The sequence below is a fragment of the Uliginosibacterium sp. 31-16 genome (assembly GCF_030730865.1).
In the GTDB taxonomy this organism is placed as follows: domain Bacteria; phylum Pseudomonadota; class Gammaproteobacteria; order Burkholderiales; family Rhodocyclaceae; genus Uliginosibacterium.
On the sequence record NZ_JAVALZ010000001.1, the window covers coordinates 1,200,742 to 1,313,718 of the forward strand.

Annotated in this window: 103 protein-coding genes (1 of these 103 only partly in view); 57 read left to right on the forward strand and 46 right to left on the reverse strand. The window is 62.3% G+C overall.

Features of this window, described 5'->3' with window-relative positions:
• The 5 genes in view from Q9Q94_RS05555 to Q9Q94_RS05575 are tightly spaced (at most 57 nt apart) and all read left to right on the forward strand, a layout consistent with a single transcriptional unit that may run on beyond the window.
• A protein-coding gene (locus Q9Q94_RS05555) for a nitrite/sulfite reductase (protein WP_305979026.1) crosses the window boundary here: on the forward strand, positions 1-18 show its 3' portion. Its footprint begins 1,665 nt before the window's first position; the window shows 18 of its 1,683 coding nt (coding positions 1,666-1,683); the start codon falls outside the window, past its left edge; the stop codon is at positions 16-18.
• A 3-nt stretch (positions 19-21) separates the two neighbouring features.
• A complete protein-coding gene (locus Q9Q94_RS05560; RefSeq protein ID WP_305979027.1) occupies positions 22-636 on the forward strand; it encodes a DUF934 domain-containing protein in 615 nt (204 codons plus the stop codon).
• A 1-nt stretch (position 637) separates the two neighbouring features.
• On the forward strand, positions 638-1,393 hold the full coding sequence (locus tag Q9Q94_RS05565) for a phosphoadenylyl-sulfate reductase (RefSeq protein ID WP_305979028.1): 756 nt from the start codon (positions 638-640) through the stop codon (positions 1,391-1,393).
• Between the two features lie 57 nt (positions 1,394-1,450).
• On the forward strand, positions 1,451-2,377 hold the full coding sequence (gene cysD / locus Q9Q94_RS05570) for a sulfate adenylyltransferase subunit CysD (RefSeq protein WP_371929817.1): 927 nt from the start codon (positions 1,451-1,453) through the stop codon (positions 2,375-2,377).
• A 1-nt stretch (position 2,378) separates the two neighbouring features.
• Entirely contained in the window at positions 2,379-3,665 is a 1,287-nt protein-coding gene (locus Q9Q94_RS05575; protein ID WP_305979029.1) for a sulfate adenylyltransferase subunit 1, read from the forward strand.
• 346 nt (positions 3,666-4,011) lie between these two features.
• Here Q9Q94_RS05575 and Q9Q94_RS05580 read toward each other — a convergent pair whose 3' ends face one another.
• The gene (locus tag Q9Q94_RS05580) at positions 4,012-4,650 is read right to left on the reverse strand and encodes a LysE family translocator (protein WP_305979030.1); all 639 of its coding nucleotides are present in this window, start codon (positions 4,648-4,650) and stop codon (positions 4,012-4,014) included.
• A 22-nt stretch (positions 4,651-4,672) separates the two neighbouring features.
• Here Q9Q94_RS05580 and Q9Q94_RS05585 point away from each other — a divergent pair, with 22 nt between their 5' ends.
• Complete coding sequence (locus Q9Q94_RS05585) at positions 4,673-5,056, forward strand: hypothetical protein (protein ID WP_305979031.1); 384 nt, start codon at positions 4,673-4,675, stop codon at positions 5,054-5,056.
• Here the strand turns inward: Q9Q94_RS05585 and Q9Q94_RS05590 are convergent.
• From Q9Q94_RS05590 to Q9Q94_RS05605, 4 genes are all read right to left on the reverse strand, one after another.
• Positions 5,053-6,642 carry a hypothetical protein gene (locus tag Q9Q94_RS05590; RefSeq protein ID WP_305979032.1) on the reverse strand — a complete coding sequence of 530 codons (1,590 nt, stop codon included), beginning with the start codon at positions 6,640-6,642 and terminating at the stop codon, positions 5,053-5,055. The genes Q9Q94_RS05585 and Q9Q94_RS05590 overlap by 4 nt on opposite strands.
• A 550-nt stretch (positions 6,643-7,192) precedes the next feature.
• Entirely contained in the window at positions 7,193-7,639 is a 447-nt protein-coding gene (locus Q9Q94_RS05595) for a hypothetical protein (RefSeq protein WP_305979033.1), read from the reverse strand.
• Between the two features lie 101 nt (positions 7,640-7,740).
• The gene (locus tag Q9Q94_RS05600; protein ID WP_305979034.1) at positions 7,741-9,018 is read right to left on the reverse strand and encodes a M12 family metallopeptidase; all 1,278 of its coding nucleotides are present in this window, start codon (positions 9,016-9,018) and stop codon (positions 7,741-7,743) included.
• Between the two features lie 497 nt (positions 9,019-9,515).
• Entirely contained in the window at positions 9,516-10,334 is an 819-nt protein-coding gene (locus Q9Q94_RS05605) for an AraC family transcriptional regulator (RefSeq protein ID WP_305979035.1), read from the reverse strand.
• Positions 10,335-10,685: 351 nt separating this feature from the next.
• Here Q9Q94_RS05605 and Q9Q94_RS05610 point away from each other — a divergent pair, with 351 nt between their 5' ends.
• From Q9Q94_RS05610 to groL, 4 genes are all read left to right on the forward strand, one after another.
• Complete coding sequence (locus Q9Q94_RS05610) at positions 10,686-11,423, forward strand: FKBP-type peptidyl-prolyl cis-trans isomerase (RefSeq protein WP_305979036.1); 738 nt, start codon at positions 10,686-10,688, stop codon at positions 11,421-11,423.
• Between the two features lie 191 nt (positions 11,424-11,614).
• Positions 11,615-15,823 carry a PAS domain-containing protein gene (locus Q9Q94_RS05615; RefSeq protein WP_305979037.1) on the forward strand — a complete coding sequence of 1,403 codons (4,209 nt, stop codon included), beginning with the start codon at positions 11,615-11,617 and terminating at the stop codon, positions 15,821-15,823.
• A gap of 457 nt (positions 15,824-16,280) precedes the next feature.
• Positions 16,281-16,571: a co-chaperone GroES gene (gene groES / locus Q9Q94_RS05620; protein WP_305979038.1), complete on the forward strand. Its 291-nt coding sequence runs from the start codon at positions 16,281-16,283 to the stop codon at positions 16,569-16,571.
• A 71-nt stretch (positions 16,572-16,642) separates the two neighbouring features.
• On the forward strand, positions 16,643-18,286 hold the full coding sequence (groL, locus tag Q9Q94_RS05625; RefSeq protein ID WP_305979039.1) for a chaperonin GroEL: 1,644 nt from the start codon (positions 16,643-16,645) through the stop codon (positions 18,284-18,286).
• Positions 18,287-18,484: 198 nt separating this feature from the next.
• Here groL and Q9Q94_RS05630 read toward each other — a convergent pair whose 3' ends face one another.
• On the reverse strand, positions 18,485-19,756 hold the full coding sequence (locus tag Q9Q94_RS05630) for an aspartate carbamoyltransferase (protein ID WP_305979040.1): 1,272 nt from the start codon (positions 19,754-19,756) through the stop codon (positions 18,485-18,487).
• Between the two features lie 283 nt (positions 19,757-20,039).
• On the opposite strand from Q9Q94_RS05630, the gene Q9Q94_RS05635 reads away from it, so the two are divergent.
• Positions 20,040-20,651, forward strand: coding sequence for a LysE family translocator (locus tag Q9Q94_RS05635; RefSeq protein ID WP_305979041.1), 612 nt, complete (start codon positions 20,040-20,042; stop codon positions 20,649-20,651).
• A gap of 176 nt (positions 20,652-20,827) precedes the next feature.
• Positions 20,828-21,697: a transferase gene (locus Q9Q94_RS05640; RefSeq protein ID WP_305979042.1), complete on the forward strand. Its 870-nt coding sequence runs from the start codon at positions 20,828-20,830 to the stop codon at positions 21,695-21,697.
• Between the two features lies 1 nt (position 21,698).
• On the opposite strand, the gene Q9Q94_RS05645 is transcribed toward Q9Q94_RS05640, so the two are convergent.
• From Q9Q94_RS05645 to Q9Q94_RS05660, 4 genes are read right to left on the reverse strand one after another with little or no spacing between them, the layout of a single operon-like run.
• Positions 21,699-22,157 (reverse strand): thioesterase family protein, encoded by a 459-nt coding sequence (locus Q9Q94_RS05645; protein ID WP_305979043.1) that lies wholly within the window; start codon positions 22,155-22,157, stop codon positions 21,699-21,701.
• Positions 22,158-22,167: 10 nt separating this feature from the next.
• Complete coding sequence (gene hemL, locus Q9Q94_RS05650) at positions 22,168-23,448, reverse strand: glutamate-1-semialdehyde 2,1-aminomutase (protein ID WP_305979044.1); 1,281 nt, start codon at positions 23,446-23,448, stop codon at positions 22,168-22,170.
• A 53-nt stretch (positions 23,449-23,501) separates the two neighbouring features.
• Positions 23,502-24,116 carry a thiamine phosphate synthase gene (thiE, locus tag Q9Q94_RS05655; protein ID WP_305979045.1) on the reverse strand — a complete coding sequence of 205 codons (615 nt, stop codon included), beginning with the start codon at positions 24,114-24,116 and terminating at the stop codon, positions 23,502-23,504.
• Positions 24,113-24,937 (reverse strand): hydroxymethylpyrimidine/phosphomethylpyrimidine kinase, encoded by an 825-nt coding sequence (locus Q9Q94_RS05660; RefSeq protein WP_305979046.1) that lies wholly within the window; start codon positions 24,935-24,937, stop codon positions 24,113-24,115. The genes thiE and Q9Q94_RS05660 overlap by 4 nt, the downstream gene beginning before the upstream one ends.
• A 321-nt stretch (positions 24,938-25,258) precedes the next feature.
• Here Q9Q94_RS05660 and Q9Q94_RS05665 point away from each other — a divergent pair, with 321 nt between their 5' ends.
• The 10 genes from Q9Q94_RS05665 to purD all read left to right on the forward strand — a co-directional run bounded on the left by Q9Q94_RS05665 (position 25,259) and on the right by purD (position 40,328).
• Entirely contained in the window at positions 25,259-25,690 is a 432-nt protein-coding gene (locus Q9Q94_RS05665) for a PleD family two-component system response regulator (RefSeq protein ID WP_305979047.1), read from the forward strand.
• Between the two features lie 25 nt (positions 25,691-25,715).
• Entirely contained in the window at positions 25,716-26,081 is a 366-nt protein-coding gene (locus Q9Q94_RS05670) for a response regulator transcription factor (RefSeq protein WP_305979048.1), read from the forward strand.
• Between the two features lie 23 nt (positions 26,082-26,104).
• On the forward strand, positions 26,105-26,626 hold the full coding sequence (locus tag Q9Q94_RS05675) for a chemotaxis protein CheW (protein ID WP_305979049.1): 522 nt from the start codon (positions 26,105-26,107) through the stop codon (positions 26,624-26,626).
• A 96-nt stretch (positions 26,627-26,722) separates the two neighbouring features.
• A complete protein-coding gene (locus Q9Q94_RS05680; protein WP_305979050.1) occupies positions 26,723-28,867 on the forward strand; it encodes a methyl-accepting chemotaxis protein in 2,145 nt (714 codons plus the stop codon).
• Between the two features lie 97 nt (positions 28,868-28,964).
• On the forward strand, positions 28,965-35,330 hold the full coding sequence (locus tag Q9Q94_RS05685) for an Hpt domain-containing protein (protein WP_305979051.1): 6,366 nt from the start codon (positions 28,965-28,967) through the stop codon (positions 35,328-35,330).
• 229 nt (positions 35,331-35,559) lie between these two features.
• On the forward strand, positions 35,560-36,591 hold the full coding sequence (gene dusB, locus Q9Q94_RS05690) for a tRNA dihydrouridine synthase DusB (RefSeq protein WP_305979052.1): 1,032 nt from the start codon (positions 35,560-35,562) through the stop codon (positions 36,589-36,591).
• Positions 36,588-36,824, forward strand: a complete 237-nt coding sequence (locus tag Q9Q94_RS05695; RefSeq protein WP_305979053.1) for a helix-turn-helix domain-containing protein — start codon at positions 36,588-36,590, stop codon at positions 36,822-36,824. The genes dusB and Q9Q94_RS05695 overlap by 4 nt, the downstream gene beginning before the upstream one ends.
• Positions 36,825-36,863: 39 nt before the next feature.
• Positions 36,864-38,459 carry a bifunctional phosphoribosylaminoimidazolecarboxamide formyltransferase/IMP cyclohydrolase gene (gene purH / locus Q9Q94_RS05700; RefSeq protein ID WP_305979054.1) on the forward strand — a complete coding sequence of 532 codons (1,596 nt, stop codon included), beginning with the start codon at positions 36,864-36,866 and terminating at the stop codon, positions 38,457-38,459.
• 11 nt (positions 38,460-38,470) lie between these two features.
• Positions 38,471-39,049, forward strand: coding sequence for a lipid IV(A) palmitoyltransferase PagP (gene pagP, locus Q9Q94_RS05705; protein WP_305979055.1), 579 nt, complete (start codon positions 38,471-38,473; stop codon positions 39,047-39,049).
• Positions 39,050-39,059: 10 nt separating this feature from the next.
• On the forward strand, positions 39,060-40,328 hold the full coding sequence (gene purD, locus Q9Q94_RS05710) for a phosphoribosylamine--glycine ligase (RefSeq protein ID WP_305979056.1): 1,269 nt from the start codon (positions 39,060-39,062) through the stop codon (positions 40,326-40,328).
• 193 nt (positions 40,329-40,521) lie between these two features.
• Here the strand turns inward: purD and Q9Q94_RS05715 are convergent, their stop codons facing one another.
• The 4 genes from Q9Q94_RS05715 to Q9Q94_RS05730 form a co-directional block, all read right to left on the reverse strand.
• On the reverse strand, positions 40,522-40,911 hold the full coding sequence (locus tag Q9Q94_RS05715) for an RNA-binding S4 domain-containing protein (protein ID WP_305979057.1): 390 nt from the start codon (positions 40,909-40,911) through the stop codon (positions 40,522-40,524).
• Between the two features lie 94 nt (positions 40,912-41,005).
• Positions 41,006-41,404, reverse strand: coding sequence for a VOC family protein (locus Q9Q94_RS05720; RefSeq protein WP_305979058.1), 399 nt, complete (start codon positions 41,402-41,404; stop codon positions 41,006-41,008).
• On the reverse strand, positions 41,404-42,039 hold the full coding sequence (locus Q9Q94_RS05725) for a glutathione S-transferase family protein (protein WP_305979059.1): 636 nt from the start codon (positions 42,037-42,039) through the stop codon (positions 41,404-41,406). Before Q9Q94_RS05725 ends, Q9Q94_RS05720 begins: the two co-directional genes overlap by 1 nt.
• 208 nt (positions 42,040-42,247) lie before the next feature.
• Positions 42,248-44,197 (reverse strand): lytic transglycosylase domain-containing protein, encoded by a 1,950-nt coding sequence (locus Q9Q94_RS05730; RefSeq protein ID WP_305979060.1) that lies wholly within the window; start codon positions 44,195-44,197, stop codon positions 42,248-42,250.
• A gap of 110 nt (positions 44,198-44,307) precedes the next feature.
• Between Q9Q94_RS05730 and Q9Q94_RS05735 the strand changes: the two genes are divergently transcribed.
• Positions 44,308-44,892, forward strand: coding sequence for a 5-formyltetrahydrofolate cyclo-ligase (locus Q9Q94_RS05735; RefSeq protein WP_305979061.1), 585 nt, complete (start codon positions 44,308-44,310; stop codon positions 44,890-44,892).
• A 117-nt stretch (positions 44,893-45,009) separates the two neighbouring features.
• On the opposite strand, the gene Q9Q94_RS05740 is transcribed toward Q9Q94_RS05735, so the two are convergent.
• The 7 genes from Q9Q94_RS05740 to Q9Q94_RS05770 all read right to left on the reverse strand — a co-directional run bounded on the left by Q9Q94_RS05740 (position 45,010) and on the right by Q9Q94_RS05770 (position 51,538).
• A complete protein-coding gene (locus tag Q9Q94_RS05740; protein WP_305979062.1) occupies positions 45,010-45,690 on the reverse strand; it encodes a DUF799 domain-containing protein in 681 nt (226 codons plus the stop codon).
• Positions 45,687-46,049, reverse strand: coding sequence for a DUF4810 domain-containing protein (locus tag Q9Q94_RS05745; RefSeq protein ID WP_305979063.1), 363 nt, complete (start codon positions 46,047-46,049; stop codon positions 45,687-45,689). The genes Q9Q94_RS05740 and Q9Q94_RS05745 overlap by 4 nt, the downstream gene beginning before the upstream one ends.
• 10 nt (positions 46,050-46,059) lie before the next feature.
• Positions 46,060-46,725 (reverse strand): CsgG/HfaB family protein, encoded by a 666-nt coding sequence (locus Q9Q94_RS05750; RefSeq protein WP_305979064.1) that lies wholly within the window; start codon positions 46,723-46,725, stop codon positions 46,060-46,062.
• Positions 46,726-46,881: 156 nt separating this feature from the next.
• Positions 46,882-48,114 carry a phosphoglycerate kinase gene (gene pgk, locus Q9Q94_RS05755; RefSeq protein WP_305979065.1) on the reverse strand — a complete coding sequence of 411 codons (1,233 nt, stop codon included), beginning with the start codon at positions 48,112-48,114 and terminating at the stop codon, positions 46,882-46,884.
• Between the two features lie 148 nt (positions 48,115-48,262).
• Positions 48,263-49,219: an alpha/beta hydrolase gene (locus tag Q9Q94_RS05760; protein WP_305979066.1), complete on the reverse strand. Its 957-nt coding sequence runs from the start codon at positions 49,217-49,219 to the stop codon at positions 48,263-48,265.
• Between the two features lie 29 nt (positions 49,220-49,248).
• Positions 49,249-50,205: an alpha/beta hydrolase gene (locus Q9Q94_RS05765; protein ID WP_305979067.1), complete on the reverse strand. Its 957-nt coding sequence runs from the start codon at positions 50,203-50,205 to the stop codon at positions 49,249-49,251.
• Between the two features lie 163 nt (positions 50,206-50,368).
• Complete coding sequence (locus Q9Q94_RS05770; protein ID WP_305979068.1) at positions 50,369-51,538, reverse strand: nitronate monooxygenase family protein; 1,170 nt, start codon at positions 51,536-51,538, stop codon at positions 50,369-50,371.
• Between the two features lie 104 nt (positions 51,539-51,642).
• Between Q9Q94_RS05770 and Q9Q94_RS05775 the strand changes: the two genes are divergently transcribed.
• The 4 genes from Q9Q94_RS05775 to Q9Q94_RS05785 all read left to right on the forward strand — a co-directional run bounded on the left by Q9Q94_RS05775 (position 51,643) and on the right by Q9Q94_RS05785 (position 53,014).
• Complete coding sequence (locus Q9Q94_RS05775; protein ID WP_305979069.1) at positions 51,643-52,032, forward strand: group II truncated hemoglobin; 390 nt, start codon at positions 51,643-51,645, stop codon at positions 52,030-52,032.
• Between the two features lie 51 nt (positions 52,033-52,083).
• Positions 52,084-52,344, forward strand: coding sequence for a heme-binding protein (locus tag Q9Q94_RS18020; protein ID WP_371929818.1), 261 nt, complete (start codon positions 52,084-52,086; stop codon positions 52,342-52,344).
• Positions 52,245-52,511, forward strand: coding sequence for a heme-binding protein (locus Q9Q94_RS05780; RefSeq protein WP_371929829.1), 267 nt, complete (start codon positions 52,245-52,247; stop codon positions 52,509-52,511). The genes Q9Q94_RS18020 and Q9Q94_RS05780 overlap by 100 nt, the downstream gene beginning before the upstream one ends.
• 335 nt (positions 52,512-52,846) lie before the next feature.
• Complete coding sequence (locus tag Q9Q94_RS05785) at positions 52,847-53,014, forward strand: hypothetical protein (RefSeq protein ID WP_305979071.1); 168 nt, start codon at positions 52,847-52,849, stop codon at positions 53,012-53,014.
• A gap of 1 nt (position 53,015) precedes the next feature.
• Here Q9Q94_RS05785 and Q9Q94_RS05790 read toward each other — a convergent pair whose 3' ends face one another.
• Complete coding sequence (locus Q9Q94_RS05790) at positions 53,016-55,016, reverse strand: UvrD-helicase domain-containing protein (protein ID WP_305979490.1); 2,001 nt, start codon at positions 55,014-55,016, stop codon at positions 53,016-53,018.
• A 269-nt stretch (positions 55,017-55,285) separates the two neighbouring features.
• Between Q9Q94_RS05790 and Q9Q94_RS05795 the strand changes: the two genes are divergently transcribed.
• On the forward strand, positions 55,286-55,807 hold the full coding sequence (locus Q9Q94_RS05795) for a hypothetical protein (protein WP_305979072.1): 522 nt from the start codon (positions 55,286-55,288) through the stop codon (positions 55,805-55,807).
• Positions 55,808-56,024: 217 nt separating this feature from the next.
• Here the strand turns inward: Q9Q94_RS05795 and Q9Q94_RS05800 are convergent, their stop codons facing one another.
• Complete coding sequence (locus tag Q9Q94_RS05800) at positions 56,025-56,951, reverse strand: LysR family transcriptional regulator (RefSeq protein WP_305979073.1); 927 nt, start codon at positions 56,949-56,951, stop codon at positions 56,025-56,027.
• Positions 56,952-57,053: 102 nt separating this feature from the next.
• On the opposite strand from Q9Q94_RS05800, the gene metE reads away from it, so the two are divergent.
• On the forward strand, positions 57,054-59,348 hold the full coding sequence (metE, locus tag Q9Q94_RS05805; protein WP_305979074.1) for a 5-methyltetrahydropteroyltriglutamate--homocysteine S-methyltransferase: 2,295 nt from the start codon (positions 57,054-57,056) through the stop codon (positions 59,346-59,348).
• Positions 59,349-59,421: 73 nt separating this feature from the next.
• Positions 59,422-59,820 (forward strand): dihydroneopterin aldolase, encoded by a 399-nt coding sequence (locus tag Q9Q94_RS05810; RefSeq protein ID WP_305979075.1) that lies wholly within the window; start codon positions 59,422-59,424, stop codon positions 59,818-59,820.
• A 102-nt stretch (positions 59,821-59,922) separates the two neighbouring features.
• On the opposite strand, the gene Q9Q94_RS05815 is transcribed toward Q9Q94_RS05810, so the two are convergent.
• A complete protein-coding gene (locus Q9Q94_RS05815; RefSeq protein WP_305979076.1) occupies positions 59,923-61,176 on the reverse strand; it encodes a TIGR03862 family flavoprotein in 1,254 nt (417 codons plus the stop codon).
• Positions 61,177-61,434: 258 nt separating this feature from the next.
• On the opposite strand from Q9Q94_RS05815, the gene pta reads away from it, so the two are divergent.
• Positions 61,435-63,480, forward strand: a complete 2,046-nt coding sequence (gene pta / locus Q9Q94_RS05820) for a phosphate acetyltransferase (protein ID WP_305979077.1) — start codon at positions 61,435-61,437, stop codon at positions 63,478-63,480.
• Positions 63,481-63,773: 293 nt separating this feature from the next.
• Here the strand turns inward: pta and Q9Q94_RS05825 are convergent, their stop codons facing one another.
• The gene (locus Q9Q94_RS05825; RefSeq protein WP_305979078.1) at positions 63,774-64,007 is read right to left on the reverse strand and encodes a helix-turn-helix domain-containing protein; all 234 of its coding nucleotides are present in this window, start codon (positions 64,005-64,007) and stop codon (positions 63,774-63,776) included.
• 103 nt (positions 64,008-64,110) lie between these two features.
• Here Q9Q94_RS05825 and Q9Q94_RS05830 point away from each other — a divergent pair, with 103 nt between their 5' ends.
• Positions 64,111-65,262 carry a hypothetical protein gene (locus Q9Q94_RS05830; protein ID WP_305979079.1) on the forward strand — a complete coding sequence of 384 codons (1,152 nt, stop codon included), beginning with the start codon at positions 64,111-64,113 and terminating at the stop codon, positions 65,260-65,262.
• A 65-nt stretch (positions 65,263-65,327) separates the two neighbouring features.
• Here the strand turns inward: Q9Q94_RS05830 and Q9Q94_RS05835 are convergent, their stop codons facing one another.
• Positions 65,328-66,254 carry an ATP-binding domain-containing protein gene (locus tag Q9Q94_RS05835; RefSeq protein WP_305979080.1) on the reverse strand — a complete coding sequence of 309 codons (927 nt, stop codon included), beginning with the start codon at positions 66,252-66,254 and terminating at the stop codon, positions 65,328-65,330.
• Between the two features lie 311 nt (positions 66,255-66,565).
• Here Q9Q94_RS05835 and Q9Q94_RS05840 point away from each other — a divergent pair, with 311 nt between their 5' ends.
• The 6 genes from Q9Q94_RS05840 (at position 66,566) to Q9Q94_RS05865 (ending at position 72,160) form a co-directional block, all read left to right on the forward strand.
• Entirely contained in the window at positions 66,566-66,862 is a 297-nt protein-coding gene (locus tag Q9Q94_RS05840; RefSeq protein WP_305979081.1) for a helix-turn-helix transcriptional regulator, read from the forward strand.
• A gap of 14 nt (positions 66,863-66,876) precedes the next feature.
• On the forward strand, positions 66,877-67,902 hold the full coding sequence (gene arsB, locus Q9Q94_RS05845; protein WP_305979082.1) for an ACR3 family arsenite efflux transporter: 1,026 nt from the start codon (positions 66,877-66,879) through the stop codon (positions 67,900-67,902).
• Positions 67,903-67,929: 27 nt separating this feature from the next.
• Positions 67,930-68,355 (forward strand): arsenate reductase (glutaredoxin), encoded by a 426-nt coding sequence (arsC, locus tag Q9Q94_RS05850; RefSeq protein ID WP_305979083.1) that lies wholly within the window; start codon positions 67,930-67,932, stop codon positions 68,353-68,355.
• A gap of 44 nt (positions 68,356-68,399) precedes the next feature.
• Positions 68,400-68,960: an RNA polymerase sigma factor SigZ gene (sigZ, locus tag Q9Q94_RS05855; RefSeq protein ID WP_305979084.1), complete on the forward strand. Its 561-nt coding sequence runs from the start codon at positions 68,400-68,402 to the stop codon at positions 68,958-68,960.
• Positions 68,953-70,212, forward strand: coding sequence for a hypothetical protein (locus Q9Q94_RS05860; RefSeq protein WP_305979085.1), 1,260 nt, complete (start codon positions 68,953-68,955; stop codon positions 70,210-70,212). Before sigZ ends, Q9Q94_RS05860 begins: the two co-directional genes overlap by 8 nt.
• Positions 70,213-70,591: 379 nt before the next feature.
• Positions 70,592-72,160: a choice-of-anchor Q domain-containing protein gene (locus tag Q9Q94_RS05865; protein WP_305979086.1), complete on the forward strand. Its 1,569-nt coding sequence runs from the start codon at positions 70,592-70,594 to the stop codon at positions 72,158-72,160.
• Positions 72,161-72,288: 128 nt separating this feature from the next.
• On the opposite strand, the gene Q9Q94_RS05870 is transcribed toward Q9Q94_RS05865, so the two are convergent.
• Both Q9Q94_RS05870 and Q9Q94_RS05875 read right to left on the reverse strand, forming a co-directional pair.
• Positions 72,289-73,443 carry an HPP family protein gene (locus Q9Q94_RS05870; RefSeq protein ID WP_305979087.1) on the reverse strand — a complete coding sequence of 385 codons (1,155 nt, stop codon included), beginning with the start codon at positions 73,441-73,443 and terminating at the stop codon, positions 72,289-72,291.
• 473 nt (positions 73,444-73,916) lie between these two features.
• The gene (locus Q9Q94_RS05875) at positions 73,917-74,447 is read right to left on the reverse strand and encodes a hypothetical protein (RefSeq protein ID WP_305979088.1); all 531 of its coding nucleotides are present in this window, start codon (positions 74,445-74,447) and stop codon (positions 73,917-73,919) included.
• A gap of 322 nt (positions 74,448-74,769) precedes the next feature.
• Here Q9Q94_RS05875 and Q9Q94_RS05880 point away from each other — a divergent pair, with 322 nt between their 5' ends.
• Positions 74,770-75,675, forward strand: a complete 906-nt coding sequence (locus tag Q9Q94_RS05880) for a DMT family transporter (RefSeq protein ID WP_305979089.1) — start codon at positions 74,770-74,772, stop codon at positions 75,673-75,675.
• Between the two features lie 23 nt (positions 75,676-75,698).
• Here the strand turns inward: Q9Q94_RS05880 and Q9Q94_RS05885 are convergent, their stop codons facing one another.
• From Q9Q94_RS05885 to crcB, 5 genes are all read right to left on the reverse strand, one after another.
• Positions 75,699-76,067, reverse strand: coding sequence for an EthD domain-containing protein (locus tag Q9Q94_RS05885; protein ID WP_305979090.1), 369 nt, complete (start codon positions 76,065-76,067; stop codon positions 75,699-75,701).
• An 11-nt stretch (positions 76,068-76,078) separates the two neighbouring features.
• Positions 76,079-76,309: a thioredoxin family protein gene (locus Q9Q94_RS05890; protein ID WP_305979091.1), complete on the reverse strand. Its 231-nt coding sequence runs from the start codon at positions 76,307-76,309 to the stop codon at positions 76,079-76,081.
• A 10-nt stretch (positions 76,310-76,319) separates the two neighbouring features.
• Entirely contained in the window at positions 76,320-77,381 is a 1,062-nt protein-coding gene (locus Q9Q94_RS05895; protein ID WP_305979092.1) for a permease, read from the reverse strand.
• Between the two features lie 235 nt (positions 77,382-77,616).
• A complete protein-coding gene (locus tag Q9Q94_RS05900; RefSeq protein ID WP_305979093.1) occupies positions 77,617-77,931 on the reverse strand; it encodes a DUF190 domain-containing protein in 315 nt (104 codons plus the stop codon).
• 76 nt (positions 77,932-78,007) lie between these two features.
• Positions 78,008-78,391, reverse strand: coding sequence for a fluoride efflux transporter CrcB (gene crcB / locus Q9Q94_RS05905; protein WP_305979094.1), 384 nt, complete (start codon positions 78,389-78,391; stop codon positions 78,008-78,010).
• A 106-nt stretch (positions 78,392-78,497) separates the two neighbouring features.
• Between crcB and Q9Q94_RS05910 the strand changes: the two genes are divergently transcribed.
• On the forward strand, positions 78,498-78,950 hold the full coding sequence (locus Q9Q94_RS05910; protein ID WP_305979095.1) for a copper chaperone PCu(A)C: 453 nt from the start codon (positions 78,498-78,500) through the stop codon (positions 78,948-78,950).
• Positions 78,951-78,956: 6 nt separating this feature from the next.
• Here the strand turns inward: Q9Q94_RS05910 and Q9Q94_RS05915 are convergent, their stop codons facing one another.
• Together Q9Q94_RS05915 and Q9Q94_RS05920 are read right to left on the reverse strand one after the other, a co-directional pair.
• Positions 78,957-79,469 (reverse strand): disulfide bond formation protein B, encoded by a 513-nt coding sequence (locus Q9Q94_RS05915; RefSeq protein WP_305979096.1) that lies wholly within the window; start codon positions 79,467-79,469, stop codon positions 78,957-78,959.
• Between the two features lie 241 nt (positions 79,470-79,710).
• Positions 79,711-80,406: a hypothetical protein gene (locus Q9Q94_RS05920; RefSeq protein ID WP_305979097.1), complete on the reverse strand. Its 696-nt coding sequence runs from the start codon at positions 80,404-80,406 to the stop codon at positions 79,711-79,713.
• Positions 80,407-80,577: 171 nt separating this feature from the next.
• Between Q9Q94_RS05920 and Q9Q94_RS05925 the strand changes: the two genes are divergently transcribed.
• Positions 80,578-82,464, forward strand: a complete 1,887-nt coding sequence (locus tag Q9Q94_RS05925) for a glycoside hydrolase family 28 protein (protein ID WP_305979098.1) — start codon at positions 80,578-80,580, stop codon at positions 82,462-82,464.
• Between the two features lie 121 nt (positions 82,465-82,585).
• On the opposite strand, the gene Q9Q94_RS05930 is transcribed toward Q9Q94_RS05925, so the two are convergent.
• Together Q9Q94_RS05930 and Q9Q94_RS05935 are read right to left on the reverse strand one after the other, a co-directional pair.
• Positions 82,586-83,575 (reverse strand): HEAT repeat domain-containing protein, encoded by a 990-nt coding sequence (locus Q9Q94_RS05930; protein WP_305979099.1) that lies wholly within the window; start codon positions 83,573-83,575, stop codon positions 82,586-82,588.
• A gap of 281 nt (positions 83,576-83,856) precedes the next feature.
• A complete protein-coding gene (locus tag Q9Q94_RS05935; protein WP_305979100.1) occupies positions 83,857-84,774 on the reverse strand; it encodes a LysR family transcriptional regulator in 918 nt (305 codons plus the stop codon).
• Between the two features lie 93 nt (positions 84,775-84,867).
• Here Q9Q94_RS05935 and Q9Q94_RS05940 point away from each other — a divergent pair, with 93 nt between their 5' ends.
• The 7 genes from Q9Q94_RS05940 to Q9Q94_RS05970 all read left to right on the forward strand — a co-directional run bounded on the left by Q9Q94_RS05940 (position 84,868) and on the right by Q9Q94_RS05970 (position 92,584).
• Positions 84,868-85,860 (forward strand): sodium-dependent bicarbonate transport family permease, encoded by a 993-nt coding sequence (locus Q9Q94_RS05940; protein ID WP_305979101.1) that lies wholly within the window; start codon positions 84,868-84,870, stop codon positions 85,858-85,860.
• Positions 85,861-85,874: 14 nt separating this feature from the next.
• Positions 85,875-86,378: a 5-(carboxyamino)imidazole ribonucleotide mutase gene (gene purE / locus Q9Q94_RS05945; protein ID WP_305979102.1), complete on the forward strand. Its 504-nt coding sequence runs from the start codon at positions 85,875-85,877 to the stop codon at positions 86,376-86,378.
• Positions 86,375-87,505: a 5-(carboxyamino)imidazole ribonucleotide synthase gene (locus tag Q9Q94_RS05950; protein WP_305979103.1), complete on the forward strand. Its 1,131-nt coding sequence runs from the start codon at positions 86,375-86,377 to the stop codon at positions 87,503-87,505. Before purE ends, Q9Q94_RS05950 begins: the two co-directional genes overlap by 4 nt.
• Before the next feature lie 54 nt (positions 87,506-87,559).
• Positions 87,560-89,506, forward strand: coding sequence for a hypothetical protein (locus Q9Q94_RS05955; RefSeq protein WP_305979104.1), 1,947 nt, complete (start codon positions 87,560-87,562; stop codon positions 89,504-89,506).
• A 216-nt stretch (positions 89,507-89,722) separates the two neighbouring features.
• Complete coding sequence (locus Q9Q94_RS05960) at positions 89,723-89,941, forward strand: hypothetical protein (protein ID WP_305979105.1); 219 nt, start codon at positions 89,723-89,725, stop codon at positions 89,939-89,941.
• A 16-nt stretch (positions 89,942-89,957) separates the two neighbouring features.
• Positions 89,958-90,755, forward strand: coding sequence for a S9 family peptidase (locus Q9Q94_RS05965; protein ID WP_305979106.1), 798 nt, complete (start codon positions 89,958-89,960; stop codon positions 90,753-90,755).
• A 275-nt stretch (positions 90,756-91,030) separates the two neighbouring features.
• Entirely contained in the window at positions 91,031-92,584 is a 1,554-nt protein-coding gene (locus Q9Q94_RS05970) for an amino acid permease (protein WP_305979107.1), read from the forward strand.
• Positions 92,585-92,684: 100 nt separating this feature from the next.
• On the opposite strand, the gene Q9Q94_RS05975 is transcribed toward Q9Q94_RS05970, so the two are convergent.
• Both Q9Q94_RS05975 and hemE read right to left on the reverse strand, forming a co-directional pair.
• The gene (locus tag Q9Q94_RS05975) at positions 92,685-94,859 is read right to left on the reverse strand and encodes a primosomal protein N' (RefSeq protein WP_305979108.1); all 2,175 of its coding nucleotides are present in this window, start codon (positions 94,857-94,859) and stop codon (positions 92,685-92,687) included.
• Positions 94,860-95,291: 432 nt separating this feature from the next.
• A complete protein-coding gene (gene hemE, locus Q9Q94_RS05980; RefSeq protein ID WP_305979109.1) occupies positions 95,292-96,365 on the reverse strand; it encodes a uroporphyrinogen decarboxylase in 1,074 nt (357 codons plus the stop codon).
• A 313-nt stretch (positions 96,366-96,678) separates the two neighbouring features.
• Between hemE and ubiB the strand changes: the two genes are divergently transcribed.
• The 8 genes from ubiB to Q9Q94_RS06020 all read left to right on the forward strand — a co-directional run bounded on the left by ubiB (position 96,679) and on the right by Q9Q94_RS06020 (position 105,318).
• Positions 96,679-98,202 (forward strand): ubiquinone biosynthesis regulatory protein kinase UbiB, encoded by a 1,524-nt coding sequence (gene ubiB, locus Q9Q94_RS05985; RefSeq protein WP_305979491.1) that lies wholly within the window; start codon positions 96,679-96,681, stop codon positions 98,200-98,202.
• An 81-nt stretch (positions 98,203-98,283) separates the two neighbouring features.
• The gene (locus tag Q9Q94_RS05990) at positions 98,284-99,078 is read left to right on the forward strand and encodes an ABC transporter substrate-binding protein (protein WP_305979110.1); all 795 of its coding nucleotides are present in this window, start codon (positions 98,284-98,286) and stop codon (positions 99,076-99,078) included.
• Positions 99,079-99,146: 68 nt separating this feature from the next.
• The gene (locus Q9Q94_RS05995; protein ID WP_305979111.1) at positions 99,147-100,115 is read left to right on the forward strand and encodes a tripartite tricarboxylate transporter substrate binding protein; all 969 of its coding nucleotides are present in this window, start codon (positions 99,147-99,149) and stop codon (positions 100,113-100,115) included.
• A complete protein-coding gene (locus tag Q9Q94_RS06000; RefSeq protein ID WP_305979112.1) occupies positions 100,116-100,598 on the forward strand; it encodes a hypothetical protein in 483 nt (160 codons plus the stop codon).
• Complete coding sequence (locus tag Q9Q94_RS06005; protein WP_305979113.1) at positions 100,579-101,028, forward strand: tripartite tricarboxylate transporter TctB family protein; 450 nt, start codon at positions 100,579-100,581, stop codon at positions 101,026-101,028. Before Q9Q94_RS06000 ends, Q9Q94_RS06005 begins: the two co-directional genes overlap by 20 nt.
• Positions 101,029-101,034: 6 nt before the next feature.
• Positions 101,035-102,540, forward strand: a complete 1,506-nt coding sequence (locus Q9Q94_RS06010; protein WP_305979114.1) for a tripartite tricarboxylate transporter permease — start codon at positions 101,035-101,037, stop codon at positions 102,538-102,540.
• A gap of 164 nt (positions 102,541-102,704) precedes the next feature.
• Positions 102,705-104,246 carry a sodium:solute symporter family protein gene (locus Q9Q94_RS06015; RefSeq protein ID WP_305979115.1) on the forward strand — a complete coding sequence of 514 codons (1,542 nt, stop codon included), beginning with the start codon at positions 102,705-102,707 and terminating at the stop codon, positions 104,244-104,246.
• A gap of 16 nt (positions 104,247-104,262) precedes the next feature.
• Positions 104,263-105,318: a VanZ family protein gene (locus Q9Q94_RS06020; protein WP_305979116.1), complete on the forward strand. Its 1,056-nt coding sequence runs from the start codon at positions 104,263-104,265 to the stop codon at positions 105,316-105,318.
• Here the strand turns inward: Q9Q94_RS06020 and Q9Q94_RS06025 are convergent.
• The 7 genes from Q9Q94_RS06025 to Q9Q94_RS06055 form a co-directional block, all read right to left on the reverse strand.
• Positions 105,312-106,667, reverse strand: a complete 1,356-nt coding sequence (locus tag Q9Q94_RS06025) for a sensor histidine kinase KdpD (protein ID WP_305979117.1) — start codon at positions 106,665-106,667, stop codon at positions 105,312-105,314. The two genes, Q9Q94_RS06020 and Q9Q94_RS06025, sit on opposite strands and share 7 nt — an antisense overlap.
• Before the next feature lie 190 nt (positions 106,668-106,857).
• Positions 106,858-107,481, reverse strand: a complete 624-nt coding sequence (locus Q9Q94_RS06030; protein WP_305979118.1) for a nucleoside triphosphate pyrophosphatase — start codon at positions 107,479-107,481, stop codon at positions 106,858-106,860.
• A gap of 8 nt (positions 107,482-107,489) precedes the next feature.
• Positions 107,490-107,960, reverse strand: a complete 471-nt coding sequence (gene rlmH, locus Q9Q94_RS06035) for a 23S rRNA (pseudouridine(1915)-N(3))-methyltransferase RlmH (protein WP_305979119.1) — start codon at positions 107,958-107,960, stop codon at positions 107,490-107,492.
• On the reverse strand, positions 107,957-108,331 hold the full coding sequence (gene rsfS / locus Q9Q94_RS06040; RefSeq protein WP_305979120.1) for a ribosome silencing factor: 375 nt from the start codon (positions 108,329-108,331) through the stop codon (positions 107,957-107,959). The genes rlmH and rsfS overlap by 4 nt, the downstream gene beginning before the upstream one ends.
• Positions 108,332-108,343: 12 nt before the next feature.
• Positions 108,344-109,000 (reverse strand): nicotinate-nucleotide adenylyltransferase, encoded by a 657-nt coding sequence (gene nadD / locus Q9Q94_RS06045; RefSeq protein WP_305979121.1) that lies wholly within the window; start codon positions 108,998-109,000, stop codon positions 108,344-108,346.
• Positions 108,997-109,767, reverse strand: a complete 771-nt coding sequence (locus Q9Q94_RS06050; protein WP_305979122.1) for a BPSS1780 family membrane protein — start codon at positions 109,765-109,767, stop codon at positions 108,997-108,999. The genes nadD and Q9Q94_RS06050 overlap by 4 nt, the downstream gene beginning before the upstream one ends.
• Positions 109,767-110,573, reverse strand: coding sequence for a BPSS1780 family membrane protein (locus Q9Q94_RS06055; protein ID WP_305979123.1), 807 nt, complete (start codon positions 110,571-110,573; stop codon positions 109,767-109,769). The genes Q9Q94_RS06050 and Q9Q94_RS06055 overlap by 1 nt, the downstream gene beginning before the upstream one ends.
• 265 nt (positions 110,574-110,838) lie before the next feature.
• On the opposite strand from Q9Q94_RS06055, the gene Q9Q94_RS06060 reads away from it, so the two are divergent.
• Positions 110,839-112,854 (forward strand): TonB-dependent siderophore receptor, encoded by a 2,016-nt coding sequence (locus Q9Q94_RS06060; RefSeq protein WP_305979124.1) that lies wholly within the window; start codon positions 110,839-110,841, stop codon positions 112,852-112,854.
• Positions 112,855-112,977 lie beyond the last annotated feature (123 nt).

Genomic DNA, 112,977 nt, shown 5'->3' on the forward strand with positions numbered 1-112,977 from the left:
CAGAAAGTGGAGGCCTGAGCCATGAGCAATCTGATCAAACTGCAAAACGGCGCCGCTGCAATTGTGGCGGTCGATGGCTGGCAGATCGTGCGCCTGCCCGTGGGCGAAGTTGAAGTGAAGAAGCAGGCCGGCAAGGTCGTGCTGTTCAAGCTGACCGGCGCCGAGAGCGCTACGGCCGAGCAGATTGCTGCCACGGAAATTCCGGCTGGCAAGGTCGTGCTGCCGCTATCCGTGTGGCTGGCACGCAAGGCCGAGTTTGCCGCGCGCGTGGCCGCAGGCGAAGTAGGCGTGTGGCTGGAAACCCACGAACTGGTTGAAACGCTGGTTGCAGATCAGCCGGACCTGAATGTGTTCCCGCTCATTGCCGTGTTCATCGAGCGCTTCGCGGATGGCCGCGCTTACTCGACCGGCGCCCTGCTGCGTTCGCGCTTTGGCTTCAAGGGCGAATTGCGTGCCCTGGGCGATGTGCTGCGCGATCAGCTCTTCTTCCTCAAGCGTTGCGGCTTTGACGCTTTCGACATCCGTGCCGATCGCTCGGCTGAAGATGCGCTGGCCTCGCTCAAGGATTTCAGCGAACCCTATCAGGGTGCGACTGTGATCGAGCAGCCGGTATGGCGTCGTCACGCGCGAGGCTGAGATGGCTGAAACCGTTTCCTTCCTCAAGCCGCGCGTGGTGAATCCGGCGACCAACCCGGCCATCGACGAAATCGTGCGCGCCAATATCGCGGTCAAGCGCGCCAATGCACTGGAGCTGTTGCACGCCATTGCCGCCGAACACGGCGAGGTTACTTTCGCGAACAGCTTCGGTGCTGAAGACATGGTCCTCACCGACCTGATCCTCACCGAGCGTCTGCCGATCGAGATCTTCTCGCTCGATACCGGCCGCTTGCCGGCCGAGACCTATACGCTCATGGGCGAGGTCGAGAAACGCTACGGCACCAGGCTCAAGGTGTATTTTCCGGACGCCACGGCGGTCGAGACCTGGGTGCGGCGTGAAGGCATTAATGCCTTCTACGACTCGGTCGAGCTGCGCAAAGCCTGCTGTAACATCCGCAAGGTCGAGCCGCTCAAGCGTGCGCTGGCTGGCAAGAAAGCCTGGATTACCGGCATGCGTGCCGCGCAAAGTGCCACCCGCACCGAGCTGCCGGTGCGTCAGTTTGATGATGCCAACGGGTTGGAGAAGTACAATCCGCTCTCCGACTGGAGCGAGCAGGAAGTGTGGGCCTATATCCGGATTCATGGTGTGCCCTACAACGCGCTGCACGACCAGTTCTACCCCAGCATCGGCTGTGCGCCTTGTACGCGGGCGATTGCCGTAGGCGAGGACGTGCGCGCCGGGCGCTGGTGGTGGGAAGATCCGGCCAACAAGGAATGCGGTCTTCACAAGAAATGAGCGTGCGTCACCATCACGTGGCCCGGCGAAAAGTTTTCAGTATCCAAGACAGACATCATGAATAAACAAACCCTCTCTCACCTCGACTGGCTTGAAGCCGAGGCTATCCACATCATGCGTGAGGTGGCCGGTCAGTGCGAACGCCCGGTGCTGCTGTTCTCGGGTGGCAAGGATTCCATCTGCATGCTGCGCGTGGCCGAAAAGGCTTTCCGCCCGGGCAAGTTCCCCTTCCCGCTGATGCACATCGATACCGGCCACAACTACAAGGAAGTGGTCGATTTTCGCGACAAGCGTGCTGCCGAGCTGGGCGAGCGCCTGATCGTGCGCTCGGTCGAAGATTCGATGAAGCGCGGTACCGTGGTACTGAAAACCCCGGACGAGTCACGCAACAAGCACCAGGCCGTGACCCTGCTTGAAGCGATTGCCGAATTCGAGTTCGATGCCTGTATCGGTGGTGCCCGCCGCGACGAAGAAAAGGCCCGTGCCAAAGAGCGCGTGATGAGTTTCCGCGACGAGTTCGGGTCCTGGGACCCGAAGAATCAGCGCCCCGAGCTGTGGAGCCTGTACAACGCCCGCGTGCATCGCGGCGAAAACATCCGCGCCTTCCCGATCAGCAACTGGACCGAGATGGACGTGTGGCAATACATCGAGCGCGAAAAGCTCGAGCTGCCCTCGATCTACTTCTCGCACAAGCGCCCGGTGGTGATGCGTGGCGGCGCGATGATGCCGGTGAATGTGCAACTGGTGAATGGCGAAATCCTCAACGTGCCGAAGGCCGGCGAGGAAGTGACCGAGCAGGTCGTGCGTTTCCGCACCGTCGGCGATATTCCCTGCACCGCGCCGGTCCTGTCGGACGCCGACACGGTCGAGAAGATCGTCATCGAAACCGCCACCACCACGATTACTGAACGCGGCGCCACGCGCCTCGACGATCAGACTTCCGAAGCCTCCATGGAGCAGCGGAAGAAAGAAGGGTATTTCTAAGATGTCTGCACACGAAAACATTCAAGACAACGGCCTGCTGCGCTTCATGACCTGCGGCAGCGTGGATGACGGCAAGAGTACCCTGATCGGGCGCCTGCTGTACGACACCAAGACCATCCTCGCCGACACGCTCAACGCCATCGAGAAGACCTCGGCCAAGCGCGGCATGGAAGCGGTTGACCTGTCCCTGCTCACCGACGGCCTGCAGGCCGAGCGCGAGCAGGGCATCACCATCGACGTCGCCTACCGCTACTTCTCCACCGGCACGCGCAAGTACATCATCGCCGACGCGCCGGGGCACGAGCAGTACACCCGTAACATGGTGACCGCCGCGTCCACCGCCGATCTCGCCATCATCCTGATCGACGCGCGCAAGGGCGTGCTCACGCAAACCCGCCGCCACAGTTATCTGGCGCATCTGGTGAACATCCCCCATGTCGTGGTGGCGGTGAACAAGATGGATCTGATCGACCACGATCAAGCCAAGTTCGACGCCATCGTCGCGGAGTACAAGGCTTTCATCGCCAAGATGGGGCTCTTCAACGACGGCCGCGACATCCAGTTCATCCCGATGTCCGCATTGAATGGCGACAATCTGGTTGATCGTTCCGAAGCCATGAACTGGTATCAGGGCCCGACCCTGCTCGAGCTGCTCGAAGCCGCGCTGGCTGCCCACGCTGGCCGCCACGAAGCCTTCCGCTTCCCGGTGCAGTTCGTGTGCCGCCCGCAGGATTCCGCCAACCCGGAGCTGCACGACTACCGTGGCTTCCAGGGCCGCATCGAATCCGGCACGGTCAAGGTCGGCGACCTGCTCACCGCCCTGCCGAATGGCCGCGAAAGCCGTGTCAAAGCCGTGCAGATCGGCGGCGTGGATATCGCTGAAGGCCAGACCGAACAGTCTGTCACCATCTTGCTCGAAGATGAAATCGACATCTCGCGCGGTGACATGCTGGTCAAGAGCGGTGAAGTGCCCGCGCAACAGAAGGAAATCGAAGCCATGTTGTGCTGGCTCTCCGAAACACCGTTGTCGCCGGCCCGCACCTACCTGATCCGCCACACCACGCGCACCAGCAAGGCCAAGCTCACCGGCGTGGCCTTCAAGGTCGACGTGAATTCGCAGGAGCACGTGGGCGCCACCACGCTGGCCATGAACGACATCGCCAAGGTTGGCTTCAAGCTCGCCCAGCCGCTCTTCGCCGATGCCTACAGCATCAACCGCGGCACCGGTGCGTTCATCGTGATCGATGAGAGCAACAACAACACCGTCGGCGCCGGCATGATCCTCTGATTCCGGTCGCCGGCGGGCGGCGATACTTTGTCGACTTCGGCCCTTCGACCAGGCTCAGGACGGGCTTGCCGGCTTCAGCACTGTCTGCGCCTGGTCTTCGCGTTTCGCCACCTCCCGCGCCGGAATGGAATGAGCTGCCGGCGCAGATGAAAAACGGGACTCCACCGCAAGGTGCAGGCCCGTTTTTTTACCTTCGCAGTTGCCGGCAGTTCAAGGTGTGCCTGCCCGCACAGCCGCTACTGGCGAAGCTCTTCAGCCATCCATTGCCAGAACCCTTGCTGCACCTTGATGTGCGGCATGCCATGCTGCAGAAGACCGCTGCATGCGGCTTTCCATGAGGCCGAAATCAGGACAGGCGCAGCAGCTCCGGCAACACGGACCAGTTCATCAGCGTCACCGCAGCCCACATCACACAGGCACTGCCACGCTGCAATAGCGTCTGGCGACGCTCGAAACGGCGCCTTACTTCTCCCCGCGTGAAGGCCCAGCCAATCAGGCAATCCCAGCCCAGCACCGCTGCGAACATCCACAAGCCGGCGCCCGCCCTCGCCAGCGGGCTGCTGGCGGGGCCGGCCAGCACGGTGAACAGGCTCAGATAGAACAGGGCGTTCTTGGGGTTGAGGATGCCGGAAAGAAAGCCGCGCAGGCCGTGACGCATGGCCGGCAGAGCGGCATGCATCCCGGCGACGGGCTCCAGCACGGTCGGCGGCGCCCGCCAGAACAGCCAGCCCAGCCAGGCAAGATAGACGCACCCCGCCCAGTGGAGCAGGGCAAAGGCCAGCGGCTGCTCACTCAGCAGGCCCAGGCCGGCGATGGCGGCAAGGATGAATACCCCGTTGGCACAGGCAATGCCCAGCGCTACGCGCAGGGCCGCCCGTCGCCCATGCGCCAGCGCCGTGTGAATCAGCAGAAAAAAGTCAGGGCCGGGACTCAGCAGGGCGAGGAAATGCGCCCCCGCGAGCAACAGGAAATCTTGCCAGTGCATCGTGCATCTTCAGGAAACAGGGATGCACAGCCTGATCGTCTGCGGGAAAAGTGTATTGAAGAAAATTGCGCTGCCGTGCGATCGCAAGCCGGGCGAACGTCAAGAAGGACGTGTCAGCCAATGGCGGTATTCGACTCGGTGCGGACCGTCAGAAAACAGGGAAGCAGAAGTTCAATTCGTAGGGTGCGCATTGCGCACCATTCCCAAAAAGCATCCTTCACCGTGGAAGACAAAAACGCCGTGCGAGGATGAACATGAGCTCCGCGTGCGCGGTGCGCACCCTACAAGGCTGTCGGTCAGGCTTTTGGAAAGCGGACGTTTTAACGTTGAAATTGAGGGGCGGCAGAAATGCGTAGCATTTTTGACGTCCCGCTCGAATGACTTGTTAGACAGTGCCAACACTTAGGCGCAGTCATTGGGAGTTACATCCTCAAAGAAGTTAACCATACCTAATAATATTTGATCAAATTCCGCTTGATAGCTGTTCTCATTAATGTCTAGCCGCGCAATCGCCTTGTCATACTCCGTGCCTTTACGGTGGGCTACGCCGGTTGACCTGACGGATTGAATGCCACGAAGCAGTGTTACGTGCGTCGTCGCTTCTGGAACTTGGAATTTACTTAGCAACGCTTCGATTAATGCGATAGATTTGCTGTCAGGATCTGTAGTGCCGAGGAATTTACGAAGGTCCTTGATGTTTACAGAGTCGATCGTTGTCTTTGTAAGCGCTAGAATTTGTGAGTCGAATTCTGACTGCTCATTACCTAGCATAGAGCGTATAGAGTTTAGAAAGTGCTCATCTTTATCTGACAGGGGGAGAAAAAGCGTCCATCCATATTTCTCTTTCCACGCCTCTTGAAGTAGCCTGTACTTGCTCTTGAATTTGTGTTCTGGGTTCTCTGGGTCAAAGAAGTTGCCCATGAAGCTTCTTTGGAAATTCGTTTTGCTTATCTTTCTTCCGTCAGGGAAAATATTGAAACTCTTCCAGTAAATTTGCTCTTTCTCTGGCAAGTCTTTTCCGAGATCGCCCAGAAAAACAGAAACATGACTAGGCGAATTGTTGTCAAGCCTGAGGCTCCATGCCCCGCGTCGGTGTAGATGGCCATCGCTTATTTCATATTCGGATGCCCCGTAGTATTTTTGCATTACTTCCTTGCGAAAAAATACCGGTGTTAGATAGTGAGGGGCATCAGGGTTTGCACCGAAATAATTGGCAAGGAGATCTGGGTTGCAGGTAAATTTTTCTGGATCATCATTGTCGCCGCCGATAATAAAATCTTCGTAGTCTTTACATTTTTTAAATGGCCAAACGCCACAGCTTTCAATCGGGCCGCATTCAATAAGCTTTTTGCCAAGAATCCTAGAGAAAGATGTGTATCCCTTTGAGTAAGATTGACCCGAATAGATAGTGTACTTTAGTGATCCGTTCGATTCTTCTGCGTTGAATTTGATAGAAAAACCAAAATGCCTTGTGAGCTCAAAGTACAGCAGGAGGTGCATTTGCTTTGCGGCCATGAATGAGCGCAAATGCGCCCTCCGAATTTTTACTTCGTTATCGGTTATCTTTATAACTTCTACTTCATCCCCTGCGTCATCAAAGGCTAAGTATGAGGAACCACCATGTTGGCAATAAAGGTTGTGAAATAAACGAAACTCTTCAAGAACCTCAATGTAGTCGTCTTTTCTCCCATGAAAGTCTCGATTAAGAACAAGCCTCAAGTACCCTTCATCAGCATTGATGTAATAGCTTGTTACTTCATCGCCGTTTTCATATGACGTGCAAAACCCCGGACCTCCGGCGCCTATCATCAAGTCCCAACTTGGCTGACTCAGCGCAATCTCCGTCCTTTCAGGATTTACGAGTGCGCAGTACATTCCGCCATCTTCGCTTCCACCAGCGATGGGAATTCGCTTGTATACCGTTACCCAGTTTTCCTCACCATGATTTTTGGTGATAAAGGAAATGAAGTCATCAAATGGATTGGTGCTCATGTCTAGCATCTCAATGAGTACGGCTGTCTAACGATAAATTTGAACAGCAAAATTGCGCCCTAACATTCCGGTCTGCTGTATAAATCCCCGGATAGAATCTCACGCAGAGCGGCTTCCTGCCTACGTCTCCGTGAAGTTCGGGTGCTTATTCACCTTATTAAATTGGGACAAAAAGAAGCAGCCGACGGCTAAGGCACAAACGTACGCAAAAGGGACTGGCGGCTGCTTTGCAGGCGGTTGTTGGCCGTCGGATTCTGGCCGATTGTACGCATTCGGCATCCTCGACGCAGCCCCGGAGAGGCAAGGCGCCTTTCAGGCGCTGATGCGGCACGTAGGGCGCGGGTGAGCGCCACGGGGCTCAGGGCCGGTGGCGCTGGTATTCCCCGGCGTAGCCGAAACGCGTGCCTTGAAGGCTTGCCGGGAATGGCTCGGGTCTGTGACGCCAGAGCCTTGGCGCCGCAGTTCGCGGGCGTAGATGATGCGGTAGCGTCAGAGAAGATCGCTTACGCGAACCATTGAGGATGGGGGCCTGACAGGCCCGCTTTATTGACTAGTGGGGCATCTCTGCAAAGCGTACCTGCAGTTCGGACGGAGCCGCTTTACCCAGTACGGAACAGCTCGCACCTTCTGCGTGTGCGCATTGGCCGTGGAGGGTTCGCACGCCATCCTTGAGGATGAAAAAGGTGGCGTAGTAACTGAGGTCGGCGCGATAAGGCTGATTCAGGTTTACCGAAAACTTTTCAACCGTCTCAGTGCCAGCCTGGTGCTTGAAGCCCGGAATGTCAGCCTTGCCAACGACCTCGGCAGGTCGGTCAGCTACCCGCGGATCACGGGCAAAAACACGGATCTCCAGCTGATGTCTGTCGAAACCGGCAATGGATGCCGGGACATGAAGTTCGCCATACACGCATTTTTCTTCATTCATGGCCAGCGCCTCATTGATCCAGATGACTGTAAAGGCCGCCAGCAGAATCGACTTCCATTTTCCATGCACCACCAACAACCTCCTGACCAACAATCACGACTGCGCGCTACCCGCTTGCCGGAAACGACAAGCGGGCCGTCTGCACAATATAACCAGGAAAAATCAGCGTCTGATCAATTCTGGTAGGAGCATTTCTTCACACGTCCGGCCTTCGGATCAGCACCAAATGCTGCGATCGTGCAGGCCGTTCTGTTGCCGACGCCCACTTTTTTCGCAACCCACGAACCCGAGCGTCCGAAAGCCACCCAACCCGTGCCCTTGCGCACGGTGCAGGTCGCGTTCTCATTGGAACACTTGCTGAACCCGTTTGGATAGTCGCCAGAGCCTGTCAGGACCGGAGCACCACCGCCAGAAGAGGAACTGCTGGACGATGAGGACGAAGAACTGCTGGATGAAGATGAACTGCTGCTGGACGAAGATGAAGATGATGATGATGAGGAAGAAGAGCTGCTGCTGGACGAGGAGGAGGACGAACTGCTTGGCGGGTAAAAGTGATTGATCGAAGCAGCATCACCAGCACTCAATACAGTCGAGAATCCGAAAGATCCAATAGGAATGCTGCTGCTCTTCGGAACCATGGTCGGCAGATTGGTCTTGGAGAAAGCGTAAGCGTCGTAAATCATGATTGAGGCAAAATCAAAATTACCGTAAGGCTCTGCGACGCTCGTCGGAATCTTGTCAAAGTTGTATTCCATCCCGCTCGTGACATTGGCGAGATTGATGGTCAGGTAGTTATCACGGTCTGCACGGGATTGCTCGTGAAACCAGCCCATGGCGTGCATCATTTCATGGGCAATAACTTCTGGGTACTCGCAGCCTGTTCCGATAGACAGATCCTGCTTTCCTCCTACCATGCCGACGCTGGACCAGCAGCCATCGCCGGGATAGAAGCGAACGTAGTTTGCCTGTGTTGTCCTCGTGACGAACTTGACCGCTGTACGCGAAGAGATCAGGTTCAGCCCGTTGCTGATCGCCTCGCGACCCTTGGCATTCATCGCAGCATCAACAGTGTAATAAACCGTATTGCTCGGCCATATGGCCACGCCGGACGTCACGCCGTTATTGCTGCCGTTCGGGCCGGGCAGAGACACTGCTGAGTCGAGTCTCACTCCACCCGACCCCGATTTCTGCGCAGTCTGGCGCTTGAAAATATTGCGGATGCCGCTCTGTTTCACAGACTGCGGACTGCCGACCATCATGTCGTCAATCATGGCGCGGCCATTGATGACGCGATAATGCATTTTGTGACTGGTGCCCTGGATATACGCCTCACGCAATTCACCCGACACCGTGCTTTTCCGATGAGGCGCTGAATGCGAATTTTCAGCCATCACGGCGGGTGCCATCATGACGGCAAGCATTGCAACCGAGGTACGTTTTAAACAGATCATTTTTCTCCCTTTATGATTATTTGAAATGCATTGAGGTCTGTGCGGACTTGAATCCTGGAGGACTGTAGCAAGCTTCAATATCCTCAAACAAATCATCAAATAGGCAAAAAATGATTAAAGCGACGCCAGTAAAACCCCGGCCATGCGGCCTGTTTTGCCCGTTAAAAGCCAGCGTCACAGACAGGACAATCGATTGCTCCCGGCATGGAGCTCACCCTCTGGCGGAAAATCTGCAATAAATCTGTTTTTCATCGCGCGACAAGCGTTCAGCCTCCCCGATTAACGGTGAAAACGCAGAACCGCCGGACCGGGTTGGGCAAAGCAGCATGAGCGGCCAGGCAACCCGATGATTCTCAGAGGCTGTTCATGATCTTACTGCGAGGTCGTGATCAGGGCTCATGCGCTGCTCGGAATCCTCATTTATCAACATAAACTCCGGTTCCTGTGCTGCTCTTCACCCTGCTGACGACCTCTCGCTACAGATCGTGAACAGCCTCTCAGCAGGCCTGTGGCCGGTGGCGCTGGTATTCCCCCGGGGTAGCCGAAACGCGTGCCTTGAAGGCTTGCTGGAAATGGCTCTGGTCTGCGAAGCCGAGCTGGTAGCCGGCTTCGGCGATGCTGCAGCCTTGACGCAGCAGTTCGCGGGCGCGGTGGATGCGGCAGTCGAGCTGGAAGGCGTGCGGCGTCAGGCCGGTGTGAGTGCGGAAGGCGCGGATGAAGTGGTAGCGGCTCAGGCCGGCACGCACGGCCAGTTCGCTCACGCGCCAGGGCTGGGCACAGTGCTCGCGCAGCAGGCGGCGGATGTCGTCCAGCCAGGCGGGAGGCGGCAGGTCCGGACGGGTGGCCTGCAGCAGCAAGGCGCTGGCGAAATCGATCAGGGCACCTTCCTTTTCCTCCACGGGGGCCGGACTGAACAGGATGGCATTGAGGGCCCGCAGTGCCTTGTAGCAGGCCGGGTCGCGCCGCACGATCGGGCCGCCCAGCTGCAAGCCGGGGTCGTCGGCGAGGCCTTCGGTTTGCAGCGCACGCAGCCAGTCTTCGTCCAGATACAGCATCTGGTAGCTCCAGGCTCCGCCTTCGACCGGATTGCAGGCGTGCAGGCGATGCGCGGGAATCACCACGATGTCGCCGGTGTGCAGGAAGTTCGGTTCGGCCTCATTCAGCGTCAGGCACGAGTGCCCCTGATCCACGGCGCCGACGGACAACACCGGATGCGTGTGGGCGCGATAGCAGGCGCGGCTGTGCTGCGCGCGCCGGCTCTCGGCGAAAGGCAGGGCGGGGTCGGACCAGAAATGCTGGGCACGCGGATCGGGCATGGTGTGGAGGCTAATCAAAAACCGCCGGCAGCGAAAGCGGGCAGGGAACCGGTTCAGCCCTGCCCGCCAGGCGGCTTCTGGCGGACTTCTTCAGTTACACCGGTCCAGAAGCCGCATCCCGTCTGGCTGAGCGCCATGGCATGCTGGAGAAGTCCGTCCGGTGCGGGTCTTCACGATGCTTGCGCCCCCTCCTCTGCCGGGAACCTGCTGCGCGTCCGCCGGTCACAGGCTGGCACCGGAAGCGCTCCGCCGGACGGGCTTCTTCAGCCATCCTCGGGCAAATCCAGTATTCTTGCGCTTCTCCGCGGCAATCAACGGCCCCGGCGATTCGCTTATCTCAAAGGAAAACCGATGAAGAAACTTGCTTGTGTGCTGGCTGCAGTCCTGATCGCGCCGGCCGTGTTCGCCGCCGACATGACGGAAGAGCAGAAGACTTTTTATGCTGTTGGCGCGATGCTGGGCATGCAGGCCAAGACGCTGGACCCGGCCCCGGCTGACGCAGAAGCCATCAAGAAGGGTTTTGCCGACACGATCTCTGGTGGCAAAGCAGCGGTCGAGCTGGAAACTTACGGTCCGAAGATCCAGCAACTGGCGCAGGCACGTCGCGCTGCAGCACTGGAAAAGGCGGGCGCTGCGGGCAAGGAATTCGCCGAAAAGGCTGCCAAGGAAACCGGTGCGGTGAAGTCTGCTTCCGGCCTGGTGTATCTGTCGCTCAAGGACGGCACGGGCGCCAGCCCGGCCGAGACCGACATCGTCAAGGTCAACTATGTCGGCAAGCTGGTCGACGGCAAGGAATTCGACAGCTCCTACAAGCGCGGCGAACCGGCCGAGTTCCCGCTCAATGGCGTGATCAAGTGCTGGACCGAAGGCGTGCAGAAGATGAAGGTTGGTGGCAAGGCCAAACTGACCTGCCCGCCGGCGATCGCCTATGGTGATAACGGCACCCCAGGCGGCCCGATTCCGGCCAACGCCACGCTGAGCTTCGAAGTCGAGCTGCTCGCCGTGACCAAGGCACCGGCCAAGGAAGCGCCGAAGTCGCAGATCAAGGCACCGGCCAAGAGCGCGGCCAAACCGGCCGAAAAGAAGTAATCATCCGCCGCACACCAGAAGCCGCCTGAGGGCGGCTTTTTTCTTGCCTGCAAGGGCAAGTCCGCCTTGTAGGCGCCGGCAGCCGGACGTGCGAGGTGTCATGCCAAGGCAATGCGCGGTAAGCTTCGCGACGGGGACTTGGCTCGGAAGCGGACAACACGATGCTGCGGTTTGGCTGGCAGGGAATCACGATGGCGGGGTTGGCTGTGGCGGCAGCCTTCAGTATTTTCTGGGGAGCCGGGCTCGCCTGGGTGCTGACAGGAGCCGGTGCCGTGTGCAGTGGCGTGCTGTGGCTGCGTGTGCGGCAATTGCAGCGCCGTCTTGCAGCCAGCGAACAGGCCACTCCGGCCACGCCCGAGGCCGATCTGGTTCGCATGCAGACCTTCGTGCAGAGCCTGATCGATGTGATTCCGCATCCGCTGTATGTGCGCGATGGAAGCAGCCGCTACCTGTTTGCCAATCAGGCATATGTCGAGGCGCTGGGCCGGCCCTTGGGCGAGATCATCGGCCGCACGCCGGCCGAGGTGCGCGAGGATGCCGAACACGGCGAGGAAATCCTGCAGGAAGACCGCGAAGTGCTCGGTGGCGGGGTGGTGTTCAAGGAGGTCATCAACCGTCACACCTGGCGCGGCGAGGTTCGCAATCTGGTGGTGACCAAGGGGGCCTGCATCGGGGCGCGGGGAGAGCCGGTGCTGGTCGGCACCTATTTCGATGTCACCAACTGGCGCAAGGCCGAGCGGGCCTTGCAGGAGTCTGTCGAGCGCGAAGTCCTGCGGCGCGAGCGGATCCAGCAGTATGTGCAGCGGTTGATCAATGTCATTCCGCAGCCGGTGTACGTGAAGGATGCGCAGAGCCGCTACGTGCTGGTCAATGACGCGTTCTGCGCCGAGCGCCGGCGCTCGCGCGAAGACCTGATGGGCCAGAATTCGTATGCACTGGCGCCGGATCAGCGCCTGTCGTCGAGCATTGCCGACGAAGATCTGCGCGTGCTGGCTGGCGAGCTGGTCAGCAAGGAAGAATGCCTGCCGCACATGTATACCGGCGAGGAACGTTTCCGCCTGATCACCAAGGGCTCCTGCCTGGATGCCGATGGTCAGCCGGTGATCGTCGGCGCGAATTTCGATGTAACTCCTTGGCGGCAGGCCGAGCGCAAGGTGCAGCAGGCACTCGAGCAGCAGTCACGCACGCGTGATTTCCTGCAGCTGATCTTTGATGTGCTGCCCAACCCGATCCTGATCAAGGACGAGAACCTGCGCTATCTCATGGTCAACCGGGCCGCACTTGGTCTGCTGGCGCGCAGCGAGGCCGGCATTGTCGGGCTGAAGCTGGGCGACCTGGTGACGGAGCCCATTGTCGAACAGATCGAAGCTGAAGAGCAGGCACTGCTGGCGCAGCCGGACGGTTCGTCCTGCAGCGGCGAAAGCTTTTTCTCCTTCCCGGAAAACACGCAGAAGCACTTCATCAGTCACAAGATCGTTGGCCGCGATGCCGACAATCGGCGCGTGGTCATTGTTTCGCTGACCGATGTCACCGCCATCCGCCGTGCCGAAGCCGATCTGCAGGCGGCACTGGTGCGCGAAGTGCTGCGCCGCGAGCGCACCCAGGAGTTTGTGCAGCGCCTGATCGACGTGATTCCCGAGCCGGTGTACGTGAAGGATGCAAACAGCCGCTACCTGATCGTGAATGACGCCTTTGCACGCGATTTCGCAGTGCCCAAGCAGCAGATCCCGGGCATCGACTCGATTGCCCGGGTGGGCTCCGGAGATGCCGAGGCGGGCGAAGCCGTGCGGGCCGAGGATCTGGAAGTGCTGGCCGGCAAGGTGGTGCGCAAGGAAGAGCACCGCCCCTATCTGCTCACCGGGGAAGATCGTCACCGCATCGTTTCCAAGGCGGCCTGCCTGAATGCGGAAGGCGAGCCGGTGATCGTGGTGGCCAGCTTTGACGTGACCCGCTGGTATCAGGCCGAACGCAAGCTGCAGGAATCGCTTGTACGCGAGACTGCGCTGCGCGAGCGCACCCAGGCGTACATCCAGCGCCTGATCGACGTGATTCCGCATCCGGTATTCGTGAAGGATGCCGACAGCCGCTTCCTGATGGTCAACCAGTCGATGGCTGATTACTATGATCTGAGCATCGAGGAGCTGGTTGGCAAGACTTCATTCTTCCGGGCGGAACCCCCTTCTGCAGTGGCGCAGAAAGTCAATTCAGAAGACCGGGCGGTGATCTACGACGGTCTGGTCGTCAGCAAGGAAGAGCGCACCCTGCACCGCCGCACGGGTGAAATGCGCGACCGGCTTTTTGCCAAGGGGCCCTGTGTCGACCCGTCCGGGCAGACCGTTCTGGTCGGTACCCATATCGACATCACCTCCCTGCGCAATGCCGAGCGCGAACTGCAGGCGGCCCTGCAACGCGAGGTGGAGCGCCGTGAGCGCACCCAGGAGTTCGTCCAGCGCCTGATCGACCTGATTCCGCAGCCGGTGTCCGTCAAGGATGCCCAGAGTCGCTACGTCATGATCAACATGGCGCATGCCCGTGAGCTGGGCAAGAGCAAGGACGAGATCATCGGCCTGCGTTCCTGGGAGTGGATCGCCACCAGCCATCCGGACCTCAGTGCCAGTGTTTCCGCCGAAGACGCTGCCGTGCTGGCGGGCGAGGTGGTTTACAAGGAAGAGCACCAGCCCAATCCGCTGACCGGCGAAGAGCGACACCGCGTCATCTCCAAGGGCAGTTGTCTGGATGCGGACGGCAATCCGGTCATTGTGGTGGCCAACTTCAATGTCACCCGCTGGTATCAGGCCGAGCGCGAGCTGACCGAGGCGCTGTCACGCGAGCAGCAGAGCCATGAACGGACCCAGCAGTACATCCAGCGGCTGATCGACGTGATCCCGTACCCGGTGTACGTGAAGGATGCGCGTAGCCACTTCCTGCTGGTCAATGATGCTTTTGCCAGCGAACGACAGCTCGACAAGAACGATTTGCCGGGGCGCAGCTCGGCTTCTCAGCTCACCTGCAGCCCAGAAGCAATGCGTCTGACCAGCGACGAGGATGGTCGGGTGCTGGCGGGCGAAGTGATCCTCAAGGAAGAGAACAGACCCCACCCGGTCACCGGCGTCGAGCGCTATCGCGTCATTTCCAAGGCCGGTTGCAAAGACGCTTCCGGCAATGCCGTGATTGTCGTGTCGACTTTCGATGTCACGCCCTGGCGGATTGCCGAGCGCGAGCTGGCCGCCGCCCTGCAACGCGAAACCGAGCGCAGCGAGCGCATCAAGCAGTACGTGCAGCGCCTCATCGACGTGATCCCGCAGCCGGTTTACGTCAAGGATGCCGACAGCCGCTACCTGATGGTCAATCAGGCCTTTGCCACCGATCGTGGCATTTCCAAGGACGCGCTTGTCGGCAGTCTGTCCACCATCTCGCCGGAGATGCAGCGCATCGTTTTCGCTGAAGACGCCGAGGCCCTGCAAGGCAAGCCGATCCTCAAGGAAGAATTCCGCCCGCATCCGGTGACGGGGCAGCCGCGTTATCGCGTGATCGCCAAGGGCAGTTGTCTGGACGATGAAGGTCATCCGGTCATCGTCGGCGCCAACTTCGATGTCACGCCCTGGCGTCTGGCCGAAGCCCGCCTGTTCCTTGCCAAGGAAGCGGCCGAGCGGGCCAACGCGGCAAAATCACTGTTCCTCACCAACATGTCGCACGAGCTGCGCACGCCCATGCATGGCATTCTCAGTTTTGCCCGCATCGGCTTGCAGCGCGCTCCGCAAAGCAGTCCGGAGCGCTTGCTCGGTTACTTCGAGCGCATCGTGCACAGCGCCGAGCGCCTGATGGGCCTGCTCGACGATCTGCTCGACCTCGCCAAGCTGGAGGCAGGGCGCATGGATATCCGGCTCGAACAGCTTGATGTCGCAGCCATCGCGCACGATGCCCTCAACGAATTCGAAGCCCTGGCCAGCCAGCATCAGCTGCAACTGCGCCTGTCCCACGCTGGCCCCGCGCAAGCACATGCGGACAGCAAGCTGCTGAGTATGGTGCTGCGCAACCTGCTCTCCAACGCCATCAAGTTCTCCTCCGACGGGGGCGAAGTCAGTCTGCAGATCCAGCCGGGGGTACTCAGTCTCGACGGTGAGACCGAAGCACCCCGCCCGGCGCTGGAAATCATCGTGGCCGACCGTGGCCCGGGCATCCCGGAAGAGGAGCTGGAGGTCGTGTTCGACAAGTTCGTACAGAGCAGCAAGACGCGCAGCGGCGCTGGCGGCACCGGTCTGGGGCTGGCCATCTGCCGCGAAATCGCCAGCGCACACGGCGGCCACATCTTCGCGCGCAACCGTACGGGCGGGGGGGCGGAATTCGTGCTGCGCATCCCGGTCGATGGCCCTCCCCGTCAGCCTGCCAGGGAAGCCTGAGCATCTGCTTGCTGCAAAGCCGCTTCTGGCGGACTTCTTCAGGCAGGTGTGCCGGAGAGGCAGTTGAATGGCGGGGATACGCGATGAATGCCTGAAGAGGCCCGCCAGAAGCGGGTCTTCAGGCATCGCGCAATGCGGCCGGCGAGAGCCGTGACGTGTTCAAGTCCTTGAATCCGTTGCTGAACGAGAAAAATTTAGCGTGCGCGTCCTTGAAATGACACATTCCCGCCCCTATCATTAGCACTCGTCAGGGGAGAGTGCTAACAACGCCGGTGCCAACCGGCCAGTCCTCCCCGGTTCCCCCGGGTGCTGATTCCGGTTTGCAAGAGAAACGAGACGCGAAGACGAGCCGCAGGCTGTGCTGTAGCACGGCAAGGCGAAGTCGACAAAGTACCGGTTCTGGTGCGGACAGGAATGACCCAAGATTTTTTAAATCAATCCCTTAACAGGAGTGGATATGAAGATTCGTCCCCTGCAAGACCGCGTGGTCGTCAAGCGTGTTGAAGCCGAAGAAAAGACTGCCTCCGGCATCGTTCTGGCTGGCGGCGCTGTTGAAAAACCCGACCAAGGCGAAGTCATCGCTGTCGGCAACGGCAAGATCCTGGAAAACGGTTCTGTGCGTCCGCTCGACGTGAAGGTCGGCGACCGCGTCCTGTTCGGCAAGTACTCCGGCCAGACCGTCAAGGTCGATGGCGTTGAACTGCTGGTGATGCGTGAAGAAGACCTGATGGGCGTGCTGGAGAAGTAATTCCGGTCTGGCGCTGAGCGCCCCGGTTTTCCCATCCCCACAACGAATTCAACCAATATCTGGAGTAATAAATGGCTGCTAAAGAAGTCAAGTTCGGCGACTCCGCTCGCGAACGCATGGTTGCTGGTGTCAATGTTCTGGCCAACGCCGTTAAAGTCACCCTCGGCCCGAAGGGTCGCAACGTGGTTCTGGAGCGTTCCTTCGGCGCCCCGACCGTGACCAAGGACGGTGTCTCCGTCGCCAAGGAAATCGAACTGAAAGACAAGTTCGAAAACATGGGCGCCCAGATGGTCAAGGAAGTTGCTTCCAAGACCTCCGACATCGCTGGTGACGGCACCACCACCGCCACCGTGCTGGCCCAGGCCATCGTGCGCGAAGGCATGAAGTTCGTGGCCGCCGGCATGAACCCGATGGACCTGAAGCGCGGCATCGACAAGGCTGTTGCAGCTCTGATCGAAGAGCTGAAGAAGGTCTCCAAGCCCTGCTCGACCAGCAAGGAAATCGCCCAGGTCGGCTCCATCTCCGCCAACAGCGACTCCTCCATCGGTGACATCATCGCCACCGCCATGGACAAGGTCGGCAAGGCTGGCGTGATCACCGTTGAAGACGGCAAGAGCCTGGACAACGAGCTGGATGTCGTCGAAGGCATGCAGTTCGACCGCGGCTACCTGAGCCCGTACTTCATCAACAATCAGGACCGTCAGATCGCCACGATGGATAACCCCTTCGTGCTGCTGTACGACAAGAAGGTTTCCAACATCCGTGACCTGCTGCCGATCCTGGAACAAGTTGCCAAGGCTGGCCGTCCGCTGCTGATCGTGGCTGAAGACGTCGATGGCGAAGCCCTTGCAACGCTGGTGGTGAACAACATCCGTGGCATCCTGAAGACTGTTGCCGTCAAGGCTCCGGGCTTCGGCGACCGCCGCAAGGCCATGCTGGAAGACATCGCCATCCTGACCGGTGGCCAGGTGATCTCCGAAGAAGTCGGCCTGTCGCTCGAGAAGGCCACTCTGGCTGACCTCGGCCAAGCCAAGCGCATCGAAGTCGAGAAGGAAAACACCACCATCATCGACGGCGTCGGCTCCGCTGAAAACATCCAGGGTCGTGTTGCCCAGATCGAAGCCCTGATCGAAGCTTCCAACTCCGACTACGACCGCGAAAAGCTGCAAGAGCGCAAGGCCAAGCTGGCCGGCGGTGTTGCTGTGATCAAGGTTGGCGCTGCCACCGAAGTCGAAATGAAGGAAAAGAAGGCTCGCGTGGAAGACGCCCTGCACGCCACCCGCGCTGCAGTGGAAGAAGGCATCGTCGCCGGTGGCGGCGTGGCCCTGCTGCGTGCCCGTTCGCAAATCGGCGCTGTGAAGGGTGACAACCCCGATCAGGAAGCCGGCATCAAGATCGTGCTGCGCGCGATCGAAGAGCCGCTGCGCCAGATCGTCCAGAACGCCGGTGACGAACCCTCCGTGGTCGTCTCCAAGGTGCTGGAAGGCAAGGGCAACTTCGGCTTCAACGCTGCCAACGGTGTCTATGGCGACATGGTTGAAATGGGCGTGCTGGATCCGACCAAGGTCACCCGCACCGCACTGCAGAACGCCGCTTCCGTCGCATCCCTGATGCTCACCACCGACTGCATGATCGGCGAACTGGCTGAAGACAAGCCGGCCGGCGGCATGCCCGATATGGGTGGTATGGGTGGTATGGGCGGCATGGGCATGTAATCCCCTCCGGCACGCGGGTAAATCTACTGCGCGTGCCGATCTCGAAACTTTGGTGCTCAACGTACTTTTCGTACGTTTCCGCTCCGCGTTTCGACCTCGGCCCGCTCGCTACGATTTCCCCGCGACCGGTGCGCCCGCTGCACCAAAGCTTCAAAACAAAACCCCGCGGAAGCGGGGTTTTGTTTTTGGCTCACCGCATTACAGCAAATGAAAAGTCGCATCCTGTCGCCCGACGCGTGCCGGACGACGCCAGCGCGCGTCCCGCATCGCGCCCTGCAGGTCGGGCACAACGCCAAGCAGCACGGCGAAAACCGCCATGCGCAAGGCGATGCCGTTGTCCGTCTGGCGAAAGATGCCCAGGCGCGGATCGCCATCCAGATCGGTAGCCAAGTCATTCGCTTCGACCGTGCTATCACGGGGTAGCGGATGCAGAATCACTGCCTCCTTGCGTGCGAAGCTCTCGATCGCATTGCGGTCGATCCGGAAGCGTGCCGGATAGCTCTCCATCACCTCCGTTGTCATCCTTTCGCGCTGGATGCGTGTTGCGTAGATTACATCGGCGTCGCGCAAACCCGTCTCGAGGACGCTGTGCTGCGTCACCCGATGCCCCGCAGCTTCGGCCTGCTCAAGCAGCTCACGCGGCATCTCCAGACCGGCCGGCGCGACAAGCTTGAAGTGAATGCTCCTGAATACCTGCAGCAGACGGAACAGGGATTGCACGGCACGGCCATGCTGCAAATCACCGACCAGCGCAATGCAACTGCCATCGATTTGCTTGCCGAGACGACGGAACTCCTTGGCAATGGTCCAGATATCGACCAAGGCCTGCGTCGGATGCTCACCACTGCCATCGCCGCCATTGATGACAGGCACCTCGATATGCTCGGCGAAGTGTGCGACCGAGCCCGTTTCCGGATGACGCAACACAAGAATGTCAAAATATCCGGCGACGACACGCGCCGTATCTGCCAGTGACTCCCCCTTGGCCATCGACGAGAAGGTGAAGCCGGTCGTATCACACACCGATCCGCCGAGTCGGCAGAACGCCGCACCGAATGACAGGCGCGTACGCGTGCTTGGCTCGAAAAACAGGTTGCCCAGCACGGCACCATCAAGCACCGGACAAATCTTCTGACGTCTGGCAACCGGTTCGAGCAAGGCCGCGATGCCGAATAATTCTTCGAGCGAGTCGCGATTGAACTGTCCGACGCTTAACAAATGGGGCACGCCATCGCAGTGCAGCGTGTCGAGCAGGCTGCAATCCGGCCTCTGGCTTAAAGCCAGAGGCCAGCGCTGTTCGATCAGTTGCCAAACGGACTCCGACATCTGGCGTGCCTCCTTGGATGCAACCGGCAATAGCCAAGTGTCCAGTGCGCGCTTCTTCACCCCTAGCTGGTTGGCGAATTGTTCCCGTGTCAGCCCCAGAGCCTGCATCTTCTGACGCAAAAAATCCTGCTGTAGTGTGCGCATTGCGTATCCATGTTTGTTCGAATGGAGCCAGTTTGCCCGATTTTTACAAGCTTAAAATACGCGCAAAGCGTATATGCGCACTGTTGGCATCCAGCAAGTAGTCCGGGTGAAGGCTGAAAGCCGGAATCCGGGGCTTGTCGGGGCCGATCCCGGATTCCGCTGCGCTGCATCCGGGTTACTTTGGTCCCCATGTACCTCTCGGTCTTGAATTCCCCGCACCCACCCGCACCTGAAGCAAGCGGCGTATTCTCTGCCGCGCATCCACCGTTTCCGAGGTCTCCACATGTCTTTCCACGCCTTGCTGCTTGTGATGAGCATTCACGCCGTCGCCCTGATTTCACCGGGGCCGGATTTTGCGGTGGTGACGCGTCTGTCCATCGTGGCGGGGCGGCGCACCGGTTTGTGGGCGGCGGCGGGAGTGGCTGCGGCGATTGGCGTGTATGTGCTGATCTGTGCGCTGGGCCTGTCGCTGGTGCTGGCGGCGCTGCCGGGGCTGTCACAGCTTTTGTCGGTGGTGGGGGCGCTGTACCTGGGCTGGCTGGGCATTCAGTGCCTGCGCTCGCGCGGGCAGATGCCTGAAGCGCAGACCGGGCTGGCGGGCCGCCGGGCGTTTGTGACCGGCTTCCTGACGAATCTGCTGAATCCGAAGGCGATGCTGTATTTCGGCTCGATCCTGTCGCAGGTGCTGACACCGGATCTGGGGCGCGCGGATACGGCTCTGCTGTGGGGGCTGCTGGTCAGCGAGTCCCTGCTCTGGTTCGGGCTGGTGGCCTGCCTGTTTTCGTCACGCCCGGTGCTCGATTGGCTGCGCGGTCGTCTGCTGTGGTTCGAGCGCATCATCGGCCTGGTGCTGTTGGGGCTGGCTGCAAAAGTCGCAAGCGCGGCCCTGCGCTGAGCTGGGGGTGCAAGCCCTGCAATCATCTGCCCGTAGACCCGCACCGCACGGCCTTCTTCAGCCGGCCTGCCGGCAAATAGCCGTGCGATGCGCCTGCGCAAGGCGCATGCCTGCAGAATGAGGCAGGATGCGGCTGTGCAGGCATCCCGTTCAATCATCGTTGCAGATTTCCAACCATGTCCCTTTCTCCCCCCGGCTGGCTGAGCATTCCCGCCAGCTTCCTGCAGGAATCCGGTCAGATCTGGCTGCGCGAGCCGGAGGGCAAGAACCGTCAGTTGCTGATCAAGCAGCTCATGGACGGCATTTATCCCCACCCCTTCGTGATGGACGATGGCAAGGTGCGGCGCCTGCATTTCAGCCTGAAGCTGGTGCAGAGCGAGATGCGCCTGGATGCGCCGGACGAGCTGGCGGTGTTTTACACGCGGGCGATGATGGGTTTCCTGCTGTTCCATCCGATTCCCAAGCATGTGGTGATCATCGGCCTGGGCGGCGGCTCGCTGACCAAGTATTGCTACCGCAATCTGGCACGCAGCCGGGTGACCAGCGTGGAGCTGATGGAAGGCGTGATCGCCTGCCGTGACTGGTTCCAGATTCCGCCGGATGATGAACGTCTGAAAATCGTGCAGGCCGATGCAGCGGATTATTTCGCAGCCGAGCCGGACGGGGCCGACGCGATCCTGCTTGATGCTTACGACGAGGAAGGGGTGGCGCCGCAGCTATGCACGCTGGTGTTCTACGCCAATCTGCGCGCGCACCTGAAGCCGCGCGGTGTGTTGGTGGCGAACATCTCCGGCCACAGCCTGACCGCCGAGACGCACATCGACCTGATCCGCAAGGCCTTCGATGGCCGCATGGTGGTGGTGGATGTGGTCAGCGATGGCAACCGCATCGTGTATGCCTTCAACGATCCCGGCTTCCCGCCGGATTGGCAGCGCCTGACGCGCAGCGCGCGCGAGCTGGAAGGCAAACACCCTTTTGAGTTCACCAAGCTGCTGCGCGACATGGAGCGCAGTGCGCAGCGCGACAAGCGCAAGGGGCGGCGCTGAGTCAGGCGCACTCTTTCGGGCTGGCCACCATCGCAGGCTGATATCCGGCAGAGAACTCGGCGGGCAGACGCCGGGGACGGCTGCTGCTCATTTCGATGCAGACCAGACTCCAGCGCCCGCGCATGATCGTCAGCCGGTCATGCGGGCGGATGAGCTGGAAACTGCGCTCAAAGGTGAGCTTGCCGTCGCTGCGTGTCAGCCAGGTGCCCAGCACCAGCTCTTCGCCCAGAAAACTGGGCAGCAGATAGTCATATTCTCCACGGCGGATGGCCAGGGCCCGATCCAGGCGTTTCCAGTCCTCCAGAGAAAGACCGAGGGCTTCGGAATGTGCCCAGCCAATGTTCTCGCACCAGCGAACATACACGGCATTGTTGGTGTGGCTCAGCCCGTCAATATCCGTTTCGTCAGGGCTGACCGCCAGCGTAAAAGGGTTTGGATAATCCCAGTCCAGTTCAGGCATCTGTGCCGCTCTATCGCAACATGGCAAACGCAGCGTCCGCCGCTGCCAGCGTCGCGGTGATATCTGCCGCGCTGTGTGCCGCCGACACGAAACCGGCCTCGAAGGCCGAGGGGGCGAGGTAATGGCCGGCGTCCAGCATCAGGTGGAAGAAGCGGTTGAAACGCTCGCGGTCCGAGGCCATCACGTCCGCGAAGCTCTGTGGCACGTCCTGGCTGAAGTACAGGCCGAACATCGCGCCGACGGCCTGGGCCGAGAAGGCGATGCCGTGTTTGGCGGCGGCGGCGCTCATGCCTTCGGCAAAGGCACGGGTGCGTGCCGACAAGACTTCGTAGAAGCCGGGCTGACGGATCAACTTCAGCGTTGCGAGCCCGGCGGCGACCGCTACCGGGCTGCCGGACAAGGTGCCCGCCTGATACACCGTGCCCAGCGGGGCGATCTTTTCCATGATCTCGCGCTTGCCGCCAAACGCGCCGACCGGCATGCCGCCGCCGATGATCTTGCCCAGCGTGGTGAGGTCCGGCGTGATGTTGTACAAGCCCTGCACGCCTTGCAGGCCGACGCGGAAGCCGGTCATCACTTCGTCGAAGATCAGCACCGTGCCGTGCTCGGTGCACAGCGCGCGCAGGCGATCCATATAGGCTTGCGACGGGCGCACGAGGTTCATGTTGCCGGCGACCGGCTCGATGATCACGCAGGCAATCTCCTTGCCGCGCGTGGCGAAGCATTCTTCCAGTGCGGGGATGCTGTTGTAGTCCAGCACCAGGGTGTGCTTGGCGAAGTCTGCCGGTACGCCGCCGGAGGACGGGTTGCCGAAGGTCAGGAGGCCCGAACCGGCTTTGACCAGCAGGCTGTCGGCGTGGCCGTGGTAGCAGCCCTCGAACTTGACGATGGCGTCGCGGCCGGTGAAACCGCGGGCCAGCCGGATCGCGCTCATCGTCGCCTCGGTGCCGGAAGACACGAGACGGACCATCTCGATCGAGGGCAGCAGCTCGATCAACAGCTCGGCCATCTCGATCTCGCCCTCGGTCGGCGCACCGAAACTCAGGCCATTTACCGCGGCGCGCTGCACGGCTTCAATGACTTCGGGGTGGGCGTGGCCAAGAATGGCCGGGCCCCAGGAGCCGACGTAGTCGATGTATTGCTGGCCATCGGCATCCCACACGTAGGCGCCTTGGGCGCGCTCAAGGAAGCGCGGCGTGCCGCCGACGGAACGAAAGGCGCGGACGGGCGAATTCACGCCACCGGGAATGCTGCGCTGGGCGCGGGCGAAAAGTTCGGCGTTTTTGCTCATCTCGGGAGTGGGAAGTCGGGAGTGGAAAGTAGGGTGCTCAGTGCGCACCATGATTATCGGTAGAGCTCAGTGATCTTGGCGGCTTGAGCCTGCGGGTCAGCGTTCTGGTAGATGTCGGTGATCACCGCTACCCAGTCGGCACCGGCTTCGACCAGCGGTGCGGCGTTGGCAGCGGTGATGCCGCCGATGCAGGCGACAGGGACATTGATGAACTCCGCCTGGGCACGACTGATCAGTTCGATCGGCGCGACAGGCGCTTCGGGCTTGGTTGGCGAGGCATACATCGCGCCAAAGGCGATGTAGCTTGCCCCGCCGGACACGGCCGCGCGAGCGCGTTTGAAATCGCCGTAGCACGACACACCTATCTGCAGACGCCCGCTGGACGCGGCTTTCAGGGCACGCAGTTCTCCGTCGTCGCGGCCGATGTGCAGACCCTCGGCGTCGACGGCGAGCGCCAATTCAAGCGAATCGTTGATGATCAGGGCGACGCCCAGTTCGCGGGTCAGCGCGCGCAAGGCCTGCGCCTGTTCGAGTTTCAGCGTCGGGGTGGCGGTCTTGTGGCGATACTGCAGCACGGTGGCACCGCCAAGGATCGCGGCGCGGCTTGTCGCGACGAGACGGGCTGTGTCGTCCCAGTCGGGGGTGACAAGGTAGAGCCCGCGTTTCACGCTTCGTCCTGGGTGCAGAACCGGTTCGGGATGCTTTGGCCCATGCCCAGGCGCCAGCTCTGCTTGAGGGTATGCCAAGTGTACTCCTGGGCGCCACGTACGGCTTCGCTGAGCTCCATGCCCTGGGCAAGCAGGGCTGCCAGTGCGGCGGAAAGGGTGTCGCCCGCACCATGCCAGGCGCCGGGCAGGCGTTCCCAGGCGTCGGTGCGCAATACGCCGGCGCCGCCGTAAAGCGTATTGATGACTTGTGGCGTGGGTTCGCGGGCGCCGGTGAGCAGCACCTGGCCGGCGCCCATCTCGATCAGGCGACGGGCGCACTCGGCACTGGAGATCTCTTCCATGCCTTCATCCTCGGCCTCGTCTTCACCGACCACGAGACGGCGCGCGTCGGCTGTATTGATGATGACGACTCCAGACAGTGGCAGCAGCAATTCACAGATGGCTCCCAGCATTTCTTCGTCGGCCAGCGGATCGGCGCTGTTGCGCAGTTCGGCATCAAAGACCACCGGGATGTCCGGGTAGTCGGCCAGTACATCGGCAATTTCGGTGATGTTGTCCACGCTGACCAGCTGGCCGATCTTGAAGGCATGCACCGGGATGTCTTCGAGCAAAGCCCGGGCCTGATCGGCGACCCAGTCACCATCGGTCGCCGAAATCCCTTCGATGCGCGAGGTATCCTGTACGGCATAGCCGGTAATCACCGACAATGGGTGCGCGCCAAACGCCGCGATGGTCAGCACGTCACCCTGCAGGCCTCCGCCCCCGGTAGGATCGGCGGCGGCAAAAGTGAGAACGACGGGAGGAGTGCTGGGACCAGGCATGGCGGAAGGGATCAATGAAGGGGCTCCGCAGGGTTGCGGCGCTTCAAGTTTAACCGATAACGGCTTGGCCCCGGCTGTTGCGGGACGGCCACAAACGGCGTACGGATAATCCCGCACATGAGCGGCAAATTGCCATCTGCAGCCTTGCAGGCTTGCAAGTTTGGTATATTTGCCATACAAACATGCAGCGTACGGTTCCGAATAGAGTAATTACCGGAAAGCCGGACCCCGGTGAGAACCCGCAAGGTTTGTCCTGAATCGGGTGCCAGGGCATCCGCATCGGGTACGCTGTGCGAATAATTTCCATACTGTCATCACCGGATGTGCAGGTGGCTTGAGAGGAGTTGCACGTTGGCAGACAGAGCTGATGCTTCCGGCACCAAGGTGATGGTGATTGACGATAGCAATACCATTCGCCGCAGCGCGGAGATTTTTCTGGCCCAGGCCGGCTATCAGGTGCTGCTGGCTGAAGATGGCTTCGATGCACTGGCGAAAATTGCCGATCACCACCCCGACCTGATCTTTGTCGATATCATGATGCCGCGTCTGGATGGCTATCAGACCTGTGCATTGATCAAGAAAAACCCGAAGTTCGCGGCGACGCCGGTGATCATGCTGTCTTCGAAAGACGGCCTGTTTGACCGGGCGCGGGGCCGCATGGTCGGTTCCGATGAGTATCTGACCAAACCCTTTACGAAAGACAGTTTGCTCAAGGCCGTGTCTGCACACATGGCTCTCCGTGAACAACGCTGACATATTCACTGTTTGAGGTTCCAGCATGGCAATCAAGAAAATCCTGGTCGTTGATGACTCTCCTACCGAGCGTTTTGCGCTGATCGAATACCTGTCGAAACAGGGCTTCTCGGTGGTTACTGCTGATAATGGTGAAGAAGGCGTGGTCAAGGCCAAGGCCGAGATCCCCGATCTGATCCTGATGGATGTGGTGATGCCTGGCATCAACGGCTATCAGGCCACTCGCACCATCTCGCGCGAAGAAACCACGCGCCATATCCCGATCATCATGACCACCAGCAAGGATCAGGAAACTGACAAGATCTGGGGCATGCGTCAGGGCGCCTTTGACTACATGACCAAGCCGCTCGATCTGGAAGAGCTGCTGCGCAAAATCCAGGCGATCGGTTGATCGTCCACAAGGGAGTCTGTTGAATGGCCAAGCGCATCAGTCTGCGGGAGTTTCAACAGGATCTGACCAAGCGGCTCGCGGAGATGAGCAGCTCCAACCGCCGTTCGGCGCTGTTGGCGGTGGTTGCCGGTTCGGAGAACTGGCTGGTCGACCTTTCGGATGCAGGCGAAATCATTGCCGCGCCCAGCCTGACCGAGGTACCGCTGACCCGCAACTGGTTCCGCGGGCTCGCCAACGTCCGCGGCAATCTGTTCAGCGTGGTTGATCTGGCTGCTTTCTGTGGTGAAACGCCACCGCCACTGACCAATGATTCGCGCATGATGCTGATCGGCGCCAAGCACGGCTTGCATACCGCGTTGCTGGTGTCCCGTGCCCTGGGTTTGCGCAATCCCGACGACTTCGAGGTGGATGAGGGCTTTACGGATACCCGGCCGTGGATCGGCGCTGCGTTGCGCGACCATCAGAACCGTTTGTGGAAGCGCCTGATCGTACGCCCTTTGCTGGCCGATCCGCGCTTTCTCGACGCCAGTGCGGACCTTCGCTGAAATGAATTCAAACCTGACGCACCAGCCCCGTTGCTCGTACGTTTGCAGCACACATAACAAAGATACCCAACGCCCGTACCATATCGGAGCACTCGCATGGCACTGAAACTTCCTGGCTTCCTCAAGCGTCTCAAGGCCAATTCGGCCAATTCTGACAATACCGTCATGGACAGCCGCGCGACCATGGTCGAAGCAGGGGGGGCAACGGCCCCTGCAGCGCGGCGTAAGCTGTGGCTGATCGGCGGCAAGACGCTGAACGAGCAGATGCGGTCCATCGGCGGGTTGTTTGCGCTGGCGTTGCTGATCACTGTGGCCCTGACCGTGTTGCAGATCCGCTCTGCGTCGCAGGGTACTGCGTTCGTGTCGGCGGCAGGTCAGATGGCCACGCTCTCGCAGATTCTTGCCAAGGCTTCGCAGCAGGCGGTGACGACGGGGCGTACCGGCTTCTCCGAACTGAAGGACAGTCGTGACGCGTTCGCTACCTTGCTCAAGACCATCACCGAGGGTGGTGACGTCAATGGCATCAGCGTGCCGAGCACGCCGGGTTCGGCCAAACCGCAACTGGCAGAGGTTGCCGAGATCTGGAGCAAGATCCTGAAAGAGGCCGACGATGTGGCCAAACAGCAGGAGCAGATCAATCGTCTGGGCAAGGCAGTTGCCAATATCAACAGCACGAACGCTCAGCTGCTCGACTTTGCCGAGCAGGTGGCGCGCGCAAAACTTGAAGGTCATGGTTCTGCACGTGACATTGAGACGGCCAACCAGATCGTGATGTTGTCGCAGCGTATGGCTAAAAACGCCAACGCCTTGCTGGCCGCCGAATCGGTTGACCCGGAAGTGATCTTCCTGCTGGGACGTGATTCCAACTCTTTCAACGACTTGCTTGAACAGCTGACCGAGAGCACGACGGACGCCAATACCATGCAGAAGCTGGAGAGCCTCAAGCTCTTCGGTGCACGCCACCAGATCGCGGTCGGCGGTATTCTGGCCAACGTGCAGCCGCTGCTGACGGCAAAGCGCGCCGGTGTGACCGTGTTCCAGGAATCCGGCAAGCTGCTCGACGCGATCAACGAATTGTCTGCCGCCTATAACAAAGCGTTCACGGGTATCAACTGGCGCATCCTCGGTATCCTGATCTTTGGACCGATCGCTCTGTTGCTGCTGGCCGGTCTGGTATGGGTGTACAACAACGACTTGGCGTCACGGCGTGACGAGGCAGACCGTCAGCGCCTTTCGGCTGAAGCCGACAAGAACAACACCCAGCAGGCCATTTTGCGCCTGATGAATGAAATGGGTGACTTGGCTGACGGTGACTTGACGATTCGTGCAACCGTTACCGAAGACGTGACCGGCGCCATCGCCGACTCGGTGAACTACACGATTGAAGAACTCTCCGTGCTGGTGCGCCGAATCAATGATGCGGCGGGTCGCGTGACCATTGCTTCTGAGTCCGCCCAGCGCATTTCGGGCGAACTGCTTGACGCTTCCGAGCGTCAATCGCGTGAAATTACCCAGGCCGGTTCGCAGGTTCAGGAAATGGCCCGCTCGATGACCGCCGTATCCGGCAGCGCTCTGCAGACTGCGCAGGTGGCCCGCCGTTCGCTGGAAGCTGCGCGCAAGGGTGCCGACGCGGTGCAGAACTCGATCAAGGGTATGAACGAAATCCGCGAGCAGATCCAGGAAACCTCCAAACGGATCAAGCGCCTTGGTGAGTCCTCGCAGGAGATCGGTGAAATCGTGGAACTGATTTCCGACATTACCGAGCAGACGAACGTACTGGCACTTAACGCTGCCATTCAGGCAGCATCCGCAGGTGAAGCCGGTCGCGGTTTTACGGTGGTTGCGGAAGAAGTGCAGCGCCTCGCAGAACGTTCTGCCGAAGCGACCAAGCAGATTGCGGCGATCGTGAAGACCATTCAGACGGATACGGGGGATGCCGTGGCCGCTATGGAAAACTCGACCCGTGGTGTGGTGGAAGGAGCCAAGCTGTCTGATGCGGCCGGTCAGGCCCTGTCCGAGATCGGCGACGTGTCGGTGGAAATGGCGACGCTGGTTGAAAAGATTTCGTCCGATACGCAGCGTCAGGCCAACGTGGCAACCGAAGTGTCGGAAGCCATGCGCGGGATTCTGTCGATCAACGAATCGACGACCCGTGGCACCCAGCAGTCCGCGATCTCGATTGGTCAGCTTGCTGATCTGGCTGTCGAACTCAAGGGTTCGGTGTCTGGCTTCAAGGTGTGATGAATGGGTTGTGCAGCCGCCGGTTGCACAACTTCCTCCCCCCGGCCCTCAGGGCCGGCTCGTGGTGGCCGTGCCGCGTCTCCTCAAGAGGCAATAGATGAGCCTGAATAACGATTTTGATGTGGGTCCACTGACTTGGGTGAAGGGCGAGATCGACGCCGCGCTGAATGCTGCGCGGGACCGTCTCACCGAAGTACAAGCCGATCCGAGCCAGCGTGAGCCTCTGCGCTTTGCCCAGAGCCATGTACACCAAGCCAGTGGTGCCTTGTCCATTGTTGGTCTGGACGGTGTGTCGCAGTTTGCTGAAGCTGTGGACAAGCTGCTTTCTGCGCTGGCTGCCAACGAAGTGGCGATGTCGCCAGAGCTGCTGGCACTGGCGCTGCGCAGCGTCGGCATGCTCGGCAACTATATCAACGAGATTTCTGCGGGTGCTCCGCATCAGCCTCTGCGCTTGTTCCCGGCCTATCAGGAACTGGTCGCTGCGCGCGGTGGTGAAGCGCCACTGCCGAGCGAGCTTTTCTTCCCGGACCTGAGCGTGCGTCCGCAGCTTGCCAGCACGGATGCCATCGCACCGGAACGTGCCGCACATGAATTGCGTGTGTTGCGCGGACGTTTTGAAAAAGGCCTGCTCAACTGGCTGCGCAAACCGCAGGAAGTGGCGGGTCCCCAGGAGATGCTCAGCGCCGTGCAGCGCATTGAGCAGATTCAGGCCTTGCCCGCGACGCGTGCCTTCTGGTGGGCGTCGATCGCCTTTTTTGAAGGTCTGACGGCGCAAGCCATTCCCGCGGATCGCCCGGCCCAGCGTTTGTGCCGGCGCATCGACACGCAGATGAAGCGCCTGCTCGAAGGTTCGCAGATCGTCGCCGAGCGTCTGGTGCGGGATGTGCTGTATTTCGTGGCAACTGCGCGCATTGACTCGCAGCATGCCGACGCTGTGCGCAGTACCTATGGTCTGGATCGCATCCTGCCGTCGCCGGATGTTGAACTCTCCGACACCCTGCGCCAGCCCTTTGTGTTGCGGGTACGGGAGACGCTGGAGCAGGCCAAGGATTGCTGGAATCGTTTCTGCGCCGGCGCTGCCGTTGCGCTGCCGCAATTCCAGGAGCAGCTCCTCGAACTGGGCAAGCGTGTCGAGCCGATGCGGCTGGCCCAGGTCAATCGTCTGCTCGTGGCCTTGGCAGAAAGCATCGTCTGGCTGCGTGCCGACCCCTTGCGCCTGAGCGACGACCTGTCGATGGAAATTGCCACCGGTCTGCTGGTGATCGAACAGGCCGCCGAATCGCCGAATGCTGATCCGGCCCTGTTGCGTCGCCAGGTTGACCTGCTGTGTGTCCAGTTCTCCGGCCGCTGTCGCGGCGATGTCGTTCCCGAGCTTGATCTGACGCCTTTTGGCGAGGCCTCACGGCGCGCTCAGGAACGTCTGTTCTTCAATCAATTGGCGCGTGAGATCCTGACCAATCTTGGTCAGATCGAACAGACCCTGGATGGTTTCTTCCGCAATCCCGCGCAGCGGGATGCACTGCCAGGTCTGGCTGGGCCGCTCAAGCAGATTGAGGGGGCATTTGCCGTACTTGGCGAGCAGAAAGCCGTCACACTGGTGCGTGATAATGCAGCAGCAATAGCCCGTTTTGCCGAAGCCACGGATGCACCGGCCCAGGAAGAACTCGACGAAGTGGCCCATCAGCTCTCCGCGCTGGGCTTCTATGTTGATGCACTAAAAACGGGGGCCGCGCGTCTAGATGATTTCCTCAACCCGTCGAGCACACGTATCGATGAAGAGGTCGTCGCGGCCGCCACTACTACTGTTGAGGCACAACTGCAGCGCGAAACGCGCGAAACCCACAATCTGGTCGAGGCGCTCAAGGAAGCGCCTGAAGACCAGTTCCTGCGTGATCAACTGGTCAGCAGTCTGGAGGCCATCCGCGAGGACGCCCAGCTGGTTGCGGATACCGGTCTGGAGCAGAAGGCCAAGGACGCGCTGGCCAGCCTGAAGTCGGGCGAGGCAACCCAGGAAACGCTGGCTGAAACTTTCGCAAGCGTGGTACCGGCGCTTGCGCCACAGCCTTCCGAAGAAACGGCACGCCTGATGGCTGCCAGCAACGAGGAGCTGGATGCCGAGCTGCTGGGAATTTTCCTTGAAGAAGCACACGAGGTGCTGGAAACCATTGCCGAGCATCGCAACAAGGTTGTTGCGGAGCCGCATGATTTCGAGTCACTGACGACGGTACGGCGTGGTTTCCATACGCTCAAGGGTAGTAGCCGCATGGTGGGTCTGACCGATTTCTCCGAAGCAGCCCGCTTTGTGGAAATGGCCATGAACCGCTGGCTGCAGCTGGAGAAGGACGCCGATGCCAGTCTGATTGCAATGCTTGATAACGCCTGTCTGCTGTTTGGGGCATGGGTGGAGCAGCTTGAGACCGGCGGTGGCTTGTGGCGCGATGCCACAGCCCTGACTGCGCAGGCGCAGAATCTGCTGGGCGCGCTTGATAGCCCCGCAGATGAGATGAACACACCGGCAGCGGCGGTGGGCGCAGCGGCGTCGGTTGCCGGCGCGGTAGCTGAACCTGTGTTCACCGATGAGTTGCAGGAGGCCATGGCGCCGGCCGTTGAGGCGGGCTCGGAGCTGGATCTGACCAGCACCCTGATGGAGCTGGATCTGGCGGCCCTGTCTTCAGGTGAGCAGATTCACACTGAAGTTGATCTGGCCGTGACTGATTTTGAAGGTGACGCACTGCGCATCTTCACCTCCGAATTCGGTGAACAGGCGGGTGGCGCAGAAGCGGAAGCACTGGCTGCGCGTTTTGAAGCACCGCAGACGCCGTCTTCCCTTGATCCTGTTGCAACGGCGCCCGATCTGCTGGATTTCGAACTGGATGATCTTGACGCAGAAGTCGAGGCGCCGCCCGCTGCCTCACCGGCTGCAGCAGCGACTGGCGATGTGCCCGTCGCTCTGGATCTGGATTTTGGTGACGACGATATCGACACGAGCTCTCCTGCTGAGCCTGTGGCGATGGAGGTTGCCGAGCTGGACCTGACCAGCTCCATGGTGAATACCCAGCTTGAAGCCATGATGAATGGCGACAGTCTCGGCGAAACCGAGATGGACCTCACCGCCACCGATCTTGCCGGCATCATGCCTGCTGAGGCTTCGCATGCGGCAGCGCCACTGACACTTGATGAGCCGCTGATTGACGAGCTGGAGATTGGTCTGCCTTTGCTGGCAGAAGAGGCTCCGGTGCTGGCGGTCGAGGCGGAAACCGGGGCCGGGATTGAACTCCTGCCCGAAGAGGATGTGCCGACCCTGGACGAGGAGTTGGTCGCGCAGGAGCCTGAGCTGCCCGAGGTACTGCAGCCGGAAGAGTCGATTCCCGACTTGCCGGAGCTTGAGCCCGTGCCTGAGGCAGCGCTTGAGCCAGTGTTCGGGACTAGCACCCTGACGCGCAAGGAAGACGTCGACGGCATCGAGGAAGTCGCGATTGATGACGATGAAGGTGACATCGAGTTGCCAGTCATCAATCTGAATGCCTTCAACCCGCCGTCTGTCCAGGCTGTGCCCGAACCGGCAATGTCGGAGAGTGAAGTAACGATCGGCGACCAGACGTTGTCACGTGGCCTGTACGATCTGTACATCGCCGAGTCGCGCCAGTTGCTCGACAAGCTTCTCGACGAGCATACCCGGCTGGAAACCAGTTCGCTGCGCGTGCCGACCATTGATGCGATCCGCGCTGCGCACACCTTGGCCGGCATTTCGGGGACTGCCCGCATCGAGTCTGCCTATGCGCTGGGCAAGGCGCTTGAGCATGCCCTGCACCGCTTTACCGATACCGAAATTCCGCCTGTCGCGGCGCAGACCGATGTGCTTGGTACGGCCGTGCTGATGCTTGATGGCATGCTGGCCGAAGTCGTGCATCACATCATGCCTTTGCCTGCGCCGGAGCTGATCGCCCAGCTGGAAGCCCTGCATCCGAATTATCCGGACCATGACGTCGTGCCGGCTGCTGCTGAAGCACCTGCGCCGGCATTTGTTGATGAGCACGTCAGTCTGGTCGCTGCAGCAACCGCTGCCGCCGCCGTGCCCGTGATCCAGCCGGTGCCTGAGGCGCCCTTGCCGCTGGAAGCGGACAGTGGTCCGCAGGACGAACTCGATGAGCAACTGCTGCCCATCTTCTTCGAAGAAGCCGACGAATTACTGGTGGCCATCGGTGGTGTTCTGCGCGACATGCGTGCCGACCCGGCTGACAATGCCCCGCAGCAATCACTGGCCCGTCAGCTGCATACGCTCAAGGGCAGTGCGCGGATGGCCGGAGCCATGCGCCTCGGTCAGTATGTACACAATCTTGAAACCCATCTCGAAGCGTCTGCGCTGGCGCATCATGCCGGCCCGGCGCTGGTGGACGACCTTGAAAATGGTCTGGACCACATCGGCGCCTTGGTTGCCGCGCTGAAGAATCCGCCCGAGCTGGTGCCTGAAGCAGGCGTGCCAGAGTCCGAAGAGGCTCTGCAGACCGCGACTGTGGCCGATGTCCCGGGTGGGCTGCTGGAAACGCCCGCGGCGCCTGCCTCTGCGGCAGTGCCGGTCCGTCAGGTAGAAGCCATGCCGGTCTTCGATGATCTCGATGCGACCCAGACCCAGCCGCGTGCGCCGTTGCGGGTCAAGGCCGAGATGATCGACCGTTTCGTTAACGAAGCGGGTGAGGTGTCGATTGCGCGGACCCGGATCGAAGGCGAAATGCGCGTGCTGCGCCGCTCGCTGCTCGATCTGACGGAAAACGTGATCAGGCTGCGCAACCAGTTGCGTGAGGTGGAAATCCAGGCCGAGTCGCAGATGCAGTCACGCATCGCGGCGGCGGAATCCATGCACGACAATTTCGACCCGCTCGAATTCGACCGTTTCACCCGCCTGCAGGAACTGACGCGGATGATGGCCGAGTCGGTGGGTGACGTTACGACGATCCAGCAAAACCTGCTGCGCAATCTCGATGCCGCAGACTCCGCACTGCATGCGCAGGGCCGTCTGTCGCGCGATCTGCAGCAAGCGCTGATGGGCGTCCGGATGGTGCCTTTCGAAGAACTCGCCGACCGCCTGTACCGGGTCGTGCGCCAGACCACCAAAGAACTAGGCAAGCGCGCCAACCTCGACATTGTTGGCGGTGCGATCGAAATCGACCGCGGTGTGCTGGATCGCATGACTGCGCCGATCGAACACTTGCTGCGTAATGCCATCGCCCACGGTATCGAGATGCCGGAGATTCGTGCGGCAGCAGGCAAGCCTGAGGTTGGCCAGATCACCCTCAAGCTGACTCAGCTTTCCAACGAAATCGCGCTGGAGTTGGCCGACGACGGCAAGGGGCTGGATTACGCCCGCATCCTCGCGCGTGGGCGCTCGGTCGGGCTGGTCGGGCCGGACGAGAATCCGAACGAGAACCGCCTGACCCAGCTGATTTTCGAGCCGGGATTCTCGACCGCCGAATCCGTGTCCGGTATCGCCGGCCGCGGTGTGGGCATGGATGTGGTGAAGAACGAAACCATGTCCGTGGGTGGCCGCATCGACATTTTCTCCGATGTGGGCAAGGGTTCGCGCTTCCTGATTCACCTGCCACTCACCCTTGCGGTGACGCAGGCCTTGCTGGTGCGTTCCGGTGAGCGTACTTACGCGATTCCGTCGAACATGGTCGAGCAGGCGCTTGAACTCAAGGATTCCACGCTGCAGGAAGTTCGCAGCAAGGGCCTGGTCGAATGGAAAGAAACCCAGTACCCCTTCACCTACCTGCCGCGTCTGCTGGGTAACGTGCATGCGCAGCCGCTGCCGGCCCGTTATCAGTGGGTTCTGCTGGTACGCGCCGGTAGTCAGACTCTGGCGGTGCACATCGACGAACTGCGCGGTAACCAGGAAATCGTGGTCAAGAATGCCGGCCCGCAATTCGTGCGCCTGCAAGGTTACTCGGGCGCCACGGTGCTGGCCGACGGCGAAATCTCGCTGATTCTCAACCCGGTGGCTCTGGCTGCACGGCAGAGCGTGTCGGCGGCTGCCTCGGGCGATGTTGCAGAGGCGGGCGAAGAGGGTTACACCTTGCCGGTCGAGACGCGGATCCCCTCGATCATGGTTGTCGATGATTCGCTCACGGTGCGCAAGATCACCAGCCGCATGCTTGAGCGTGAAGGCTTCCAGGTGGTTACCGCCAAGGACGGTGTCGATGCGCTGGAGCAACTTGTCGAGTACAAGCCCGACGTGATGCTGCTGGATATCGAGATGCCCCGCATGGATGGCTTCGATCTGGCTCGCAACGTGCGCGCCGATGCCCGCCTGAAGGATGTGCCGATCATCATGATCACCTCGCGCATGGCCGACAAGCACCGCAACTATGCGATGGAAATCGGTGTCAATAACTATCTGGGCAAGCCCTATCAGGAAGAGCAGCTGCTTGAACTGATTGCCGGTTTCATCGCTGCCCAGCGTACGTAATCCGGAACCGGCCCGCCATGGCGGGCCGGCTGCCGAGCCGCTTCCAGCCTCACTCTTCAACCTGCCTGCGCGCACAGGTCCGCGCCATGCGGTTCTCCGGATAGTGTCAGAAATTTGCCAAATTCGACACGTTGAGCAACTTTCGTTGCGCAAAAAGTAAGCACTTGCTGGCCCTGATCGGCTAGAATTCCGCCCTTCGCCCCGCCTGTTCTTTTGCTTTTTGCTGATCATGGAATTCGCCGGTATCCGTCTGAAAAACCAGCTGTTTGTTGCGCCGATGGCTGGCGTGACGGATCGCCCGTTCCGCCAGTTGTGCCGCAAGATGGGTGCCGGGCTGGCCGTGTCGGAAATGGTGACGTCGAATTCCTTGCTTTACGGCAGTACCAAGACCCGGCGCCGCGCCAATCACTGCGGTGAACCGGGGCCGATTTCGGTGCAGATCGCTGGTGCCGATCCGGTCATGATGGCCGAGGCTGCGCGTCACAATGCGGCCAATGGTGCGCAGATCATCGACATCAACATGGGTTGCCCGGCCAAGAAGGTCTGCAATGTGGCGGCTGGTTCCGCCCTGATGCGCGACGAGTTGCTGGTGGCGCGCATTCTGGAAAGCGTGGTCGCAGCGGTGCCTGATCTGCCGGTAACGCTGAAATTCCGTACCGGCTGGGATCATGCCAACCGCAATGCAGCCACCATTGCACGCATTGCCGAGCAATCCGGTATCCGCCTGATCGCCATTCATGGCCGTACCCGTGCTGATCTGTACATGGGTAACGCCGAGTACGACACCATTGCCACGGTGAAAGCGCAGGCTGGCATTCCGGTGATCGCCAATGGCGATATCGATTCGCCGCAGAAGGCGAAATTCGTGCTGGATTACACCGGCGCCGATGGCGTCATGATCGGCCGCGCGGCACAGGGGCGGCCGTGGATCTTCCGCGAGATCGAGCATTACCTGAGAACCGGCGAGCTGCTGCCGCCACCGGAAGTCAGCGAGATTCATCGCGTGTGTCGCGAGCATCTGGCCGATCTGCATGAATTTTACGGCGGTATCGCCGGAGTACGCGTGGCCCGCAAGCATATTGCCTGGTACACCAAAGGCATCGTCGGCTCGCACGCATTTCGCCAGCAGATGAACCTGCTGGAAACGCCAGAAGGCCAGTTTGCTGCCATTGACGAATTTTTCAGCCTGCAGGCGACGCATTCACTGCGCCTGCAGTACGACAACAACAATCAGTCCGAGACGGAAGTACTTGCCGCATGAACAAGAAGAACGATATTGCCGTGTGCGTGACGCACGCGCTGGACCGCTATTTTGCCGATCTGGACGGCGAAACCCCCGCTGACATCTACGACATGGTGATTCGCCAGGTCGAGCGTCCGCTGCTCGAATCGATCATGGCCCGGGTTGGCGGCAACCAGACTTCTGCGGCCACGATGCTTGGCATCACCCGTAACACCCTGCGCCGCAAGCTGCTGGACCATGGCTTGCTGTAATCCGCCTGCAAACATCTTCCATCACATTCAGGTCAGACCATGAAAGTCACCCAAGCCCTTCTCAGCGTTTCCGATAAAAGCGGTGTGGTCGAGTTCGCTCGCGAGCTCTCCGTCCTCGGCGTCGAACTCCTGTCCACCGGCGGCACGGCCAAGGCTCTGCGCGACGCCGGGCTGGATGTGACCGATGTAGGTGACTACACCGGTTTCCCCGAGATGCTGGATGGCCGCGTCAAGACCCTGCACCCCAAGGTGCATGGCGGCATCCTTGCCCGTCGCGATGTGCCCGAGCATCTGGCCACCATCGAAGCGCACCACATCCCGCGCATCGACCTTGTGGTGGTGAACCTCTACCCCTTCCAGGCCACCGTGGCCAAGGACGGCTGCACGCTCGCTGACGCCATCGAGAACATCGACATTGGCGGCCCGACCATGGTGCGCGCTGCGGCCAAGAATCACGGCAATGAGGCGGGTGGCGTCGGCATCGTGACCGATCCGGCCGACTATGTGGCCATCGTTGCGGAACTCAAGTCCAACGCCTGCACGCTCAGCCACAAGACCCGCTTCGAACTGGCCCGCAAGGCTTTCACCCACACCGCGCGCTACGATTCGGCGATTGCCAACTGGCTGACCGCCGTGAACGCCGACAAGCTGGTCGACAATGCTGCACCCGAGCGGGTCGAGTACCCGACCCGCCTGCAACTGGCTTTCGACAAGGTGCAGGACCTGCGCTACGGCGAGAACCCGCACCAGACCGCCGCCTTTTACCGCGATCTGGCCTCGCCCGCTGGCGGTATTGGCAGCTACACCCAGCTGCAGGGCAAGGAACTCTCCTACAACAACATCGCCGACTCCGATGCGGCCTGGGAATGCGTCAAGGCTTTCGACACCTCGGCAGTTGCCTGTGTCATCGTCAAGCACGCCAACCCCTGCGGCGTGGCGCTCGGCGCGACGGCTGAAGAAGCCTATCGCAAGGCCTTCTCCACCGATCCGACCTCGGCCTTCGGCGGCATCATCGCCTTCAACGCCGAAGTCGACAAAGCCACGGCCGAAGCCATCTCCGGCCAGTTCATGGAAGTCTGCATCGCCCCGTTCTACACCGCCGAGGCCCTCGAGCTGCTCGCGGTGAAGAAGAACGTGCGCGTGCTCACCTGCCCGCTCGGCAAGATCAGCCAGACCGACTACAAGCGCGTGGCCGGTGGTCTCCTGGTGCAGACCTATGACGATGCCGTGCTGCGCGAAGCCGACATCAAGGTCGTTACCAAGCGTGCGCCGACGCCGAAGGAAATGAGCGATCTGCTCTTCGCCTGGCGCGTGGCCAAGTACGTGAAGTCCAACGCCATTGTCTATTGCAAGGACGGCATGACCGTTGGTGTCGGCGCCGGCCAGATGAGCCGCGTCGATTCCGCGCGCATCGCCAGAATCAAGGCCGAGAACGCCGGTCTGGTGATCCCCGGCTGCGTGGTCGCCTCGGATGCCTTCTTCCCGTTCCGTGATGGTCTGGACGTGCTGGCGCAGGCCGGCGCCACCGCCGTCATTCAGCCAGGTGGCTCCATGCGCGATGCTGAAGTCATCGCTGCGGCCGACGAACAGAATGTCGCCATGGTGTTCACCGGTTTCCGTCACTTCCGTCACTGAGAGTTTTTTAGATGTCATTGCGTACCGTATTTGCCTTCCTGTGCAGCGTCACCATCGGCCTGCTTGCCACCAATGCCAGTGCCGCCGGGCAAGAGCCCGGCTGGTTCTCCCGTCAGTGGGATGCCGCCAGCACCGAGGTGAAAACTGTTGCCGACGAGGGGAAATGGGATTTCTACGAACCCGTTTATGCCTGGCACCTGCCCTACGCCTACAACTCCGGCCAGCGTGAGAAGTACAACAACACGCCCTGGCCGGCTTTCGGTATCGGCAAGGGCCGCTACGACGAAAAGGGCAATCGCAGCAGCCTGTACGCCATGGGGTATATCGACTCGAACGACAAGTGGTCGGCCAATGTTGGCTACGGCTACTCCTGGCAGTATGGTCAGCGCCACGGGTTCAACTACGGTCTGGGTTACACCGTTGGTCTGATGACCCGCGAAGATTATTTCAATCGCGTACCTTTCCCCTTCATCCTGCCGACGGCTTCGCTGGGCTATGACAACTACAAGGTCGAGACCGGATACGTTCCAGGCGTCAAGAAGGGTACCGGCAACATCCTGTTCATCTGGCTCAAGTACGAACTGAAGTAAAAACTCCATCATGAAAATTCTTGTCATCGGTTCTGGCGGCCGCGAACACGCCCTGGCCTGGAAGCTGGCCCAGTCGCCGCGTCTGCAAAAGGTCTATGTCGCGCCAGGCAACGCAGGGACCGCACTGGAGCCGGCGCTGGAAAACGTGCCGGCCAACAGCATCACGGAGTGGATTGCCTTCGTGAAACGCGAAGGCATCGCGCTCACCGTGGTGGGGCCGGAGGCGCCTCTGGCGGCGGGCATTGTGGATGCGTTCCGTGCCGAGGGCTTGCCCATCTTCGGGCCGAGCAAGGCCTGTGCGCAGCTTGAGGCCTCCAAGGATTTTGCCAAGGCGTTCATGCAGCGTCACGGCATTCCCACCGCGAAGTATCAGACCTTCTCGGACGCCGCTGCCGCGCATGCCTACATCGATGCCGAAGGTGCGCCGATCGTCATCAAGGCCGACGGGTTGGCTGCCGGCAAGGGCGTGGTGGTGGCCATGTCGCTGGACGAAGCACATGCCGCCATCGACATGATGCTGCTCGACAACAAGATGGGCGACGCCGGTGCGCGCGTGGTCATCGAGGAATTCATGGCTGGCGAAGAAGCCAGCTTCATCGTCATGTGCGATGGCAAGCATGCACTGGCCATGGCGACCAGCCAGGACCACAAACGCCTGCTCGACGCTGATCAGGGCCCCAACACCGGCGGCATGGGCGCCTACTCACCGGCTCCGGTGGTCACCCCGGCGGTGCACGCGCGTGCCATGCGCGAAGTGATCAAGCCCGTGCTCGACGGCATGATTGCCGAAGGCACGCCTTATACCGGCTTCCTGTATGCCGGCCTGATGATCGATGAAGCCGGTGCGCCGCGCGTAGTCGAATTCAACTGCCGTTTCGGCGACCCGGAAACCCAGCCGGTGATGATGCGGCTGAAAACCGATCTGGTCGATCTGGTCGAGGCTGCCATTGCTGGCAAGCTGGATACCGCCGAGGCCGACTGGGACCGGCGCGTCGCGCTCGGCGTGGTGCTGGCTGCGGGCGGCTACCCGGATGATCCGCGCAAGGGCGATGCGATCAGCGGGCTGGAGGCCAAACAGGAGGATGCCCATGTCTTCCACGCCGGCACGACCCTGCGCCATGGCAAGGTGGTCAGCAATGGCGGCCGCGTGCTGTGCGTCACCGCGCTCGGCGACTCGGTCAAGGAAGCTCAGACCCGCGCCTACGAGCTGACCAGCAAGATCCACTTCGAAGGCATGCAATACCGTCACGATATCGGCTATCGCGCGATCAAGCGCTGATTCCGGTGTTGCAGGGACAAAGGGCATCGCTGCATTGCACGGTGCCCTTTTGTTTTGAGTGTGCTGAAGAGCCGCGTGCAGCAAGGTCCTTCAGCAGGCCTGCCGGGGAAGGCAATCAGGATGCGGCTTGGCGAGGCTGGTGCATGGGAATGCCCGTCACAAGCCACTCTTCGGACGGCGCTGCATCACGGGCCTAGCCGCCCCGCCAGCGGTCCATGCTGCGCCGGTCGCGCTTGGTCGGGCGGCCGTGGATGTCGGCGGCGGGCTCGACGCGCAGGTGGCGTTCGTCCAGCTGCTTCGCTCGGCGCGCCTGGCTGGCTTCGGTTTCGGCGTAGAGCTTGCGCGCTTCAGGGGCCGGGCCGCGTTTTTCGGAGAGCCCTTCCACCACCAGTTCCCAGTGCAGATCGCCGATGGAGAGTTCCACGCGGTCACCGATCTTCACGTCCTTGGCGGGCTTCACGCGCAGGCCGTTGACCTGCACTCTGCCGCCGTCCACGGCGTCGGTGGCGAGCGAGCGGGTCTTGAAGAAGCGTGCGGCCCACAGCCATTTGTCGATGCGAACCGCGCTTAATTCCGTCACCACGGCAGCCCTGCCTTTGTCGACTTCGTCTGGCCGTGCTCAAGCACTGTCTGCGCCTCGTCTTCGCGGCAGGTCTGCCGTGGAGCGGAATTGTTCATCACTCGATCCAGACGAAAGGATTGAAGGCGACTTCCCACAGATGATCATCAGGGTCGGCAAAATAGCCGGAGTGGCCACCCCAGAACACATCCTGCGCCGGTTTGACGATGCGTCCGCCAGCCGCCTCGGCCTGTGCCAGCACCTGGGCAACTTCTTCCCGGGTACGCACGTTGTGCGCCAGGGTGATACCGCGAAAGCCGCTGCCGGCAGCGTCGCAGCCCACGTCCTCGGCCAGCGCCGCGCGCGGATAGAGCGACAGCCACAAGCCGTTGAGTTGCAGAAAGACCACGCCTTCCTGAGATTCGGGGCGCAGCGGAAAACCCAACGCGAGGTAGAAGTTGCGGGCGCGGGCCAGATCGGCCACACCCAGCGTGATCAGGCTGAGGCGTGCTTCCATCAGACGGGCTCAGCCGGTGTCACGGCTTCAGTCAGGGCCGCCGCTTTCCATTCGAGCATGTGCGGGTGCGCCAGCATCGTTTGCAGATAATCGTTGGCGCCGTTGTCGAGTTGTACGCCATAGCTCTCGAAACGGAAACATACCGGCGCGAACATCATGTCGGCGATGCTGTATTCGCCGAACAGATAGCGACCACGACTGCCGTAATGGGCGCGGCAATGCTTCCAGATCTGGGTGATGCGGGCGATGTCGGCGTCGACTTCCGGCGTGCGCCCCTGGCCGCGCAGATCTGCGCCCACTTCCATCGACATGTGCGTGCGCAGTGCGGAAAAACCGCTATGCATTTCGGCCGACACAGCGCGGGCAACGGCGCGTGCCGCGCCATCCAGCGGCCACAGGGGTGCCACTTCTTCAGCCAGATATTCCGCAATCGCCAGCGAATCCCACACCGCCAGACCATTGTCGATCAGACAGGGCACCTTGCCCGAGGGGCTGAAGTGCTCGATCCGGGTCTTGGTGTCGGGCTGGCGCAGGGGGATGCAGATTTCCTCGAAGGCGAGCCCGCTGGCCTTGGCGGCTAGCCAGGCGCGCAGCGACCAGGAGGACCAGGTTTTTGTGCCGATGATCAGTTGCATGAGAAAACCGCCGTTCCTTGCGTGCAGAGTGCGTGAATTGTGGAGGATCACTTTCTTCAACGCATGGAATTATTGCACGGTCGAACCAATGTAGCCGTGCGTACGTCGGCAAACCGGGGCAGTCCGTAGAACCGCACCCAGCTTGCCTCTCCGGCATGCCATGCCGAAAAACAAGGCAGCAAGCGGCTCGGCAGGGCCGAGCCTGGAATCATGGTTCGTCCGGTGCCAGCGCCAGTTCGGTGGTGTTGGCCGGCACTTTGCCCAGCCGCGTGGTCAGCGACACCGGCCGGCGCTCCAGCAGGGTGGCGTACATCTCGGCGTTGGCCATCACCTTCTTCACGTAGTCGCGGGTTTCCGTGAAGGGAATGGTCTCGGTATAGATTGCGCCTTCCAGCGGTTTGCTGTCGCGCCAGCGGCGCGCCCGGCCGGGGCCGGCGTTATACGCGGCAGAGGCCAGCACCGGGTGGTTGGCCAGCGTATCCAGCACGTGGCGCAGATAGGCGCTGCCGACCTGCACGTTGGTATCGATGGCGGTCAGCCAGCCGGAGTGGTAATCACCCCAGCCCTGGCGTTTGGCAATCCATTTGCCGGTCGCCGGCATCACCTGCATCAGCCCCTGCGCGCCCACGCCGGAGCGGGCGATGGACAGGAAGCGGCTCTCCTGCCGCACCAGCCCGAAGACCCAGGGCAGATCCAGTGCCTGTGCCTGCGCCTCGCGGGCAAACACGTCGTAGTAGGGCGCCAGATAACGCAGCGCGAAATCGTGTTCGTTGCGTGTGCGCTCTGCTGCGTTGATGGCACGGTCGTACAGGCCATTACGACGGGCGACTTCGGCGGCGGCAAGCAGGGTGCGGTCATCCACGCTGCGCAGGCCCCAGGCCCATTCGCGCAGGGCCTCGGTACGCAGATCAAGGCGATACAGCGCAAGCACGCGGCGCGTCTCCGGGGCGTTCTGCACGCGGACGATTTCGGTCTGGGTGACGGGCGCGGCGGCTTTCGGCCAGATGTATTGACGGCCCAGCGCCTCGGTCGACAGGATGCCGTAGAAATGGGGCTGGTCGGCGGCGCGCAGGAAGGCCATCCTTGCTTCGGCGCTCTTGCCCTGCGCCTGCAGGGCGCGGCCCAGCCAGTAGCTCCAGTCGGGCAACTCCTGTTGGGCGGCCGGCATGGCCTCGATGCCCTGACGTACGCCTGCCCAGTTGCCAGCGCGCAGCGCCACACGCACACGCCAGGCCCGTTGCTCATCGGTCATGAGCGTGCCCTGGGCCTGCGCAAACCAGGCCGAGGCCTCCGGCATCTGCGCCAGTGCGGCCATCCAGGCCAGCTGGCCCCACACATAGGCGCGCTCTTCATCGCGGTAGGCACTGCTTTCCAGCCCGCGCCAATGCACCACGGCATCGCGTACATTGCTGCGTGCCAGACGGGCGATGGCGGCCAGCACCACTTCACGCCCGCCGCGTCCGTTCGGATTGCGGGCGTTGGCCGAGGCGAGGAAGCGCGCCGGGTTTTCCAGCGCGACCGTCAGGCTGGCCGGGCTCGGACTCTGGTTCTCGGGCAGCCAGCTCGCCGCGTCGCGTGCCGGGTTGAAGCGCTTCGCCTCAACCAGCCGACGGAAGCGCTGCCACACATCCTCGGAGCCCAGACGGCCGCTGCTCACCAGTGCCTGCAGCGGGGCGTCGCAGGCCGCCGGTGTATCCATCATCGTCAGCCACACGCCTTCCAGGGCACGGCCGGCATCGGCGGCGTAGCTGCCGCCGGATTGGGCGGCCCAGCATTGCGCCTCCTGATCCGGTTGCATCAACAGGCCATACTCGGCCTCGAAAGCTCCCCAGCGCTTCTCGTAAGCCAGGCGCTTCACCCACTCCTGACGCAGTTTCTCGGCCAGCCAGGTGCCGGCATTGCGGCGCAGGAAATCGCTGATTGCCTCGGCCGGAGCCGGTTCGGAAATGCGCGCAATGCGGGCCGACAGCGGCCAGTACTGCACGTACGGCTCCAGCACATGATCAGAGGTGCTGGCAGCCATTGCTACCAGACGCTGCGAATCGCCACGCGTGGCCGCCTCGCGCGCGGCGAGAATGCGCTCATCGCCGGGTTCTGCCTGCACGGCACCACTCAGACCGAGGAGGGCCAGCAGACTCGCGCACAACTTGTACTTCATGACGTAACATCCCCAACTGTTTTGACTGCACCCCTCGCCGCTTGCGGGAGAGGGGCCCGGGGGAGAGGATTGCCCCTGCCCACCTGATCCGCACCAAGGCAGCATACCACGTGACTCGCCTCAACCCTGACCGCAAAGCCCGGCGCGCCGCGCTGATCGCCGAGCGTGAAGCCCTCTCGCCGCTGAGCCGCATCCATCTCACGGCCGAGCTGGCCGCGCATCTTGGCGAATTGCTGGACCGTCTCAATCCTCAGACCCTCGGATTCTGCTGGCCGTTCCGTGGCGAGCCTGATCTGCGTGAATTTCTTTCGCTGTGGCGCGCGCAGGGCCCGGGGCGCCTGCTTGCTTTGCCCATCGTGCCGGAAACGCCCGGCCCGCTTGCCTTTCACACCTGGCGCCCCGGCGACCCAATGGTGACGGACCGCTTCGGCATACCTGCCCCGCAAGGCACGCCACAAGCGGCTCCCGACGTGGTGCTCGTACCGGTGAATGGCTTCGACGCGCGTGGCTATCGCATCGGCTACGGCGGCGGCTTCTTCGACCGCACCCTGGCGGCGCTGCGGCCCGCACCGATTGCCGTCGGGGTCGGTTTCGAAATCGCCCGGGTGGATGACGTGTTGCCCGAGCCGCACGACCTGCCACTGGACTGGATGGTGACTGAAGTCGGCGTGGTGGTCAGCCCGGCGGCTTGCTGAAGCAGGCACGGTGAGGCTTATACGCGGGAATCCGGCGCGCCAGAAAAAACGGAGCGGCAGCACGGCCCTGTCTGAACCGTGTTGCCGCTCCGTGGCGGACATGCCGGGCGGGAAGGCTCAGCGCTGCGGCGCGTCGTCCTTGCCGTAGTTTGCCGCGTGCGGGCCGTAGAGCAGGCCGTTGGGGCGCGGTGCCAGCAGACGCTGGCTGGTGATGCCGGCAATCGGATGGCCCTGCTCGCTGACCGTATTCACGACCTGCTTCACCGCCGCCGTCACCAGCATGCCGATCAGCCCGCCACCGCTGTTGTTGTTATTGCCTTCGTCGTTCGAGGCCGTTGCTACGCCGTTCCACAGGGTTGTGCCGGTCCTGAGATCGACCAGTTTGGCGTTGGCGGTCACCCGCGTGACGCTGGAGAACACCATGTAGCGCGTGCCGTAATCGGTGATCTCGATGTACAGCGCGGCATCGGCGCCGAAGATCTCACGCAGTTTGGCATGGCTTACCCCGACGATTTCGTCGGGGCTGACGAGGCCGTTCTGGCGGAAGGTCTCATCCACCATCGCCACCGGAAACACGTAGTAGCCCGCTTCACCCAGCGGATAACTGGTCCAGGAGAGGAAGCTGTAGGTGGCCTTCACGTCCGGCGACTTGTTGACCGGCGGCAGCACCAGGATCGACTTCGGCCTGGCCTGTTTGAAGGCGGTGTAGTCGTAAGGCTTGGGCGTTGCGCAGGCAACGAGCAGGGCGGTGGCAGCGCAGGTGGCGGCGAGCTTGAGGAAGCGGCTTGCGTGCATCATTTCTTCTCACCCCCGCCCAGTTTCGCGAGCATGAAGTCCATATAGGTTGTCGACTCCGGGAACAGCGCCTTCTCGGCCTCGAAGGCCTGGCGGGCCAGATCCGGCTTGCCCTCGGCGATGTGCAGCATGCCGAGGTGGGCATGGAAGCCCGGTGGCAGTGCCTTGTTTGCCGCGCGAGCCTCCTCCTGCGTTTTCTGCAGGGCGAGGATTTCGGCGTTGTGATCACCGTCCTGCGCCTTCAGGTAGGTGTAAACCTGTGGCTGGTAGCTGCCCCAGTGGTACAGCGTCGGCGTGCCGGCACAGCCGGCGAGCAATGCGAGCGCCAGCAGTGCGGCAAAAAATCTGCAGTTCAGATTCATCGTGCCGACCTTACTTCGCCGGACGCCAGGCACCGGTTTCGACACCGCGTACCAGCGTGTTGACCGCCTCGCGGATCGCCAGGTCCAGAACCTTGCCGTTGAGCGTCGAGTCATAACCTGCGGTGCCGCCGAAGCCGATCACCTCGCGGTTGGACAGGCTGTACTCGCCCGCACCGGAGGCCGAATACACGACTTCTGACGTGCGCACATCAACGATGTTCAGATTGACCTTGGCATACGCCACCTGTTCGCGGCCACGCCCGAGAATGCCGAAGAGCTGATGATCGCCCACCTCTTTGCGGCCGAACTCGGAAACGTCACCGGTCACCACATAGTCTGCACCCTTGATGGTTTGCGCTTCCTTGTTGAAACCGGCTTCCTGCGCGGTTTCCTTCAGGTTCTCGCGGTCCAGCACGCTGAAGCGGCCGGTCTGCTGCAGGTGGGTGATGAGAATGGTCTTGGCCTGGCTGCCGAGGCGATCCACGTTGTCCGAGAAAATGCCGCGCATGTAGGACGAGCGGTTATCAAACTTGCCGACCGACAAAGGGCTGCGCGGACCGGCGTAAGACTGGCCGGCGGTGTTGACCTTGGCAACCTCCAGGGTGCGCGAGGATTCGGTGGCGCAACCGGCCAGCAGGGCCGCGAACAGGGCGGCGATAAAGAGTGACTTGCTCATGATGGACTCCTGAAAGACAGACAGTGAAACGCCTGCGAAGGACGCGAGGATACGCGAAATGATTGGTGACGCGTGGCTCTGGATCAACCGCCTGAGCCGGACATGAAAAAGGCCTGCCACACCGGCAGACCTTTGCACATCCGGCGTGAACCGGAATTACTTGTTGCTGAGTGCTTCGACGCCCGGCAGAGCCTTGCCTTCGAGGAATTCCAGCGAAGCGCCGCCGCCGGTGGACACGTGGGAGACCTGATCTTCCAGACCGGCCTTCTCGACCGCAGCCACGGAGTCACCGCCACCGACGATGGTGATCGCGCCCTTGGCGGTGGCTTCGGTCAGTGCGTTGGCCACCGCGTAGGTGCCGACAGCCGAAGCGTCGATCTCGAACACGCCCATCGGGCCGTTCCACAGCACGGTCTTCGCGCCACGCACGATGTCTGCGTAGAGAGCGGCGCTCTTGGAGCCGATGTCCACGCCTTCCTGATCAGCCGGGATGGCAGTGGAAGCGACTTCGACCAGACCGTCGAGGGTACGCGCACCGAAGTCCAGCTTCTTGGTGACCATGGTGTCGATCGGCAGCACCAGCTTGTCGCCGGCCTTGGCCATCAGGCTCTTGGCCAGCTCGACCTTGTCCAGTTCGCACAGCGAGTTGCCGACTTCGTAGCCCATGGCCTTGAAGAAGGTAAAGGCCATGCCGCCACCGATCAGCAGCTTGTCGACCTTGGGCAGCAGAGCTTCGACCACGTCGATCTTGCCGGAGATCTTGGAACCACCAATGATCGCCACCAGCGGACGCACCGGCTTGTTCACGGCTTCACCGAGGAAATCCAGTTCCTTCTTCAGCAGCAGGCCCGAGGCGCGCGGCAGATTGATGCCGACGACCGAGCTGTGGGCGCGGTGAGCGGTACCGAAAGCGTCCAGCACGAACACGTCGCCGTGGCGGGAGAGCGCGGCGCGGAAGGCTTCGATGGCTTCCGGCGTGGCCTTGGTGACGTTGCCTTCCTTGTCCTTGACCTTGCCTTCTTCTTCCAGGTGGTAGCGCACGTTTTCGAGCAGCACCACTTCGCCCGCGGCGAGCTTGCTGGTCACGGCTTCGACTTCAGCGCCGACGCAGTCGGAGAGGAACTTCACCGGCTTGCCCAGCAGCTTTTGCAGGCGTTCGGCCACCGGGGCCAGGGTGCACTTGGCGACAACCTTGCCGTCCGGACGGCCGAGGTGCGACATCAGGACAACGGAAGCGCCTTTGTCCAGCGCGTACTTGATGGTCGGCAGGGCGGCGCGGATGCGCTTGTCGCTTTCGACAACACCGTTATTCACAGGCACGTTGAAATCCACGCGCATCAGCACGCGCTTGCCGGCGAGGTCCAGATCTTCGATGAACAGTTTGGTCATGTTTATTCCATTAATGAAAACAGGGGTTTGGCAACCTACCATTCTATTATCGGATTGTGGCAAATGCTCAACAGCCTTGCGCACATCTGTCCTGCGGCAATAAAAATGGCGCCCGGAGGCGCCATGAGAGGGGTATCAGCCGGGGGGCTCAGGGCATCATGTTATTGGCGCCAAGCCAGGCAGCGAACAGATTGGGCCATTCGCTGGCCGATCCGGTCGCCTGACGGATACCAAAACCATGCCCACTGGCGCGGAATACATGGATTTCAGCTGGCACGCCGGATGCGCGCAGCGCCCGGTAAAAGCTCACGCTGTTATCCGGCGGTACCGAAGTGTCGTCGTTGGCACAGGCCAGGAAGCTTGGCGGTGTGGTTTTGGTGACATGCTGCTCGGCCGAGAATTCGGCGATCAACTCGGGTGCCGGTTGCTTGCTGCCAAGCAGAAGCTCGCGAGACTGGGCGTGAGTCAGCTTGTCGGTCATGCTGATCACCGGATAGAGCAGGCCAAGAAAATCGGGCCTGGCCGAGAGTTTGTCGGCTTCGTCGCGCGGCGTGTAGACCGCCTTGTCGAACTGTGTGCCCAGCGTGGCGGCCAGATTGCCGCCCGCCGACATGCCGATCACGCCGACCCGGCTGGCATCCAGTTTCCATTCGGCAGCGTTAGCGCGGATCAGCCGGATGGCCCGCTGAGCGTCCTGCAGGGGGACATTCTGGCGATTGGCATGGCCTTCGCCGGGCAAGCGGTATTTCAGTACGAATGCAGTGATGCCTTTGGCATTCATTGCGCGGGCAATGTCGACACCTTCCTTGTCTGTCACCACGCGTGCGTAGGCGCCACCCGGCATGATCAGCAGCGCGGTGCCATTTGGTTTGGCCGCGACATAGGCGGTCATTGTCGGGTTGAGAACGTTGGTATAAGCACGATCCCTGATGGCCGGATCCTTGCTGCGCTCGGTTGCGGTTTCGACGAGCGTGAGGTTTTCCGAGCCGGGCGCCGTGCTCGCCCATAGCCGGGTTTCCTGCTGGTCTGCCAGCGGCGCAGCGGTGGCCAGGGTCGTGGCGAATGCCATGACCAGACCGGTCAGGCTGTATGCAATGAGTTTCATGGTTTTGTCCCTGTCTTCTCTGGCGCTGTTCAGTTCAGGATGCCGATGGCCTTTAGCCATTCGGTTGCGAAATTCGGCCATCTCGATACCGGCATCTGACGGGTGTCACGAATGCCGAAGCCGTGATTGCCATCCTTGAATATGTGCATTTCAACCGGAACACCGGCCTGGCGCAGGGCCAGGAAATAGCTCAGTCCGTTTTCAGGCGAAACGGCAGGATCGTCGTTGGCCAGGGTGATGAATGTCGGCGGATTGTCCTTGGTGACGTGCAGGTTTGCCGAATAGGCCTGGATCTGCTCCGCCGATGGCGTCTTGCCGATCAGATTGGTGCGCGACTCCATATGCGTCACCTTTTCATCCATGCTGACCACCGGGTAGAGCAGCATCAGGAAATCGGGACGTGCGCTGAGTTTGTCGGCTTCGTCGACCGGCGCATAAACCTTTTTTGCGAACTCGGCACCGAGTGTGGCGCCCATGTGACCGGCGGCTGAAGCACCGAGGAAGCCGATGCGGTTCGGGTCCAGCCCCCATTCCCTGGCGCGGCTGCGCACCAGACGTACTGCGCGCTGGGCATCTTCGAGAGGGACGTCGGCACCGTTCTGGTGGCCTTCGGCGGGCAGGCGGTATTGCAGCAACAGCACGGTCACGCCGTAGGGATTGAGCCAGCGCGCCATTTCGCCGGCCTCCTTGTCGAGCACGATGCGCGTGTAGGCGCCGCCGGGAGCAACGATGACGGCCGCGCCATTGGGTTTGTCCGGCACAAAGGCCGTGAGGTTCGGTTTGATCACCCCGGTGATCGCACGGTCCGGCCAATACAGCACCTTGCTGCGTTCGGTTACCGTCAGGGTGGCCGTGGATGCTTCGGAACCCGGTGCGACACCAGGCCACAGATCAATTACGTCACGGGTTTTCAGCGGTGCCGCAGTGGCACTTGTGGCGCACAGTACCAGTGCGGTCAGCAGACCGCCTTTCCAGGATTTCAACATTGCGTCTCCTCGCAGGAATTGCTCTATGTCCGACAACAAAACAAATGTCAGGCAACAATAGTCTTGCGTGACCGGTCCCTGAATCAGCACAAACCCTAGCCGCTCAAGCAGACATGAAAATGGCGCCCGCAGGCGCCATTCGTCTTTTCGTTGCAGTGCCCACTCAGGCCGGCTTGCCTTCAACCCTGCCGGTCAGCAGCATTTCCAGCAGTTCGCGCACCGGGCGGATTTCGTCGCCGAAGGGCAGCTTGCCTTTGCCACGGAAGAACAGCCCCTGGGCCACGTCGCCCATCTGCGCAGCGGCGAGCTGCTTGTCGATGCAGAACTGGCCGAATTTGGCGAGCTTGTCACGCAGGCCGCATTGCAGCAGGCAGTCGAAGCGCTGCGAGCAGGTGCGGCCCTGTGCGGCGCATTCGGCGGCCTTCTGCAGCATGCCTTCGCGGTTGAGGTAGCGATCCAGCCAGGCCGTGCGCACGGCGCGCGCCGGCAGACCCGCCACGCTCATGAATTCCACCACGTCTTCAGGCTTGGCTTCGGCCAGCACGCGCTTGAATTCGGGGGCGGCGTCGCTTTCTTCGGTCACGGCAAAGGCGGTGCCGACCTGCACACCGGAAGCGCCCAGACCGATCAGCTCCTTGATGCGTGCCAGCGAATTGATGCCGCCGGCTGCGATCAGCGGGATCTCGCCGCGCTTGAGGCCGAGCTTGTCGAGTGCCTCCACGCATTCGGGCAGTACGGTTTCCATGTCGAAACGCTGGTTACCCGTCTCGACCAGATTCGCTGCGCCGAGGTGGCCGCCGGCCCAGCCCGGATGCTCCAGCACGATGGCGTCCGGCAGACGGTTCTTGCGCATCCAGCGCTTCACCACCAGCGACACGCCGCGCGCATCCGACAGGATCGGGATCAGCGCCACATCCTTGAAATCTTCAACCAGCTCCGGCAGATCCAGCGGCAAACCGGCGCCCACCACGATGGCATTCGCACCCGACTGGCAGGCCTGACGCACCAGCTCGGCATACTGGCTCACCGCGCGCATCACGTTCACTGCCACCACACCGGCGCCCCTGGCGCGCTCCAGTGCAGCCTTGACCTCGCGGTCCAGCGCTTCGAGGTTGGCCTTGTCGATCAGCTCGCGCGTGGCGTTCTCGGTGCGCGCCATCAGATCCTTGTGCAGGCGGCGCAGATCGACGCTGGCAATCGTGCCGACACCGCCTTCTGCTGCCACGGCACCGGCCAGACCATGGGCCGACACACCAACGCCCATGCCGCCTTGCACGACAGGAAGCAGCGACTTGCCACGCAGCAGGAGGGACGGCAAAGAATGAGCAATCATGGGGAAACCTCTGAAAATGCGGAATAATTCACACATGAGCTTACTGGAGCCATGCTGCAGCGGGCTTGACCCTGCACAAGCCCGAGACTTTCCCCGGAACCGACATGAGCCCTGAAACTACGCCTTTTGCCGAACTCGGCGGTGAAGCTGTCCTGCGCCGTCTGGTGGACCGTTTCTACGATCTGATGGACGAGTTGCCCGAGGCCTACGTGATCCGCAAGCTGCACCAGGAGGATCTTGCCAGCGCCCGGCAGAAGCTCTTCGAGTATTTCAGCGGCTGGCTGGGTGGCCCGCCCCTGTTTGAAGCGAAGTACGGCCATCCGCGCATGCGCGCCCGCCACATGCCGTTTGCGATTGGCACTGCCGAGCGTGATGCCTGGCTGCTGTGCATGGCGCAGGCGTTTGATGAGGTACTGCCGGCGGGGGCTGCGCGCGATGCGTTCTGGCAGCGGGTGGTTGATCTGGCGGATTTCATGCGCAACCGCGAAGGCTGACGTGCGTCCAAGAGGATAATCGCGACTTCATTTTTGCTGTCGGAGAATCCCATGAGCAATCCCTTGCCCCCGCGCTATGGCGCCCCGATTACCCTGGCTGAAGCAAAGCGCGTGATGGCGGCTGCCGAGGCGGAATGCGCGAAGCAGGGCGACTGGCCGATGGTGATTGCCATCGTCGATGGCAGCGCCAATCTGGTGATGCTGCGCAGGCGCTGGACCATGCCCAGCACGCCAGTCTGGAAGTTGCTCCGTTCAAGGCCGCGACCGCCGCACGATTCCGTCGCCCGACCAAGGTGTTCGAGGATGCGGTAGCCGGTGGGGGTCTGGGCCTGCGCATGTTGTCGATGCCGAACGTGTGCTGCGTGGAAGGCGGCCTGCCTTTGCTGCGCAACGGCGAGGTGATCGGCGCAATCGGCGTGTCCGGCATGAACGCGGCGCAGGACGGAATCATTGCCGCGGCGGGCGTGGCGGCTTTGTAAGAATCGGGGGCCGATCTGCACCCTCTTGCAGACCGGCTTCTGGCGGGCGCCTTCAAGGTACATGCCCGGAAAACCGCGTATCGCGGCGCTGTGCAGGCATCCTGCCTGTTTCGCAAGGCGGGGAGCGGCTCTGCAAAGGGGTATGCCGTAAGGCTTTCTGGCTGCCCGCGTGGCCAGTCAAGAAACGCGGCGGGCCGACGTTGCTGCAGGCAAGCAGCGGTTTTGATCACGCGATTGAAAATGCCAATTGGCAGACCTGCCGGGCGTGATCCAAGCTGGAATCAACGGGCCGTTGCGAGCCTGCCGCATTCACCCCAGACAGAGTCGAGACCATCATGCCCAACCTGCACCGTTCCGCCCGTGCCCCGACCCCGCCCTCCCGTTTCCAGCCGATGCCGCTGGTGAGCGTGTTCCTGTCCCTGATCGGGCGACGCAACCGCAAGCCGCGCGCCATGCCGAATCCGGACTGGGAGCAGGATGAACCGATGACGGGGCTGTCCTGAGTCAGGACTGAGCGGGGCTCTTGTTCGAGCCGAGCATCGCCCGCAGGCCGGCGAGCTTGGCGCGACCTTCCTCCTGCGTGACCGGTGCGGCGTCCTTGTCGGCGCGACGCAGGCCGTCGCCCATTTCGTCGACGAAGCGTGAGAGCTCGACCATGCGGATCTCGCCGCCGAAGCGCCGGCGCTCGCAGGCGGTGATGGTCAGGCTGCGCTGCGCGCGGGTCACGCCCACGTACATGAGGCGGCGCTCTTCCTCGATCTTGTCCTCGTCGATGCTGGACTGGTGGGGCAGCAGACCCTCTTCCACGCCGATCAGGAATACGTGGCCGAACTCCAGCCCCTTGCTGGCGTGCAGCGTGGCGAGCTGCACGGCGTCCGCGTCTTCCTCATTGCCCTTGTCGAGCATGTTGATCAGCGCGATGGTCTGCACCAGATCGTGCAGGGTCTTCTGGTCTTCTTCGCCCTTGCGGCTGAGCCATTCGACGAAATCGCGCACGTTGCGCCAGCGGTTCTGGGCGTCGCGTACTTCAAAGCTTTCCATCAGCCAGGCTTCGTAGCCGATGGTGCGCAGCAGGTCTTCGAGCAGCACGCCGGCGGGCTCCTTGTGGGCGCGGTGGGCGAGCTGCTGGATGTAGTGGCCGAATTTGCGCACGCCTTCGAGCTGGCGTGCGGCAAGGTGCTCGGCGATGCCTTCCTCGAAGGCCGCACCAAACAGGCTGACATGCCGCGTGCCGGCGTAGTTGCCGAGCGCCTCCAGGGTGGCCGCACCCACGCCGCGGCGCGGTGTGGTGATGGCGCGGATGAAGGCCAGATCATCATCTTCGTTGGCCATCAGGCGCAGATAGGAGAGCAGGTCGCGGATCTCGGCCCGGTCAAAGAAGCTCTGCCCGCCGGACATGACATACGGAATGCGGTGATTGCGCAGCTGGGTTTCGATGATGCGGGCCTGATGATTGCCGCGGTACAGGATGGCGTAGTCGGAAAAGTGGGTCTTGTTTTCGAACTTGTGTGCGGTGAGCTTCATTGCCACCAGCTCGGCCTCGTGATCCGGGTCGCGCGCCAGGGTGATGTGGATCGGCTCGCCCAGACCGTGCTCGCTCCACAATTTCTTCTCGAAGAGTTTCTCGTTGTTGGCGATCAGGGTGTTGGCGGCGTTCAGGATGCGGTTGCTGGAGCGGTAGTTCTGCTCCAGCTTGATCACCTTCAGGCGCGGGTAGTCCTTCTGCAACAGGTTGAGGTTCTCCACGTCGGCGCCACGCCAGGCGTAGATGGCCTGATCGTCGTCGCCCACGGCAGTGAAGGCGCCGCGATCGCTGGCGATCTGGCGCAGCAGTTTGTACTGGGCACGGTTGGTGTCCTGATACTCGTCGATCAGCAGATAGCGCAGCTTGTTCTGCCAGCGCTCCCGCGCCTCCGGATGATCGTCGAAGAGGCGCACCGGCAGAGCGATCAGATCGTCGAAATCCACGCCCTGATAGGCGCGCAGGGTTTTCTCGTAAGCCCGGTAGAGCTTTGCCGCCGCATTGCTGGCTTCGTCGGTGACCAGCCGGTCGGCTTCAGAGGGTGTGATCAGTGCATTCTTCCAGCCCGAGATGGCCCACTGGATGGCCTTGGTGGTGGCCTTGTCGGCATTGCCGGACAGCTCGGTGATGATCTGCAGGATGTCCGCTGAATCGAGAATCGAGAACTGCGGCTTGAGGCCGACCAGCTTGGCCTCCTGACGCACGATGCGCACCCCCAGCGAGTGGAAGGTGCACACCGTGAGCTGCTTGGCCGAGCGAGTATCGAGCAGCTTGCCGACGCGCTCCTGCATCTCGTGAGCAGCCTTGTTGGTGAAGGTGATGGCGGCGATGTTGCGTGCCTCCAGCCCGCACTCCTGCACCATGTAGGCGATCTTCTGGGTGATCACGCGCGTCTTGCCGCTGCCCGCGCCGGCGAGCACGAGGCAGGGGCCGTCGAGGTACTTCACGGCTTCGCGCTGGGGGGCATTCAGGTGGGAGAGCATCAGGGGCGGACTGCGTGGGGGAAGGGGCATTTTACCCCATCAAGCCATGCCCTCAGGTCTGGTTCTCGGAGGCCGCAAACGGGCGTTCCGGCGTGCCTGCCCTTCGGTCTGTTATCTATTAAAATCAATGGCTTGAGCTTTGTTTTTGGGGCGAACAAACCGCCGGTCGGTCACTCCGACACAAATTGAATTTATCTATTCGCTATCGCAAGGCAAAACCACAGAATGAGAGTGACTTTTTTCACACTTTCCTGCTTTGGAGCTCCGCGATGAACAGCCCCGACACATCCGCTTTCGTGCCGCGCAAGACCTCGTTCGGTGCGCGCCTGCTCGCCAACCATGACACCACCCTGCCTTCGGGCCTGCGCCGCCTGCTGTTGCTGGCCGACGGGCAGCGCACCGTGTTCACCCTGAGCCAGATGATGCCCGACCGCGATGTGCCGGCCGATCTGCAGGACTTGCTCAAGCGTGGTCTGCTCGAAGATGGCAGCGTGCGCCTGGCGCCGCCCGCGGCAGATCGCATGGGGGCTGCCAGCGACACCGATCCGGATCTGCCGCAGGGCTGGGAATCGGCATCCGGTTTCATGGTGTCACGCGCCCGCGAAACGCTGGGGGTGATGGCCCTTGATGTGATCGACGCACTGGAGCAGGCCAACGACCCCGAGGCCGCGCGTGTCGCCATGAGTCAGTGGTACAAAGCCATGCGCAGTTCGCGCGAAGGGCGCGAGCAGGCCGATGTGGATCGCATCAAGGCCGCCGCGCTGCTCAAGGCCAGCCAGTCCGCCATCTGAATCAGTCCTCCCGTAGCACCTTGAGCCCTGTCGTTAGCGAACGGCAGGGCTCTTTTGTGTGACATGCCTGAAGATCCGCTCCCACGCTTGATTGGCGGGAGGCCTGCCTGAAAAAGTCCGATGGGAAAGGTTCTTCAGAGGGACTCTCCGCGCAGCCCTGCTGCATGCGGTTCTTCAGCCATGCAGGTGGCGCATGTCCGCAGCAGGTGCCCGGATTTCATTTCGCCTGCGGGCCGGGCGCGGGCCGCGCATCTTCACGGTGCTGGCGTGCCATGTCGGTAAAGGCGCGCACATAGTCGATGCCGGCATCCGCCTCGCGAATGCCGAGGAAGATCTGCTTGGGTACGCCGCGTTTGCCCAGCCGCACCGGCGTGAGCTTCAGCTTCGGAGCGTATTCCTCCACCAGCCAGCGCGGCAGGGCCGCGACGCCGCGGCCACTGGCCACCATCTGCAGCATGATGTCGGTGGTCTCGATGGTCTTGTGGCGGCGCGGGCTGATGCCGGCGGGGGTGAGGAACTGTGTATAGATGTCCAGCCGGTCGATGGCCACCGGATAGGTGATCAGGATTTCTTCGGAAAGCTGCCCGGGCGCTATCCATTCTGCCGTGCGCAAGGGGTGCTGCGGCCCCACCACCAGCACCTGTTCGTAATCGAACACCGGCTCGAAAACCAATCCCGGTTTGTAGAGCGGATCGGGCGTGACCAGCATGTCGATCTCGTGGCCGAACAGCGCGCCGATCCCGCCGAACTGGAATTTCTGCTTCACGTCCACATCCACGTCCGGCCAGGCGGCAAGGTAGGGCGAGACGATCTTCAGCAGCCATTGATAGCAGGGGTGGCATTCCATGCCGATGCGCAGGGTGCCGCGCTCGCCCTGGGCGAACTGCTGCAGGCGTGCCTCGGCAAACTCCAGCTGGGGCAGCAGGCGCCTGGCGGTGGCCAGCAGGTATTCCCCGGCCTGGGTGGGGCGCAGGCTGCGTCCTTCGCGATGCCACACCGGCGTGCCGAGCTGGTCTTCCAGCTTGCGCATGGCATGGCTCAGCGCGGATTGCGTCAGATGCAGCGTGTCGGCCGCAGCGGTCAGCGAGCCCTGGCGGTCGACCTCGCGCAGGATAGCCAGATGGATGCGTTCAAGGGTTGCCATTTGTGTGAATTCTGTTCATGGATTGATGAATAAATACCATTTTTATTCATTGATCAGTGATTTTACGATGTTGCCATCTCCTCCTCTCATCCGGCAACGATCATGGCAAGCACCCACAACCTTGGTTTTCCGCGCATTGGCGCAAAGCGCGAACTGAAATTCGCCCTGGAGTCCTACTGGAAAGGCCAGTCCACCCGTGAGGAACTCAAGACGCTGGGCGCGCAGCTGCGCCAGCAGCACTGGCAGGATCAGGCGGCCCTGGATTTTGCCCCGGTCGGCGACTTCTCCTTCTACGATCAGGTGCTCGACATGAGCTTCACGCTGGGCAACCTGCCCGAGCGCGTGCAAGGTTTTCACGGTGATGCGCTGGACAATTACTTCCGGGTTGCCCGTGGCCGCTCAGCGCAGTTGCCCGAAGCCCACGCGGGCTGTTGCGGCGGGGTGGCCGCTGGCGAGATGACCAAGTGGTTTGACACGAACTACCACTACATCGTGCCGGAATTCAGCGCGAACACCCGCTTCAGGCTCGATGCCACGCGCCTGGTGGCACAGCTGAGCGAGGCCCGCGCGCTGGGCGTGAAAGCCAAGCCGGTGATCATCGGCCCGCTCACCTATCTGGCCATCGGCAAGTCCAAGGACGATACCGCGAAGCTCGCACTGTTGCCGCAACTGCTGCCGGTGTATGCCGAGCTGCTCAATGTGCTGGCCGGGCAGGGGGTGGAATGGGTGCAGATCGACGAGCCCATTCTCGTGACCGAACTGGATGCCGACTGGAAACATGCCTTCGGTATTGCCTATCACGCCCTCAAGAGCTGTCGTGCCAAGCTGCTGCTGGCGACTTATTTCGGCCAGCTGCGCGAGAATCTGGAATGGGCGATCAAGCTGCCCACCGGCGGCTTCCATCTGGATGCCGTGAATGCGCGCGACGAGGTGTTGCCTGCGCTGAATTACCTTGCCTCCCACAAGGTGCTGTCACTGGGCGTGATCAATGGGCGCAACATCTGGAAGACCGATCTCACGGCGGTGCTGGACTGGCTGGCGCCAGTGCATGAGCGCCTCGGCGAGCGTCTGTGGATCGCGCCGTCGTGCTCGCTGCTGCATGTGCCGGTGGATCTGGCGAGCGAAGTGAAACTCGATGGCGAGATCAAATCCTGGCTGGCCTTTGCCCGGCAGAAGCTTGCCGAGCTCGGCGTGCTCGCCCGTGCGCTGAATCAGGGGCGTGAGGTGGTGAAAGCAGAGCTCGCTGCCAATCTCGCGGCGGTGGATGCGCGTCGCAAGTCTTCGCGCGTACATAACCCGGCCGTGAAGGCTGCGCTGGCACAGATCAACGCGCAACTCGGCCAGCGTCAGGGCGCTTATGCCGAGCGCGCGGAGAAACAGGCGAAGCGGCTCAAGCTGCCGAAATTTCCCACCACCACCATTGGCTCTTTCCCGCAAACAGCAGAAATCCGCATCGCACGCAGCGAATTCAAGGCCGGAGCAATCAGCGCAGCCAGCTATCAGGCCGCCATGCAGGCCGAGATTGCCCGCAGCGTGCGCGAGCAGGAAGCCCTGGGGCTGGACGTGCTGGTGCATGGTGAGGCCGAGCGCAACGACATGGTCGAATACTTCGGCGAGCAGCTCGACGGCTATGCCTTCAGCCAGTTCGGCTGGGTGCAGTCCTACGGCTCGCGCTGCGTGAAGCCGCCGATCCTGTTCGGTGACATCCACCGTCCGCAGGCAATGACTGTCGACTGGACCCGTTACGCGCAGTCGCTGACCGCAAAGCCGATGAAGGGCATGCTCACCGGGCCGGTGACGATCCTGAACTGGTCTTTCGTGCGCGACGATCAGCCGCGCGCGGTGAGCTGCAGGCAACTGGCGCTCGCCATCCGCGAGGAAGTGCTGGATCTGGAGCGCGCCGGCGTGCAGGTGATCCAGATCGACGAGGCCGCGCTGCGTGAAGGCCTGCCGCTGCGCCGCACGCAATGGCAGGCGTACCTCGACTGGGCGGTGGATTCCTTCCGCATTGCCGCCAACGGTGTGGCCGACGAGACCCAGATCCACACCCACATGTGCTATTCGGAGTTCAACGACATCATTGCCTCAATCGCCGACATGGATGCCGACGTGATCACCATCGAAACTTCGCGTTCCGACATGGAACTGCTCGACGTGTTCGACCACTTCAAGTATCCGAACGAGATCGGTCCGGGCGTGTACGACATTCACTCGCCCAACATTCCGACCGAGCAGCACATGATCACGCTGATGCAGAAGGCCGCCGGGCGCATCCCTGCCGAGCGCCTGTGGGTCAATCCGGATTGCGGGCTGAAGACCCGGCAGTGGCACGAGGTACTCCCTGCACTGACCAACATGGTCGCCGCTGCGAAGACCCTGCGCGCCACGCTGAGCTGAGCTCCTGCAGCAAGCACTCAAGGTTAGTCCCGGCCGCGCGCCGGGACTTTTGCATGCATCAGGATGACCCGCCATGAACGCCCCGAACACCTCCGGACAGCCTGCCCTCACGGCATTCATCAACCGGCGCCTCCGTATCCGGCAACTCTGCCTGCCCGCCTCCATCGGCTTTCACGCCGCAGAGAAGCTGCACACACAACGCGTACTGATCGATATCGAACTGAGCCTTGCACCGCTGACGCATGAAATCCCCGACGAGATAGGCGCAAGCGTCGATTACGACCTGCTGTACCAGGCCATCCCGGAATTGCTGGCTGATCGGCACTTCAATCTGCTGGAAACCCTGTGCCACGCAATCCTCGCGCGCTGCGCGGCGCTTCAGGGCGTGGTGGCCGCGCACGTTGCGGTCAGCAAGCCGGACATCTATGCGGATTGCGAGAGCGCTGGTTATTCCGCGGAATGGCGCATTTAGAAACTGAAATTAGCCTGCCCGAAGACCCGCCTCCAGAGTGGTTCTGCGAGATATGTGTCTGCACAGGTGCGCCAGAAGCAGCTCTCCGCATGGCCTGCCCGCTCAGCCTTGCTGCATGCGGCTCTCCAGCCATGCCGCCGCGCCCTTCCCAGCTGCGCGCCCACTGGCAAAACAGGCGGTGAGCAGGTAGCCGCCGGTGGGCGCTTCCCAGTCCAGCATTTCGCCAGCGCAGAACACGCCGGGGATTTTTGTCAGCATCAGATTCGTGTCGAGCTCTTCGACACGGATGCCGCCGGCGCTGCTGATTGCCTCGGCAATCGGGCGAGGTGCGGCGAGGCGCAGCGGCAAGGTCTTGATCGCCGCGGCCAGGCGCACCGGGTCGTGCATGGCGTCCTTGCTCAGGCATTCATGCAGCAGCCCCATCTTCACGCCCTTGAGCCCCAGACGGCTCTGCAGATGAGATGAAAGCGAGCGGGCGCCGCGCGGATGGGCGACTTCGGTGGCGACCCATTCTGCGCTGCGGCCGGGCAGCAGATCCAGCCACAGTGTGGCGTGAGCATCGGCAAGCAGTGCGTCGCGCAGGGGCGCGGAGAGGGCGTAGACCAGTCCGCCCTCGATGCCGCTGGCGCTGATCAGGCACTCACCGCTGCGCTGCCAGATCCGCCCATCCGGACCGCTGCAGCTCGCGGCGACATTCTTCACCGCTTCGCCGGCAAAACGCTCCTGGAAATGCGCACTCCAGCCGATGTCGAAACCGCAGTTGGCCGGCTGCAGCGGCGCAATGGCAATGCCCCGGTCAGCCAGCCAGGGCAGCCAGGCCGCGTCCGAGCCGAGCTGTGGCCAGCTGGCGCCACCCAGCGCCAGCACGGTGGCGGCGGGTTGCAGGCAGATCTCGCCTGCGGGGGTGGCAAAGCGCAATGCGCCGGATGTGTTCCAGCCCAGCCAGCGATGCCGGACGTGGAATGTGACCCCCGCTTCACGCAGGCGATGCAGCCAGGCACGCAGCAGTGGCGCTGCCTTCATGTCGGTCGGGAAGACCCGGCCGGATGTGCCGATGAAGGTCTCCACGCCCAGACCATGAATCCACGCGCGCAAGGCGTGCGGGCCGAAAGCGGCGAGCAGCGGGGCGAGCCAGCCGGCGCGGGCACCGTAGCGCGCCACAAAGGTGTCCGGCGCTTCGGAGTGGGTGATGTTCATGCCGCCCTTGCCCGCCATCAGGAACTTGCGCCCGACCGAAGGCATGGCATCAAAGACCTCGACACGCAGCCCGCAGCCGGCCAGGGCTTCGGCGGCCATCAGCCCCGCCGGGCCGGCGCCGATGATGGCAATGCGAAGCTGATCAGAGTGGGCGGACATGGCTGGATCGTGAAGGGGTGGCAGGCGTTGCGGCATGAGGAAAGTGACCGTCAGCCGGTGTGCCGACAGGCCGCCATTCTATTACCAAGGCGTTAGTGCGGACGCTTGGGGAGCCGGTCTGGCACAGATCAAATGTTTGCGAGATTGACTGGAAGACGAAGGGAGGAGGCTCTAACATGGCAGCGGTTTTGGCGTTTATTGTCGCATTGCAGCAAAATAACGACCTCAGCGTTGCTCCCCCCTTATCGGTAGAAAAACATGCAAACCTTTTTCCTTGCTCCGACCCGGCAGAATGTGGGTCTCACCTCGGTTGCCCTGGGCGTTGTCCGCTCCCTGCAGCGTCAGGGCCTGCGCGTCGGCTTTGCCAAGCCGGTCACCCAGGACGACACCGCCAACGAGCGCTCCGTGCATTTCGCACGCGAAATCTGCAAGCTCGAATGTCCGAACGCACTGACCACCGCTCAGGTTGTGGCGCGCATTTCCGAAGGCCAGATTGACGAGCTGCTCGAAGACATCGTCAGCCTGTGCATGGGCGCGGCCCAGAACGCCGACGTGCTGGTCATCGAAGGTCTGCATACCGACCCGAGCTTTTCCTACACCACCCGCCTCAACGCCGACATCGCCCGCAGCCTGCAGGCCGAGATGGTGCTGGTCACCAGCGCCCAGGACGACACCACGATTGGCGAAGTGAAGCTCACCGCCAGCCAGTTCCGCGCAGGCGGCTGCAACATTGCCGGCACCATCTTCAACAAGGCACCGGCCAACTACGACGTTGCCAAGGCCGTTGCCGGCCTGGAAGACATCCCGCTGTGGGGCGTGATCCGCAACAACCCGGCCCTGCTGGCGCCGCGCACGCTGGATGTGGCGCGTCACCTGAATGCCGAGATCGTGGTCGAAGGCGAGATCGCCAAGCGCCGCGTGCTCGAAACCGTGGTGGCAGCCCGCTCTGCCGCCGAGATGATCGATCGTCTGAACCCCTGTTCGCTGATCGTTTCCGCCGGCGACCGCGACGATGTGATGCTCGCCACCGCACTGGCCGCCTCGCGTGGCATCCAGCTCGCCGGCCTGCTGCTCACCCACTCCTCTTCGGTGGATCAGCGCATTCTGGATCTGGCTGCCAAGGCACTGGATAACGGCTTGCCGATCCTGCGCGTGGATTCCGACACCTATCTGACCGCGACCAACATCAGCCGCATTTCGCCGGCGGTGGCGGCGGACGACTTCGAGCGCATGGAGCAGGTGCTCGATGGCGTGGCCGAAGAACTGAATACCGACGCCATCCTGGCTCGCGTGAAACTGCCGGGCACCACCCGCATGAGCCCGCCGGCCTTCCGCTACCAGCTGATCCAGAAAGCCCGCGCAGCCCACAAACGCATCGTCCTGCCGGAAGGCGACGAGCCGCGCACCATCAAGGCTGCGGTCATCTGCGAAGAGAAGGGCATTGCGCGTTGCGTGCTGCTCGGCAAGCCGGAGGTCATCAAGGCGGTTGCCGCTGCGCAGGGCGTGGTCCTGCCGCCGACGCTGGAAATTCTGGATCCGGACACGATCCGCGAAAAATACGTGGCTCCGATGGCCGAGCTGCGCAAGAGCAAGGGCCTCACCGAAGGCCAGGCCCGCGACCAGCTGCAGGACACCGTGGTGCTCGGCACCATGATGCTGGCGGTTGATGATGTCGATGGTCTGGTCTCGGGTGCCGTGCATACCACCGCCAGCACCGTGCGTCCCGCACTGCAGCTGATCAAGACGGCGCCGGGCAATTCCATCGTGTCCTCGGTGTTCTTCATGCTGATGCCGGATCAGGTGCTGGTGTATGGCGACTGTGCCATCAACCCCGATCCGAACTCGGCCGAACTGGCTGAAATCGCCCTGCAGAGCGCGAATTCGGCCAAGGCCTTCGGTGTGGATCCCCGCGTGGCGATGATCAGCTACTCGACGGGTACCTCGGGTGCTGGCGCCGATGTCGTGAAGGTTGCCGAAGCCACCACGATTGCCAAGGAAAAGGCCCCCGAGCTGCTGCTCGACGGCCCGCTGCAGTACGACGCCGCCTCCGTGATGGATGTCGCTGCCTCCAAGGCGCCGAACTCCAAGGTCGCCGGCAAGGCCACCGTGTTCATCTTCCCGGACCTGAACACCGGCAACACCACCTACAAGGCGGTGCAGCGCAGCGCCAATGTGGTTTCCGTCGGCCCGATGCTGCAAGGTCTGCGCAAGCCGGTGAACGATCTGTCACGTGGCGCGCTGGTTGACGATATCGTGTTCACCATCGCCCTGACCGCCATCCAGGCAGATTCGGACGCGGTGTAAGCGGCCACACAAGGCGAAGTACCCGGACGGCCCTCTTCGGTTATATGGAGTTAGTAGGGCTTAATAATTAGGCTTAAAAATACCGCTTCTAATCTTTGAAGCGGTATTTTTTTGCTTGAGATGCATGCATATATGGAGTTGAAGTAGTAATACTATGAATGCAGCTAACAATCTCGTTGTGAGCGTGGTTTTGTTTTCTGTTTATGTAACCGGTTTCGACCGGAACAGAGTCTGGACGCGCGACGCGTAGCGGCGCGGGTCAGAAGGCAAGCGAAGTGCGGCAGGTTTTGGCTTTAGGTGCGGAAAAATTCGCCGGGTTCGCATTCAAGGGTGCGGGCCAGCTTCAGGATATTTAGCAAGGCGACGTTTCGTTGCCCGCGTTCAACTCCGCCCAGATAGCTACGCGCCAAGCCGCTCTCCAGTGCCAGTCTCTCCTGAGACCAGCCGCGCTCCTTTCGAATTTCAGCCAAGCGCAGGCCGAAGGCCTGCAGATCGGCTTGCTGTTCCGGAGTGAGCGAAGTTTCCATAGCGCGATGCTAGGAATCGGCCCTCTTTAAGGCCACGCTCTATGAGTGACAATTTGAAGCTTCTTGCCTATATTTCGTCGCTTTGCAGAGCGAGACATTCAGCATGCCTATCCAACAGCCTCTTGAGCATCTGGATGCCACGGCTTTACAGGATCTGATCGACCGTTACTACGCAGGCGAAAACGTGGCTGTTTTGCTTCAAAAGTTCAATGTTGCTTGTTGCCCAAGGGACTTGTGGCGTCACTTCCCTCCTAGCGAAGCTGGCCGTGATTGCCCTGTTTGCAGTGAGCCGCTTGTTGTGCCGCGCCTCTCGCGCACAGGGACGCGCGGGAAAATAACTTTACCTGCTCGTTGCACCACATGCCTTCATGTTGAAACGCTTCATTGCGCCTGCTCCGCTTGCAGTGCCGCCCGCCGCGTGGCCGATCAGGCTAAAGAGCTCAAAGTCAGAGAGGCTATCGCAAATTTCTGTGCGAACAGGTGGTCATACACCCCGCTGAAAATTACGCCCGATCAGATGAGTGCTGAAGCCGCGATAGCTTTGCTCAGCCTAGTTCGATGCGGCGGCTGGCTGAATGACAGTTCCGTTGGCGCCATCCGCAATTCAGTCATTCCATTTGCGCCCCAAGGTGCCGATTTTCCAAGACAGCTTCTCGACGTATTGCTGGAGTACGGTTTGGTCGCTCCGCAACCAAACTCACCTGCGGGGACTTTTGTGGCGACGGGAGAAGATCAAGGCTGGGAGATGGAGTCTGCGCATTGGGAATTGCTTTTCCCTGATCCGCCTGACTTCATCCGGCAGCTGGAATGTTTAGCAGCTTCGTCTTCCTGGCCGGAAGCCTGGCTTGCTGACTGCCATCTTGTATGGAAAAAGCTGGCAGCGGCGGAGTGCTGGGAGTTCTGCAAATACAGCGTCCAGCAAAGAGATCTGCCGATGCCAGGCGCGACGGCTCTTTCCGCCTTGATTGAAAACCTGTTGCAGGATTACTCGGTATCCCAGTGTTATCAACTCATCTGGGCTAGTGCTGCAGATGCGACGGATTATCGCGCTCGAAAACGAATCACGGCTCAGCATGCGGCAAACTACCTGATAGGAGCCTGTCAGCGTAGGGCGGATCGTTCAAGGGCCGAGGACTGGCCAATCAAGGGATTCAAACGAAATTTTGAGCTGGGTCGGACGCAGGTGAGTCATGTGCTTCACGACGTTTTTCTAACGCATGGGGAAGCTGGTTTTTTTTCTTCTCAGAAAACGTAATCTTCTTGCGCGGCCGATAAGAAGGGGTGATCAAGTTCACTGGATTGCGTATCAATCAAAGGGTTTTACACAAAAGGGGGGAGCTGCAGCGCTTTGCTAGCTTGAACAAGAACCAGGCACCGCTCGCGAGCCCTTGTGACTGCGTTGTATAGCAACCGCCGTCGCTGATCGTCATCCCCGACCACCCCTGCGGGCCACAACACAATTACTTGGTCGAATTCACGATTCTTGGCGCCATGGACTGTCAATGCGCATCGGGATTTATCTACAGACGATTTGAGACGTTTCTGACTTGAGAAAGACTGAATAATTGATTCGATGACTTCGTCTCGGGAGAAAACCTGTCTTCCCAGAGCACGCCGTTGAACGTCGGCCCAAGATTTTACGTCTGTAGCAACACGGCCGTTTGCTTTCGCACGAACGAGTTCGACCAAATCGAAATAACCGATTTCATCAGGCAGTTGAAGCTGCTCTACAAGATCCCCGATCTCTGCTGACTCTGCCTTTTCCCAACGGATATTGATGGGGCCGATTCCTTTGTTTGTCTTTTTTGTCGAAGACCACTCAACAACATGTTGCGCATATCCTTTGTAAGAAGGAGAAATTACAGCAACTGTTTTTTCTTTCGCATACCACGCTATTGCATGAGATGCCCACGTCCCAGCTAGTGGTGAGTTCGAGGCCAATACGATCTTGAATTTATCTTGTGAAACAGGTGGCTTCCCAGCGCGAAGTGCAGCCGCTGCATCAAGAAGATCTGCAATGTTTGTCCGGCGCGGTTCGGTAAGGTTAATAACCTGACCAACAGCGGCCAGCCACTCCATTGCCGGGTTTGGACGTATGTTGGGGTCAAGGCATTGAAACTCATCTGCAGCGGCCAGCACTTCAACCCTGGTTGCCAGTGCCGATAGAATCCGCACGCGATCCGCATTGAGGTCTTGTGCTTCATCTATGATCAGGACGGGGTGTGTAATTGCCAGCAGCGTGAACATGTCGGATCAGAATAGCTGACCACGTTCACCGGATGGCGTGACGCAATGAAGTCGGCCAGCCCGAAGGCTGGCCGAAATATTGTGGTTAACAATCAAAAACGATTGCAGCAACTCACTCACGCGGGAATATGTGTGTTTTTACTCCACATAGGGCGGGAGGGCCGTTTTTTATCGCCTCATGGAAACCCTCTCCCAGCCTCACTCTGCAGGCTGGCATGCTGGAGGCCCTTGTCAGGAGCGGGTTCTGGCGATGCTTGTTCAGATGTCCGCACGGCTTCCATTTTCGACTTTATTTCCATAAACTTGGAAATATGGAAACAAAAGCCGCCGTCACCCAGCTCGCTGCCCTTGCCCAGGAGCATCGCCTCGCCATCTTCCGCCTGCTCGTGCAGCAGGGTGAGGCGGGTCTGGCGGTGGGCCGCATTGCCGAGGCGCTCGGGCTGGCCAATGCCACCCTGTCCTTCCACCTCAAGACCCTGACTCAGGCCGGCCTGATCGAGGCCCGGCAGGACGGACGTTTCATCCACTACTCGGCGAATTTCGTCGCCATGAACAGCCTGCTCGGTTTCCTCAGTGAAAACTGCTGTGGCGGCCAGGCCTGTTGCTAACCGGATCACCAGGCATGAACCTCTTTGAACGCTACCTCAGCCTCTGGGTCTTCCTTTGCATCATTGCCGGCGTGCTGCTCGGTCAGGCCTTTCCGTCTGCGGTGCAGGCGGTTGGTGCGCTGGAAGTCGCCAAAGTGAATCTGCCCGTCGGCCTGCTGATCTGGGTGATGATCATCCCGATGCTGCTCAAGGTGGATTTCGGTGCGCTGCATCAAGTGCGCCAGCATGTGCGCGGCATCGGCGTGACGCTCTTCGTCAACTGGCTGGTCAAGCCCTTCTCGATGGCCTTCCTCGGCTGGCTGTTCATCCGCACGCTGTTTGCGCCATGGCTGCCGGCGGAGCAACTCGACAGCTACATCGCCGGGCTGATCCTGCTGGCTGCCGCGCCCTGCACCGCGATGGTCTTCGTGTGGAGCCGGCTCACCAACGGCGACCCGCTGTTCACCCTGAGTCAGGTCGCGCTTAATGATTCCATCATGGTCGTGGCCTTTGCCCCACTGGTCGCCTTGCTGCTGGGCGTGGCGAGCATCTCGGTGCCCTGGGACACGCTGTTCATCTCGGTGCTGCTGTATATCGTGATTCCGGTGATCCTCGCCCAGCTCGCGCGCCGCGCCTTGCTGAGAAAAGGCCAGACCGCCTTTGACGCCGCCATGGCGAAGATCGGCCCCTGGTCGATCAGCGCCCTGCTGCTCACGCTGGTGTTGCTGTTCGCCTTCCAGGGCAAAGCCATCATCGAGCAGCCGCTGGTGATCGCCTTGCTGGCGGTGCCGATCCTGATCCAGGTCTTCTTCAACTCAGCACTCGCCTACTGGCTCAACCGCAAGCTGGGCGAGGCGCACAACGTGGCCTGTCCCTCGGCACTTATCGGCGCTTCGAACTTCTTCGAGCTGGCGGTGGCTGCCGCGATCAGTCTCTACGGTTTCGAATCCGGCGCCGCGCTGGCCACCGTGGTTGGCGTGCTGATCGAGGTGCCGGTGATGCTGCTGGTGGTGCGTGTCGTGAACGCCAGCAAGGGCTGGTACGAGCAAGGCCAACACTGATTTACCACCCCCAACCCGAGACCCGTCATGACAACGATTTACCACAACCCCGCTTGCGGCACCTCGCGCAACACACTTGCCATGATTCGCAACGCTGGCATTGAGCCCACCGTGATTGAGTACCTTTCGACCCCGCCGGATCGCGCCACCCTCGTGAAACTGATTGCGGACGCCGGCCTCACCGTGCGCGGCGCGCTGCGCGAGAAATGCGAGCCGTATGAGCAACTCGGCCTCGCGGAAGACCGCTTCAGCGACGAGGAACTGCTGGACTTCATCGGCCAGTACCCGATCCTCATGAACCGCCCCTTCGTCGTCACCAAACTCGGCACCCGCCTGTGCCGTCCTTCGGAAGTCGTGCTCGATATCCTGCCCGCCGCGCAGCAAGCTGCTTTCACGAAGGAAGATGGCGAAGCGGTGGTCGACGCCGCCGGGCAGCGTGTGAAGCCGGTCTGATCCGGCGCAGGAACGGCGATCTGGCTGTGAACTAGGATCAGGGCATGAACGAACACACCGCCGTCCCTTGCCTGCTGACTGCCTGGCACGATCACGAGCGTGCCTTGCGCGGCTGGCTGATCCATCAGCTGCACGACCCGGCACTGAGTGAAGATCTGCTGCAGGACGTCTTCCTCAAGGCCATGCGTCAGGGCCGCCGTTTCTGCGAACTGGAGAATGCCCGCGCCTGGCTGTTCGAGGTGACGAGGAACACCCTGACCGACCAGTTGCGGCGCACGCGCGAAAGCATCGAGCTGCCCGAGGATCTGAGCGTAGAGGAAGAAATCACCGCACCGGTCGACAGCCTCACGCAATGCCTGCCGCGCGTGCTCGCCGAGCTCTCGGCGCAAGATCGCGAAGCCATCGTCCTGTGCGATCTGGAAGGCCTGAGCCAGGCCGACTATGCGGCTCGCCTGGGCATCAGTCTGCCGGGCGCCAAATCCCGCGTGCAGCGCGCGCGGGTGCGTCTCAAGGCGCAGCTGGCGAGCGCCTGCAAGGTGCAGTTCGATGAGCAGGGCAAAGTCTGCTGTTTCAAGTCGCGCCCGCCTGAGAGCAAGAATGGCTGAAACCAGCCGCCGCGCCAGCCAGCTCAACCTGGGCTGCGCCTGCCAGTTCCTCGATCGCGACAAACTTTGCGCGGAGCTTTCGCGCGAGCCGGCGCTGGCCGAGCTTTGCCCGGATCTCGGGAACAGCCGGCCGCACCTGTTCTCGGCGTCCAGCGTTTTCGTCAGCCCGGCGCAGGTGGCGCGCATGGCCAGCGTGATCCATGCCGTCGAGCAGCTCGCCGCCTTGCCCGCCTGGCAGACGGCGGTCGGCGTGCCCGGTCGCACCGGTCCGCGCGGCGGCCTGCTCGGCTTCGATTTCCACCTCGATGACGCAGACGTTCAGCTCATCGAAATCAACACCAATCCCGGCGGTGCGCTGCTCAATGTCGCGCTGGCCCGGGCGCAACGCGCCTGCTGCGCCGAAACCGAAAGCCTGCTGACATCCGCCGGTGCCTGGCCGCAGGCCGAGGCCGCCATCCTCGATGTGTTCCGTCAGGAGTGGCAACAGGCCGGGCGCACGGGCGAACCGGTGCGCATCGCGCTGGTCGACAGCGCACCGGCGGAGCAATACCTCTACCCGGAATTCCTGCTCTATCGCCACCTCTTCCAGCAGGCCGGCTGGCAGGCCGTGATCGCCGATCCGGCCGAACTCGTCTGGCGCGAGAGCGGTCTGTGGCACGCCGAAGGCCGCGTGGATTTCGTCTACAACCGCCTCACCGATTTCCGTCTGGAAGAGCCCGCCCACGCCGCCATCCGCCAGGCCCATGCGGCCGATGCCATCGTGCTGAGCCCGCATCCGCAAGCGCACGCGCTGTACGCCAACAAGCGCAACCTCGCCCTGATGTCCGACCCGGCCTTCCTCGACAGCCTGCCCCTGCCTGAAGAAGCTCGCCAGTCCTTGCTCTGCGGGGTGCCGCGCACCGAGCTGGTGGTGCCTGCGCGTGGCGAAGCGCTGTGGGCCGCGCGCAAGGGCCTGTTCTTCAAACCGCTCGAAGGCTACGGCAGCCGCGCCGCCTACCGCGGCGACAAGCTCACGCTCCGGGTGTGGGACGAAATCCTGCAGGGCGAGTACGTTGCCCAGCGCATCGCCCCGCCCAGCGAACGTCTGGTGCCGCAACCCGGCGAAGCCGCGCGCCTGAAGCTGGACATCCGCGCCTACGCCTATGCCGGCGAGATCCTCCTGCTCGCCGCCCGCCTCTACAGCGGCCAGACCACCAACTTCCGCACCCCCGGCGGCGGCTTCGCTCCGGTGTGGGTGCTGACGGGAAGTTAGCGTCAAGGGATCCTGCCTGAAGACCCGCATGCGGTGGGCGTCTTCAGGCAGGCATGCCGGTGAGGCAATACGGGTGATGGTTTGCAGAATGCATGCCCGCAAAGCACCGCGCGAAGCGGGTTACCGTGGGGCGCAGGGTGGAGTTCCAAGTGACATTCCCCCTGCACATGCTTCCGGGGTATGCGCCAGTCTGCGCTGCGTGCCTTCCCCATCCGCTTGAAGCACAAGGTGATCGGCTGAATCCAGATCCTGAAGCGTCCCTCATAACGCCATCTGTCAGGCGTCATCGGTTTTCTGGCGGGTATGAATTTGGCCTGAAACCGATCTCTGTTGTCATCCTGCCTTCGCCAAGTCTGCTCGATCCTGACGGAGGTTCTCCATGCCCAATCACGCCACTTTTGGCAAAACAGCCATTGTCATGCTGATGCTCGCATCCCTTTGCTCATGCGGCGGCGGTGGTGGAGGTGGTAGCAGTGGCGCGTCTGGTTCGTCGTCCTCAAGCAGCTCCGGAGCCGGCAGCACGACGAGCTCCAGCGGCGGCTCAAGCGTCACCCCCTCGGCCACTTGCGACATACCGACAGCGTGGGCCTTGCCAACGACGCGGGTAGTTGTCGGTCAGGGGACAGCCGCCAGCTGCACCGAAACCGCTCTCAGGACGGCCGCCCAGAGCGGTGGGCACATCACTTTTGCCTGCGGACAGTCGCCGGTCACGATTCCGGTGAGCAGCGAGATACGCTTCCCGAACGCGACCGTCATCGACGGAGCGGGGCTGATCACGCTTGATGGTGGTGGCAAGAACCGCATTCTGGTCTCCGCCAACAACCGCTCGCTGTCAGTGCGCAACATGCGTTTCATCAATGGCGCCGGCAGCAAGACGATGGAGGGCGCGGGCATTGGCGGGGCCGTTTCCGGGGAATACCTGAACCGGATCGAGGTGATCAACAGCCGATTCGAAAACAACACCGCCGGCCGTGGTGGTGGTGCAGTGGGCGTGGGAACGGCGAGCACGCTGGTCATCGTTGGCAGCACTTTTACCGGGAACAGCTCCTGGTACGGTGGTGCGGTCTATAGCCTTTTGTCTCCCCTGACCATCGTGAATTCTGTCTTCAGCGGAAACTTCACCACGACTGATGGCAGCCTTGGAGATGGCGGCGCCATCGGCACGGACGGCGCCTCCACCAGCCCGGATGACAGCGTCGGGGGCGACGTCTACATCTGCGGCACGCAGATCACCGGCAACAAGGGATATGGCAACGGTGGCGGAGCCTATCTGTGGGTGTATCCACCCGACCGGATCATCATTGACCGCACAACGGTTTCCGCCAACAGCGCCTCACCCAACGGACGAAACAACAACGGCCTGGGTGGCGCGATGCGCGTGAGCAATGGCGAGATCATCATCCGGCGCTCGAGCTTCCTGTCGAATACCAGCGACGGAAATGGCGGCGGGCTCTACCTGGACTGCGCCCCCAGTTGCACGCTGAACAACGACACGTTCCACGGCAACGTTGCGAAGAGCTATGGCGGAGCCATTTTTGGTGACGGCCACAGCAGCAACAACGTGACCTTTGCATCCAACCAGGCGGGTGGGCATGGTGGCGCAATCTTTGGCACGGGCTTCAGCGTGAACAACTCGGTGTTTCTCGATAATTCCGCTGGCAATTCCTGGGGGCAAGCGATGTCCTGCAGCACGACAGGGACCGGCGCGAACGTCGTGCAATGGCTGACGGCCAAAAGCAATGGCGGCAGCGACACCTGTGTGCCTTCTCCCAAGGCTGTTGCGCCCATGCTCTCGGCCCCTGCCGACAACGGCGGACCGACCTGGACCATGCTGCCGGCCAAACAAAGCCCGCTGCTCAATGCCGGTTCCGGCTGTACCACGGAAGATCAGCGCGGCGAGTTGCGCAATACGGCTCGCTGCGATCTGGGGTCGGTCGAACTCAACTGAACACCTCTGCGATCAGGGGCGCAGCACAAGGGCGCTGTCTGTCTGGATAAAAGCTGCGAATCCTGCGCGGGAAACAGAAACTTGACGCGGGCAGGGGGGGAGTGAAATCAGCTTCGCTCCCCTGCCATTCAGGCACTGCCCTGACTCGCACCGCTCAGCGCCATGACCAGATCAGACTGGGTGATGATGCCAACCAAGCGTTCGTCCGCGCCAATGATCGGAATGTGGTGGTGACCGGTGCTGCCAAAGAGCGGCAACAGCTCGACCAGATGGCGTTGCTCGCCGGCTACCCGTACCTTGCGCGTCATGATCTGGCCGACAACTTCGGGCTTGCTGGCGTCATGGCCCGGCGTGGGACGCAATAGCTGGTGCAGCTTGCCCTCGATGCCCTCAAAAGAATCCAGCTCCGCTGCACGCATGAAATCCGCCAGGGTGACGATGCCGACCAGACGCTGGAAGTTGTCCACCACCGGCAGTGCCTTGATGCGCTTGTCGCGCAGCAAGGCCCAGGCCTCCTGCAAGGGCGTGCCGAATTCCACGGTGATCAGCGTGCGTGACATCACATCGCTGCAGCGCAGCTCGGCCAGCTTGCGCTGATAGCCGCGCAAGCCGGTTTCGGCGAGCAGTGCCTTGAGGTCGTCACGGCTGATGTCCAGTACCTGGTTGTAATGCGCCAGCACCGCATCAAGGTCGGCATCCAGACCCGCCTCGGCCGGCTTCGGCGGGGCGATCTGGGGATGCGGATAGGGTCGTCGTGTGGCGTGGTTATAGGCAATCCCCGCCGCCACCAGCAGCATCGAATTCAGCAACACCGGATACGCCGCGAAGAGCGGGCTGCTGATGCCGCCCAGGGCTATCGTCAAGGCGCTGGCGCCACCCGGCGGGTGCAGGCAGCGCAAGGCCAGCATCGCCGCCATTGCGCCGGCCACGGCCAAACAGGCGGTGAGTTCGGGAATCCCCAGTGACGCGGTCAGCGCCACCATGCCGATCCCGACCAGCGCCGATACGGTATTGCCGGCGACAACCGCCCAGGGCTGCGCCATCGGGCTTGCCGGCGCAGCAAACACCAGCACCGCACTGGCCCCCATCGGCGCTACCAGCCACACGGACGCGCCGATGCTGCGGCTGGCGAGATGACTCAGCAGGGCGGTGAATGCGATGCCGATCAGGCCGCCTAGCACCACGCGCAGGCGTTCGCGGGCATTGATCGGGGTACGGGCGGGCAGGAAAGCCTGCCACCAGACCGGCGCAGCGGCGTCGGTCTGAACTTGGGGAGTGCTCATGGTCGTCTGCTTCAGGGCTGCACCGTAGTGCGGAATCGGGCTGCCGATCATGGCGGCAGCCTCTCGTTGAGGCGACAGGATAGCGCAAGGCGCCGCACTGGCGGTCAGCCCCGCCAGCAAATCGCGACGCCGGCAAAGGCGCATGGGGCGGGCGTCTTCAGACAGGCAGGTCGGTGAGGCAGGACAGACGCGGGTTTGCCGTAGGGTGCGCATTGCGCACCGTTTCAAAGAGATTTTTATTGCTGGGCCGGTTGGATGACGCCGTGAGGGGGTAAGGCGGTTTCCGCGTGCGCGGTGCGCACCCTACAAGGCTGAGGGGCCGCGGAGAATTTAATTCGGGCCTGGCCCCTTTAATTCAAGGAAAAGGGGGCCTGTCGCTGACTCCTCAATGACAGGCTTGGTGCGGAGGACTCGTCAGCGCGGGTCAATGACCCGCCCCGCCTGGCTATGGGGCTGGGCGTCTTGCAGACGCTCTATGGCTGTGCAGCCCTAATTTTTTCCGGGTCAAAATCGGTTACGTCGAATTTTACAATTCCGTGTCCATGGCGAAACAATGGTATTTGAACAAGAATAGTTTTTGCAAGCTTAATGTCATTAATTAAGTTATTGTTTTTAATGGAAAGGAATGGTGGACTACTGTCAATGCCTATTGCTGAATAGCTCTTTACATTTCCGCCATCAAATCGTATTGAAATATCACAGCCATTTCTTTCTGGACAATCAAATTGATGGCCGCCGATTGATGATATGTAGATATCCCCGTCTTCATAGATTGAAATTGAGACAGGGGCGGATTCGTATGGAAATATCTCAGGCAATTTGTCGTCAGAAAAGAGGGTGGCTGAGCGTGAAATTTTGTCAGTCATTTTGTCTTTTGAGGCCGTGTAAATCCAAGGAATATGTGAGGCTGACTGTTTTTGTTCGAGGGAGTTATTTAAGCTGTTTTCGGATTTGTTTCCGCATCCTGAAATTAAAAAAACAAGTGGCAGCAGTAGTTTTTTCATATTAAATCCTTCGTGCTGTAATAGTGTTACACCGTGTATGGTGCAATCAATTCTGTCGTTACGAAGCAAGGTGCACTGAGCGCAGCAAACTGCGCCGCATGTCAGACGTTACACCGAACAAAAGTCTGATGTCATCACAATGAGAAAATCATCGGGCCGCAGTTCTCTGCACGCATTGTTCCCTGCGACGCCCTGCGAACGGCTTTTGTGCAAGCAGACAGATTGTCCCGGCGCTACGACCGGGCCACTGCGGCGCGACTGTCTCTGCCTGCATCGCGTCAGTTCCCGCAGACTGTGTGTTTTCCCCTGAACAGAGTGCATCGTGCCCGCCGTCCTGCCTAGTCCGTTCCTGTATGCCACCGCCAGCCTGATCTGGGGTTCGACCTGGATGGCGATCACCTTTCAGCTGGGCACGGTCGATCCGGCCGCGTCGGTGGGCTACCGCTTCCTTCTCGCCGGTGTGCTGTTCCTGATCTGGAGTCGCTGGCGCGGTGAAGCCTGTCTGCTGCCGCTGCCACAGCTGCGCTGGGTGGCGCTGCAGGGCGTGCTGCTGTTTGGCATCAGCTACACGCTGACCTATGAAGCCGAGCGGCATATTGCTTCGGGCCTGATGGCGGTGCTGAATTCGAGCATGCTGCTGTTCAACCTGATCGGCATGCGTCTGGCCTTTGGCCGCCGGCTGGATGGCAAGTCGATGCTGGGCGCGGGGCTCGGCGGGCTGGGCATCGTGCTGGTGTTCTGGCCGGAGCTGGCGACGGTGCAAGACGCATCGGGCTGGTTTGGCGTGGCCTGTGGTCTGGCGGCGGCGCTGCTCGCTTCGTGCAGCAATATGGTGTCCCAGCGCAATCACCAGAGCGGCGTGCCGCTGCTGGCGGGCACCGGCTGGTCGATGATCCTCGGCGGCGCGACGGCCCTGCTGATTTCGCTGGCGCAGGGGCATCCGCTCGGTTTCGATGCGCGTCCGGCCTACATTGCCTCGCTGCTGTATCTGGCCGTGTTCGGTTCGGTGATTGCCTTCGCCTGCTACTTCACGCTGATCGGGCGCATCGGCGCGGGGCGAGCCGGTTATATCGCCGTCGCAGTGCCGATTCTGGCGCTGATCCTGTCCGGCTTCTTCGAAGGCTTCGTGTGGCGGATCTGGACCGTCGCGGGGATTGTCTGCGCCGTGGCCGGCAACCTGATCATGCTGCTGGAGCCGGGAAAGCCGCTGCCCCGATCTGCGGATTGAGGCACTGAAACCTCAACACGCGATCATTCGAGCAGTACGTGCTCCGCAGTAAAGAACACGCTGGAGCTGGCGAGGTCGATGAAGCGGGCTTCGTCTTCCACGAACATGTTGCGCAGCTTCTGCACCGCCTCGCTGCTGACGGCGGCGCGGAAGTCCTCCTCGCTGGCCCACCAGATCTCGCCGACGCCGTCGTATTCCGGCGCAGCGCCTCGCGAAGCACGGATTGCTTCGTTGAGCGGTATCGCCAGCGTATGGCTCTGCACGTAGCGCAACGCGCGATAGTCGGCCGCATGTTTGAGAAACAGCGGGCCGTGCTGGTTGAGCCAGTAATCGAGGAACGCTTCCCGGCTCAGCGAAGGGTGGCGACGCGCGCAAAAAATCATTTTGATCATTGCGCTACTCTCTATGCCAGCCAGCTTTCAACTTCGGCCACCGTCGGCAGCTTGCCGGTGGACACCAGCTTGCCATCCAGCGCCACGCCCGGCGTGGCCATCACGCCGGCAATCGCCATGGCGGCGTAGTCGGTGACTTTCTCCAGTTCGACCGGAATGCCGCGCGCCTCCAGCGTCTGCTGCACGACTTCGGCGGTTTTCTGGCAGCGGGCGCAGCCGGGACCATAGACAGTGACTTTCATCTTTCTCTCCTTACAGAACTGCATTGAAAACAAAGCCCACCAGCACGATGCCGCAGGCGACCACGCCGGCGAAGGTGGCGATCAGCCGGGGCTTGAGTGCCTTGCGCAGGATGATCATCTCCGGCGCTGACAGCGCGATCACGCTCATCATGAAGGCCAGCACGGTGCCCAGCGCGGCGCCCTTGCCGATCAGGGCCTCGACAATCGGGATGATGCCGGCGGCATTGGTGTACATCGGCACGCCCAGCAGCACGGCGGCCGGCACCGACCACCAGGCGTCGCGACCCATGATTGCGGCCATGAAATCTTCCGGCACATAGCCGTGGATGCCGGCGCCCAGCGCAATCCCGGCGATCACGTAAGGCCACACTTTGCCGACGATTTCGCGCACATGCCCGCGCCCGGCCTCAAAGCGTTGTACCCAGCTGACATCCTCGTCCGGCGCATGCGTAGCGCCTTCACCCTTGGCAATTTTCTGCACCCAGTCCTCAAGGTGGCGCTCCATCCTCAGCCGGCCGATGAGCATGCCGGCGACAATCGCAATCAGCAGACCCATGCCCAGATACAGCGCTGCGACCTGCCAGCCGAACATGCCGAAGAGCAGCACCAGCGCGACTTCATTGACCATCGGCGCCGAGATCAGGAAAGAGAAGGTCACGCCCAGCGGCACGCCGGCAGACAGGAAGCCGATGAACAGCGGCACCGCCGAGCAGGAGCAGAACGGGGTGACGATGCCGAGGCTGGCGGCGAGCACATTGCCGAGGCCCAGACGCTTGCCGGAGAGCAGCGCACGGGTGCGCTCCGGCGCAAAGAAGGTCTGGATGATACCCATCAGGAACACGATGCCGGTCAGCAGCAACAGCACCTTGGGCGTGTCGTAGAAGAAGAAATGCACAGCTTCGCCCAGATGGGTGGCGCGGCTCAGGCCGATCAGGCCCAGCAGGGCGGTGGCGAATTCATCCAGATACGCATACGCCAGCAGCCACAAGGGGGTCAGTACGGCGAGGCTGAGCAGCCAGCGGCGCAGCCGGGTGGATGGGGGGGATGACGGCAGATTGGCAGGCTCTTGCATGATCGGTTCAGGCGCGCAGTGGAAGCGGGATGACTGGAAGACGCAGGCCGGGCGAAAAGGATGCAGCCGGTGTCCGGCGGTTGTGCATTTCCGGTCTTGGGCGGGCGGAGGAGTGCCGCTTCGGCATGTGGCGAAGCCGCTTCCAGCCTTGTTCTTCAGGCAGGCATGCTGGAGAGGAGCATCCCGAAAGGCTGTCCGGCAGGGCAGGCTGAAGAGCCTTGCGGGCTGCGGCTATTCAGGCACCGGTCATGCCGAATTCAATCGGCGTCTTGACGTAAAAGACGCTGACTTTCTCTTCGGCCAGACGGGCGAAGAAGCGCTCCGCATCGGCCGCGCTCACTGCCAGCGTCACTTCCACCGGCTGATCAGCCAGCTCCACGAAGTGCGCCGAGTGCAGCTTGCCGCGATGCCCGAAGCCTTCAGTCGCTGCGATCACGGTGGCGCCGCCCACGCCGAGCCGGCGCGCCTCCTGCACCAGCCATTCGGCCAGTGGCACGCCCTGATGCCTGCGGTTCTGCTCGGTGAAGAAACTCAGCTGGAAGCCTTGCATGGGTCACCTCCGGAAAGTGCCGTGCCATGCTTTCAGTCAAGCCCCTCGCGCAGGGTCTGTCGAGGAGGGAATGCGTTCAGGAGGTTTTGAACAGCGCAAACGTCGCGAGCCCCAGCAGGGTCATCGCCAGCGAACCCAGCACGTGCACCGCGATCGCGCCGCCGGCCCACAGCAGGCGGCCTTGCTGCAGCAGGGTGGTGACTTCGGCCGAGAAGGTCGAGAAGGTGGTCAGCCCGCCGAGAAAGCCGGTGATCACGAACAGCCGCCACTCCGGCGCCAGCCCGGCGTGCTGGCCGAAGAAGGCGACGGCCAGACCGATCAGGTAGCCGCCGATCAGGTTGGCGAGCAGGGTGCCGGGCGGAATTGCCGGGAACAATGCGTTCAGCGAGGTGCCCAGCAGCCAGCGCAGCACGGCCCCGAGCGAGGCACCGGCACTGATGGCGAGAAGGGAGTTGAGCATGATGCTGCGCCACGACAGGAATGACAATGCCGAAGGATACCCTGCGGCCCGGCACGCCGGAAATCGGCAGGCGGTATCATGCAGCCTCGTTTCAAGGAGATCAGGTATGCGCAGATGGTTGATGGCCGGTGCGGTGGCTTTGCTGGCAACGGGCGTGCAGGCGGAAGAGACGGTGACTCAGCCGTGGGCGAAGAGTTCGCTGGCCGATTCGCGCAGCACCGGGGTGTTCATGGAGATCGTCAGTACCGAGGGCGGCGTCATCGTCGGCGCCCGTTCGCCGCTGGCGCGCTCGGTCGAGTTGCGCGACATGAGTCTGGAGCTGGATGGTGGCCCGCTGCGCCCGGTGAAGCTGGAGCAGATCGTCCTGCCGGCGCGCAAGAAACTGTATCTGACGCCGGTCAGCGAGCATTTCATGCTGATCGGTCTGAGTCAGCCCGTGAAGAGTGGCGATCGCATCCCGCTGATCATCAAGCTGCGCCTGCGCAGCGGCGAGGAACGCGAACTGCAGGTTGAGGCCATCGCGCGCGGCCTGCCACCGCCTGCCGCAGCCGCGCGCTGACCCGGTTCAGGCCGGCTTGCCGGCGCGGCCTTTCCGGAACAGCCAGATGGCATACAGCGCGATGATGCCGCAGAAGGCCAGCAGGCTCCATTGCGGCAGGCGCAGACCAAGGATCAGCGGCTGATTCTCGGCACACTCGACTCCGCCGACCAGACCGGCGCGGAAGAAGGCTTCGTAATAGCCCATCTTCAGGTAATACATCAGCCCTGCGCCGCAGCTGCCGCTGGCGGCTTCCGGGTTGTACAGCAGGAAGACCTGGCGGGCCGCGCTGGCCAGACCGACCAGCAGGCCCAGTTCGCCAATGCGCTGGGTCAGGATGCTGGCGCGAGGCCAGGCCGCCGCGAGCAGGAAACCGCTGCCGGCGAGCAAGAAGGCAATCCGCTGGAACCAGCACATCGCGCACACTTCCAGCTCGAACAGCTCGCCGAGCACGACGGCCGTGCCTACCGAAGCGAAGCAGAAAATCCCCAGCACCAGCAGGACAAGGCGAGGACGGCGGAGGACAAGCTCAGGCAACATGGTCAGAGTCCGGGAAAGGGTTACGGTTAGGGGTGACAACGCCAGCCGCTTGGGCTGACGGCAGGCCAGAAGGTTCCCGCGATAACCACATGCCCGCCGAGCCGCATGTGGCGGCCCTGTGCGGGCAGGCATCGCGCACATGCGCGCCGATCATAGCGCTCCGCGATGGGGGACTGAAGACGCAGGCCAGGAGCGGATTCCGGAGCAGGCCCTGGCATGTAGCTGGCTGTTCGCAAGCTGCTCAATGCGCCTTCTTCTTGCTGGCCGTGGGTTTGCTGGCGGCCTTGGCGGCCGGTTTGGCAACCGCTTTGGCTTTGGTCTTGCCGGTTGTCTTGGCCTTGGCTTTGGTCTTGCCCTTCGCCGGCACCTTGTCCATGGTGCAGGAATCCAGCTCGCGCACACTCCAGCCAGCGGCCGGCTCGGCATTTTCCAGCTTCTCGCGCAGGCTGGTAAACAGCGTGCCTTTGTTGCTGGTACCCGCCTGATACTCGATGTCGGCGATGGCCCAATGCTTGCGGACGATTTTCAGATGCACCAGATCCTGCCAGCCCGTGGTGTCAGGCTTGTCGGTGTCGTCCAGATAGAAATGCACCGGGATGCTGGCGCTGCCGGCTTTCTGTTGCAGCTTGCCCAGGCTGAAGCGGGTCGGCGCCGTGAAGCTGCTGGAGTAGAGATCGCCCTCGACGAAGGGCGGTTTGTCATCAGGGTAGGCCTGGGCGAACTTTTCGTCGTAACGCAGGGCCGCGCCGAGCAGGCACACCAGTTCCGGGCCGAGGTGGGCAGAAAACTCCGCCAGCTCGCGGCCACTGGGGGCGCCCGTGCTCGTGCTGGCCACGCGGGCCGTGTAGAAATCCCTGACCACGTCTTCAGGCCCGCGCTGGGCGAAGGCGGAAGAGCAGCCAAGAGCAAGAATCAGGATGCCGGACAGAACGCGCATGAGAACTTCCCGTTCAGGTAAGGTGGCGAAGTGTAGCCTGTGACAGCCCGCTTGGCTTTGCGTTCCGTCGCTTGGCAATGTAATGCGGCGGGCGCCACGGCCTGACAACTTTGCTCAAATTTGCAGTGGCTGGCGCTACCATGCGCTTACAAAAACACTCAGGAGGATGACATGCTGCACACCTGCCGTTCGTACGCACGTTCCCGTTTGCCCGGGCTTCTGTCCGGCGCACTCATGCTAGCTTTCCCCGGTTTTGCTGCGGCAGCGGGCGCGGCGCCCGGCGCCCTGAAAGTCCCCGCTCTGGCTTACGATGATCACAGTATCGTGCTGGTCTGGCAGAAGCCTGCCGACTACGCCAAAGTGGTCGACTACAAGGTCTACCAGAACGGCAAGCTGATCGGCAGCGCGCGCGAAAACGTGGCGAAACATTCGCCCGCCGCGCCCTACATGAAAGCTTTCTACGGCGCCTATCAGGGCCGCCGGCATGTGCAGGCCGACCTCCACAACTTCACCGTCGAAGGCCTCCGGCCCGACACCTCCTACCAGTTCTCGGTGCGTGCCGAGCATGCCGATGGTTCGCTCTCTGCCCCCAGCAAGGTGATCAACCAGCGCACCGCGAAGCCCTCGCCGCGCTGCGACATCACGCAGCATGGCGCGGTTGGCGACGGCAAGACGCTCAACACCGGCGCCATCCAGGACACCATCACCGCCTGCCCCGCTGGCGGCACGGTGGTGATTCCCAAGGGGGTGTTCAAAAGCGGCGCGCTTTTCCTCAAGAGCGACATGACCCTCGAAGTGAGCGAAGGCGCCACTTTGCTCGGCTCCGAACGGGCCGAAGATTATCCGGTCAGCCTGGGCTACACGCTGTACACCTATTCCACCACCCAGCGCCCGCCCTCGCTGATCAACGCCCTGAACCGCAGTCAGCGTGAAGCTGGCGCCTTGCGCAACATCCGCATCGTCGGCAAAGGCAGCATCGACGGCAATGGCTGGAAGCGTGCTGCCGAGGCTAGCCTGAGAGACGAAAGCGGCCGCGACATCCCGCAATTCGTTTTTGGCACGAACTCCACGTACAAGCAGCTGGGCATCCTTGCCAGCGCGCAGGTCGATGGCGCACTGGCCGAGGGCCTGTCGCTGAATGCCGCCTACAGCCAGCGCCGCTCCAGCCTGATGACCCTGCGCGGCGTGGAGAACCTCTACATCGGTGGCATCACCGGGCAGAATCCGGCCTTCCACGGCATCATGGTGCTCGAAGGGCGCAATGTCGCTGTCAATGGCGTCAAGCTGGAGACCTGGGATGTGAACAATGCCGATGGTCTGGAGTTTGGCAACAGCGAGCACATCACCGTCTTCAACAGCTTTTTCGACACCGGCGATGATTGCATCAACTTCGCTGCCGGCACCGGCGAGGAAGCCGCGAAGCAGGAACCACAGCGTGACGCCTGGATCTTCAACAACTACATCCGGCGTGGTCACGGCGCGGTGGTCATCGGCAGCCACACCGGCGCCTGGATCGAAGACATCCTTGCCGAAGACAACGTGGTGAATCTCACCTGGATCGGCCTGCGCGCCAAGAGCAACAACATCAACGGGGGTGGCGGGCGGCGCATCGTCTATCGCGACAATGCCCACCGCGATCTGCAGCGCGAAGGCTTCATCTTCACGCTGGAGTATTCCGACGTGAACCTGCTGCTCGACTATAAACCCGCTTCGAAACCCGGCCAGTTCAAGGACATCCAGGTTCTGCACAACACCGTGGAATTCACGCCGGACTGGAAACCCACGCCGATTCCCCAAGGGCCGAAACGCGAGCTGAAAGTAGTCGACTTCAAGGTGCTCGAAGTCGTCGGCGACATGAAGACGCAGAGCTTCCACGAAAACATCACCGTGGACGACCTGCTGCTGATCAACACCTCATCGATCAAGATCGACGGCCTGAAAAACGGCGTGCTGCGCAACGTGCGTTTTGAAGGCTATCAGGGCAAGGACGAGGCCCTCTCGGTGAAGAATGCACCGGGGCTGAAACAGGATGGTGTGCGCTTGCCCGCAACAAAATGAGCTTGTCTGCATAAGTCCGTTCCGCCGCGTGAGGCCAGTGGGACGGACTCCTTCCGGACATGAAAAAGGCCGCACGACGAAATCGTGCGGCCTTTTTTGAGTCAGCGAGGCTGGCTGCGGCTTACTTGTACAGGGCGATGATGGCCTTGAACAGATTCGATGCGCGGTCGGACTTGTCGGCCAGAGCTGCTTCGGTCTTCTGCACGTATGCCTTGGCGGCGGCACCGTCCAGATCACAGATCGCCTTCAGGGCGATGGCGCGGTCTTCCCAGTCAGTCTTGTCATTCTCGAAGCGCTTGGTGAGCAGCGGCAACTGGTCATTGGCGAGCAGCGCGCCAAGGGACGAGATGGCGGCATGGGCCACGTCGTCGTCACCGAAGTCGGCCAGCTTCACCAGCGCCGGTACGGCACGCGGGTTGTTGCCGTAGCCCAGAGCGTAGACGTCATTGAAATCGGCAGCCTTGCCGGCAGCTTCGATCTTCTTGGCCAAGGCGTCGACCTGTGCATCACTGATGGCTGCACCGAACAGCTTCTGGTTGATCTTGGCGGCCAGTTCCTTGCTCATGATGCCCAGCGGCACATTGAAGGTCGGGTCGATGACTTCGTTGAACGACCACACCGGCACCTTGCCGCGTTTCATCCAGAAAGCGATGCGCTGCGGGCCTTTGGCGGTGATGAGGTCGGCGTTCAGGCTGGTATAGGTTTCAAAGGGCGAGAAGCCGCTGACGCGATGATTCTGGCTGCTGATCAGCTTGATCTGCACCGTGGTGGCGCCATCGGCGGCGGTTGCCTGTTTGACCGGCAAGCCACGGGCAGCGAGTTCGGTGACGGTGTTGCGAGCCAGCCAGGCCGCGGCGTCGAGCGGTTGATCCTTGTAGGTGGGCTTCATCGGGATCAGTCCGGTGACCAGCTTGGCTTTGGTTTCGGCGCTTTGTGCGTCGACGAAGTACAGACTGGTCGGCGCTGCCTCGGCCTTGGCGAACTTGTCTGCTGACGGCGCCGGGTCGGTGACCGGCACCGGCATGTTGATAGCGCAGCCGGACAGCAGGGCCAGTGCCAGGCCCATGGCGCCGACGCTGGTGATGCGAACGTTCTTCAGCAATCCAAACACGTGTGACTCCTTGTCTTTTTTGAGTGATGCCCGGGCGGCGCACCGCGCCGGTTTGTCCGCTGAGTAGTGCGGGCGCATCAGTATAAATATGTTAAAAAAATTTAAAACAACATTAATGACAAGTTTGGTGAATATGCTGAATGGCCGCCTTGAGGTGTTGCGCCAACGGCACCGGAGGCTCCCCGTTTAGCCATTGCAAGTGTTGATCCGGCTAGCTGAGCTGCTACTCCCTCCTCCGTGGAGCTTGTTGGTGTTTCGCGGGCGCGCCACCGCGCCCTGACTCAGACCCGGCCGGATGGGCGCTGGCGTAACTCTGCCGCGCTCGCTTCCAGATGGCGCAGGAACTCCTGTGCAATCGGCGACAGGCGTTTTCCGCGCGGGTAGAGAATCCACCAGCTGCAGAGCACGGGAAATCCGCTGACCGGCAAGACGGTGAGCTGATCGTCCTCCAGATGGGTGGACAGCGAATGCTGTGACAGCACGGACAGACCCAGACCGCCGGACACGGCTTGCTTGATGGCTTCGTTGCTGCCCAGTTCCAGCCTCACTTGAGGGTTGAAGCCCTGGCTGCGGAAGTGCGCATCGCAGGACGTGCGCGTGCCGGAGCCGCGCTCGCGCAGGATGAAACGCTCCTGGGCCAGATCGGCCAGTTCCAGTTTGCGGCGCCCGGCCAGCGGGTGGTCGAGCGGGGCAATGACCACCAGTGGATTGGGCAGGAAGGGGAGGCGCTCGATGTCGATGTCTTCCGGCGGGATGGACATGATGTAGAGATCGTTGCGGTTGGCGCGCAGGTTGGCGACCACGCCATCGCGGTTCTGCACATCAAGTTCGATATCGATCTCGGGGTAGCGCCGGCAGAACGTCCCCAGGATTCGTGGCACGAAATACTTGGCGGTGCTCACCACGGCCACCCGCAAACGTCCTCGGGTGAGGCCCTTCATGGCATCGATCTGCTGCTCGAAACGCGCCCATTCCTCGACCATCGCCCGCGCGGTTTCGGCCAGCGCCTCGCCGGCCGGAGTGAGGTCGAGGCGTTTGCCGACCATTTCGTAGAGCGGCAGGCCGACCGATTCGGTGAGCTCCTTGAGCTGCATGGAAACCGAAGGCTGGGTCACGTGGCAGACCCGCGCGGCGCCCGTAATGCTGCGCTGTTTGGCCACGGCGAGGAAAAGCTTCAACTGGCGGAAACTGGCGTTCATCAGTAAATACCTATTCTGAACATTAGAATAATAGATTTTTAATGATCTTGCGTCCTCGCTAGGATTGCGCCGTTTCCACAGCAAGGTTTCGCCATGCAAAACCTCATTGATCCGGCCATCCTGTTTTTCGCTTTTGGCCTGCTGGCCGGCGCCGTGCGCTCGAATCTGGAGATTCCTCCGCAGATCTCGCGCTTCCTGTCGCTCTACCTGTTGATGGCGCTGGGGCTCAAGGGCGGGTTCGCGCTGGCGGTTTCGGGCCTGACCAGCGAGGTGGCCACCAGTCTGGCCTGCGCCGTGGCCCTGGCCTTCATCGTGCCGGCCTGCGGCTATCTGCTGCTGCGGCGTTATCTGCCGGGCTTTGATGCAGCGGCCATCGCGGCAACCTACGGTTCGGTCAGCGCGGTGACCTTCATCACGACCATCCAGTATCTGGAAAGCCGTGGGGTGGCTTTCGGCGGACACATGGCTGCCGCGATGGCCTTGATGGAGTCGCCCGCCATCATCATGGCCGTGCTCTTCGCCAACACCTTGCGTCAGCGCGGTGCGGTGCCTCTGGGGGGCGGCACGGCGGCGCTGGGCGGGCCTGCCGGGGGTTTCTCGCTGCGCAAGGTGCTGCACGAATCCTTTACCGATGGCGCGCAACTGCTGCTGCTCGGCGCCATGCTGGTCGGCATCATCACCGGCGAAGCCGGCAAGCACGCGATGCAGCCGTTCTCGGGCGATCTTTTCAAGGGCATGCTGGCTTTCTTCCTGCTGGACATGGGCCTGCTTGCCGCGCGCAACCTGCGCGAACTGAAGGGCGTGCCGCGCTGGCTGCTGCTCTACGCCCTGGCCGGGCCGCTGTGCCACGCCGTACTGGCTCTGGCGCTGGCCAGCGCAGTGGGGCTTGGCGCGGGCAATGCCACCCTGCTGATGGTGCTGGCCGGCAGTGCCTCCTACATCGCGGTGCCTGCGGTGCTGCGCTATGCCATCCCCGAAGCCCGCCCCTCGATGTATCTGGGCATGTCGCTGGGGATTACCTTCCCGTTCAACATCCTGTTCGGCATTCCGCTGTATGCCGGGATTGCTCACTTTTTGCTCGCCTGATGGAGTTTCACCGCATGCAACACCCCACCTCACCACTGATCGGCATCGTCATGGGTTCGGATTCGGACTGGCCCACCCTGCAGGCGGCCGCGCGCATCCTGGAAGAGTTCGGCGTCGCGTTCGAAGCGCGCGTGGTCTCGGCGCACCGCACGCCGCAACTGCTGTTTGACTATGCCAGCAGCGCACGCGAACGCGGGCTCAAGGCCATCATCGCCGGGGCGGGTGGCGCGGCGCACCTGCCGGGCATGCTGGCGGCCCTGACGCCATTGCCGGTGCTCGGCGTGCCGGTGCAGTCCAAGGCCCTGTCCGGGCTGGATTCGCTGCTCTCCATCGTGCAGATGCCGCGCGGTGTGCCGGTCGCCACCTTTGCCATTGGCGAAGCCGGCGCGGCCAATGCCGCTTTGCTGGCCGTGGCCCAGCTGGCGACCCACGATGCCGCGCTGGCAGCGAAGCTCGATGCCTTCCGCCAGAAACAGACGGACAAGGTGCTGGCCATGCAGCTGGAGGGCGCGCCATGATTCTGCCTCCCGCAACCCTGGGCATCCTCGGTGGCGGCCAGCTGGGCCGCTATTTCACCCTGGCCGCCCGCGACATGGGTTATCGTGTGATCGTGCTCGACCCTGAAGCCGATTGCCCGGCGGCCAGCGTGGCCGACGGACATATCCGCGCGCAATATGACGATGAACTCGCGCTAAGCGAGCTGGCGGCACGCTGCGCGGCGGTCACCACCGAATTCGAAAGTGTGCCGGCCGAGTCACTGCGCTGGCTGGCGGCACGGGTGCCGGTGCATCCGGCCGCAGAAGCCGTGGCGATCTGCCAGGACCGCCTGCGTGAAAAGCGTTTTCTTGCCGCCCATGGTCTGCCCCACGCAGCGTTTGCCAGCGTGGCCTCGGCTGAAGATCTGGCCGGACTGGATGCGAAGCTGTTCCCGGCCATCCTGAAAGTGGTCCGCTGCGGCTACGACGGCAAGGGGCAGGCGCGGGTGCGTGATGAACAGGAGGCGGCGGCGGCCTTCGCCCAGCTGGGTAATGAGCCCTGCGTTCTGGAGCAGATGCTGACGCTGGACGCGGAGCTTTCCGTCGTGCTGGCGCGCGCCGGCGACGGCGCCGTGGAATGTTTCACCGCCAGCGAAAACCAGCATCGCGATGGCATTCTCGACATTTCGATTGCGCCTCCGGCGAGCATTCATGCCGGGCTTCAGGCCGAAGCGCGCAGCATCGCGGCTGAAATTGCGCACAAGCTCAATTACGTTGGCACGCTCGCCGTGGAGTTCTTCCTCGTCGGCCAGTGCCTGCTGGTTAACGAAATCGCCTCCCGCCCGCACAACTCCGGTCACTGGACGCTGGATGCCTGCTTCGTCAGCCAGTTCGAACAACAGGTGCGCGCGCTCTGTGGCTTGCCTCTGGCCAGACCCGAAGCGCATTCCGCGGCCGTGATGGTCAATCTGCTGGGAGGGCTGTGGTCACCGCGTGCGCCAGACTTCGGCAAGGCACTCCGTCACCCCGGTCTGAAGCTGCATCTGTATGGCAAGAAGCAGGCGCGCAGCGGGCGCAAGATGGGGCATTTCACCGTACTGGGTGATTCGGTTGATGCGGCCCTGTCGCTGGCCCGGCAGGTGCAGGCGGAGATACCACAGACTATTTGAGCACCGCAGACTGACACTTCCCCTCGATTCGGAGCAGCTGCGATACTCCGCAACATGCTCCGCCTCCTGTTTCTCACCCTTCCCGCTGCCGTCTGCGCGCTGTTCATGCCCGTCGGCTATCTGCTGCTGGCCGGGGCAGCGTTGCTGGTCGGGCATCGCGCCAGTTACCGGCTGGACTGGCCGCGCTACCGGCGCATGCTCGGCGGCTTGTATGGCGGTCTGGCGCTGGGTCTGGGCCTGCAGTTCCTGGTGGGCTATGCGGTGGCGGGTGAGTGGCTGGCGATGGTGTTTGCGCCGCTGTTCACCTGGCCCTGTGCCTGGGTGCTTTTCGTCCTGGTGAGCGAGCCTTCCTCCGCCAGTGCGGGCCGTCCGGCGCGTGAATTACCTTCCTTCCTGATCAGCGAGTTACCCATGCCCGAGCTGCGCGCAAATGGCACGATCAATCTGCATCGCCCGGAGAGTACGGAAGCGCCAGATGCATTCCACAGCTTCATGTGGGGTGAGCTCGGCATGGGCGGGCCGAGCTATGGCGAGATCATTTTCGGGAATGGCTGTGCGTTCAGATCGATGTTGGACTCGGTGCAGCTGCTGGACGGGGGGCGCTATGCGCGCCTGAGCCCGGCCAGCCGCGAGGAGGAAGATTTGCTCGTCGACCTGCAGGAGAAGTGCTGCTACCGGGTGAGCGGACCACTGCCGGATGACGGGAGCCTGCCCCGGCGACTGGCCGGATGGCAGGCGCTGCCGATGGTGCAGGATGATGGCTGGTGGGTGCCGGACGAGCCGGAGCGCGAGCCTTTTCCGGATTTTGCGGAGACGCGCATCGTCAGCTCAGGCGGGCATCATGTGGTGAGCCTGCTGCCGGATACGGCGGGCATGCTGCGCAATCCGTTCCTGCGCTACGACCATGCACGCTATCAGGTGAGTATTGACGGCGAGGTGTTCGGTGAGCCGGCGCGCGTGCTGCCCCGCGTGCAGTGGATCGACGCGCCGCATGCGCCCGAGGAGCAGGCTGACTGGAAACGCTGGGAGGGCTGTTACCTGATCCTGCGTGACGAGCTGCTGGATTTCTGCAGCCTGCGCGGCCATTTCAGCCTGGATGCGGCTACCCGCGTGGCGCTGGGGCATTGCGATCCCTCCACCTGGCAGCATTTCGAGGAAATGACGAGCGATGCGCCCGGCCAGCTTGTCGCCACCGCCTGTGCCATGCCGCGCAGCACCGGCCGACGCGAGGCAGAGACCTATGACGCAAGCTATTTCTTCCCCAGCGATGATGACGAGGTGAGCTGGTGGGATGCCGAGGGGCGCGAGCACGAAGAACTGCGCGCACGCGCAACACGCCATTACCGCTATCGCATCGACCTGTCGAAACTCAGCTACGTCGGCGTGCTGCGCCTGAGTGCGGAGGCTGAGCTGATCAACCGCGCCCGGCCGGAGAACACCGCACGCTTCTTTCATGACGTCAGCAATGGCCTGGATGCCGAGGCCTGGCACGGCTATCGTCTGCAGACTTCCTGCGGCGTCGATCCGGGTCTGGTGGCGCACGAGGCGATCTGGTCGGACTGCGGGCGCTATCTCGCGGTGGTGGGCTTTGCGCATGCCCCCGAGGTGCCGCATGAAATCCGCATCATCGATTTCGACACCAGCACGCTGCGCCGCCTGTCCGGCTACTACGCATTGCCGAGCTTCATCTGGTTCGACGCGCACAAGCTGGATTTCAGCCACATCGTCGGCATCAAGGAAGACTGCCGTTTGCCGGGCTTGCCGATGCGCTGGGAACAGCATGATTTCCGTCTGGATGACGGCACGGCGGATGCCGCGCCCTACGAGCTGCTGATTGGTGGCGTCGCAGCCCGCCGCGAGCGCCTCAAGGCCTTGCAGGCCCGGCGCATCAAACCGGGTGAAGACGATTCGTCCAGCGTGCATCTGATCAACCGGCATTGCATGCTCTTCGCGCCGGATTTCGCTGCGCCAGTGTTGCAGCCGCCGGCGAAGCGCGACTGATCGGCCGGAAATCCGCATCCAGCAAGGATCTTCGGTTATTCACTTCGCGAGCCCCCGGATGGCAAGGCTCTTCGGGCAGGCCTGTCGGAGAAGAACGCCGGATGCGGCTGGGCGAGGTTCTTGTCACCCGAACGCAAAAAATATCCGCTCGCCATCACCCCGTTGAGGTCCGCGTGCCGTTGAACGCAGGGATACTTTCCGGGCAAGGACGGATGCATGCGTAACATGTTGCTGTGGCTGGTTCCCGGCGTGGCCCTGTTGCTGGCGCTGCTCGTCCTTGCTCTGGCGGCCAGCGCGCTGAACCTGAGTTTCGACGAGCTGGATGCGGCCGGTCCTGGCCTGGTGGTCTGCGCGTTTGCCGCGTGCTTCATGCTGCTGGCGCTGCTGCTGGGTGCCGTGCTGCGCCGGCGTTGCGTCGGCAAAACTTCCCGATGATCCAAAGGACTCAAACATGTCACTGCTCAAACCGATATTCGCAAGCCTGCTCCTGCTGACCTCCCTGCCGGGCTTCGCTGAAGTCTGCGATGCCGAAGATTTCACGCAGAAGGTTTCCGGTGCTTCGCAGTGTCTGCTGATGCGGCGCTTCGGTTCGCCGACGCCGGACACGCTGGTGGTGTGGCTGCACGGTGATGTGTCCTCCGGTGGGCCGGCGAATTATCACTTTCCGTATGCCGAGAAACTGGCGCAGGAGCCCTTCGCCAGCAAGATCCTGTCGGTGGCACTGGTGCGCCCGGGCTATCCGGATGGCAGCGGCGCTGCGTCTGGCGTGGCCGAGACAAGCAGCGGGCGCTCGGATCACTACACGCAGGAGAATCTGACCGAGGTCGGCACGGCCATCGAGCGTCTGCGCGCAAAGTACAAGCCGGCCCGGCTGATGGTGGTCAGCCACTCCGGCGGGGCGGCGACGACGGCTACGCTGATCGGGATGATGCCAGGACTGATCGATACGGCCGTGCTGGTGTCCTGCCCCTGTGACACGGTGGCTTGGCGCGCCGGGCGGCGGGCCTGGAGCAAGAGCGAGAATCCGCTGAACTGGACCGGCAAGGTGCCGGCGAGCACACGGGTGATTGCGCTGACCGGTGACAAGGATGACAACACCGCGCCTGCCCTGGCGCAGGCCTACGTGGCGGCGCTGCAGGTACGCCAGATCGATGCGAGATTCGAGCTTCTGCCCGGCGAAAACCACAACACGGCCTTCCGCCCGGCCAGCGTGTTTCCCGTGCTGCAGAAGCTGCTGAGCGAGAAGTGATTTATCCGTGCCTTGAAGAGCCGCTTCTGGCGGGCTTCTTCAGGCATGGATCGTGAAGCGCATTGCGCGACAAGGCTTTTCGGAAGGCATGCCCGGAGAGTCAGACCAGAAGCCGATCTGCAGACCGCTCTCCGATAATTTCGACCGTGCGCAACAAACTCTTACTGCAGCGCAACTGCATACGGGGTCGTGTGGTGCTAGGATGCCGCGCTTCCCGTGCCCTGCTGGCTTGTGGTGTCGGCGGTCGGGAAAAATCTGTGCACCAGGAACATACGATGAATGCTCCCGCGTCCGCCCCGGCACGGGGCGATGGGCTGCGCCGCAGCCTGAAAACCCGCCACCTGACGATGATTGCGATCGGTGGCTCGATCGGTACCGGCCTGTTTGTGGCTTCCGGCGCCACCGTGGCGCAGGCAGGCCCCGGTGGTGCCTTGCTGGGTTACGCCCTGATCGGCCTGATGGTGTATTTCCTCATGACCAGCCTGGGCGAGATGGCCGCCTACATGCCCGTGGCCGGTTCCTTCGCCACCTATGGTGCGCGCTTCGTGGAGCCGGGCTTCGGCTTCGCGCTGGGCTGGAACTACTGGTACAACTGGGCCGTGACGATCGCGGTGGAGCTCTCCGCCGCGGCCATCGTGATGAAGTACTGGTTCCCCGAGATCCCCGGCGTGGTGTGGAGCGGCGTGTTCCTCAGCGTGATGTTTGCGCTCAACGCGATTTCGGTGAAGGGCTTCGGCGAGGGCGAATACTGGTTCTCGCTGATCAAGGTGGTGACCGTGCTGCTCTTCATCGTCGCCGGTGTGGCGATGATCTTCGGCCTCATGAAGGGCGGCCAGACCCTGCCGCTGGAGAACTTCACCATCGGTGATGCGCCCTTCGCAGGCGGCCTGCCGGCGCTGATCGGGGTGGCGATGATCGCCGGTTTCTCCTTCCAGGGCACCGAGCTGATCGGTATCGCCGCGGGTGAATCCGCCGATCCGGGGCGCAGCATTCCGCGTGCGGTGCGGCAGGTGTTCTGGCGCATCCTGCTGTTCTACGTGCTGGCGATTGCGATCATCGGCCTGCTGATTCCCTACACCGATCCGAACCTGCTCAAGACCGACGTGACCGAGATTGGCGTGAGCCCCTTCACCCTGGTGTTCCAGCGTGCCGGCATCGCCTTCGCGGCGAGCGTGATGAACACGGTGATCCTCACCGCCATCCTCTCCGCCGGCAACTCGGGCATGTACGCTTCCACCCGCATGCTCTACGCGCTGGCCTGCGAGGGCAAGGCGCCGGCCCTGTTCGCGCGCCTGTCACGCAATGGCGTGCCGCTCAACGCGCTGTATGCCACCACGGCCGTCGGCGCGCTGTGCTTCCTGACCTCGATCTTCGGCGACCAGACAGTCTATCTGTGGCTGCTCAACACCTCGGGCATGACCGGCTTCATCGCCTGGCTGGGCATCGCTGTATGTCACTACCGTTTCCGCCGTGCCTGGCGCGTGCAGGGGCGTGATCTGGCCGAGCTGCCCTATCGCTCGCCCTTCTTCCCCTTCGGCCCGCTGTTCGCCTTCGGTCTGTGTTTGCTGATCACGCTGGGGCAGAACTGGCAGGCTTTCAGCGCCGAGCATGTGGACTGGGTCGGGCTCACCGCCACCTACATCGGCATTCCGCTGTTCCTCGCGATCTGGTTCGGCTACCGCTGGCGTCATGGCAGCCGCCTGATTCCGCTCGCCACGATTGACCTGACCAGTGATGGCCAGCCGCGAGTCGCCGCAACGGAATCTGCAGACGAGCCGGACGATGACGACGATCTGATCGGTGGCGCCGTGCCGGTGGCGGCTAACTGAGTCACGCCTGCCGGCACAGGCCCGTCAGGCGGGCCTGTGCCGGCCGCTTGCCTGAAGATCCTTGCTGGACGCGGGTCTTCGGGCATGTCTTGCGCCGGATCTACAACTCCCCCGGATCCACATCCATGTGCCAGCGCAGTTCGCGTGGCATTTTCAGGGCGTAGAGCAGCGGCATCAGCTCGCTGAGCATGCTTTGCAAGCCGGGTCGGGTGTCGGATTCGATCACGAGCTGGGCGCGCTCCAGCCGCGCCTTGCGCACCAGCCGCATCGGCACCACGTCGTAGAGGCGCACGGCACTTTGCAGGGTGTTCGCGGCGTCACGCGCTGTCGTCAGGAAGGCGACGGCTGTGTCCAGCTCGGGCGCTTCGGCCCGGAGTACGGCGTGAAAGCCGTAGGGTGGAAAGCCGGCCAGACGCCGGTCGGCCAGCTCGCGTTTGGCGAAGCCGGGGTAGTCGCGCCGCGCCAGATGTTCATACAACGGATGCTCCGGGAACTCGGTCTGCACCAGCACTTCGCCGGGCAGTTCGCCACGTCCGCTGCGCCCCGCCACCTGCATCAGCTGCTGGAACAGACGCTCGGGCGCGCGGTAGTCGGCGGCATACAGGCCCGCATCCGCGCCGACGATGCCGACCAGCGTGAGCATCGGGAAGTCGTGGCCCTTGGCGAGCATCTGGGTGCCGACCAGCACGTCGATTTCGCGTGCTTCGATGCGGCTGCGTACTTCTTCCCATTGCGCCGGAGTGCGCACCGAGTCGCGGTCCACGCGTTCGATGCGCGCTGCGGGGAAGTGCTCGCGCAGGCGTTCTTCGAGGCGTTGGGTGCCGCGGCCGAAGGCGTGCAGATCCTGATTGCCGCAGCCGGGGCAGACGCGTGGCACGGGCGCTTCCGAGCCGCAGTGATGACAGCGCAGGCTGCGGTCGGCCGCGTGGAAAACCATGTTGGCCGAGCAGTGCGGGCAGGCGCTGACCCAGTTGCACTGCGGACAGGCGATTACCGGGGCGTAGCCGCGCCGGTTAAGGAAGACGAGGCTCTGCTCCCGGCGTTCCAGGCGCTCGCCAATGGCTTTGAGCAGGCCCGGCGAGAGGCCGTTGTCGAGCTTGGCGCGGCGGGTGTCGATGCGCCGCAGGCTGGGCGGTTTGTCGGCCACGGCAGGCACCGGCAGGTCCAGTCGCGTGTAACGTTTGGCCTCGGCATGCAGCCAGGTTTCCAGCGAGGGCGTGGCCGAGCCAAGCACGATCGGCAGTTTCTCGAAGTTCGCCCGCCATACGGCCAGATCGCGTGCCGAGTAACGCAGGCCGTCCTGCTGCTTGAAGGAGCTGTCGTGCTCCTCGTCGATGACGATCAGGCCCGGCCGTGGCAGCGGCACGAAGACTGACAGGCGTGTGCCGAGCACGATGTCGGCCTCGCCTTTGAGTGCCTGGATGAAGCCCAGCGAACGAGCGCCGTCGGCCATGCCGCTGTGCAGACTGACCAGATTGGCGCCGGGGAAGCGGCTCGCCACGCGCTCCATCAACTGCGGCGTCAGGCCGATCTCCGGCACCAGCATCAGGGCCTGCTTGCCGGCCGCCAGGGTGTGGGCGATCTGGTGCAGGTACACCTCGGTCTTGCCCGAGCCGGTCACACCGAAGAGCAGGAAGGGGGCAAAGGTGCCGGCGGCGGCGTTCACCTTTTCCACCGCGCGGGCCTGTGCTTCGTTCAGGGTGAGTGCGCCGATGGGCTCGCGCTCACCGGCACGGGCGACAACTTCCAGCCAGCCCTTGGCGCGGGCTTCGCGAATGGCAGCCGAAGCATCTCCCTCAAGGTCAGTCAGCAACTGGCTGCGGCGGCGCGCGCCCGCCGATTGAACGGTTTCGACCGCCGCGAGCGCCCGGGTGATCTTTCTGGCCTCGCCCAGTGCGGTGCGGCCGGCGGCCGTGGTGGCCAGCCAGGGATCGTCATCGCGCGGCAGCTTCACGGCGCGGCGGATGCCCGGCGGCAGGGCGGCAGAGATCACTTCGCCGAGCGGGTGCTGGTAATAGCGCGCGGCGAACTGGGTCAGGGCCAGCCATTGATCGGGCAGGGGTGGTACGTCGGCGAGGACTTCGAGCACCGGCTTGAGTTTGTCCACAGGCAGGGCGTCGGCGGGGTCTACCTGAATGATGACCCCGGTTTTTTCTCCGGCCCCAAAGGGCAGGCGGACACAGTGACCGACAACCGGTCGGGTTTCAGGGCCGGCAAGGTAATCGAACAGGCGAGGCCTGGGCAGCGGGAGGGCGACGCGGACAATCCGGCTCAAAAAAGGTTCTCTTTATGTTTGTTGAAGTTCTTTTTATTCAGGTGCTTGGCGTGCAAAGCTGAAGTGTTTCAGGCAGTTTGATCTGCAACATGTTGCTGTAGCGCTACGTTCCTCTTTATCCACAGCTCCTGTGGATAAAAGTGTGAGTAGTGCGGCCGTGCAGCTTGCCGGTACGGGGCTTGCGCAAGTCTGCAAATTCGTGCTATTGGCGAATCTCTCTTTAAAAACCCTTTAAAAACATTGGCTTGCGAGCGGTCAAAAAAGCCGTACGGATGTTGCGCTGCACACAGGCGCTGTGATGGTGTTCTTGTGCATAAGTCAAGCCCTTGCCATGCCGCGCGGGCTGGGGCTGTGGGCCCGAGGTGCCCCGCCGAGGGGCTTGCAGCCTCACTCTGCATGTCATGCCCCTGCAACACACCCGTCACAGGCCGGTCACACGCCTGCGTGGCCTCGCAAGGCCCGGCTGTGGCTGTGCACGGTGTCGACCAGTACCCGCACATTGTCGTGCGGGGCGTGCTGTGAAATACCGTGGCCGAGGTTGAAAACGTGGCCAGGCCTTGTTCCCATGGCATCGAGGATGCGTTTTGCTTCGGCCGCGACGCCTTCGGGTGAACCCATCAGTGCGCCCGGATCGAGGTTGCCTTGCAGAGATACCTTGCTGCCCACAAGGGCATGCGCCTGAGCAATATCAACAGTCCAGTCCAGACCCAGTGCATCGCAGCCGGTGTCGGCCATGTCGGTGAGCCATTGCCCACCGCCCTTGGTGAACAGGACGACCGGCACGCGTTCGCCGGCGTGTTCGCGCTTGAGCCCGGCGACAATGCGGCGCATGTATTCGAGCGAGAACTCGCGGTAGGCTGCGCCGCTGAGGATGCCACCCCAGGTGTCGAACACCATCACGGCCTGCGCACCGTGCTCGATCTGCTGGTTGAGGTATTCGGTGACGGTGCGGGCGTTCACCTCGAGGATGTGGTGCAGCAATTCCGGGCGCGAGTACATCAGGGCCTTGATATGGCGGAAGTCATCCGAACCACCGCCCTCGATCATGTAACAGGCCAGCGTGAAGGGGCTGCCGGAGAAACCGATCAGGGGCACGCGATTGTTCAGCGCCTTGCGGATTTCGCTGACCGCGTTGAACACGTAGCCGAGCTTGGCCATGTCCGGCACTTCCAGCGCACGGATCGCGGCCTCCGAGCGCAAGGGCGAGGCAAAGCGCGGGCCTTCTCCCTCGGCGAAGGACAGGCCCAGGCCCATTGCATCCGGCACGGTGAGGATGTCGGAGAACAGGATCGCCGCATCCAGCGGAAAGCGCGCCAGTGGCTGCAGGGTCACTTCGGTGGCGAAGGCCGCGTTGCGGCACAGATCCATGAAACTGCCCGCCGTCGCGCGCGTGGCGCGGTACTCCGGCAGATAGCGGCCGGCCTGGCGCATCAGCCAGATCGGCGTGTATTCAGTAGGCTGGCGCATGAGCGCACGCAGGAAAGTGTCGTTCGTGGGGCGGGTCATGTTTTTGGCGTTCTCGGGTGGAGTGAGAATTGTACGGTGAAGAAAGGGCTGAGTACCGGGTTCCAGGTGCTGAGTGAGCTTTGCGTCGGCTGCGTCGATGCTGGATTTTGCAGGGGCGGGGATTGATCACTCCCGCATGCATGCTTGAAAAGCCGCGCCTGTATTGCCTTTCCGGCATGCATGCCTGAAGACCGGGGCCCTGCGCGGCTCTGCGAGCATGTCGGTCTGTATGACCCATTCAGCACTCAATCCGCCGCCGCAGGCGGGCGGTGGTGCGCTACCATCCTCCCTTTCCCGTTTCAGCTCCGATACCGTGCGCCTGTTCCGTCTCGCCAAGATCATTTCCGTCGGTTTGCGCTTTGGTCTGGACCAGATGGTCCTTGACCATGCCTCCAACACGCGCGCCGGTGAATGGGCCCAGCGCCTGCTGCCGACGCGGAGTTTTGCCGAGCCGCGCGCGGTGCGCCTGCGCCTGGCACTGGAGTCGCTGGGGCCGATCTTCGTGAAGTTCGGCCAGCTGCTGTCCACACGGCGCGATCTGCTGCCGCTGGACATCGCCGACGAGCTGGCCAAGCTGCAGGATCAGGTGCCGCCCTTTCCTTCGGCGCAGGTTTTCGAGGTGCTGGAGGCTGAGTACGGCAAGCCGGCGAGCGAGATCTTCCGCAACATAGCGGCCGAGCCGGTGGCCTCGGCCTCGGTGGCGCAGGTGCATTTTGCCGAGCTGCCGGATGGCACCGAAGTTGCCGTGAAGGTATTGAGACCCGGCATCGAGCCGGTGATTGCCCACGACCTTGCGCTGATGGACAGCGCGGCCTTGCTCATCGAGAAACTGTGGCGCGACGGCAAGCGCCTCAAGCCGCGCGAGCTGGTCGCCGAGTACGCGCGTCACCTCGACGACGAGCTGGACATGATGCGCGAGGCCGCCAACTGCTCGCAGCTGCGACGCAATTTTGCCGATTCGCCGCTGCTGATCGTGCCTGCCGTGCATTGGGATTTCTGTACGCGCAAGGTCATGGTGATGCAGCGCATGCACGGCACGCCGATCTCGCAAATCGATGCTCTGCGCGCGCAGGGTGTAGACCTGAAACAGCTTTCGCACGCCGGGGTGGAAATCTTCTTCACCCAGGTCTTTCGTGACGGCTATTTCCACGCCGACATGCATCCCGGCAACATTCTGGTCACCCCGCAGGGGCAGTATGTGGCGCTGGATTTCGGCATCATGGCCAGCCTGACGGATCGTGACAAATCCTATCTGGCGCAGAATTTCCTGGCTTTCTTCCAGCGCGATTACGAGCGTGTGGCGCAGGCGCACATCGACGCAGGCTGGGTGCCGGCACATGTGCGTGTGGATGAGTTTGAAACCGCGATTCGCGCCGTATGCGAGCCAATCTTTGACCGCCCGCTGAAAGACATCTCCTTCGGCAAGACCCTGTTGCGTCTGTTCCAGACCGCACGCCGTTTCGAGATGGAAGTGCAGCCGCAGCTCGCCATGCTGCAGAAGACGCTCCTCAACATCGAAGGGCTGGGTCGCCAGCTCGATCCGGAACTGGACCTGTGGCAGACCGCCAAACCTTTCCTCGAAAAGTGGATGAGCGAGCAGATCGGCTGGCGCGCTTTCGTGCGGCATCTGAAGAGCGAGGCCCCCAACTGGGCGGCGACCCTGCCGCAGTTGCCCCGCCTGCTGCACCGCGCGCTCAACACCGACGCGCAGGAACGTGAGGCGGCACGTCACACTGAACTGCTGGCCAATCTGCGCCGGCAGAATCGCCTGCTGACGATCCTGTGCCTGGCTGCCTGTGTGCTGGCTGTCAGTGCCCTGTTGCATGTAATGAATTGAGTCCACCGGGGCAGGCCACGGATAGGGCCTGATGATTGATTGCTAGATTCAGGCGGTAACTCCTCCGTGATCGGCGCTGTCATGATCAGAAAAACCATCCTGTTTTTGCAGGCTTTTTTTGCGCTCGTCGTGGCAGGCCTGGTGCAGGCGCAAGCCGACCCGCCAGTGATCATTACCTATTCGACCAACCCGACTTATCCACCCTATCACTGGGCCGTGGGCGATGCGGCCTTCGATGGCGCCAGCATTGAACTGCTGGAAATGGTCCGGCCAGCCAATGTCCGTTTCCAGCCTCTGGTTTATCCCTGGAAGCGGGTACTTGGTATGGCTGCCCTGGGGCAGATCGACATGCTGGTGAGCCTGCGCATCACGCCGGAGCGCCAACAGTTCCTGAGGTTCACCGAACATCGCTCCTTTCCCAATCCGATTGCGGTGTTCGTCCGCAGCGACAAGGCTTTCGTGTTTACCTCATGGGATACCCTGCAGGGCCGGACAGGGGGCTACAGCGCGGGCGATACCTTTGGCGCCGGTTTCGATGATTACTGGCGGCAGAGCCTGAAGATGGATGAGGCTCCGACCATGGAGAACAATTTTGCCAAACTGGCTTTGGGGCGCATTGATTACTTCGTCACCAGTTACTACCTCGGCCAGGCCTATCTTCAAAGTCATTCCGACAAAGCCGGGATCATTGCGCTGACGCCAATGATTTCGACGCAGGATATTCATTTTGCCTTCAGCAAGAAATTTCCCCATCAGAGCGTGATCAACGAAATCGACAAGCGTCTGGCCGAGTTGAACCGGCGCGGTGTTCCTGAGGCCTTGTTGAAAAAGCATCTGGAGCGGTTTTCGCGAAATCCGGTGATCTACGCGCCCTAGTACCATGCGTGCAGCAGGGGCGCTTGCGCTGCTATGATCCGGGCATCCACTTCCCGGGAGCCTTGATCATGTTCAGCCGCCTGTGTCGTCTGCTTGTCTGTGTTGCCAGCAGTGTTCTGCCCCTTGCCGCACTGGCTCAGGCCTGGCCAAGCCAGACTGTGAAGATCGTGGTGCCCACCCCGGCAGGCAGCTCGGTGGACATCGCGGCGCGCGTGATCGGCGAGAGACTCACCCCCATGCTTGGCCAGCCGGTGATTGTCGAGAACCGGCCGGGGGCGGGTGGCACCATCGGCAGTGATGTCGTGGCTAAGGCGCGCGATGGCCACACCCTGTTGATGGGCTACAACGGCCCGCTCACCGTAGCGCCCGCCCTGTACCCGAAGCTGCCGTATGACCCCGCGAAGGATTTCGTGCCGGTGATCCTGGTCGTGACCCAGCCCAATGTGCTGGCTGTGCGCAGCGAGCTGAAGGTGAACAACATCAAGGAGCTGGTGGCACTGGCCAAGAGCAAGCCAGGCAAGCTGGATTATGCTTCGGTCGGCAATGGCTCCCTGTCGCATCTGTCGATGGAGATGCTCAAGATGACCACCGGCAGCTTCATCGTGCACATCCCCTTCAATGGTGGCCCGCCTGCTGCGCAGGCGCTCAACAGTGGCGAAGTGCATATGGCCTTTGCGGCCTTGTCGAATGTGCAACCCCTGCTGAAGGCGGGCAAGGTGAAACTGATTGCCGTGTCCAACGGGCGTCGCTCGGTGGCCGCGCCGGATGTGCCGACAGTGGCCGAACAGGGCTTTCCCGGCTTTGATGCGACGACCTGGAATGGTCTGCTGATGCCTGCGGGAACGCCGAAAGACGTGGTTAACAAGATCAACAAGGCGGTCGCCCAGATCCTTGCCCAGCCCGAGGTGCAGGCACGCTTGCTGGCAGCCGGGGCGGAGAGTGCCGGCAGCACGCCGGAGCAGTTTGGCGCGCTGATGAAATCCGAGCTGGCGGCCTGGCCGGCGGTGGTGAAGCGTTCCGGCGCCAAGCTGGATTAAGTGTCGATGCTTGAGTGGCTGGGCGAACTGCGCGGGGCTGACATCGCCTGGCTGGTGCCGGTGCTGTTCGTCGCGCCCTTGCTGGTCGGGTTATGGTTTCGCAAGCCACGCAGCTTCCGCGCCAAACCCCAGATCAATGCCTGGCTGACGGAGCAAGGGCTGAGCACTGCAGGTTTCTACAACTACTACCATGGACAGCCTTTCACGCAGGGCGAGGATGCGGCGGTGGCCATCGGTGTGGCGCAGCGTGCCGATGGTTCGCGCTGCGGTTTCGTGGTGGAAGTCAGTCCGCACGTGCCACCCCTCAGCCATATTCTGCAAGCCGAAACCGGCAAGGCGCGCGACAAGCTGTTTCGCCTGTCGGTGTCCTGCGCGCAGGATCTGCTGACGGTAGCGAGCGACTGGGATCAGGCCCGCAGCGCGATCGCGCGTGAGGCCGGGCTGGTGGCTAAATGGAGGACACGTGGCTCGGATCTCGTCTGACCGGTTTGCTGGTCTGCTGTTTATTCTCTTTGGTGGCGGCTTCGTCTTCGGCGCGGGTGCGTATGACATGGGCACCGCTGCGCAGATGGGGCCGGGCTATTTCCCACGCCTGCTTGGCGGTCTGCTGGTGCTGTTGGGCATTGCGATTTTCGCCTCCGTGAAGACGAGCGCGGGACGGCCTTCTGCCGGCAGCCTGCCGTGGCGGGCAATCCTGGCGGTGCTGTGCGGGGTGGCCGCTTTTGGCCTGTTGCTCAAACCGCTGGGCCTGTTTCTGGCCGCGCTGCTGCTGGTGGGTCTGAGCAGTCTGGCGCAGCAGCGGCCGCGCTGGGGCGAGGTGTTGCTGAGCGCACTGGTGCTGGCTGGCGCCGCCAGCGTGGTCTTCGTGTGGGGGCTGAAACTGCCCTTGCCGCTGTGGCCGGCCTTCGGGTGAATCAGCATGGATCTGCTGGCCAATCTCGCGCTTGGTTTTGACACCGCCCTGTCCTTGCAGAACTTGCTGTACTGCTTCATGGGCGTGCTGCTTGGTACGGCAGTCGGTGTGTTGCCGGGCCTTGGCCCGCTGTCCACCATCGCGATGCTGTTGCCGATGACCTATGCGCTGCCGCCGGTGGCCGCGCTGATCATGCTCGCCGGGATCTATTACGGTGCGCAGTACGGCGGCTCGATCACGGCCATTCTGGTCAATCTGCCGGGCGAGTCGTCGTCGGTGGTGACCTGCCTGGATGGTTACCAGATGGCGCGCAAAGGGCGCGCCGGCGCGGCGCTGGCGATTGCGGCGCTGGGCTCGTTTTTCGCCGGCACGGTAGCCACCTTGATCGTGGCGGCGTTTGCCACGCCCCTGACAGAACTCGCCAGCAGTTTTGCCTCGGTCGAGTATGTGGCGTTGATGGTGCTGGGGCTGGTCGGAGCGGTCGTGCTTGCGCATGGCTCGCTGCTCAAGGCGCTGGCGATGATCGTGCTGGGTCTGTTGCTTGGCACGGTGGGAGCCGATGTGAATTCGGGCACGGCACGCTTTGCCTTCGATGTGCCGGAGCTGATGGATGGCTTCAATTTCGTGGTGGTGGCGATGGGCCTGTTCGCCTTCGCCGAGATCATCCGCAACCTCGAATCGGTGGAAGCCGGCCAGACCGTGCTGCAGAAAGTCGGTAGCCTGTGGCCGACGCGGGCCGAGTTGCGCGCGGCCTGGCCCGCGGCCTTGCGTGGCACCTTCCTGGGGTCGTTGCTGGGGGTGTTGCCGGGCGGTGGAGCGGTGATGTCTTCGTTTGCTTCGTACTCGCTGGAAAAGAAACTGGCGCCTCACCCTGAGGAATTCGGCAAGGGCGCTGTCGCCGGTGTAGCCGGGCCGGAATCGGCCAATAACGCCGGTGCACAGACTTCCTTCATTCCGCTGTTGACGCTGGGTATTCCCCCCAATCCGGTGATGGCGCTGATGATCGGCGCGATGACCATCCACAGCATTCAGCCCGGCCCGCAGGTGATGACCAGCAACCCGGATCTGTTCTGGGGGCTGGTTGCCTCGATGTGGATTGGCAACGGCATGTTGCTGGTGCTCAACCTGCCGCTGATCGGCGTGTGGATTCGCATGCTGTCCTTGCCTTACCGCCTGCTTTATCCGGCGATCCTGCTGTGCTGTGCGATCGGCGTTTACGGCATGCAGAACAATCCGGTCGATGTGCTGCTGATCCTGCCTTTCGCTGTGCTCGGCTACCTGTTTCACCGGCTGGGCTGCGAGCCCGCGCCGCTGCTGCTGGGCTTCATCCTCGGCCCGCTGCTGGAGGAGAATCTGCGCCGGGCGTTGCGTCTATCGCGTGGTGACCCGACGGTGTTCCTGACCCGGCCGGTTTCACTCGTGCTCCTGCTGCTCGCAGCCGGACTGCTGCTGGCCGTGTTGCTGCCGAAAGTGCAGCGCGGGCGTGAACAGGTGTTCGTGGAAGAGGATTAGCCTGTCTGGAGAGCCGCATGTGGCGGTCTTCTTCGGGCATGCATCTTGCAGAGCAAGGCGGGACGCGGGTCTGCAGGAAGGTGCATCAGGCTGCGCCTGCGCCGGTATAATCGGCACGAAATTTCTTGTGGGCCACAGAGCCTGTTTTCCGGGGTTTTCCGTCAATGCTGATCGCATTTGTAGTGCTTTATCTGCTGGTGTCCATCGCCATCGGTCTGTACGCCGCCACGCGCGTCAAGAACTCGACCGACTATGTCACCACGGGTCGTCACCTGCCCTTCTACATCACGGTTGCCACGGTATTTGCGACCTGGTTCGGCGCCGAGACGGTGCTGGGCATTTCGGCCACCTTCGTGCGCGAAGGCATGTCCGGCATCGTGGCAGATCCCTTCGGGTCTTCGGCAGCGCTGATCTTCTTCGGCCTGTTCTTCGCCCTGCCCTTGTACCGCATGAACCTGATGACCCTGGGCGATTTCTATCGCCGCCGTTATGGCCGTGCGGTGGAAATCATCACTTCGATCGTCATCACGATTTCCTATCTTGGCTGGGTGGCCGCGCAGATTTCGGCGCTGGGTCTGGTGTTCGCGGTGCTCTCGCGAGGTGCGATCACGCCGGAATGGGGCATGGTCATTGGCACCGGCGTGGTGCTGCTGTACACGCTCTACGGTGGCATGTGGTCGGTGGCACTGACGGACTTCATGCAGATGAGTGTGATCGTCATCGGCCTGCTCTACATCGCGTATGCCGTAGGCGACATGGCGGGAGGTGTGGGCACCGTGGTTGATCACATGGCTCTTAACGGCAAGCTGCAGTTCCTGCCCAGCGGCGGGTTTCTGCAGTGGGTTGCCTTCATCGCCGCGTTTTCGACCATGGCGCTCGGCTCGATGCCGCAACAGGACGTGTTCCAGCGCGTGAATTCGGCACGCAACGAGACCGGTGCGGTGTGGGGCACGGTCACCGGTGGCGTGGGCTACTTCTTCTTCGCCTTCGTGCCTCTGTTCATTGCCTACTCGGCCTCCATCGTGGCGCCGGATCTGGTGGCCACGCATCTGGCCGAGGGCGGGGATTCGCAGATGATCCTGCCACGCCTGGTCCTTGATCACATGCCGATTCCGGCACAGGTGATGTTCTTCGGCGCATTGCTGTCGGCCATCATGAGCACCGCTTCGGGCACCTTGCTGGCGCCTTCGGTGACCTTCTCCGAAAACGTGCTGCGCGGCTTCATGCCCGGCATGAATGACGCGCACTTCCTGCGCATGACCCGGATCATCGTGGTGATCTTCACCGCGCTGGTGCTGGTGTTTGCGCTCAATAGCGAAGCGACGATCTACCAGATGGTCGAGCAGGCCTACTCGGTGACCCTGGCGATGGCTTTTGCGCCGCTGGCGTTCGGTCTGTACTGGAAGCGGGCCACCAATCAGGGGGCGATCTTTGCCATCGTGTTTGGCGGGCTGGTGTGGCTGGCCCTGTTGCTGCCGATGATCGGCTGGGTGCCGGCACCAGAGGGCTGGGTCGAGCTGGCCAAGACCGTGCCACCGCAGTTCTTCGGTCTGCTCGCGAGCATCGTCGCCATGCTGGCGGGCTCGCTGCTGCCGCAGTGGATTCGCACGACGCCGGAGCTGCTGCACGACCACGCCCGCAGCCACCACGACGAGGGGCATGCCCACGCCAGCGCGGCCACGCAACATACGCCGCGCAAGCCGTGAGGCGGCGGGCAGCCCGATGACACACTCCAGCCGGCTGCCCCGTTACCTGTGTGCCGCCTGGGCGCTGCTGACCCTGTACGCGTGCCTGCATCCCTTTTCGGGCTGGACGGATTCGGGGGTCAGCCCCTGGGCGTTCCTGACCGCGCCCTGGCCGAAATACAACCAGCCTTCGGACATCGTCCTGAATGTCGCGGGCTTCCTGCCCCTGGGCTTCTTTTTTGCTGCCGCGCTGCACGACCGTCGCCGTGCCGGTCGCGTGGTGCTGGCCGCGCTGCTGCTGAGCGGTCTGCTCAGCTTTGCGGTCGAATTCCTGCAGAACTATCTGCCTACTCGCGTGGCGTCCAATCTTGATCTGGCAGCGAACATCCTGGGCGGGGGGTTTGGCGCACTGCTCGGATTGCGCTGGGGCGGTGTGTTTGACGAAGGCGGTCGCGTGCAGCGCTGGCGCGCGCGGCGCGTTCTGCCCGGTCACATCGGTGAAACCGGCATGCTGCTGATCGCGCTGTGGTGGCTCACCCAGCTGGAGCCGACGACTACCCTGTTCGGGGCCGGTGACCTGCGAGTGCTGTTTGACCTGCCCGCGCCGCTGGCCTTTTCGGCACGGCGTTACCTGCTGCTGGAGATGGCGATTGCGGCCAGCAGCACGCTGGCCCTGGGCTTGCTCCTGTTGCGTGGCATGCGCGAGTTCAGTGCCGGATTCCTGTTCTTCGTGCTGAGCGTCGGGCTGGCCCTGCATTCGCTGGCCGACTACATTTTCCTGCTCCCGGCTGATCCCCTGCTGTGGGCCAGCAGCGGCGCCCTGCGCGGTCTGGTGCTGGGGCTGGTGCTGCTGGCGGTGGCGAAGCGCCTGCCGCGCTGGAGCCAGCACAGTCTGGCCAGCCTGACCCTGCTGATGGCAACCGTGCTGGTCAACCTCGCGCCCGACAATCCTTTTGTGGACGCTTCGGTGCGCACCCTGCAGCAGGGCCATTTTCTGAATTTCTACGGTCTGACCCAGCTTGCCGCTGCCGTGTGGCCCTTCCTCGCACTGGCCTGGCTATCGGCCCAGGCGGCGGTGACCCGGCGTTACTGAGCGGCGGGGATTTCCACGACCAGTTCAGCGCCGCCGCCGGTTTGATTGCGGGCGAAAATGCGTCCGCCGTGGGCCAGCACGATGCGCCGGCAGATCGCCAGCCCGAGTCCGGTGCCGCCTGCGCCGGTGTTGCTCTTGCTGCTCTGGACGAATTCATTAAACACGGCATCCAGTTCGGCGTCCGGGATGCCAGACCCCTCGTCGCACAAACGCAGGCGCAGCAGCTGGCTCCCCTCTTCCGTCGGCAGGCTATCCAGAGTGATGCTGATGCATCCGCCTACGGGTGAAAACTTGAGGGCATTTGACAGCAGGTTGCGGATGACCTGGCTGAAGCGCAGGCTGTCCAGCGCCGCAAGCGGCAGGTCTGGCGCCTCGCTGAGCTGGACCCGCAGGTGCTTTGCGCTGAGCAGGCTGTCGATTTCGAGCAGAGCGGCATCAATCAGGGGGCGGATCGCCTGTCGGCTGCAGTTCATTTCCATATGACCGGCTTCGAATCTGGACAGGTCGAGCAGATCGTTGATGAGCGACAGCAAGCGGGTGCCGCTGGCGGCGATGCGTTCGAAATAATCCCGCAGCTTGGAGTCACCGGTCTTGCTGCTGCCCAGCTGCGAGAAGCCGAGAATGGCGTGCATCGGGGTGCGCAGTTCGTGTGACATGTTGGCAAGGAACAGGCTCTTGGCCTGATTGGCATCTTCTGCATGCCGCCGGGCGAGCTCTGCGGCATCGAGGGCCGCGGACAGACGCAGGCGCAGCTCGATGGCCTGACGCAGGCTGGACGCCGCAATCCGCCCGCCGGCCAGCAGGGTGAAGGTGAAGACCAGCAGGATGAAGCCGGTCCAGCGCTCCAGCGAACTCTGCTGCATGGCTTGCACGAAGACCGACGGTACGAGCAGGCAGATGAAAAATGCGTTGTAGGCAGCAGGCAGGCTGGCCAGCGACATGACGCCACCGGCGGCGACGCCCAGCACACACAGGGGCGCTAGCGCCTGCAGCGAAGGCGAGATGAAGGCGTACAGCAGCGAGCCCAGAGATCCCCAGATCAGACCGGACAAACCGGCCAGCAGGGCGATGCGCCTCACCCACAGCCTGCCGCGCGCCAGCCGGCGCGCGTCACGCTGCCAGCGCAGATCAAGCAGCAGGCGCAGGATGGCCACCAGATTCACCACGCCACCCCATCCGTACAACAGGCCTGCCGGAGCGATATCGTCGTGGAAGGCCAGCATGACCAGCAGGCTGGCCATGAACGAAGCCGCCAGCGCCCGGCGTGTGCTGTCCAGATGCTGACGGATCTGTATTTCCTGTACCCGCGCGGCGAGTGTCTGATCGAGTTCCGGGATAAGCCCTGTCACATCATTCTCCAGTCAGCCTGTCCACGGCGGGCGGCAGGGCGGACTTGATCCGTTCAGATGGGTATGTTCCGGCCTTGCCCGGAGAGGCGCTTGCGACAAGCCTGTGCAGATGGGCAAGGTGCACAGCAAGGATGGATGGGCCTGAGCGGGAGGCCGTGCTGGAGAAGGCCGCCAGAAGCGGCTCTCCAGCCTATACGGTGATGCCGAATTGCCCGAGCAATTCCGCCGTCTCAAACAGTGGCAAGCCCATGATGCCGGTGTAGGAGCCGCTGATCTCGGCGATGAAGACTGCCGCGTGGCCCTGGATGCCATAGGCGCCGGCCTTGTCGAAGGGCTCGCCGGTGGCGATGTAGCGCCGGATATCTTCGTCATCGAGTTCGCGGAAACGCACCGTGCTGATGTTCAGGCGGTATTCGAGGCGGTTCTCGTCGGCCACCGCCACGGTGGTGAGGACGCGGTGGGTGCGGCCGCTGAGTTTGCGCAGGATGGCGTCGGCGTGATGTTCGCTGTCCGGCTTGCCGATGATTTCGCCATCCAGTTCCAGCGTGGTGTCGGCGGACAGGATCGGTTGCGGGCGCATCCGCCGCCAGCCGATGCGGCGCAGCGCGCCCTCGGCCTTGGCGCAGGCGACGCGGACGACATAGGTTTCGGCGTCTTCGCCGGGCAGCACGTCTTCAGCGATGTCTTCGTCGTCACGCGGCGGTGCGCGGAACATCAGGGTGTCGAAATCCACCCCGATCTGGTGCAGCAGTTCGCGCCGGCGCGGGCTGCGCGAGGCCAGATAGATGCGGGGCGGCACATTCGAGTAAGGCATTTGCGGGCCTATTCGCGGTGGTAGGGGTGGTTGCTGTGCAGGCTCCAGGCGCGATACAGCGCTTCGGCCAGCAGCGGGCGCACCATGGCGTGCGGCAGGGTCAGGCTGGAGAGACGGATCTTCTCATGCGCCTCGGCCTTGAATGCCGGGTCCAGCCCGTCCGGGCCGCCGATCACGAAAGCCACATCGTCGCCCAGCCCCATCCATTTCTGCAGGCGTTCGGCGAGCTGTTTCGTGGAAATGTCGTCGCCGCGCTCATCCAGCACTACCAGGCGGCGGCGCGCCGGAATCGCCGCGCGCAGGCGCTCGGCCTCGGCCGCCATCATCGCGGCCGGGGTCTTGCCGGTGGTGCGTGGCTCGGCCTTCACCTCGACAAGTTCCAGCGGGCAATCGCGCGGCAGACGCTTGGCGAATTCGGCATAGCCGCTCTCCACCCAGCCCGGCATTTTCGTGCCGACCGCCGCGATGATCAGTTTCATTGATTGTGTGCAGCCTCGTTGGCGGCAATCAGCTTGCCGCGCTTGGACGGCGTGGTGGACCACAGTTCCTCGAGGTTGTAATAGGCGCGGATGGCCGGCTGCATCACGTGCACCACGACGTCGCCCAGATCCACCAGCACCCATTCACCGGTGTCCTCGCCTTCGGTGCTGAGCACTTCGCCGCCGGCTTCCTTGACCTTCACCACCACGTTGTTGGCGAGCGCCCGGGTCTGCCGGTTGGAGCTGCCGCTGGCGATGATCACGCGATCAAACAGCGAGGTGAGCTTGGTGACGTTGATGACTTCGATGTCGGTGGCTTTGACGTCTTCGAGGGCATCGACGACGATTTTCTGGAGCTTGGTGGTGTTCATGCGGTGCGAGGGTCAGCGAGAGTAGAGGTGATGGGTCTGAATATAGTCGAGAACGGCGGGAGGCAGCAAAAAGCGCGCGTCCTCGCCGTGGGCCAGTGCATGGCGGATCAGGGTCGCGGAGATTTCCAGCGAGGGGATCGTGAACGGCACGATGGCGCCGGCTGCTGCCGCACGCAGGGCCTGCGCATCCTGAGTCAGACGTTGCGGGCACTCGTCGGCCAGATCGCCGCCGTACAGCGCATCGGCCAGAATGTAGCCAGGACGCGTGGCCACCGCGATGTGGGCGAGGCCGAACAGCTCGCGCCAGCGGTGCCAGCCCGGCAGGCCGAGGAAGGCGTCGGCGCCGAGAATCAGCACCAGTGGCTGGGCCGGACCGAGCTCGGCACGCAGGCGTTCCAGCGTGGCCACCGTGTAACTGGTCTGCTGGCTGCGTACTTCAGCCGGGTCGACTTCAAAGCCGGGTAGCTCGCTGGCGGCCAGTTCGGTCATCGCCAGACGGTGCTCGGCCGGCGTGCCGGGGCGTGCGCGGTGCGGCGGCTGGCCGGCCGGGATCAGGCGGATCGAGGCCAGACCCAGGCGCTGGCGCGCCTCGATACCCAGGCGCAGATGGCCGTGATGGATCGGGTCGAAAGTGCCGCCGAGAATGCCCAGCGCGGCAGGTGTGCTCATGCGATCGGCCACTCGCCGAAGATATCGCGCGCGCAGCTGTAGAGCGTGGCGCACAGCACCGGGAACATCATCATCATCCAGACACCGGACAGCATCCCGGCAAACGAAGCGGAGAGCTGGCTGATGACGCCGAGCAGCAGTGCGGGCAGCAGATTGCCGAGCACGAAGAAGCTCAGCAGCATCACCAGCATGGGGCGCAGGTTCCGCCAGCAGGCCACGCAACTGAAGAACAGGGCCTTGATCAGCGGCGTGTTTTTCAGCGCAATCAGGGGCGCGGCAAAAAAGGTCGTCATCTGGATGGGAACGAAGAGCAGGCTTGCCCACCATACGAGCTTGCGGAGCTTGTCCTGCATTTCAACCGGCAGCTCCGTGCCTTTGGCTGCGATGCTGGCAAAGCTGCCGAAGTCGAAACCGGTCAGCGCTGTGGCCAGCATGAAACACACCAGAATTGCCGCAAAGCTCAGCCCGGTGAGGGCAAACAAACCGGGCAGGCGAGCCTTGGTGAAGCAGGCAAACAGCAGCTTCGGATGCGCCCTGCGCTGCTGGGCGCAGCTGCTGCATACGAGGAACATGCCGACCTGCAGCGGCAGGACCAGTGCAATCGCCAGTAGCGGCCCGATGCCGGGGATCAGCAAGGCGGACAGCAGCAGGCACATCATCATCGTCATGGCCGAGCCCGTCAGGGGCAAGGGGGTGCTGCGCCACAGGGCAAAACCGGCTTGCAGCCAGACCCAGCCATGCAGAGCTGGAAAAGCATTGGCCTGCATCAGGAGGCCTCGCTGTCAGGAGCGGCGAACAGGTCCTGATACGCCGCATGCAGCGTGCCGACCAGCAGCGGGATGTAGATCAGCACGCCCAGTCCCGCGGGAACCAGCGCCAGCACGAACAGCACGTAGAGACTGAGCCCCAGCAGCAGCACTGCGCCGATATTGCGCAGACTGGCGGCCAGCGACAGGCGCATCGCCTCCAGCGGTGGAGCCTTGGCCTCCATGACCAGCGCCGGGGCAAACAGCATGGCCAGCAGGAGCAGACCCCACAGCAGCAGGAAAATGCCCAGGGCAATGCCCAGGTCGACCAGCATGCTGAGCAGTGAATTAGTGAGGTCGCCCAGTGCGCCGCCAACCGAATTGCCCAGCAGGCTGACCAGCAGGCCGCCACCCACCAGAATCAGGAGCAGGTGGATGAGGATCAATGGCAGGGCGTAGAACACGCCGATCAGGGCCAGATTGCCGGGATGCCGGCGGAAGCCCTCGAAGAGTTGCAGGAAATGCGCCTGCCCATCTTCCGCCTGGGTCGATGCGGCGTGCAGCATGCCGCCGAGCAGCAGGGTCAGCAGGATCGGGGGGAGCATCGGGCCGATCAGGGGAATTGGGGCCAGCACGACCGTCGGAATGGCCAGCAGCGCAAAGGCGCACAAGGCCATCAGCACCCAGTCGGCGGGGTGGGCGGCAAACATGCGCCAGCCCGAGGCCAGCCAGGCAAAGCAGCGGGTGGCCGGTACGCGTTGCGGCACGGGCAGGTGGTGCCGGCTGTGGCGAGCAGGCGTGACAGGGGCGGGGATGGGCGAATTCATGGCCGGATAACAACTGAAGGGAGCCTGCGAAGGCTAGCACAGATTGCCTGCCCCTCCCATTTGCGGCGCCCGCCAGGCGGGACTCCCCTGTACATTTGTCGGCGGTGGACGGCGGGCACAAGGGGAAATTCCGGCAGCCAGCGCGGCTGTTTGTAAAAGCGTGACAAAGTTGTCACTTGACGTATTCATTCGCCCTTTAGACTATGGTTCAAGTCGCATGTGCAAAGCTTCGACCCACCCTGGATACTGCCTCAAAGTTGAATTGATGACCCAGCCTCTTCAGTGTTGCCTGCTCGGCCTTGCGCTCAGCGTGTTCGCCGCCCCTGTCAGTGCGGGCGAGGAGGTCTGGTTCGAGGATCTGCCCACGGTGCTGACCGCCTCGCGCCTGCCCCAGCCACTGAATGAAGCGCCTGGCGCAGTCACCGTGATCGAAGGCGAGCTGATCCGAGCGACCGGGTATCGTGATCTGGCGCGCATCTTCCGGCTGGTGCCGGGCATGCAGATCGGGCAGGAACGCGGCAACAGCTACTGGGTGACCTATCACGGGCTGGGGGCCAATTTCCCGTCCGAGTTGCAGGTGCTGGTCGATGGCCGCTCGGTGTATTCGATGGCCAATTTTGGTGGTGTCGACTGGACCACGCTGCCGGTTTCGCCGGAGGAGATCGACCGAATCGAAGTCGTGCGCGGGCCGAATGCCGTGACCTATGGCGCGAATGCCTTCATGGGGGTGATCAACATCATCACCTACCACACCGCGCAGAACCCCATCGACCGGGTGCGCAGCAATCTGGGCAGCGCCCAGGTTCACGACTTTGAAGGGCTCAAGCACCTCAAGGCCGGTCCGGCGACGTTTCAACTGGCGGCCTCGACAAAACGCGATACCGGTTTCGACAATCTGCACGACGGGCGCCGCGTGAATGTCGGCAGTCTGCGCAGCGACTGGCGCGTTTCCAATCAGGATGAGCTGATGCTGCGTCTGGCGGCCAGTTCGGCGTTGCGTGGCGAAGGCTACGAAAACTCCCTGTTCAACAGCGTGGGGCCGCGTGACGCCAGCGCCCAGGCGCAGAGCCTGCACCTCAAGTGGACCCGGACGCCGGCAGCGAATGCCGAAATGCTCGTGCAGTTCTATCACAACCAGGAACGCAATCGCGATGCCTGGATTGCGACCGTGCCGGCGGGAGTTCCTTACGGACCGACCGGCGCCGCCGTCAATCGTGACCGCAAGGGCACGCGTGACCAGCTTGAGTTTCAGTCCCGCCTGTCCAGCGCCGCTCGCCAGACCGTCTGGGGGGCTGAAGCGCGGCGCGACACGGTCGACTTCCCCTTCATGTATGCCGCTGGCAATCCGGAGCCAACCGACCTGTATCGCCTGTTCGGCAATCTCGATGAGCATCTGACGCGCGATCTGCATCTGAATCTTGGCGCCGCGCTCGAAAAATATCGTGGCGAGCCCACCCATATTGCTCCGCGCGCCTTCCTGAACTGGCAAGTCCAGCCGATGCAGACCCTGAGGGCAGGCGCTTCGCGTGCCTGGGCACAACGCCCGACCTTCGAGAAAGAAGGCGAAACCCGCGTCATCGACCCGCTCACCGGGACCTTGCTGGTCCATCACCTGGCCAACCCGGATCTGCGCCAGGCCCGCATCGACAGCATCGAACTGGGCTACCTCGGGCGCTTCAAGCCAATGGCCAGCAGTCTGGACGTACGCCTGTTCCGCGAGCGCGTGCGCGATTTCATCGTACGCAACCCGGTCAGCTCCACCGCGGCGCTGGAGCCCTGGATGAGCTCCCTGCAATATCAGAATCTGGCCAGCCCCATTACCTTGCAGGGCGTCGAATACCAGTTGCGCTTCAAACCCTGGAAAGAAGCGGACATCATTTTCAACCACACCCTTATCCATCGGCATTCAGGCGATGCGCAGGTGGATGACCGGATTGCTCCCTACACGGCCAGCCTGGCCTGGCAGCAGCGCTGGACGCGGCAATGGTCGAGCATGTTCAGTGCCGTGCGCGTCGGCCCCATGGCGGGTGCCGATGGCATCGCCACCGGTACGCCGTATGTCACGAAGGCCTACACCAGCTTCGATGCACGCATTGCCTGGAATGCCCGCACCGAGAGCGGGCGCAAATACGAAATCGCCCTCAATGCCATCAATCTTGGCAAACGCCATCAGGAAATCCCCGATCGCGGCGTGCAGGTGTACCGCGCTTATCTGGGCGACGACACGCCCGCCAATGCCGTGACGCCGACGGTCTACGTGTCGCTCAGCGCGGATTTCTGAGGATGCATGGGGTGTCTGTAAAGCCGCGCCCGGCGTGGCTTTACAGCATGTCTGGCTGAAGAGGCTTGCTGCATGCGCCTCGGCAGGCAGACTGTCTGCCGAGGTCCGCCGCAAGCCGCTCTT

Coding starts and splice junctions, on each gene's coding strand:
- Q9Q94_RS05560 (WP_305979027.1), top strand. CDS start 22: ATGAGCAATCTGATCAAACTGCAAAACGGCGCCGCTGCAATTGTGGCG.
- Q9Q94_RS05770 (WP_305979068.1), bottom strand. CDS start 51,538: ATGATTGCTCATTCTTTGCCGTCCCTCCTGCTGCGTGGCAAGTCGCTG.
- Q9Q94_RS05965 (WP_305979106.1), top strand. CDS start 89,958: ATGTCACTGCTCAAACCGATATTCGCAAGCCTGCTCCTGCTGACCTCC.
- Q9Q94_RS05990 (WP_305979110.1), top strand. CDS start 98,284: ATGATCAGAAAAACCATCCTGTTTTTGCAGGCTTTTTTTGCGCTCGTC.
- Q9Q94_RS05750 (WP_305979064.1), bottom strand. CDS start 46,725: ATGAGCAAGTCACTCTTTATCGCCGCCCTGTTCGCGGCCCTGCTGGCC.
- Q9Q94_RS05900 (WP_305979093.1), bottom strand. CDS start 77,931: ATGCAAGGCTTCCAGCTGAGTTTCTTCACCGAGCAGAACCGCAGGCAT.
- Q9Q94_RS05605 (WP_305979035.1), bottom strand. CDS start 10,334: ATGCCCGATCCGCGTGCCCAGCATTTCTGGTCCGACCCCGCCCTGCCT.
- Q9Q94_RS05585 (WP_305979031.1), top strand. CDS start 4,673: ATGCACAGCCTGATCGTCTGCGGGAAAAGTGTATTGAAGAAAATTGCG.
- Q9Q94_RS05670 (WP_305979048.1), top strand. CDS start 25,716: ATGGCAATCAAGAAAATCCTGGTCGTTGATGACTCTCCTACCGAGCGT.
- Q9Q94_RS05590 (WP_305979032.1), bottom strand. CDS start 6,642: ATGAGCACCAATCCATTTGATGACTTCATTTCCTTTATCACCAAAAAT.
- Q9Q94_RS05955 (WP_305979104.1), top strand. CDS start 87,560: ATGCTCCGCCTCCTGTTTCTCACCCTTCCCGCTGCCGTCTGCGCGCTG.
- Q9Q94_RS18020 (WP_371929818.1), top strand. CDS start 52,084: ATGAGCAATCCCTTGCCCCCGCGCTATGGCGCCCCGATTACCCTGGCT.
- Q9Q94_RS05760 (WP_305979066.1), bottom strand. CDS start 49,219: ATGAAACTCATTGCATACAGCCTGACCGGTCTGGTCATGGCATTCGCC.
- Q9Q94_RS06050 (WP_305979122.1), bottom strand. CDS start 109,767: ATGCAGGCCAATGCTTTTCCAGCTCTGCATGGCTGGGTCTGGCTGCAA.
- Q9Q94_RS05665 (WP_305979047.1), top strand. CDS start 25,259: ATGTGCAGGTGGCTTGAGAGGAGTTGCACGTTGGCAGACAGAGCTGAT.
- Q9Q94_RS05580 (WP_305979030.1), bottom strand. CDS start 4,650: ATGCACTGGCAAGATTTCCTGTTGCTCGCGGGGGCGCATTTCCTCGCC.
- Q9Q94_RS05940 (WP_305979101.1), top strand. CDS start 84,868: ATGCAAAACCTCATTGATCCGGCCATCCTGTTTTTCGCTTTTGGCCTG.
- Q9Q94_RS05660 (WP_305979046.1), bottom strand. CDS start 24,937: ATGCCTGGTCCCAGCACTCCTCCCGTCGTTCTCACTTTTGCCGCCGCC.
- Q9Q94_RS05920 (WP_305979097.1), bottom strand. CDS start 80,406: ATGCGCGTTCTGTCCGGCATCCTGATTCTTGCTCTTGGCTGCTCTTCC.
- Q9Q94_RS05995 (WP_305979111.1), top strand. CDS start 99,147: ATGTTCAGCCGCCTGTGTCGTCTGCTTGTCTGTGTTGCCAGCAGTGTT.
- Q9Q94_RS05565 (WP_305979028.1), top strand. CDS start 638: ATGGCTGAAACCGTTTCCTTCCTCAAGCCGCGCGTGGTGAATCCGGCG.
- Q9Q94_RS05730 (WP_305979060.1), bottom strand. CDS start 44,197: ATGAAGTACAAGTTGTGCGCGAGTCTGCTGGCCCTCCTCGGTCTGAGT.
- Q9Q94_RS05675 (WP_305979049.1), top strand. CDS start 26,105: ATGGCCAAGCGCATCAGTCTGCGGGAGTTTCAACAGGATCTGACCAAG.
- Q9Q94_RS06020 (WP_305979116.1), top strand. CDS start 104,263: ATGACACACTCCAGCCGGCTGCCCCGTTACCTGTGTGCCGCCTGGGCG.
- Q9Q94_RS05860 (WP_305979085.1), top strand. CDS start 68,953: ATGGCTGAAACCAGCCGCCGCGCCAGCCAGCTCAACCTGGGCTGCGCC.
- metE (WP_305979074.1), top strand. CDS start 57,054: ATGGCAAGCACCCACAACCTTGGTTTTCCGCGCATTGGCGCAAAGCGC.
- Q9Q94_RS05840 (WP_305979081.1), top strand. CDS start 66,566: ATGGAAACAAAAGCCGCCGTCACCCAGCTCGCTGCCCTTGCCCAGGAG.
- pagP (WP_305979055.1), top strand. CDS start 38,471: ATGTCATTGCGTACCGTATTTGCCTTCCTGTGCAGCGTCACCATCGGC.
- rlmH (WP_305979119.1), bottom strand. CDS start 107,960: ATGAAACTGATCATCGCGGCGGTCGGCACGAAAATGCCGGGCTGGGTG.
- Q9Q94_RS06010 (WP_305979114.1), top strand. CDS start 101,035: ATGGATCTGCTGGCCAATCTCGCGCTTGGTTTTGACACCGCCCTGTCC.
- pgk (WP_305979065.1), bottom strand. CDS start 48,114: ATGACCAAACTGTTCATCGAAGATCTGGACCTCGCCGGCAAGCGCGTG.
- Q9Q94_RS05895 (WP_305979092.1), bottom strand. CDS start 77,381: ATGCAAGAGCCTGCCAATCTGCCGTCATCCCCCCCATCCACCCGGCTG.
- dusB (WP_305979052.1), top strand. CDS start 35,560: ATGGAATTCGCCGGTATCCGTCTGAAAAACCAGCTGTTTGTTGCGCCG.
- arsC (WP_305979083.1), top strand. CDS start 67,930: ATGACAACGATTTACCACAACCCCGCTTGCGGCACCTCGCGCAACACA.
- Q9Q94_RS05775 (WP_305979069.1), top strand. CDS start 51,643: ATGAGCCCTGAAACTACGCCTTTTGCCGAACTCGGCGGTGAAGCTGTC.
- Q9Q94_RS05615 (WP_305979037.1), top strand. CDS start 11,615: ATGGCGGGGTTGGCTGTGGCGGCAGCCTTCAGTATTTTCTGGGGAGCC.
- Q9Q94_RS05890 (WP_305979091.1), bottom strand. CDS start 76,309: ATGAAAGTCACTGTCTATGGTCCCGGCTGCGCCCGCTGCCAGAAAACC.
- Q9Q94_RS05865 (WP_305979086.1), top strand. CDS start 70,592: ATGCCCAATCACGCCACTTTTGGCAAAACAGCCATTGTCATGCTGATG.
- Q9Q94_RS05810 (WP_305979075.1), top strand. CDS start 59,422: ATGAACGCCCCGAACACCTCCGGACAGCCTGCCCTCACGGCATTCATC.
- Q9Q94_RS05960 (WP_305979105.1), top strand. CDS start 89,723: ATGCGTAACATGTTGCTGTGGCTGGTTCCCGGCGTGGCCCTGTTGCTG.
- Q9Q94_RS05915 (WP_305979096.1), bottom strand. CDS start 79,469: ATGTTGCCTGAGCTTGTCCTCCGCCGTCCTCGCCTTGTCCTGCTGGTG.
- rsfS (WP_305979120.1), bottom strand. CDS start 108,331: ATGAACACCACCAAGCTCCAGAAAATCGTCGTCGATGCCCTCGAAGAC.
- groES (WP_305979038.1), top strand. CDS start 16,281: ATGAAGATTCGTCCCCTGCAAGACCGCGTGGTCGTCAAGCGTGTTGAA.
- Q9Q94_RS05950 (WP_305979103.1), top strand. CDS start 86,375: ATGATTCTGCCTCCCGCAACCCTGGGCATCCTCGGTGGCGGCCAGCTG.
- cysD (WP_371929817.1), top strand. CDS start 1,451: ATGAATAAACAAACCCTCTCTCACCTCGACTGGCTTGAAGCCGAGGCT.
- purH (WP_305979054.1), top strand. CDS start 36,864: ATGAAAGTCACCCAAGCCCTTCTCAGCGTTTCCGATAAAAGCGGTGTG.
- Q9Q94_RS05925 (WP_305979098.1), top strand. CDS start 80,578: ATGCTGCACACCTGCCGTTCGTACGCACGTTCCCGTTTGCCCGGGCTT.
- hemE (WP_305979109.1), bottom strand. CDS start 96,365: ATGACCCGCCCCACGAACGACACTTTCCTGCGTGCGCTCATGCGCCAG.
- Q9Q94_RS05630 (WP_305979040.1), bottom strand. CDS start 19,756: ATGCGCACACTACAGCAGGATTTTTTGCGTCAGAAGATGCAGGCTCTG.
- purD (WP_305979056.1), top strand. CDS start 39,060: ATGAAAATTCTTGTCATCGGTTCTGGCGGCCGCGAACACGCCCTGGCC.
- Q9Q94_RS05825 (WP_305979078.1), bottom strand. CDS start 64,007: ATGGAAACTTCGCTCACTCCGGAACAGCAAGCCGATCTGCAGGCCTTC.
- Q9Q94_RS05720 (WP_305979058.1), bottom strand. CDS start 41,404: ATGGAAGCACGCCTCAGCCTGATCACGCTGGGTGTGGCCGATCTGGCC.
- Q9Q94_RS06060 (WP_305979124.1), top strand. CDS start 110,839: ATGACCCAGCCTCTTCAGTGTTGCCTGCTCGGCCTTGCGCTCAGCGTG.
- Q9Q94_RS05610 (WP_305979036.1), top strand. CDS start 10,686: ATGAAGAAACTTGCTTGTGTGCTGGCTGCAGTCCTGATCGCGCCGGCC.
- Q9Q94_RS05575 (WP_305979029.1), top strand. CDS start 2,379: ATGTCTGCACACGAAAACATTCAAGACAACGGCCTGCTGCGCTTCATG.
- Q9Q94_RS05685 (WP_305979051.1), top strand. CDS start 28,965: ATGAGCCTGAATAACGATTTTGATGTGGGTCCACTGACTTGGGTGAAG.
- groL (WP_305979039.1), top strand. CDS start 16,643: ATGGCTGCTAAAGAAGTCAAGTTCGGCGACTCCGCTCGCGAACGCATG.
- Q9Q94_RS06055 (WP_305979123.1), bottom strand. CDS start 110,573: ATGAATTCGCCCATCCCCGCCCCTGTCACGCCTGCTCGCCACAGCCGG.
- Q9Q94_RS05745 (WP_305979063.1), bottom strand. CDS start 46,049: ATGAATCTGAACTGCAGATTTTTTGCCGCACTGCTGGCGCTCGCATTG.
- Q9Q94_RS05765 (WP_305979067.1), bottom strand. CDS start 50,205: ATGTTGAAATCCTGGAAAGGCGGTCTGCTGACCGCACTGGTACTGTGC.
- Q9Q94_RS05740 (WP_305979062.1), bottom strand. CDS start 45,690: ATGATGCACGCAAGCCGCTTCCTCAAGCTCGCCGCCACCTGCGCTGCC.
- Q9Q94_RS05790 (WP_305979490.1), bottom strand. CDS start 55,016: ATGCTCTCCCACCTGAATGCCCCCCAGCGCGAAGCCGTGAAGTACCTC.
- Q9Q94_RS05935 (WP_305979100.1), bottom strand. CDS start 84,774: ATGAACGCCAGTTTCCGCCAGTTGAAGCTTTTCCTCGCCGTGGCCAAA.
- Q9Q94_RS05875 (WP_305979088.1), bottom strand. CDS start 74,447: ATGAAAAAACTACTGCTGCCACTTGTTTTTTTAATTTCAGGATGCGGA.
- hemL (WP_305979044.1), bottom strand. CDS start 23,448: ATGAGCAAAAACGCCGAACTTTTCGCCCGCGCCCAGCGCAGCATTCCC.
- pta (WP_305979077.1), top strand. CDS start 61,435: ATGCAAACCTTTTTCCTTGCTCCGACCCGGCAGAATGTGGGTCTCACC.
- Q9Q94_RS06015 (WP_305979115.1), top strand. CDS start 102,705: ATGCTGATCGCATTTGTAGTGCTTTATCTGCTGGTGTCCATCGCCATC.
- Q9Q94_RS05695 (WP_305979053.1), top strand. CDS start 36,588: ATGAACAAGAAGAACGATATTGCCGTGTGCGTGACGCACGCGCTGGAC.
- crcB (WP_305979094.1), bottom strand. CDS start 78,391: ATGCTCAACTCCCTTCTCGCCATCAGTGCCGGTGCCTCGCTCGGGGCC.
- Q9Q94_RS05640 (WP_305979042.1), top strand. CDS start 20,828: ATGTCCCTTTCTCCCCCCGGCTGGCTGAGCATTCCCGCCAGCTTCCTG.
- Q9Q94_RS05645 (WP_305979043.1), bottom strand. CDS start 22,157: ATGCCTGAACTGGACTGGGATTATCCAAACCCTTTTACGCTGGCGGTC.
- Q9Q94_RS05815 (WP_305979076.1), bottom strand. CDS start 61,176: ATGTCCGCCCACTCTGATCAGCTTCGCATTGCCATCATCGGCGCCGGC.
- Q9Q94_RS05680 (WP_305979050.1), top strand. CDS start 26,723: ATGGCACTGAAACTTCCTGGCTTCCTCAAGCGTCTCAAGGCCAATTCG.
- arsB (WP_305979082.1), top strand. CDS start 66,877: ATGAACCTCTTTGAACGCTACCTCAGCCTCTGGGTCTTCCTTTGCATC.
- Q9Q94_RS05785 (WP_305979071.1), top strand. CDS start 52,847: ATGCCCAACCTGCACCGTTCCGCCCGTGCCCCGACCCCGCCCTCCCGT.
- Q9Q94_RS05910 (WP_305979095.1), top strand. CDS start 78,498: ATGCGCAGATGGTTGATGGCCGGTGCGGTGGCTTTGCTGGCAACGGGC.
- Q9Q94_RS06030 (WP_305979118.1), bottom strand. CDS start 107,481: ATGCCTTACTCGAATGTGCCGCCCCGCATCTATCTGGCCTCGCGCAGC.
- Q9Q94_RS05885 (WP_305979090.1), bottom strand. CDS start 76,067: ATGATCAAAATGATTTTTTGCGCGCGTCGCCACCCTTCGCTGAGCCGG.
- Q9Q94_RS05830 (WP_305979079.1), top strand. CDS start 64,111: ATGCCTATCCAACAGCCTCTTGAGCATCTGGATGCCACGGCTTTACAG.
- Q9Q94_RS05600 (WP_305979034.1), bottom strand. CDS start 9,018: ATGATCTGTTTAAAACGTACCTCGGTTGCAATGCTTGCCGTCATGATG.
- Q9Q94_RS05800 (WP_305979073.1), bottom strand. CDS start 56,951: ATGGCAACCCTTGAACGCATCCATCTGGCTATCCTGCGCGAGGTCGAC.
- nadD (WP_305979121.1), bottom strand. CDS start 109,000: ATGAGCACACCTGCCGCGCTGGGCATTCTCGGCGGCACTTTCGACCCG.
- purE (WP_305979102.1), top strand. CDS start 85,875: ATGCAACACCCCACCTCACCACTGATCGGCATCGTCATGGGTTCGGAT.
- Q9Q94_RS05970 (WP_305979107.1), top strand. CDS start 91,031: ATGAATGCTCCCGCGTCCGCCCCGGCACGGGGCGATGGGCTGCGCCGC.
- Q9Q94_RS05635 (WP_305979041.1), top strand. CDS start 20,040: ATGTCTTTCCACGCCTTGCTGCTTGTGATGAGCATTCACGCCGTCGCC.
- Q9Q94_RS05795 (WP_305979072.1), top strand. CDS start 55,286: ATGAACAGCCCCGACACATCCGCTTTCGTGCCGCGCAAGACCTCGTTC.
- Q9Q94_RS05835 (WP_305979080.1), bottom strand. CDS start 66,254: ATGTTCACGCTGCTGGCAATTACACACCCCGTCCTGATCATAGATGAA.
- sigZ (WP_305979084.1), top strand. CDS start 68,400: ATGAACGAACACACCGCCGTCCCTTGCCTGCTGACTGCCTGGCACGAT.
- Q9Q94_RS05870 (WP_305979087.1), bottom strand. CDS start 73,443: ATGAGCACTCCCCAAGTTCAGACCGACGCCGCTGCGCCGGTCTGGTGG.
- Q9Q94_RS05725 (WP_305979059.1), bottom strand. CDS start 42,039: ATGCAACTGATCATCGGCACAAAAACCTGGTCCTCCTGGTCGCTGCGC.